The 114447-nt window shown below is 61.6% G+C and carries 104 protein-coding genes, 1 tRNA gene and 1 pseudogene (1 of these 106 only partly in view); 58 read left to right on the top strand and 48 right to left on the bottom strand.

The genetic code is table 11. From position 1 onward, the window contains the following. Window positions 1-120: 120 nt before the first annotated feature. The 5 genes from HNO86_RS07700 to HNO86_RS07720 form a co-directional block, all read right to left on the bottom strand. Window positions 121-582, bottom strand: coding sequence for an SRPBCC family protein (locus HNO86_RS07700; protein ID WP_175376405.1), 462 nt, complete (start codon window positions 580-582; stop codon window positions 121-123). 30 nt (window positions 583-612) lie between these two features. After that, complete coding sequence (locus tag HNO86_RS07705; protein WP_175376406.1) at window positions 613-4020, bottom strand: non-ribosomal peptide synthetase; 3408 nt, start codon at window positions 4018-4020, stop codon at window positions 613-615. Window positions 4021-4033: 13 nt separating this feature from the next. Then, the gene (locus HNO86_RS07710) at window positions 4034-4963 is read right to left on the bottom strand and encodes a diiron oxygenase (protein WP_175376407.1); all 930 of its coding nucleotides are present in this window, start codon (window positions 4961-4963) and stop codon (window positions 4034-4036) included. Continuing rightward, window positions 4960-5736: a DUF3050 domain-containing protein gene (locus tag HNO86_RS07715; protein ID WP_175376408.1), complete on the bottom strand. Its 777-nt coding sequence runs from the start codon at window positions 5734-5736 to the stop codon at window positions 4960-4962. Before HNO86_RS07715 ends, HNO86_RS07710 begins: the two co-directional genes overlap by 4 nt. Window positions 5737-6375: 639 nt before the next feature. Continuing rightward, window positions 6376-7086, bottom strand: coding sequence for an FCD domain-containing protein (locus HNO86_RS07720; RefSeq protein WP_175376409.1), 711 nt, complete (start codon window positions 7084-7086; stop codon window positions 6376-6378). A gap of 197 nt (window positions 7087-7283) precedes the next feature. On the opposite strand from HNO86_RS07720, the gene lapG reads away from it, so the two are divergent. Together lapG and lapD are read left to right on the top strand one after the other, a co-directional pair. Next, window positions 7284-7976 (top strand): cysteine protease LapG, encoded by a 693-nt coding sequence (gene lapG / locus HNO86_RS07725; protein ID WP_175376410.1) that lies wholly within the window; start codon window positions 7284-7286, stop codon window positions 7974-7976. Between the two features lie 13 nt (window positions 7977-7989). Beyond that, window positions 7990-9936, top strand: a complete 1947-nt coding sequence (lapD, locus tag HNO86_RS07730; protein WP_175376411.1) for a cyclic di-GMP receptor LapD — start codon at window positions 7990-7992, stop codon at window positions 9934-9936. Between the two features lie 86 nt (window positions 9937-10022). On the opposite strand, the gene HNO86_RS07735 is transcribed toward lapD, so the two are convergent. Beyond that, window positions 10023-10388, bottom strand: coding sequence for a tryptophan synthase subunit beta (locus HNO86_RS07735; RefSeq protein ID WP_175376412.1), 366 nt, complete (start codon window positions 10386-10388; stop codon window positions 10023-10025). Between the two features lie 230 nt (window positions 10389-10618). Here HNO86_RS07735 and HNO86_RS07740 point away from each other — a divergent pair, with 230 nt between their 5' ends. The 4 genes from HNO86_RS07740 to HNO86_RS07755 are packed head-to-tail and all read left to right on the top strand — an operon-like array spanning window position 10619 to window position 14305. Next, window positions 10619-11506: a TauD/TfdA family dioxygenase gene (locus tag HNO86_RS07740; protein ID WP_175376413.1), complete on the top strand. Its 888-nt coding sequence runs from the start codon at window positions 10619-10621 to the stop codon at window positions 11504-11506. 18 nt (window positions 11507-11524) lie between these two features. Continuing rightward, the gene (locus HNO86_RS07745; protein ID WP_175376414.1) at window positions 11525-12550 is read left to right on the top strand and encodes an ABC transporter substrate-binding protein; all 1026 of its coding nucleotides are present in this window, start codon (window positions 11525-11527) and stop codon (window positions 12548-12550) included. A 5-nt stretch (window positions 12551-12555) separates the two neighbouring features. Beyond that, window positions 12556-13416 (top strand): ABC transporter ATP-binding protein, encoded by an 861-nt coding sequence (locus HNO86_RS07750; protein ID WP_175376415.1) that lies wholly within the window; start codon window positions 12556-12558, stop codon window positions 13414-13416. A gap of 22 nt (window positions 13417-13438) precedes the next feature. Next, the gene (locus tag HNO86_RS07755; RefSeq protein ID WP_175376416.1) at window positions 13439-14305 is read left to right on the top strand and encodes an ABC transporter permease; all 867 of its coding nucleotides are present in this window, start codon (window positions 13439-13441) and stop codon (window positions 14303-14305) included. Window positions 14306-14338: 33 nt separating this feature from the next. Here the strand turns inward: HNO86_RS07755 and HNO86_RS07760 are convergent, their stop codons facing one another. Further along, window positions 14339-15049, bottom strand: a complete 711-nt coding sequence (locus tag HNO86_RS07760) for an RHS repeat-associated core domain-containing protein (RefSeq protein ID WP_256672572.1) — start codon at window positions 15047-15049, stop codon at window positions 14339-14341. A 287-nt stretch (window positions 15050-15336) separates the two neighbouring features. Between HNO86_RS07760 and HNO86_RS07765 the strand changes: the two genes are divergently transcribed. From HNO86_RS07765 to HNO86_RS07780, 4 genes are all read left to right on the top strand, one after another. After that, the gene (locus HNO86_RS07765) at window positions 15337-16257 is read left to right on the top strand and encodes a LysR family transcriptional regulator (protein WP_175376418.1); all 921 of its coding nucleotides are present in this window, start codon (window positions 15337-15339) and stop codon (window positions 16255-16257) included. A 237-nt stretch (window positions 16258-16494) separates the two neighbouring features. Then, window positions 16495-18027 carry an MFS transporter gene (locus HNO86_RS07770; protein WP_175376419.1) on the top strand — a complete coding sequence of 511 codons (1533 nt, stop codon included), beginning with the start codon at window positions 16495-16497 and terminating at the stop codon, window positions 18025-18027. Between the two features lie 25 nt (window positions 18028-18052). Further along, window positions 18053-19117 carry an HlyD family secretion protein gene (locus tag HNO86_RS07775; RefSeq protein ID WP_175376420.1) on the top strand — a complete coding sequence of 355 codons (1065 nt, stop codon included), beginning with the start codon at window positions 18053-18055 and terminating at the stop codon, window positions 19115-19117. Next, window positions 19114-20682: an efflux transporter outer membrane subunit gene (locus tag HNO86_RS07780; RefSeq protein ID WP_175376421.1), complete on the top strand. Its 1569-nt coding sequence runs from the start codon at window positions 19114-19116 to the stop codon at window positions 20680-20682. Before HNO86_RS07775 ends, HNO86_RS07780 begins: the two co-directional genes overlap by 4 nt. 11 nt (window positions 20683-20693) lie before the next feature. Here HNO86_RS07780 and HNO86_RS07785 read toward each other — a convergent pair whose 3' ends face one another. Both HNO86_RS07785 and HNO86_RS07790 read right to left on the bottom strand, forming a co-directional pair. After that, complete coding sequence (locus HNO86_RS07785; protein ID WP_175376422.1) at window positions 20694-21452, bottom strand: slipin family protein; 759 nt, start codon at window positions 21450-21452, stop codon at window positions 20694-20696. A gap of 2 nt (window positions 21453-21454) precedes the next feature. Further along, on the bottom strand, window positions 21455-21988 hold the full coding sequence (locus HNO86_RS07790) for an NfeD family protein (RefSeq protein WP_175376423.1): 534 nt from the start codon (window positions 21986-21988) through the stop codon (window positions 21455-21457). A gap of 196 nt (window positions 21989-22184) precedes the next feature. Between HNO86_RS07790 and HNO86_RS07795 the strand changes: the two genes are divergently transcribed. The 10 genes from HNO86_RS07795 to HNO86_RS07840 all read left to right on the top strand — a co-directional run bounded on the left by HNO86_RS07795 (window position 22185) and on the right by HNO86_RS07840 (window position 31390). Further along, complete coding sequence (locus HNO86_RS07795) at window positions 22185-22646, top strand: aminoacyl-tRNA deacylase (RefSeq protein ID WP_175376424.1); 462 nt, start codon at window positions 22185-22187, stop codon at window positions 22644-22646. A gap of 135 nt (window positions 22647-22781) precedes the next feature. Further along, window positions 22782-23027, top strand: coding sequence for a DUF2789 domain-containing protein (locus HNO86_RS07800; RefSeq protein ID WP_175376425.1), 246 nt, complete (start codon window positions 22782-22784; stop codon window positions 23025-23027). Between the two features lie 133 nt (window positions 23028-23160). Next, complete coding sequence (locus tag HNO86_RS07805; protein WP_175376426.1) at window positions 23161-23589, top strand: MarR family winged helix-turn-helix transcriptional regulator; 429 nt, start codon at window positions 23161-23163, stop codon at window positions 23587-23589. Continuing rightward, window positions 23586-25658 (top strand): FUSC family protein, encoded by a 2073-nt coding sequence (locus tag HNO86_RS07810; protein ID WP_175376427.1) that lies wholly within the window; start codon window positions 23586-23588, stop codon window positions 25656-25658. The genes HNO86_RS07805 and HNO86_RS07810 overlap by 4 nt, the downstream gene beginning before the upstream one ends. Then, window positions 25655-25864 carry a DUF1656 domain-containing protein gene (locus HNO86_RS07815; RefSeq protein ID WP_175376428.1) on the top strand — a complete coding sequence of 70 codons (210 nt, stop codon included), beginning with the start codon at window positions 25655-25657 and terminating at the stop codon, window positions 25862-25864. Before HNO86_RS07810 ends, HNO86_RS07815 begins: the two co-directional genes overlap by 4 nt. Further along, the gene (locus HNO86_RS07820; protein ID WP_175376429.1) at window positions 25861-26748 is read left to right on the top strand and encodes an HlyD family secretion protein; all 888 of its coding nucleotides are present in this window, start codon (window positions 25861-25863) and stop codon (window positions 26746-26748) included. The genes HNO86_RS07815 and HNO86_RS07820 overlap by 4 nt, the downstream gene beginning before the upstream one ends. Next, entirely contained in the window at window positions 26745-28193 is a 1449-nt protein-coding gene (locus HNO86_RS07825) for an efflux transporter outer membrane subunit (RefSeq protein ID WP_175376430.1), read from the top strand. Before HNO86_RS07820 ends, HNO86_RS07825 begins: the two co-directional genes overlap by 4 nt. Window positions 28194-28285: 92 nt before the next feature. After that, on the top strand, window positions 28286-28921 hold the full coding sequence (locus HNO86_RS07830) for an NADH:ubiquinone oxidoreductase subunit N (RefSeq protein WP_175376431.1): 636 nt from the start codon (window positions 28286-28288) through the stop codon (window positions 28919-28921). A gap of 160 nt (window positions 28922-29081) precedes the next feature. Beyond that, the gene (locus tag HNO86_RS07835) at window positions 29082-30587 is read left to right on the top strand and encodes a YdgA family protein (protein WP_175376432.1); all 1506 of its coding nucleotides are present in this window, start codon (window positions 29082-29084) and stop codon (window positions 30585-30587) included. A 533-nt stretch (window positions 30588-31120) separates the two neighbouring features. Further along, window positions 31121-31390: a hypothetical protein gene (locus HNO86_RS07840; RefSeq protein WP_175376433.1), complete on the top strand. Its 270-nt coding sequence runs from the start codon at window positions 31121-31123 to the stop codon at window positions 31388-31390. A gap of 117 nt (window positions 31391-31507) precedes the next feature. Here the strand turns inward: HNO86_RS07840 and HNO86_RS07845 are convergent, their stop codons facing one another. Then, window positions 31508-33031, bottom strand: coding sequence for an apoptosis inducing factor family protein (locus HNO86_RS07845; RefSeq protein ID WP_175376434.1), 1524 nt, complete (start codon window positions 33029-33031; stop codon window positions 31508-31510). Window positions 33032-33171: 140 nt separating this feature from the next. Between HNO86_RS07845 and HNO86_RS07850 the strand changes: the two genes are divergently transcribed. The 7 genes from HNO86_RS07850 (at window position 33172) to HNO86_RS07880 (ending at window position 38009) form a co-directional block, all read left to right on the top strand. Continuing rightward, window positions 33172-33735 (top strand): YbhB/YbcL family Raf kinase inhibitor-like protein, encoded by a 564-nt coding sequence (locus HNO86_RS07850; RefSeq protein WP_175376435.1) that lies wholly within the window; start codon window positions 33172-33174, stop codon window positions 33733-33735. Window positions 33736-33823: 88 nt separating this feature from the next. Next, window positions 33824-35539 carry a VWA domain-containing protein gene (locus HNO86_RS07855; RefSeq protein ID WP_175376436.1) on the top strand — a complete coding sequence of 572 codons (1716 nt, stop codon included), beginning with the start codon at window positions 33824-33826 and terminating at the stop codon, window positions 35537-35539. After that, on the top strand, window positions 35539-36150 hold the full coding sequence (locus HNO86_RS07860) for an RNA polymerase sigma factor (RefSeq protein ID WP_372242519.1): 612 nt from the start codon (window positions 35539-35541) through the stop codon (window positions 36148-36150). The genes HNO86_RS07855 and HNO86_RS07860 overlap by 1 nt, the downstream gene beginning before the upstream one ends. Then, complete coding sequence (locus HNO86_RS07865) at window positions 36147-36752, top strand: hypothetical protein (RefSeq protein ID WP_175376437.1); 606 nt, start codon at window positions 36147-36149, stop codon at window positions 36750-36752. Before HNO86_RS07860 ends, HNO86_RS07865 begins: the two co-directional genes overlap by 4 nt. Before the next feature lie 20 nt (window positions 36753-36772). Then, window positions 36773-37024 (top strand): hypothetical protein, encoded by a 252-nt coding sequence (locus HNO86_RS07870; protein ID WP_175376438.1) that lies wholly within the window; start codon window positions 36773-36775, stop codon window positions 37022-37024. A gap of 380 nt (window positions 37025-37404) precedes the next feature. Next, a complete protein-coding gene (locus HNO86_RS07875; RefSeq protein ID WP_175376439.1) occupies window positions 37405-37704 on the top strand; it encodes a type II toxin-antitoxin system Phd/YefM family antitoxin in 300 nt (99 codons plus the stop codon). Continuing rightward, window positions 37701-38009 carry a type II toxin-antitoxin system RelE/ParE family toxin gene (locus HNO86_RS07880; RefSeq protein ID WP_175376440.1) on the top strand — a complete coding sequence of 103 codons (309 nt, stop codon included), beginning with the start codon at window positions 37701-37703 and terminating at the stop codon, window positions 38007-38009. The genes HNO86_RS07875 and HNO86_RS07880 overlap by 4 nt, the downstream gene beginning before the upstream one ends. 70 nt (window positions 38010-38079) lie before the next feature. Here HNO86_RS07880 and HNO86_RS07885 read toward each other — a convergent pair. Continuing rightward, window positions 38080-38156 (bottom strand) — tRNA-Arg (locus tag HNO86_RS07885). Window positions 38157-38504: 348 nt separating this feature from the next. On the opposite strand from HNO86_RS07885, the gene gabD reads away from it, so the two are divergent. From gabD to HNO86_RS07900, 3 genes are all read left to right on the top strand, one after another. Further along, a complete protein-coding gene (gene gabD / locus HNO86_RS07890) occupies window positions 38505-39947 on the top strand; it encodes an NADP-dependent succinate-semialdehyde dehydrogenase (protein ID WP_175376441.1) in 1443 nt (480 codons plus the stop codon). A gap of 189 nt (window positions 39948-40136) precedes the next feature. Beyond that, entirely contained in the window at window positions 40137-41414 is a 1278-nt protein-coding gene (gabT, locus tag HNO86_RS07895) for a 4-aminobutyrate--2-oxoglutarate transaminase (protein WP_175376442.1), read from the top strand. A gap of 136 nt (window positions 41415-41550) precedes the next feature. Beyond that, window positions 41551-42762 (top strand): HDOD domain-containing protein, encoded by a 1212-nt coding sequence (locus HNO86_RS07900; protein ID WP_175376443.1) that lies wholly within the window; start codon window positions 41551-41553, stop codon window positions 42760-42762. Between the two features lie 117 nt (window positions 42763-42879). Here the strand turns inward: HNO86_RS07900 and HNO86_RS07905 are convergent, their stop codons facing one another. Continuing rightward, window positions 42880-43869, bottom strand: coding sequence for a sensor domain-containing diguanylate cyclase (locus tag HNO86_RS07905; RefSeq protein ID WP_175376444.1), 990 nt, complete (start codon window positions 43867-43869; stop codon window positions 42880-42882). Between the two features lie 270 nt (window positions 43870-44139). Then, window positions 44140-45321 (bottom strand): delta-9 fatty acid desaturase DesA, encoded by a 1182-nt coding sequence (gene desA, locus HNO86_RS07910; protein WP_175376445.1) that lies wholly within the window; start codon window positions 45319-45321, stop codon window positions 44140-44142. Window positions 45322-45460: 139 nt separating this feature from the next. On the opposite strand from desA, the gene dibA reads away from it, so the two are divergent. The 6 genes from dibA to HNO86_RS07940 all read left to right on the top strand — a co-directional run bounded on the left by dibA (window position 45461) and on the right by HNO86_RS07940 (window position 51842). After that, window positions 45461-47374 (top strand): phosphodiesterase DibA, encoded by a 1914-nt coding sequence (dibA, locus tag HNO86_RS07915; protein ID WP_175376446.1) that lies wholly within the window; start codon window positions 45461-45463, stop codon window positions 47372-47374. A gap of 358 nt (window positions 47375-47732) precedes the next feature. Continuing rightward, entirely contained in the window at window positions 47733-47915 is a 183-nt protein-coding gene (gene oscA, locus HNO86_RS07920) for a sulfur starvation response protein OscA (protein WP_007975618.1), read from the top strand. Window positions 47916-47995: 80 nt separating this feature from the next. Continuing rightward, entirely contained in the window at window positions 47996-49009 is a 1014-nt protein-coding gene (locus HNO86_RS07925; protein ID WP_175376447.1) for a sulfate ABC transporter substrate-binding protein, read from the top strand. 134 nt (window positions 49010-49143) lie between these two features. Beyond that, a complete protein-coding gene (gene cysT / locus HNO86_RS07930) occupies window positions 49144-49962 on the top strand; it encodes a sulfate ABC transporter permease subunit CysT (RefSeq protein ID WP_175376448.1) in 819 nt (272 codons plus the stop codon). Between the two features lie 13 nt (window positions 49963-49975). Continuing rightward, window positions 49976-50848 (top strand): sulfate ABC transporter permease subunit CysW, encoded by an 873-nt coding sequence (cysW, locus tag HNO86_RS07935; protein ID WP_175376449.1) that lies wholly within the window; start codon window positions 49976-49978, stop codon window positions 50846-50848. Between the two features lie 4 nt (window positions 50849-50852). Then, entirely contained in the window at window positions 50853-51842 is a 990-nt protein-coding gene (locus HNO86_RS07940) for a sulfate/molybdate ABC transporter ATP-binding protein (RefSeq protein ID WP_175376450.1), read from the top strand. 116 nt (window positions 51843-51958) lie between these two features. Here the strand turns inward: HNO86_RS07940 and HNO86_RS07945 are convergent, their stop codons facing one another. Further along, window positions 51959-52480, bottom strand: coding sequence for a DUF962 domain-containing protein (locus HNO86_RS07945; RefSeq protein ID WP_175376451.1), 522 nt, complete (start codon window positions 52478-52480; stop codon window positions 51959-51961). Between the two features lie 85 nt (window positions 52481-52565). On the opposite strand from HNO86_RS07945, the gene HNO86_RS07950 reads away from it, so the two are divergent. Beyond that, window positions 52566-53252 (top strand): Crp/Fnr family transcriptional regulator, encoded by a 687-nt coding sequence (locus tag HNO86_RS07950; protein WP_175376452.1) that lies wholly within the window; start codon window positions 52566-52568, stop codon window positions 53250-53252. A gap of 171 nt (window positions 53253-53423) precedes the next feature. On the opposite strand, the gene HNO86_RS07955 is transcribed toward HNO86_RS07950, so the two are convergent. Next, window positions 53424-54428: an AraC family transcriptional regulator gene (locus HNO86_RS07955; RefSeq protein ID WP_175376453.1), complete on the bottom strand. Its 1005-nt coding sequence runs from the start codon at window positions 54426-54428 to the stop codon at window positions 53424-53426. Window positions 54429-54529: 101 nt separating this feature from the next. On the opposite strand from HNO86_RS07955, the gene HNO86_RS07960 reads away from it, so the two are divergent. The 7 genes from HNO86_RS07960 (at window position 54530) to HNO86_RS07990 (ending at window position 64361) form a co-directional block, all read left to right on the top strand. Next, window positions 54530-55606: a fatty acid desaturase gene (locus tag HNO86_RS07960; protein WP_175376454.1), complete on the top strand. Its 1077-nt coding sequence runs from the start codon at window positions 54530-54532 to the stop codon at window positions 55604-55606. A 440-nt stretch (window positions 55607-56046) separates the two neighbouring features. Beyond that, window positions 56047-56628, top strand: a complete 582-nt coding sequence (locus HNO86_RS07965) for an alpha/beta hydrolase (protein WP_175376455.1) — start codon at window positions 56047-56049, stop codon at window positions 56626-56628. A gap of 47 nt (window positions 56629-56675) precedes the next feature. Beyond that, on the top strand, window positions 56676-57578 hold the full coding sequence (locus HNO86_RS07970; protein WP_175376456.1) for a sigma 54-interacting transcriptional regulator: 903 nt from the start codon (window positions 56676-56678) through the stop codon (window positions 57576-57578). A gap of 232 nt (window positions 57579-57810) precedes the next feature. Continuing rightward, window positions 57811-58593, top strand: a complete 783-nt coding sequence (locus tag HNO86_RS07975) for a MetQ/NlpA family ABC transporter substrate-binding protein (protein WP_175376457.1) — start codon at window positions 57811-57813, stop codon at window positions 58591-58593. A gap of 550 nt (window positions 58594-59143) precedes the next feature. Then, window positions 59144-60247, top strand: coding sequence for an efflux RND transporter periplasmic adaptor subunit (locus HNO86_RS07980; protein WP_175376458.1), 1104 nt, complete (start codon window positions 59144-59146; stop codon window positions 60245-60247). Then, window positions 60244-61311, top strand: a complete 1068-nt coding sequence (locus tag HNO86_RS07985) for an efflux RND transporter periplasmic adaptor subunit (RefSeq protein WP_175376459.1) — start codon at window positions 60244-60246, stop codon at window positions 61309-61311. Before HNO86_RS07980 ends, HNO86_RS07985 begins: the two co-directional genes overlap by 4 nt. Next, window positions 61308-64361: an efflux RND transporter permease subunit gene (locus tag HNO86_RS07990; RefSeq protein WP_175376460.1), complete on the top strand. Its 3054-nt coding sequence runs from the start codon at window positions 61308-61310 to the stop codon at window positions 64359-64361. Before HNO86_RS07985 ends, HNO86_RS07990 begins: the two co-directional genes overlap by 4 nt. A 141-nt stretch (window positions 64362-64502) precedes the next feature. Here the strand turns inward: HNO86_RS07990 and HNO86_RS07995 are convergent, their stop codons facing one another. The 12 genes from HNO86_RS07995 to HNO86_RS08050 all read right to left on the bottom strand — a co-directional run bounded on the left by HNO86_RS07995 (window position 64503) and on the right by HNO86_RS08050 (window position 76648). Then, entirely contained in the window at window positions 64503-65129 is a 627-nt protein-coding gene (locus tag HNO86_RS07995) for a bifunctional 2-polyprenyl-6-hydroxyphenol methylase/3-demethylubiquinol 3-O-methyltransferase UbiG (RefSeq protein ID WP_175376577.1), read from the bottom strand. Window positions 65130-65318: 189 nt separating this feature from the next. Next, window positions 65319-65963, bottom strand: coding sequence for a methionine ABC transporter permease (locus HNO86_RS08000; protein WP_175376461.1), 645 nt, complete (start codon window positions 65961-65963; stop codon window positions 65319-65321). Next, window positions 65953-67074, bottom strand: coding sequence for a methionine ABC transporter ATP-binding protein (locus tag HNO86_RS08005; protein ID WP_175376462.1), 1122 nt, complete (start codon window positions 67072-67074; stop codon window positions 65953-65955). Before HNO86_RS08005 ends, HNO86_RS08000 begins: the two co-directional genes overlap by 11 nt. A 2-nt stretch (window positions 67075-67076) precedes the next feature. Then, window positions 67077-67886 (bottom strand): MetQ/NlpA family ABC transporter substrate-binding protein, encoded by an 810-nt coding sequence (locus tag HNO86_RS08010; RefSeq protein WP_175376463.1) that lies wholly within the window; start codon window positions 67884-67886, stop codon window positions 67077-67079. 73 nt (window positions 67887-67959) lie between these two features. Next, a complete protein-coding gene (locus tag HNO86_RS08015) occupies window positions 67960-69318 on the bottom strand; it encodes an LLM class flavin-dependent oxidoreductase (protein WP_175376464.1) in 1359 nt (452 codons plus the stop codon). Next, a complete protein-coding gene (locus HNO86_RS08020) occupies window positions 69318-70511 on the bottom strand; it encodes an SfnB family sulfur acquisition oxidoreductase (protein WP_175376465.1) in 1194 nt (397 codons plus the stop codon). Before HNO86_RS08020 ends, HNO86_RS08015 begins: the two co-directional genes overlap by 1 nt. A gap of 22 nt (window positions 70512-70533) precedes the next feature. After that, entirely contained in the window at window positions 70534-71775 is a 1242-nt protein-coding gene (locus tag HNO86_RS08025) for an SfnB family sulfur acquisition oxidoreductase (protein ID WP_175376466.1), read from the bottom strand. A gap of 351 nt (window positions 71776-72126) precedes the next feature. After that, on the bottom strand, window positions 72127-72843 hold the full coding sequence (locus HNO86_RS08030; protein ID WP_175376467.1) for a hypothetical protein: 717 nt from the start codon (window positions 72841-72843) through the stop codon (window positions 72127-72129). 348 nt (window positions 72844-73191) lie between these two features. Continuing rightward, entirely contained in the window at window positions 73192-73947 is a 756-nt protein-coding gene (gene tcyN / locus HNO86_RS08035) for an L-cystine ABC transporter ATP-binding protein TcyN (protein WP_175376468.1), read from the bottom strand. Between the two features lie 4 nt (window positions 73948-73951). Beyond that, on the bottom strand, window positions 73952-74617 hold the full coding sequence (gene tcyL / locus HNO86_RS08040; protein ID WP_175376469.1) for a cystine ABC transporter permease: 666 nt from the start codon (window positions 74615-74617) through the stop codon (window positions 73952-73954). Next, the gene (tcyJ, locus tag HNO86_RS08045) at window positions 74617-75411 is read right to left on the bottom strand and encodes a cystine ABC transporter substrate-binding protein (protein WP_175376470.1); all 795 of its coding nucleotides are present in this window, start codon (window positions 75409-75411) and stop codon (window positions 74617-74619) included. The genes tcyL and tcyJ overlap by 1 nt, the downstream gene beginning before the upstream one ends. Before the next feature lie 244 nt (window positions 75412-75655). Continuing rightward, on the bottom strand, window positions 75656-76648 hold the full coding sequence (locus tag HNO86_RS08050) for a D-cysteine desulfhydrase (RefSeq protein WP_175376578.1): 993 nt from the start codon (window positions 76646-76648) through the stop codon (window positions 75656-75658). A gap of 206 nt (window positions 76649-76854) precedes the next feature. On the opposite strand from HNO86_RS08050, the gene epsC reads away from it, so the two are divergent. Both epsC and betT read left to right on the top strand, forming a co-directional pair. Next, entirely contained in the window at window positions 76855-77781 is a 927-nt protein-coding gene (epsC, locus tag HNO86_RS08055) for a serine O-acetyltransferase EpsC (protein ID WP_175376471.1), read from the top strand. Window positions 77782-78144: 363 nt separating this feature from the next. Then, a complete protein-coding gene (gene betT / locus HNO86_RS08060) occupies window positions 78145-80100 on the top strand; it encodes a choline transporter BetT (RefSeq protein WP_175376579.1) in 1956 nt (651 codons plus the stop codon). A gap of 3 nt (window positions 80101-80103) precedes the next feature. On the opposite strand, the gene HNO86_RS08065 is transcribed toward betT, so the two are convergent. Together HNO86_RS08065 and HNO86_RS08070 are read right to left on the bottom strand one after the other, a co-directional pair. Further along, complete coding sequence (locus HNO86_RS08065; RefSeq protein WP_175376472.1) at window positions 80104-80364, bottom strand: hypothetical protein; 261 nt, start codon at window positions 80362-80364, stop codon at window positions 80104-80106. Window positions 80365-80505: 141 nt separating this feature from the next. Then, entirely contained in the window at window positions 80506-81246 is a 741-nt protein-coding gene (locus HNO86_RS08070) for an SDR family oxidoreductase (RefSeq protein ID WP_175376473.1), read from the bottom strand. A gap of 133 nt (window positions 81247-81379) precedes the next feature. Here HNO86_RS08070 and HNO86_RS08075 point away from each other — a divergent pair, with 133 nt between their 5' ends. Both HNO86_RS08075 and mgrA read left to right on the top strand, forming a co-directional pair. After that, window positions 81380-82270 carry a LysR substrate-binding domain-containing protein gene (locus HNO86_RS08075; protein ID WP_175376474.1) on the top strand — a complete coding sequence of 297 codons (891 nt, stop codon included), beginning with the start codon at window positions 81380-81382 and terminating at the stop codon, window positions 82268-82270. 226 nt (window positions 82271-82496) lie between these two features. Then, window positions 82497-83534: an L-glyceraldehyde 3-phosphate reductase gene (gene mgrA / locus HNO86_RS08080; protein WP_175376475.1), complete on the top strand. Its 1038-nt coding sequence runs from the start codon at window positions 82497-82499 to the stop codon at window positions 83532-83534. A 111-nt stretch (window positions 83535-83645) separates the two neighbouring features. Here the strand turns inward: mgrA and tauD are convergent, their stop codons facing one another. The 7 genes from tauD to HNO86_RS08115 form a co-directional block, all read right to left on the bottom strand. Next, on the bottom strand, window positions 83646-84488 hold the full coding sequence (gene tauD / locus HNO86_RS08085) for a taurine dioxygenase (protein WP_175376476.1): 843 nt from the start codon (window positions 84486-84488) through the stop codon (window positions 83646-83648). A gap of 137 nt (window positions 84489-84625) precedes the next feature. Next, a complete protein-coding gene (gene tauC / locus HNO86_RS08090) occupies window positions 84626-85459 on the bottom strand; it encodes a taurine ABC transporter permease TauC (protein WP_175376477.1) in 834 nt (277 codons plus the stop codon). After that, window positions 85456-86250, bottom strand: coding sequence for a taurine ABC transporter ATP-binding subunit (gene tauB / locus HNO86_RS08095; protein ID WP_175376478.1), 795 nt, complete (start codon window positions 86248-86250; stop codon window positions 85456-85458). The genes tauC and tauB overlap by 4 nt, the downstream gene beginning before the upstream one ends. A 16-nt stretch (window positions 86251-86266) precedes the next feature. Next, complete coding sequence (gene tauA / locus HNO86_RS08100) at window positions 86267-87244, bottom strand: taurine ABC transporter substrate-binding protein (protein ID WP_175376479.1); 978 nt, start codon at window positions 87242-87244, stop codon at window positions 86267-86269. Window positions 87245-87449: 205 nt separating this feature from the next. After that, on the bottom strand, window positions 87450-89033 hold the full coding sequence (gene gshA / locus HNO86_RS08105) for a glutamate--cysteine ligase (protein WP_175376480.1): 1584 nt from the start codon (window positions 89031-89033) through the stop codon (window positions 87450-87452). A 262-nt stretch (window positions 89034-89295) separates the two neighbouring features. Next, complete coding sequence (locus HNO86_RS08110) at window positions 89296-89679, bottom strand: PaaI family thioesterase (protein WP_175376481.1); 384 nt, start codon at window positions 89677-89679, stop codon at window positions 89296-89298. Beyond that, window positions 89679-92003 (bottom strand): Tex family protein, encoded by a 2325-nt coding sequence (locus tag HNO86_RS08115; protein ID WP_175376482.1) that lies wholly within the window; start codon window positions 92001-92003, stop codon window positions 89679-89681. Before HNO86_RS08115 ends, HNO86_RS08110 begins: the two co-directional genes overlap by 1 nt. A 361-nt stretch (window positions 92004-92364) precedes the next feature. Here HNO86_RS08115 and ompR point away from each other — a divergent pair, with 361 nt between their 5' ends. Both ompR and HNO86_RS08125 read left to right on the top strand, forming a co-directional pair. Next, entirely contained in the window at window positions 92365-93105 is a 741-nt protein-coding gene (ompR, locus tag HNO86_RS08120) for a two-component system response regulator OmpR (protein ID WP_096513915.1), read from the top strand. Window positions 93106-93216: 111 nt separating this feature from the next. Further along, on the top strand, window positions 93217-94530 hold the full coding sequence (locus HNO86_RS08125; protein WP_175376483.1) for an ATP-binding protein: 1314 nt from the start codon (window positions 93217-93219) through the stop codon (window positions 94528-94530). An 87-nt stretch (window positions 94531-94617) separates the two neighbouring features. On the opposite strand, the gene rimK is transcribed toward HNO86_RS08125, so the two are convergent. Together rimK and HNO86_RS08135 are read right to left on the bottom strand one after the other, a co-directional pair. Further along, window positions 94618-95523: a 30S ribosomal protein S6--L-glutamate ligase gene (gene rimK / locus HNO86_RS08130; RefSeq protein ID WP_175376484.1), complete on the bottom strand. Its 906-nt coding sequence runs from the start codon at window positions 95521-95523 to the stop codon at window positions 94618-94620. Then, the gene (locus tag HNO86_RS08135; RefSeq protein WP_175376580.1) at window positions 95520-95981 is read right to left on the bottom strand and encodes an ATP-dependent zinc protease; all 462 of its coding nucleotides are present in this window, start codon (window positions 95979-95981) and stop codon (window positions 95520-95522) included. Before HNO86_RS08135 ends, rimK begins: the two co-directional genes overlap by 4 nt. Window positions 95982-96214: 233 nt before the next feature. On the opposite strand from HNO86_RS08135, the gene HNO86_RS08140 reads away from it, so the two are divergent. The 3 genes from HNO86_RS08140 (at window position 96215) to HNO86_RS08150 (ending at window position 99447) form a co-directional block, all read left to right on the top strand. Then, window positions 96215-96619 carry an RNA-binding S4 domain-containing protein gene (locus tag HNO86_RS08140; RefSeq protein WP_175376485.1) on the top strand — a complete coding sequence of 135 codons (405 nt, stop codon included), beginning with the start codon at window positions 96215-96217 and terminating at the stop codon, window positions 96617-96619. A 202-nt stretch (window positions 96620-96821) separates the two neighbouring features. Then, window positions 96822-97724, top strand: coding sequence for an Hsp33 family molecular chaperone HslO (hslO, locus tag HNO86_RS08145; protein WP_175376486.1), 903 nt, complete (start codon window positions 96822-96824; stop codon window positions 97722-97724). A 181-nt stretch (window positions 97725-97905) separates the two neighbouring features. Beyond that, the gene (locus tag HNO86_RS08150) at window positions 97906-99447 is read left to right on the top strand and encodes a phosphoenolpyruvate carboxykinase (RefSeq protein ID WP_175376487.1); all 1542 of its coding nucleotides are present in this window, start codon (window positions 97906-97908) and stop codon (window positions 99445-99447) included. Between the two features lie 67 nt (window positions 99448-99514). Here HNO86_RS08150 and HNO86_RS08155 read toward each other — a convergent pair. Both HNO86_RS08155 and HNO86_RS08160 read right to left on the bottom strand, forming a co-directional pair. Beyond that, a pseudogene (locus tag HNO86_RS08155) lies at window positions 99515-99856 on the bottom strand (DMT family transporter); the annotation flags it as partial. A gap of 106 nt (window positions 99857-99962) precedes the next feature. Then, on the bottom strand, window positions 99963-100253 hold the full coding sequence (locus HNO86_RS08160) for a hypothetical protein (protein WP_175376488.1): 291 nt from the start codon (window positions 100251-100253) through the stop codon (window positions 99963-99965). Window positions 100254-100655: 402 nt separating this feature from the next. Here HNO86_RS08160 and HNO86_RS08165 point away from each other — a divergent pair, with 402 nt between their 5' ends. After that, window positions 100656-102584 carry an ATP-dependent DNA helicase RecQ gene (locus HNO86_RS08165; protein ID WP_175376489.1) on the top strand — a complete coding sequence of 643 codons (1929 nt, stop codon included), beginning with the start codon at window positions 100656-100658 and terminating at the stop codon, window positions 102582-102584. 112 nt (window positions 102585-102696) lie between these two features. Beyond that, window positions 102697-103116, top strand: a complete 420-nt coding sequence (locus HNO86_RS08170; protein WP_175376490.1) for a thioesterase family protein — start codon at window positions 102697-102699, stop codon at window positions 103114-103116. A gap of 65 nt (window positions 103117-103181) precedes the next feature. Here HNO86_RS08170 and HNO86_RS08175 read toward each other — a convergent pair whose 3' ends face one another. From HNO86_RS08175 to HNO86_RS08190, 4 genes are all read right to left on the bottom strand, one after another. Continuing rightward, window positions 103182-103658: a glycine zipper domain-containing protein gene (locus HNO86_RS08175; protein ID WP_175376491.1), complete on the bottom strand. Its 477-nt coding sequence runs from the start codon at window positions 103656-103658 to the stop codon at window positions 103182-103184. A gap of 304 nt (window positions 103659-103962) precedes the next feature. Continuing rightward, complete coding sequence (locus HNO86_RS08180; protein ID WP_175376492.1) at window positions 103963-106311, bottom strand: FdhF/YdeP family oxidoreductase; 2349 nt, start codon at window positions 106309-106311, stop codon at window positions 103963-103965. Continuing rightward, complete coding sequence (gene fdhD / locus HNO86_RS08185; protein ID WP_175376493.1) at window positions 106308-107147, bottom strand: formate dehydrogenase accessory sulfurtransferase FdhD; 840 nt, start codon at window positions 107145-107147, stop codon at window positions 106308-106310. The genes HNO86_RS08180 and fdhD overlap by 4 nt, the downstream gene beginning before the upstream one ends. Before the next feature lie 93 nt (window positions 107148-107240). Further along, window positions 107241-108128 carry a LysR family transcriptional regulator gene (locus HNO86_RS08190; RefSeq protein WP_175376494.1) on the bottom strand — a complete coding sequence of 296 codons (888 nt, stop codon included), beginning with the start codon at window positions 108126-108128 and terminating at the stop codon, window positions 107241-107243. A gap of 139 nt (window positions 108129-108267) precedes the next feature. Here HNO86_RS08190 and lysM point away from each other — a divergent pair, with 139 nt between their 5' ends. After that, window positions 108268-108711 (top strand): peptidoglycan-binding protein LysM, encoded by a 444-nt coding sequence (lysM, locus tag HNO86_RS08195; protein ID WP_175376495.1) that lies wholly within the window; start codon window positions 108268-108270, stop codon window positions 108709-108711. A gap of 114 nt (window positions 108712-108825) precedes the next feature. Here the strand turns inward: lysM and yrfG are convergent, their stop codons facing one another. Beyond that, window positions 108826-109488, bottom strand: coding sequence for a GMP/IMP nucleotidase (yrfG, locus tag HNO86_RS08200; RefSeq protein WP_175376496.1), 663 nt, complete (start codon window positions 109486-109488; stop codon window positions 108826-108828). Between the two features lie 88 nt (window positions 109489-109576). On the opposite strand from yrfG, the gene nudE reads away from it, so the two are divergent. Both nudE and cysQ read left to right on the top strand, forming a co-directional pair. Beyond that, window positions 109577-110143 (top strand): ADP compounds hydrolase NudE, encoded by a 567-nt coding sequence (gene nudE, locus HNO86_RS08205; RefSeq protein ID WP_175376497.1) that lies wholly within the window; start codon window positions 109577-109579, stop codon window positions 110141-110143. Beyond that, window positions 110140-110967, top strand: a complete 828-nt coding sequence (gene cysQ / locus HNO86_RS08210) for a 3'(2'),5'-bisphosphate nucleotidase CysQ (protein ID WP_175376498.1) — start codon at window positions 110140-110142, stop codon at window positions 110965-110967. Before nudE ends, cysQ begins: the two co-directional genes overlap by 4 nt. A 68-nt stretch (window positions 110968-111035) precedes the next feature. On the opposite strand, the gene HNO86_RS08215 is transcribed toward cysQ, so the two are convergent. The 3 genes in view from HNO86_RS08215 to HNO86_RS08225 are tightly spaced (at most 38 nt apart) and all read right to left on the bottom strand, a layout consistent with a single transcriptional unit that may run on beyond the window. Further along, window positions 111036-111491, bottom strand: a complete 456-nt coding sequence (locus HNO86_RS08215; RefSeq protein ID WP_175376499.1) for a YiiD C-terminal domain-containing protein — start codon at window positions 111489-111491, stop codon at window positions 111036-111038. 38 nt (window positions 111492-111529) lie between these two features. Continuing rightward, a complete protein-coding gene (locus HNO86_RS08220; protein ID WP_175376500.1) occupies window positions 111530-112924 on the bottom strand; it encodes a sigma-54 dependent transcriptional regulator in 1395 nt (464 codons plus the stop codon). Beyond that, window positions 112921-114447 carry the 3' portion of an ATP-binding protein gene (locus HNO86_RS08225; RefSeq protein ID WP_175376501.1) on the bottom strand. It continues 282 nt past the right edge of the window, so 1527 of the gene's 1809 nt are visible here — the last part of the coding sequence; its start codon lies beyond the right edge, outside the window; its stop codon occupies window positions 112921-112923. The genes HNO86_RS08220 and HNO86_RS08225 overlap by 4 nt, the downstream gene beginning before the upstream one ends.

Raw genomic sequence — 114447 nt, forward strand, 5'->3', positions numbered from 1 at the left:
ATCGCCGATGGTAGTGTGGGGTTTCCCCATGTGAGAGTAGGTCATCGTCAAGATTGAATTCCAAAACCCCTGTCTGCTCACGCAGACAGGGGTTTTGTCTTTCCGGGCCAGCGAAATGCGTCAAGCGAACAGCTTCGACACATTCCCCATCGCATCATCCGCAAACGCCTGAACGAATGCCTTGAATCCACCTTCGGCATGGCCCTGCGCAGGCTCGGCAATGATGCTCCAGGTCGCGACAGAACGATCAGGGCCAGCAGCTTCAACCCGCATCGCTGCCCACAGATTGGCCACCCCCAGCGTGTTATAGATCGTGGTCCAGGTCATGTTCATTGCCCTGTCATCGCGAGAGTTGAGTTGCTCCACCACCAGATTGCCGTCCTTGAAGAACTTCTTGCGCAGGGAGTACACACCATCCCCCGTCATCTCGATATGCGACAACGCCGGGATGAATCGCTCGAAGCCGGCAAAATTGCCGACCACTGCCCACACCTGCGCAGCATCGGCCGCAACCTCTACCGAAGAAACCACATGGCAGCCTTGAGGGTTTTTGATCAGGGTATCGGGTTTCAGATTGATCATGGTTTTGCTCCATTTCCTGGTTGTGATGAATCAGATGAAATTGATTTCCTTGAGGTACTCGCAGCCACGGCGCAGCAGCGCCGCCGACTTCTCCGGATAACGCGCACCCATCTGCCGCACACCGGCCTGGGCGTTGTCGTGGCCAATCATCGAGATGTCGCCGATGTCTTCCTCGAAGCCGTTGAGGTAAAACCCCAGCACGCCGAACAACGCGTTATCGCTATCGACCCGACCCAATTGCTGCTGCCAGTCGGCGACGCTGACCAAAGAAAACTCCCTGCCGCTTTCACGAAAGGACGCCACATAGTTGTCCCAACTCAGCGGTTCGGGGTTGTGCAGGTTGAACACCGCTTTTTCCGGTTGATAGCGGCTGGCATGGAAGGCGATGAAGCGGGCGAGAAAATCCACCGGCATCAAGTCGAAATTGAGCGCGAACTCCGGCACCTGGCCGAGCTGAATCGAACCTTTGAGCATCAGCATCAAACGATTCTTGTGGGGCTGACACACGCCCGTGAGGCTGTTGAAGCTGATGTTGCCGGGGCGGTAGAGATTGACCCACACACCGCGCGCCCGAGCCCGCTCCAGGATCCGCTCCCCCACCCACTTGGACAGGTTGTAACCATTCTTGATGTAGATCGGCGGTGTCTGCGCGGCGGGCAACTCGAGCACCCGACCCTCGCTGGTAATCGTGCTGGACGCCGAGAGCGTCGAGACGAAGTTGAAGATCTTCTTGCTGCGCCCTTCACACAGTCGCAAGCATTCGAAAATCGGCTCGACGTTGTCCCGAGCCAGCGACTCGTAATCGAGCACGTGGTTGACGTTGGCAGCGTTGTGCACCAGCGCGCCAAACTCCCGATCCAGCCGTTCGTAAACCGCCTGTGAGAGCCCCAGGGACGGTTGCGTGATGTCTGCCGCGTAAACCCTCACCCGACGCAGATCCAGGTGCTCCAGGCGGTTCTCCCGCAGTGCCAGAGCGAAACGCTCTGCAGCCGACCGCCCACCACCGTCGCGGACCAGACAAGCCACTTCATTAGCCCCCCACGCCAACAGCGCTTCGACGATATGCACCCCGACAAAACTGTTGGCACCGGTCACGATCACCTTGTGCACATCGCCCATTTGACCCACAGGCAACGGCTGCACCGACAACTCACGGGAGGCGTCGGCCAGGGCCTGTTCGCTCAGCACCTCTTCGCTGCCAGAACCACGAACCAGCGTCGCGAGCTTCGCGATCGTAGGAAGCTCGATGAACCGGTTGATCGAAATGCTGCGCCCGAACTCCTCACGCAGACGCAGCAACATGCGCGACAGCAGGATCGAATGGCCACCCAAATTGAAAAAGCTTTCGTCGGTCGAAATATCGCGCGCCGGCAAGTCCAGCAAGTCGGCCCAGATCTCCAGCAAATGCGCTTCATCGGCGCTGGCCGGCAGACGTCGCGTGGCCAGCTCACTCACACTCACTGGCAGCTCCAGCAGTGCCTTGCGATCAACCTTGCCGTTGCTCGCATAGGGCATGCTCGTCAGCTCGGACCACGCAACGGGTCGCATGTAGTCCGGCAAACTATCCGCTGCATGTGCCTTCAGCGTTTCCAGAGCAACACCAGGTTGAGGCTGGGCGAGGAAGGCCAGAATCCGTCGCTGACTGTCGATCACCACCGCCACCTGACGATACAACCCGGCGTCCCTCAGGCAGCGCTCAATCTCCTCCGGCTCGACCCGAAACCCGCGAATCTTCACCTGATTGTCCCGCCGCCCACACAACTCGATCCCGCCAGCAGTCCACCTCGCCATATCCCCCGTGCGATAAACCCGAAGGCTTCGTCCATCCGGCAGATTCAGGTCCAGATAGCGCGAAGAGGTCTGCTGTGGATTGTTCAGATACCCCAGGCACACCCCCGGCCCGACGATGTACAACTCGCCGACCGCCTGCTCGATCACCGGCTGCATCTCCTCATCGAGAATCAGCATCTGACTGTTGGCGATTGGCCCACCCAAACACCGATTGTGATCGCCCGCCTGCAATCGACGCGCAGTGATCAGCACCGTGGCTTCAGTAGGCCCATAGAGGTTGTAGAGCTTGCCCTGGCGGCTCAGTTGCTCGATTACCCAGGGCTCGCAGACATCGCCCCCGGTCATCACATGCTCGAGTTCACGCAGCTGCTCCAGCGGCAGAATGCTCAGCAGCGCCGGCGGCAAAAATGCGTGGCTCAAACGGTGCTGACGAATCAGCTCCACCAGTTGCAGCGGGTCGCGGCGCTGATCGTCGTCGGGCACGATCAGCTCGGCGCCCTGCAGCAGGGTAGGGAAAATATCGATCAGCGATGAGTCGAAACTCAGCGAAGAAAACTGCAGCACCCGACTGTGCTCGTTCAGTTGCACATAGTCGGCGTACCACGCTGTGAAGTGCGCGAGGTTGGCCTGGCTGAGCAGCACGCCTTTGGGGTGGCCCGTGGTGCCCGAGGTGTAGAGCGCCATGCACGGCGCGTCGAGATCGGGGCGACGGCGCATCAGCGGGTGATCGAGACTCACCCCTTCGACGTCGATGGCGGTGATGTCCAGCCCCGGCATTTCAGTCGCCAGTAGATGCTGTCCGTCATGCAGCAGCAACACCGCCCCGGCGTTCGACAGGATGTACTGCTGACGTTGCAGCGGATGGCTCGGCTCCAGCGGCAGGTACACCGCGCCACACCCCAGCACCGCCAGGATCCCGGCATACAGCGCACTGCATTTCGGCAGACAGACGCCCACCACCGGCGGTCCTTCCAGAGAGTCAAGCAACGGCTGCAAGCGTTGCTGTATCGCACAACTCAATGCATGCAATTGGCGATAGTCCAACACGCTTCCCCCAACATTCAGCGCCGGTCGCCGGGCAGACTGAATGAAACGCTGCTCAAGCCGCTCGATCATCGGTATTTGAGCAATGGCCAGCAGCCGGGGATCAGCCGTCGCGTTGAGCCGATGGACAAAGGCCAGGCTGTCCAGAAACAGCAGATTCTCAATCGATTCGAAGTGAGGACAAACCGCAGATTCGGCGAGCCTGAAATACTCGGCGTCCCGTGAGTAGCGACTGACCAGCAAACTCACCTGATCCACCAGTTCCGCCAGAGCCCGCAAGCGTAGCGCCTGACCGTTGCCCGAAGGTTCATCGGCCATCGGCACTCGACTCACCCATCTGGAATTGACTGCGCATAACAGATCCAGCGAAGGCAGGCCTGACACACCATTCAGACCAACGCCCACTTGCAGCGTCAGGCGCGGCGCATCAATGGGCACCTGAAAATCGAAGCTCAAGTCTTCGATCAGCAGATCCACCTCACGCGACACAGGCCCATCGAGCGACGTCACCCGCTTCAGCGCATGTCCATGTTGTTCCAGTTCCAGCCCCAGGTCAGTCAAGGCCTGGCTTCGTCCAATGAGCAAAATGTCGAGACGTCTCATGGTGTACTCCTCGTCAATTCAGGTAGTCGCTCAAGGCGCTTTGCACGCACGGCGAATCGAGCAGTGAGCTGCTGCGCAGGAACCGCACGATGTTGGCCACCAGCGGGTGATGGCGGTTGATCGGGTAGGCCAGCCCCGACGCCTCGCTCCTTAAGGCCATGCGCGCGGCGTCGCTGATCGGCAAGGCCTCGATCAGGCGCAGGTCGAAGGACTTCTGGATGTCGTTGGTCAGGTAATGGCCGATGAACACCGGCAGGATCTGTGCGATGCACTGGCGGTCGGCTTCGCTCGCGGTGTGCCAGTAGATGCGCACCATCCGCGTCCAGAAACCGGAGTGCCGGCCTTCGTCGAGCAAGTGATCGGCCATCAGCCCCTTGATCGATTGCTTGACCGTGTCGTCCTTGGCGAACGCCGCGACGTCACCGGTCACGGTGTTCTCCGCGATGGCCACGCAGATCAGCTCCACCGCGCCGCGCAGGTGCATCGGCGCCAGAGCGATGGCTGCCGGGATCGCACGGCTGAGTTCGATTTCGTCCGGCAACTCGATGGGGGTGATGCCGGTCAGGGCGACCGTCTGCTGCATGAAATCCATGGCCACCAGCGCGTGGTAATCCTCGTCGATCACCACGGTCATGGCGTCGTAGCGGCAGGCGAACGGGAAGGCCAGGTCGAAGCGATTCTTGGCGATGCTGCGGGCGGTCTTGTCGACGATCTCGGTTTCGAAAATCACCACGTCGTTGATGAATTTGTACAGCGTCTGCACCAGCGCGAAATCCCGTTGCCCAGGGCACTCGCGCAGGAAGGTTTCGCTCAGCACCAGCGGCTGACGGCTCAAGGGGTAGATCAGCTTGTCGTCGTTCTCCAGCACACGGCGCGGGCGCGTGCGGATGGTCGCGCGGTTTTCCCAGGTGTCGGCGAACGACAGGTAGTCGGCGGCGTTCATGCGTTCACCTCCACCAGCGCTTCGCTCATGCTCAGGCGAAGGCCGTCCCATAGCGCAATGCGGCTTTCCACCGCAGCGAGTGCACTGGCGTACACCTCCTGTTCGCGTTGCGGGTCGCCATCGACCAGGCGTGCGAGAAGTTTTTCCGCGGCGGGGCCGTGGTCTTCGGAATCGACCTCGATGTGTCGCGCGAGGTAATAGCGAAAGGTCGGGGCCTGTTCGATGCCGATGCCCCACTCATCGAGAATGCGCTGGAACATGTGCGGGATCACGCTCTCGCGACCATGCAGGAACGTCGCCGCAACGCTGTGACCCGGCGCATGCAACGCGGTGTGCAGGGTGTGGCGCACGAAGCGCGCCGCGGCCGGATCGACCTCCACGCTCTGCAGCGCCACGTCATAGCTCACGCCTTCCTGTTGCAAGGCCACGAAGCGCTCCACGGCGGCAGTGCAGGCACCGACTTCGCGCATGGCATCCAGATACAGCTCGAAATGGCTGTAGTGCCCCTGGGCCGGACGGTCATCGGACTCTTCACCCAGTACGATTTCATTGATCAACCGCGCCGCCTGAGGATCGCGCGGTGGCAGCCAGGGCAGGCGGGTGCAGGTCAGCTCCTGCTGCAGGCGTTTGGTCAGCGACATGAAGTCCCAGACGGCGAAGACATGGCTTTCCATGAAGCGCTGCAATATCGACAGTGAATTGATTTCGCAGAAGATCGGGTGCGAACTTAGTTCGGCTTTCCTTTGTTCCAGAAGTTCTTTGGTGGCGTTCATGGATAATCCCTTCAATGATCGGAAGTTGTGTTCGGCTATTGGCAGTCCGTAGTTCAAAGTTTTCTACTGGCGAACAAATGCCGCGGCAGGACTAATGTCTGCAAGTTCTGGTCATGTGTTTACAAGCCGCAGCTACGGGCGGCGATAGAAAAGCTAGTACAGGAAAATAGTGTCGGGCAAGTTATTTTATTGATATTTGAAGTTTTGATTTTTTCAGGCGCGACAACTTCCAATAAGACTTTTGATTTAAGTTTTATTTGGGCGTAGTTGCTCCTTCCAACTTATATAAGTCGAAATTTTTATAAAGAGTGAATGCCTCACTCGAAGCAACTTTCCGATGAAGTTCATTGAGGTGATTTGAGGGATGAAAGTGAGCCGAAGCTGAGGTCGACGCTCTCCTGTCCCGGGGCAAGACTCCTTCCGTTGGTTCCTGTTGCGGGGGCTGCGTCACTACAGCAGGCGTTGCCCGTTCATGGCTCGTTGTCGACCCAGGAATCAGCGTAATTCAAGGCAGGGGCGATCACCGAGACATACGAGTCGGTGAAGGGAGGAGAGGGCGGGAAAATGTAAGCGGATGGTTCTGGCAGGAGCATGACTGCGATAGCGACACAAGATCGCTATCGCAGGATGGGGGATGCTTTATCTTTGAGCTTTCTTGCTCTGCGCCTCAGGACTTTCGAGGTAGCGGGTAATGACCTCGACGCCCCGATTGAGGTGATGTTCAAGCAATTCCACGGAAGTGGCGACGTCGCGATTTTCGGCGGCATGCAACAGCGCGCGGTGGTCTTCCTGGGACAGCTTGCCCAGGCCCATGGCTTCCAGGTTGAAACGCAGGAAGCGTTCCTCCTCGTTCAAGCCATCCTCGATCAGCCGTAAGAGGCGCTTGTTGGGCGCCTTGCAGTACAGCGACATGTGGAAAAGGCGGTTGAGCCGGCCGATTTCGGTGTAGTCGTGCTGGGTTTCCAGCTCGTCGATATAGCGCGCGGCCTGTTCCAGATCCGCAGTTTCCAGCAGCGGAATCGACAGGCGCAGTGCTTCGGACTCCAGCAGGATGCGCAGTGCGTAGGTTTCCACGGCGTCGCCCTGAACCAGAGGCGCGACCACCGCCCCTTTGTGGGCAACCACGTTGAGCAGCGCCTGGGCCTCGAGCTGGCGCAAGGCTTCGCGCACGGGCATGCGGCTGACCCCGAACAGATCGGCCAGATCCTGTTGGCGCAGGGCGATGCCGCAAGGCAGGCGACCATCCAGAATCGCCGCACGCAAGGTCTCTTCAATGATGGAACGAGCCAGGTGCGCCGGAATCGGCCCGTTGACCTTGATGCTGCTGAGAGGGTTGGGCTTTTGTGTCACTACAACGCACCCTGATTGGCTGATTTGATTTTGGATCCAATTGACACTAGTAACCGCCAGACGGCTTGTCAAACGCACGATATCGAGGCTTTTTCTAAGTCTAGTCCGCCTCGGTTGATCTCACCGTGCCATTGTTTTTTCAAGGGCTAACCTACACCATCAACCGACTTTCACCTGCCGCTCCAGAGTGCCTTGCATTGGCTTTACCTTTCCCCAGATCCCGGATATTGCGCGGGCTGTGCGGCGCCTTGCTGCTCGCTGGCATCATGCTGGGCGCTGTGCAGGCCGACTGGGATTTTTCCCTGATCAGCCGTCGGGCGCAGGCATTGTACGGACCTTTGGGTGAAGGTCAGAAGCGTATTGATGATTGGCAACAGTTGCTGGCCACGCAGAAGTCCATCGGCGAGCTGGAGCAGCTCAACCTGGTCAACCGTTTCTTCAACCAGCGCATGCGCTACGTGGAGGATATCGACCTCTGGCATCAGGTCGATTACTGGGAAACGCCGATAGAAGCCCTTTGGAAAGGCGCAGGTGATTGCGAAGACTACGCTATTGCCAAGTATTTCAGCCTGCGGCACCTCGGGGTGGACAGTGACAAGTTGCGCATCACCTACGTAAAGGCCTTGCGCCTGAATCGCGCGCACATGGTGCTGACCTATTACGCGCGTCCGGACGCCATGCCGCTGGTGCTCGACAGCCTGACCGACAGTATCCAGCCGGCCAGTGAGCGTACAGACCTGCTGCCGGTCTACTCTTTCAATGCGGAAGGTTTGTGGCTGCCCGGTGCCAAGGGTAACCAGAAGGTCGGTGACACCAAGCGCCTGTCCCGTTGGCAGGATCTGCTTAAGAAAATGCAGGCCGAAGGATTTCCGGTCGAGACCACTCACTAGGAGCTGCCCACAGATGTCCTTGTTCAAACAGCTATTGATCGCAATCTGTCTGTTCCTGGTCGTCGCCTTCACCGGCAGCTTCATGGTCAGCCTGGAAAGCTCACGCACCCAATACGTCAACCAGCTGCGCTCCCACGCTCAGGACGCCGCGACCGCGCTGGCGCTGTCGCTCACGCCAAACATCGACGACCCGGCGATGACCGAGTTGCTGGTCAGTTCGATCTTCGACAGCGGCTACTACGCGAGCATCCGCGTGGTGGATCTGTCCAACGGCAAGACTCTGGTCGAGCGCAGCGGCATCCCGGTCGATACCCGTGTGCCGCAGTGGTTCGTCAAGCTGATCGGCCTGGAGGCGGCCGGCGGTGATGCGATTGTCAGCCGCGGTTGGGAGCAGGCGGCGCGGGTCGAGGTGGTCAGCCACCCGATGTTCGCCCTGGCCAAGCTGTGGCAAAGCGCCTTGGGCAGCCTGGCGTGGTTGCTGCTCTGTGGCGTGGTCAGCGCGATATTGGGCGCGCTGCTGTTGCGTCGACAATTGAAGCCGCTCGACTACATGGTGCAGCAGTCCCACGCCATCGCCCGCCGCGAATTCCTCAGCCTGCCGCAGCTGCCACGCACGCCTGAATTGCGCCGCGTAGTGCAGGCCATGAACCAGATGGTCGAGAAGCTCAAGGCGCTGTTCCAGGAGCAGGCCGAGCGCAGTGAAAAACTGCGGAGCGAGTCCTATCAGGACAACCTGACCGGGTTGGCCAACCGGCGCTATTTCGAGATGCAATTGAACGCGCGGGTGAGCAACCCGGAACAGGCCAGTTCCGGTTATCTGTTGTTGCTGCGGGTGCAGGACCTGGCCGGCCTCAACCAGCGTTTGGGTGGTCAGCGCACGGACGAACTGCTGAAGGCGGTGGGCGAGCAGTTGTCCCGCGAATGCGCCCGCTATCCGGAGACGCAAAATCTCGTGACACGCATCCGCGGCGGCGAGTTCGCGGTGCTGGCGCCGGGGCTGATGCGCGAAGAAGCGCTGCAATTGGCGCAACACCTCGACATCGCCCTGGCCAGCCTGCACGCGACCGGCGCCACCGACGTGGCCTCGGTCGCCGCCATCGGCCTGGCGCCATTCGTTCACGGCGACACACCGCAAACGGTGCTCGGCTTGGCGGATCAGGCGCTGGCGCAGGCTGAAAGCCAGGGGGATTCGCGTTGGGTTTGCGTGGATCACAGCGCTGTGGTCGACGTCGGCGATGACCAGCATGCCTGGCACAGCTTGCTGGACCTGGCGCTGGAGCAGCGGCGCTTCCGCTTGTATTTCCAGCCGGTGGTGGCCAGTCAGGACACGCAACTGGTGCTGCATTACAAAGTGCTGTCACGGCTGATCGATGACCAGGGCCAGAGCGTGGCGGCCGGGCGTTTCCTGCCGTGGCTGCAACGCTTCGGCTGGACGGCGCGGCTCGATCGTCTGATGTTGGAGCTGGTGCTGGAGCAGATGGACGATCACGAAGAGTCGCTGGCGCTGAACCTGTCGTCAGCTTCCCTGGATGACCCGCAGGCGTTGAATGTGCTTCTCGATCTGCTGCGTTCGCACTCCAATCTGGGGCCGCGCCTGACCCTGGAAATCGGCGAAGAGCAATTGCCCGAACAAGCCATGCTCGAAGACCTCACGCGACGTCTGCGCAGCCTTGGGTTCTCCCTGAGCCTGCAACACTTCGGCGGGCGCTTCAGCATGATCGGCAACCTGGCGCGGCTCGGTCTTGCGTACCTGAAGATCGACGGCAGCTACATCCGCGCGATCGATCAGGAGAGCGACAAGCGCTTGTTCATTGAAGCGATCCAGCGCGCGGCCCACAGCATCGACCTGCCGCTGATTGCCGAGCAGGTCGAGACTGAGGGTGAGTTGACGGTGATTCGCGAGATGGGGGTGTATGGGGTTCAGGGGCGGTTGGTGGGTGAGCCCAAACCTTGGGAGTGAATTGAAAAGATCGCAGCCTTCGGCAGCTCCCACAGGAGTACGCATTCCATGTAGGCGCTGCCGAAGGCTACGATCTTTTGCTGAAATCAGATAACCCCATCCTCGTCATCATCCACCAGATGACTCAACCCCCCCAGCGCCTCCCGCGCCTGGCTGCGATCCATGAGCTTGGCCTGCGCCGGCGCCGGCAGATCGGTCACCAGAATCACGCCTTTGTTGATCAGCACTTCGATCAAGTCGTCGAGTACCCGGATCATTTCCAGGTCGCTCTGCTTGAGTTGCTTGAGCTGTTTAATCTGCTTGACCTGTTTGAGGCTGGTGGCCATGACTTCGTTGGCGAACCAGGCCTGCAGGTCGGGGTGGTCGGCCGGCAGCGTTTCCGTGGACTCGGCGTAGGCTTCGGCTTCGACGCGCATCAGTTGCCCTTCTGTATCGCGTTGCACGTAGAACATTGAGCATCCCTCAGAAGTGAACAGCGTCATGCTGTCAGCAGCATAGGTGAAATACGCCATATGGTTATTCGCTAACGGTATTTAAAATCGAGTTCTTATATCTATAAAGTCACACTCCTGCGTACCTGCCGACCAATCGGCGCGCCGCACGACACGAACCAACACGGGACCTCCGTGAGTTTCTGATCGACGCGCGCGCCCCTTGAGCGCGCCGTGCGTGGGAGTGATTTATGTCAGCTGTTTCAGCATCGCGAGTTGCCGCGCCACAACACTTTGAAATCCGCCCGTTCAGCGGTGCGGTAGGGGCCGAAATCGTCGGCCTGGATTTGTCCTGCCCGATCAACGATCAGGACTTCGCACGCATTCACCGCGCACACCTGGACCATCACGTAGTGGTGTTCCGCGACCAGCGCATCACCCCGCAGCAACAGATCGACTTCAGCCGCCGCTTTGGCGTGCTGCAGATCCACGTGCTCAAGCAGTTTTTGCTGGCGGGGCACCCGGAAATTCTCATCGTTTCCAACATCATCGAGAACGGCCAGAACATCGGCCTGGGCGACGCCGGCAAGTTCTGGCATTCGGATCTGTCCTACAAGGAACTGCCGAGCCTGGGCTCGATGCTCCACGCCCAGGAGCTGCCGTCCGAAGGTGGCGACACCCTGTTCGCCGACATGCACAAAGCCTGGGACAGCCTGCCCGACGCACTGCGCAAGGCGGTCGAAGGCCGATCCGCGGCGCACTCCTACACGGCGCGTTACAGCGAGACCAAATTCGAAGGCAACTGGCGCCCGACCCTGACCCCCGAGCAGCTCGCTCAGGTGGCGCAAGTGGTGCATCCAGTGGTGCGAACCCACCCGGAAAACGGTCGCAAGGCGCTGTTCGTCAGCGAGGGTTTCACCACCCGCATCGTTGGCCTGCCGGAAGACGAAAGCCGGCAGGTGCTGGCCGAGCTCTACGCCCACAGCGTTCTGCCGCAAAACATCTACCGCCATCAATGGCAGCCCCACGACCTGGTGTTCTGGGACAACCGTTCGCTGATTCACCTTGCCGCCGGCTGCCCGAGTCATCTGCGCCGCAAGCTGTATCGCACCACCATCCAGGGCGACGCGCCTTTCTGATTTGTCGGAGATCTGATCATGTCCAAACGTCTTCCATTCGCACCGCTGGCGGCAGCCATTGGCCTGGGCTTCAGCCTGATCGCCGGCAGCCTGGTGGCGCCGACCGTGGCCCATGCCGAAGGTGAAATCCGCATTGCCGAACAGTTCGGCATCGTCTATCTGTTGCTCAACGTGGTCCGCGATCAGAACCTGATCGAGAAATACGGCAAGCAGGAAGGCATCGACATCAAGGTCGACTGGACCCAGCTGTCCGGCGGCGCGGCGGTCAACGATGCGCTGCTTTCCGGATCCATCGACATCGCCGGTGCCGGCGTCGGGCCGCTGCTGACCATCTGGGACCGCACCCACGGCAAGCAGAACGTCAAGGCCGTGGCCTCCCTGGGTAACTTCCCGTACTACCTGGTGAGCAATAATCCCAAGGTGAAAACCATCGCCGACTTCACCGAGAAAGACCGCATCGCGGTGCCGGCGGTGGGCGTTTCCGTGCAGTCGCGTTTCCTGCAATACGCGGCCGCCAAGCAGTGGGGCGACAAGGAATTCAATCGCCTGGACAAGTACACCATCGCCGTTCCGCACCCCGATGCCACGGCCGCGCTGGTCGCTGGCGGCACCGAGCTGACCGGGCACTTCTCCAACCCGCCATTCCAGGATCAGGCCCTGGAAAACCCGAACGTGCACGTGGTGCTCAACTCCTATGACGTGCTCGGCCCGAACTCGCCGACCGTGCTGTTCGCCACCGAGAAATTCCGCGACGAGAACCCGAAAACCTACAAGGCTTTCGTCGACGCTCTCACGGAAGCGGCGCAATTCGCGCAGAACGATAAAGGCGCTGCGGCGGACACCTACATTCGCGTCACCAAGGCGAAAATCGACCGCGCGGCGTTGCTGAAAATCATCGACAACCCGCAGTTCGAATTCAGTGTCACGCCGAAAAACACCTACCCGCTGGCCGAATTCCTCTACCGCGTCGGCGCGATCAAAAACAAACCGGATTCGTGGAAGGATTACTTCTTCCAAGACACCAAGCCGCTGCAAGGGAGCTGACGCACATGAACGCCCCTTTGCAAGGCCACACGGTCAGCAAACCGGCCACGGCAGCCCAAGCGCTGCTGTCGGTCGATAACGTCAGCCTGGAATACCGCACCCCTCAGCGGGTAGTGCGGGCGACCCATCAAGTCAGTTTCGAGATCGATCCGGCGGACCGTTTTGTCCTGCTCGGGCCGTCCGGTTGCGGTAAGTCGACCCTGCTCAAGGCTGCCGCAGGATTCATCCAGCCCGTCGAGGGCGAGATCCGCCTGCAAGGCCAGCGCGTGAATGCGCCCGGGCCGGACCGGATCGTGGTGTTTCAGGAGTTCGATCAACTGCCGCCGTGGAAAACCGTCAAACAGAACGTGATGTTTGCGCTGCTGGCCTCGAAAACCCTCAAGCGCAAAGAGGCCGAAGAACGCGCGCTGCACTACCTGGAGAAGGTCGGGCTGGCGGCGTTTGCCGATGCCTATCCCCACACGCTGTCCGGCGGCATGAAGGCGCGGGTGGCGATCGCCCGGGCGCTGGCGATGCAGCCGAAAATCCTCCTGATGGACGAACCCTTCGCGGCCCTCGACGCCCTGACCCGACGCAAGATGCAGGAAGAATTGCTGCTGCTTTGGGAGGAGGTGCGTTTCACCTTGTTGTTCGTTACGCACTCCATCGAAGAGGCACTGGTGGTGGGCAATCGCATCCTCTTGCTGTCGCCGCATCCGGGGCGGGTGAGGGCCGAAGTGCACAGCCATCAATACGATCTGCACAGCCTGGGCGGCGTGGCGTTTCAGGAATCGGCGCGGCGCATTCATCGGTTGCTGTTCGATGAAGGCCAGTCGCCGGAAACCGAGCGCGAACTGGATTTCGCCGATATCCGCATCGCTTATTGAGCCAGTTTTCGAGGAGGGCCCGATGAGCCATTTATCATCCCCGCGTGAAGAATTCGAAACCGTACTGCAACCACTGACCAGCGTACCGCTGGAGCGTGAGTTGCCCATCGGCCAACGCCTGTGGCAACAGGGCTGGCTGCGCAAAAGCCTGATCCTGATTTTGCTCGCCGTGCTGTGGGAAGCCGTCGCCCGCTATCAGAACAACGACCTGCTGCTGCCGAGCTTCCTGCAAACCGCCCATGCACTGTACGACGGTCTGCTCAGCGGCGAGTTGCTGGGCAAGGTGTGGATTTCCCTGGTGGTGCTGCTAAAGGGCTACCTGATCGGCATCGTCCTGGCGTTCGGCCTGACCACCCTGGCGGTCTCGACCCAGTTCGGTCGCGACCTGCTCAGCACCCTGACCTCGATGTTCAACCCGCTGCCCGCCATCGCGTTGCTGCCGCTGGCGCTGCTGTGGTTCGGCCTGGGTCAGAACAGCCTGATTTTCGTGCTGGTGCACTCGGTGCTCTGGGCGCTGGCGCTGAACACCTACGCCGGCTTCCTCGGCGTGTCCGAAACCCTGCGCATGGCCGGGCGCAACTATGGCCTCAAGGGCATGCGCTTCGTGTTGTTCATCCTGATCCCGGCAGCGCTGCCGTCGATCCTGGCCGGCCTGAAAATCGGCTGGGCGTTTGCCTGGAGGACGTTGATTGCGGCGGAGCTGGTATTCGGTGCAACCAGCGGGAAGGGCGGGCTGGGCTGGTACATCTTTCAGAACCGCAATGAGCTGTACACCGACAAGGTCTTTGCCGGGTTGGCGGTGGTGATTCTGATTGGGTTGCTGGTGGAGAACCTGGTGTTTGATTCGCTGGAGCGGGTGACGGTGAAGCGGTGGGGGATGCAGCGGTGAGGGGGGGCTCACCGCGCTGTTTTGGAACGGTGGTCAATTTCCCCTTCGAAGTTCTGTGACACGCTTTGTTGCCCCCGTCGTGCCAGTAATTCGAGGACCATTTTCGGTTTTGGAGACAAACGGAGCCTGCTGAGCCCTGACTGAATTAGGTCCTGTACGTGGGTTTTGCCGGGTGATGACTCGATTCAATGGTGGTTGTTGTCTAAATTTGGGAGGTGGAGGGCCTAGTCTTTCCAGGACTTGAGGGTCAAACATAAAATTGTCCGTAAAGACCTTTTTCGCTCGCTGTGCCACCTCCAACGTACCACTGCTGATGGTTGTTGCGATCTTGTTGAGGGCAAGACTGGCAGACGTTGCTATTTCGTCCGTCAGTTGCATTACCAAACGCGAGAACGTCCATACCGAATGCCCCGACGGATCCGAATTCATCACCGGCTCCCCGCCGCAATACATATACGCATGTCTCCCGCCCTTATCGAACGGACTCAAACTGTCCGGACTTTGAAAGCGCATCAACTGAGGGTTGTAAGCACGGTAACCATTACCCAACAAATACCATTCGGGTTTCGCCTCGCGCAGTTCACCATTGAACCCGAGTCGCGTCATGACCACATGCTGTGCCGATTGCTGACCGTAGGGGGAATACGCAATTGGATTAGGGCCGCGCGCGTCCAGCTCGGCGAGTATCGAATTCTTGAGATCCGTTGCCAGCAGCACCGTGTGTTGCAGATTGGGTTGAGTCATGACGAAATCCTTTGCATGTCGGCGCAAGTAAAGGTCTGACCAAGTTTTACGCGACATGGTCAGAATTGAGAACTAGCAGAACTGATAGTGGCGGCGGTGACTCTGCGAACGCCTTCGCGGGCAAGCCCGCTCCCACAGGTTCATAGGCGTTCTCAGATTTTCTGTACGACACGGACACTGTGGGAGCGGGCTTGCCCGCGATGAGGCCGGGTCTGCCAACGCATCACTCGGAGGATGTTTGCTAGCATTGCGTCTGAATCAGCTCTGATCAAACAAGAGTGCCTGCCATGCAACTCCCCGACATGAACCTCCTCATCGCACTCGACGCCCTGCTCGATGAAGGCAGCGTCGTCGGCGCCGCGCGGCGGATGAACCTCAGCCCGGCGGCCATGAGCCGTACCCTGACGCGTATCCGCGAGGCCATCGGCGATCCGATTCTGGTACGCGCCGGGCGTGGCCTGGTGCCCACGCCCAAGGCGCTGGAGTTGCGCGGGCAGGTGCGGGATGTGGTGGAGCAGGCCGCTCAATTGTTTCATTCGGCCCGGCGCCTTGATCTGGGAAGTCTGCATCGACGTTTCAGCATCCGCGCCAACGATTTCTTCATCGGTATCTATGGCGGCAAGCTGTTCGACACCATGGAGCGGCAGGCACCGCACTGTGAGTTGCGCTTCGTTCCTGAAGGCGATGGCGATGACGAGGCCTTGCGTGAGGGGCGCATTGATCTGAGCGTCAGCAACAATCGCCCGTTGATGCCGGAAGTGAAGGTGCAGAACCTGTTTTCCACGCAGTTTGTCGGGCTGGTGCGCGAGGATCATCCGTTGCTCGATGAGGAGATCACCGCTGAACGATTCGCCGGCTTCTCCCATATCAGCATGTCCCGTCGCGGCATCGCTCGCGGGCCGATCGACACCGCACTCAACGCCCTGGGACTGGAACGGCGGGTGGCCGTGATCGCGCCGAGTTTCCATGCGGCGATGTTCGCCTTGCCGGATTCCGATCTGATATTGCCGGTGCCCAGGGAAACGCTGTTGAGTGTGCGTCGGCTCGGGCTGAAATTGCGTTCGTTCACGCTGCCGATACCCTTGCCGACCATCGTGCTGAGCCAGGCCTGGCACCCGCGCTTTGACAATGATCCGGCCCACCGCTGGTTGCGCGAAACGCTGAAACAGTGCTGTGACGAGACGTGGCTGGCGGCGCAAACGGGTTGAAGATCAAAAGATCGCATCCAGCGAAGGCCGTTCACTAACACCTATGGATGGTGGTTCCTCCCACGCGGCGATGTTAGTTTTTTGCCGTCTTTTCTTCGTTAGGCAACTGTCTGCTCTCGCGACTTTCAGTCGATCAATTGTTGCACACGACGCACTTATACATTGCCAATAAGTCAGTTTTCGTCAGCGATTCGCCTTCGTAGACTGCCCCCTCAATGATTTCGGAGTTGTGAACCGATGAGCTCTCTAACGGCCTCGGCGCCTTTGGCTGCGCCCACGCCGGCCGCTGCACCTTCGGTGTTTGGTCTGCGGATCATCATCGGCCTGGTGGGTGTGTTGCTGGCGGTGTTGGTGGCGGGCCTGAACGAAACGGTGACCAAAGTCGCCCTGGCCGACATTCGGGGCAACCTGGGTATTGGCTACGACGAGGGCACCTGGCTGGTGGCCAGTTATGCCGCAACCTCGGTAGCGGCCGCAGCGTTCGCGCCATGGTGTGCGGTGACGTTCTCGTTGCGCCGTTTCACCCTCTGCGCCATCAGTGCGTTCATTCTGTTGGGCGTGTTGTGCCCGCTGGCACCGAATTACGAAAGCCTGTTGGTATTGCGCACCTTGCAAGGCCTGGCCGGCGGCGCGCTGCCACCGATGCTGATGACCGTCGCCCTGCGTTTTCTGCCGCCCGGCGTGAAGCTGTATGGTCTGGCCGGTTATACCCTCACCGCCACTTTCGGCCCGGGGCTGGGCACGCCGTTGGCGGGGCTGTGGACTGAGTATGTCGGCTGGCAGTGGACCTTCTGGCAAATCGTCGTGCCGTGCCTGATCGCCATGCTCGCGGTGGGTTACGGCATCCCCCAGGACCCGCTGCGCCTGGAGCGTTTCAAGCAGTTCAACTGGCGCGGCCTGCTGCTGGGCTTTCCGGCGATCTGCATGCTGGTGATCGGCATTGTGCAAGGCAATCGGCTGGACTGGTTCGAGTCGAACCTGATCAGCGCCTTGTTGGTGGGCGGCTCGCTGTTGCTGGTGGCGTTTCTGATCAACGAGTGGTCGCAACCAATCCCGTTTTTCAAGATGCAGATGCTCGGTATCCGCAACTTGTCGTTCGCCCTGATCACCCTCGCCGGGGTGCTGATGGTGTTGTCGGCGGTGGTCATTATTCCGTCCAGCTACCTGGCGCAGGTTCAGGGTTATCGCCCGGTGCAGACTGCGCCGATCACCCTGATGGCCGCGCTGCCGCAGTTGATTGCGCTGCCATTGGTGGCGGCGTTGTGCAACCTGCGTTGGGTCGATTGTCGCTGGGTGCTGGGCATCGGCTTGAGCATGCTGATCTTGTCTTGCATCGGCGGGTCGCAGCTGACATCGCAGTGGATCCGCGATGATTTCTACGTGCTGCAACTGCTGCAGATCTTCGGTCAACCCATGGCAGTGCTACCGCTGCTGATGCTCTCGACCGGCAGCATCAACCCGATGGACGGGCCGTTTGCCTCTTCCTGGTTCAACACCGTGAAAGGCCTGGCGGCTGTCATCGCCACCGGCGTACTGGAAACCCTGACCACCGCCCGGCTGCATTTTCACTCGACGATGCTGGTCGACCGCCTCGGCAACTCACCCCTGGCCGAGGCCGACAGCGCCGGCCTTGCCCATCGACTACACGAACAGGCCGTGGTGCTGACCTCCGCCGATCTCTACCTGTGCATGGCCGGCGTCGCCGTCGCGCTGATCCTGCTGATTTTCTGGATGCCGACGCGGATCTATCCACCGCGCGCTCCGACTTGAATGCTCCACTGAAACCGAGGTTTTTATGACGACTCAATCCAAACAGAAAGTGGCCGTGGGTGTTGCCGTCGTGATCGCCGTGGGCGCGATGGTGTATCTGCTGGCGCCTGGCCTGTTCGGCCAGCGTACGCAACAGACCACCAACGACGCCTATGTCTCGGCGGACTACACGCTGGTGGTGCCACGCGTGGCCGGGTTCATCAAGCAAGTGCTGGTGGAGGACAACCAACAGGTCAAGGCCGGACAGTTGCTGGCGCTGATCGATGACCGCGACCTGCGTGCCGCTGCCGATGCGGCCGCCGCTGAAGCGCTGGTGGCCCAGGCGCAATTGCAGAATGCCAAGGCGACCCTCGAGCGCCAGGCGTCGGTGATCGCCCAGGCCCAGGCGACGGTGGTGTCCGCCAAAGCGGAAATGGCGTTCGCCGAGCATGAGCTCAATCGCTACAACCACCTCGCCGGCGTCGGTGCCGGCACCGTGCAGAACGCGCAGCAGGCTCGTACTCGCATCGACCAGGCGAGCGCCCGGTTGACCAACGTGACGGCGGTGCTGGCTGCCGAGCGCAAGCAGGTGGACATCCTGACTGCGCAGCGTGACGGCGCCGAAGGTGGTTTGAAACGGGCACAGGCGAAGCTGGAAATCGCCAGCTTCGATCTGTCCTACACCCGCATCGTCGCGCCGCAGGACGGCATGATCGGTGAGCGTGCCGTGCGGGTCGGCGCCTATGTCACGCCGGGCAGCAAGTTGCTGGCGGTGGTGCCTCTGGAGCAGGCCTATGTGGTGGCCAACTTCCAGGAAACCCAGTTGACCCATGTGCAGCCGGGGCAGGATGTGCAAGTGCGCGTCGACACTTTTGGCGGGGAGGCGCTGAACGGGCGCGTGGAGAGCATCGCACCCGCCACCGGCGTGACGTTTGCCTCGGTCAAGCCGGATAACGCCACGGGTAATTTCACCAAGGTCGTGCAGCGGATTCCGGTGAAGATTGCGCTGGAGCCAGGCCAGCCTTTGACGCAGCGGTTGCGGGTAGGGATGTCGGTGGAGGCGCGGATTGATACGGCCAGTGTGAAGGCGAATGAGGTTGTTCAGCGATGAAGATGTTTGGCGATTGGACTGACGCTTTCGCGAGCAAGCCCGCTCCCACAGGTGGTCGGTGTGACCACAAAACTTATGAACAACCGATAACCCTGTGGGAGCGGGCTTGCCCGCGAAGAGGCCATCAGCCTCGACTCCTGTTCAGCGCCTTGCTGGTAATGGGCCTTTCAGCCTGCACCGTCGGCCCGGACTTTCAGAAACCCGAAACGCAGCAAGTCACCGAATGGTCGAAGCCCTCAAAAGCCGCAGCCAGCCAGGCCACCACCGAGGCGATGAGCGAACGCTGGTGGGAAGTCTTCAACGATCCAAAACTCTCGGCGCTGAGCCAACGCGCCCTGACCGATAACCTCGACCTCAAACTCGCCAGCAGTCGCCTGGAGCAAAGCCGCGCCGTGCGTCAGGTGGTCACCGCCGACCGCTACCCGAGCACCGCCGCCACTGGCAGCTACAGCCGTAAACGCAACAGCGGCGAAGGCCTGATGGACCCCTCCGGAAACAACGGCAATTCCGCGTTCAATTTGTGGGATGCCGGTTTCTCTGCCTCCTGGGAACTGGATTTCTGGGGCCGGGTGCGCCGCGAAACCGAAGCCGCCGACGCAACGCTGGAAGTCGCGGAAAACGACCGCCGAGGCGTGTTGCTATCGGTGCTCGCCGAAACCGCCCAGAACTACATTCAACTGCGCGGCGTGCAAAGCACCCGGGCGGTTACCGAGCAAAACCTTGAAGTGGCTCGCCACAGCCTGAAGCTGTCGCAACTGCGCCTGGGCGATGGTGTGGCTACCGATCTGGACGTCGCCGAGGCCGCCGCCCAAGTCGCCGCTATCGAATCGCGCCTGCCAGCGCTGGAGCAGCGCCAGGCACAACTGATCAACGCCTTGAGCCTGTTGATGGGCGAGCCGCCTCAAGCGCTGGCGGCCGAGCTATCCAGCGATGCACCAGTGCCGCAGACCCCGCGGCAGGTCGCCATCGGCCTGCCGTCGCAACTGGCCGAGCGCCGCCCGGACATTCGCCAGGCCGAAGCCCGCCTGCATGCCGCCACCGCGAGCATCGGCGTGGCCAAGGGCGATTTCTATCCGCGCATTACTCTGTCGGGCAATGTCGGTTCGCAAGCCATGCAGTTGAGCGATTTCGGTTCCTGGGGCTCGCGCACGTTCGGCATCGGTCCGCAGTTCAGCCTGCCGCTGTTCGACGGCGGCCGCCTGCGCGGCGTGCTGAATCTGCGCGAAGCCCAGCAACAGGAAGCGGCCATTGCCTACCAGCAAACCGTGCTGCGGGCCTGGCATGAAATCGACGACCAACTGAGCGCCTACAACGCCAGCCAATTGCGTCGCGACAGCCTGGCCGAAGCGGTGCGGCAGAACCAGATCGCCCTGCAAACCGCGCAAAGGCAGTACACCGAAGGCGTGGTGGATTTCGTCAACGTGCTCACCGTACAGGGAGCGCTGCTGGCGACTCAGGAGCAATGGGTCGAGAGCTCGACCGGCGTCTCGCTGGCCGCCGTCGGCTTGTACAAGGCGCTGGGTGGCGCATGGCAGTCGGTTTATCCGTTGGCGGTGCGGCGTTGAGGTCATAACACTCAAGACTTCGACGACAGATCCGCCATCCCCTTGAGCAGCTCGATTGGCAATGGAAAAACGATGGTCGAGCTTTTGTCGCCGGCAATCGAACTGAGCGTTTGCATGTAGCGCAGCTGCATGGCGCCGGGTTGGCGGCCGAGCATTTCGGCGGCCTGCATGAGTTTTTCCGAGGCCTGTAATTCACCTTCGGCGTGGATCACTTTGGCCCGGCGTTCGCGCTCGGCTTCGGCCTGGCGGGCGATGGCGCGGATCATCGATTCGTTGAGGTCGACGTGCTTGATCTCGACGTTGGCCACCTTGATGCCCCAGGCGTCGGTCTGGGCGTCGAGCACTTGCTGGATGTCGATGTTCATTCGCTCGCGTTCGGCCAGCAGCTCGTCAAGTTCGTGCTTGCCGAGCACTGCGCGCAAGGTGGTTTGTGCCAGTTGGCTGGTGGCCATGAGGAAGTCTTCGACCTGGATGATGGCCTTCTGCGGGTCGAGGACCCGGAAGTACAGCACGGCGTTGACCTTGACCGACACGTTGTCGCGGGTGATGACGTCTTGCGCCGGCACGTCCAGCACCACGGTGCGCAGGTCGACGCGGACCATTTGCTGGATCACCGGAATCAGCAGGATCAGGCCCGGGCCCTTGACCTGCCAGAAGCGGCCGAGTTGGAACACCACGCCACGCTCGTACTCGCGCAGGATGCGAAAGGTCGCGCTGGCCAGTGCGATCAGCAACAGCAGGAGTGCGGCAAAACCCAGTTGCAAGCCCATGTTCATTCTCCCTTCGATACCGCGTCAGTCGCGGACACTTCCAGCATCAATCCCTTGCGAGCCACCACCCGCACCCGTTGCCCGATCTGCAGCGGGTTGGCGCAGGTCACCTGCCAGCGTTCACCCTGCAAGTGCACCCAGCCCTGGCAGGCATCGCCGGCCTGCAACGACAACACCGGCGCCACGCTGCCCAGCAATCCGGCATCGCCACTGACGTTGTGGCGTGGTCGGGTTTTCAGGGCGCGGATCAGCAGGAAGATCAGCAGCAGGCCGCTGATCAGTCCCAGGCCGATCATTAGGGGGACGGGCAGTTCGGCGTTCGTCAGGATCACCGCGCCGATCACGAACATCACGATCCCGCCCAGGCCGATCACGCCGTAGTTGGGCAGGGCGGCTTCGGCGATCAGAAAGGCGATGCCGAAGGTGATCAGCCACATGCCGATGGGGTCGGGGGCGGGCATGCCGGCGGTGTCCGCAGCGAGGGCGGAACCGCTCAACACCAACAGCCAGGCAATGGCACAACAACGCGTGTTCACGTGACCCTCCGGGAGAGTCGTGGGTGGTTCTGTATACAGTTTAGTTGACGCGCCAGCTGTATGAATTTTGCTCAGTTGTTGACCTGTCCGGTGGGCGGATTTCCCGCCGGATCGCCCCTGCGGGCCTAGACTTTGAGTACGAAGAAAAGCGTCAACCATCGTCCGCCCAGCGGCATGGCGGACTCGGAGGTGCATCATGCGAATGGCAAAAACCGTGCAGAGAAGCCTCGACAGGGCTCAATGCCAATACGACATCGTCACCCATCCTCACTCGGCCAGCAGCCTGGAAACGGCGCGGGTCGCCAACATTCCGGCGGAGCGGATGGCCAAGTCGGTCATTCTCGACGACCACCATGGTCGCTACCTGATGGCCGTGCTGCCCGCCAGTCGTCACCTGGACCTGAGCAAAGTCCGCAGCAGCGGCGAATGGCAGGTCTCGCGCGAAAGCAACCTGGCGCATCTGTTTCAGGACTGCGAACGCGGCGCCGTGCCTGCCCTGGGCGAAGCCTACGGGCTGGACGTGGTCATCGACCCGTTGCTGACCCGGCAAAAAGACATCTACCTGGAGGCCGGCAACCACATCAACCTGCTGCACATGAACATGCCCGAGTTCCTGAAAATGGTGCCTCATGCGCAGGTGCGGGAGTTGAGCAGTTAGTTAGATGTGTGGTGTTTTTGCTGCCGTCTTCGCGGGCAAGCCTCGCTCCTACAGGTCAACATCCGTCCGTAGGAGCGAGGCTTGCCCGCGAACGACCGCACAGCGGTCCTTCCTCGATACACACAGGAGCCCAACATGGAAAACCCAACCCACAGCCTCCCATCCCTTTTCAAACAACTCGGCCTGCCGGACGACGCCGAAAACATCGACAAATTCATCGCCACCCACTCACCCCTCAAACCGGAACTGCACCTGGCCGACGCCTTTTTCTGGAGCCCCAGCCAGGCGGATCTGCTGCGCAATGAAATTCTTGATGATGCCGATTGGGCGGAGGTGGTGGATCAGTTGGATGTGTTGTTGCGCAAGGGACGGGGTGGCTAAAACGCCAGCATTCACGCTGGAAGAAGAATTTGTTTCAAAACTTGACGCAAAATCCCCTTCAATGCCATATTGATAGTTAGCAAACTAACAGTGTGTGTATTCCCCCGTGCCGAACGACCTCGACGCTCTCCAGATGAACATCAGCAGCTCCATGGTGGTGGCCGCGCGGCATTGGCGCAAGATCTGCCAGACGACGCTGGTCAACTATGGGATTTCCGAAGCCTGTGCCGTGCCGTTGTTGATGATCGGGCGCCTGGGTGATGGGGTGCGACAGGTCGCAGTGGCGCAGGCGTCGGGGATGGAGAGCCCGTCGCTGGTACGGTTGCTCGATCAGCTGTGTCATGCCGGTCACGTCTGCCGCACCGGCGATGCCCAGGACCGTCGCGCCAAATGCCTGAGCCTGACCGACACCGGCAGGGCGCTGGTGCAGAAGGTCGAGGTCGAGCTGGTGCGTCTGCGCAATGAAACCCTCGAAGGCATCGATCGGCGCGATCTGGAAGCGGCGCTGCGTGTGCTGCGCGCCTTCGAGTCCGCCAGTCAGACACCGGTGATCAACTCTTGAGCGGTTTCTTCAGCGGCATGCCGCCAGCGCGTGACTGGTTCTACGGCGCGCGAACGTTCGCCGCTTCCATGATCGCCTTGTACATCGCGCTGCTCATGCAGATGCCGCGTCCATATTGGGCGATGGCCACGGTGTACATCGTCTCCAACCCGTTCCTCGGCCCGACCACCTCCAAGGCGCTGTATCGCGCCATCGGCACCTTCCTGGGTGCTGCGGCGGCGGTGCTGTTCGTGCCGATGTTCGTCCAGAGCCCTTACGTGCTGGTGTTGGTCATCGCCCTGTGGACCGGCACGCTGCTGTTCCTGTCCCTGCACCTGCGCACGGCTAACAACTACGCCCTGATGCTCGCCGGCTACACCTTGCCGCTGATCGCGCTGCCGGTGGTGGATAACCCGCTGGCGGTGTGGGACGTGGCCGAAGCGCGTACCGAAGAAATCTTCCTCGGCATCGCCGTCGCGGCGGTGGTCGGTGCGATGTTCTGGCCCCGTCGGTTGGCGCCGGTGTTCAACGATTCGGTGGGTAAATGGTTTGCCGATGCCTCCACCTACAGCCAGCGTTTTCTCAGCCGCAACGTGCAACCCGAAGAAGTCAGCGCGCTGCGTTCGTCCATGGTGGCGACCTTCAACAGCCTGGAGCTGATGATCGGCCAGTTGCCCCACGAAGGCTCGCGACCACAGACCGTGCGCAACACCAAGGAACTGCGCGGGCGCATGATTCACTTGCTGCCGGTAATCGACGCCCTCGACGACGCGCTCTATGCCCTCGAACGGCGTACGCCGGAACTGGTGGACAAGTTCGCACCCTTGCTCGCCGCCGCCAGCGAATGGCTGCAACACAAAGACGCCGATATCGCGCGCTGGCAGGCCTTGAAAGACCAACTCGACGCCCTGCAACCCAGTGCCCAGGCGCTGGAGGATCGCAAGCAACTGCTGTTTTCCAATGCGCTGTATCGCCTCGGCGAATGGATCGATCTATGGCAGGACTGCCGCAGCCTGCAAATCGCCATCGAGTGCGAAAACCAGGACAGCTGGCGCGCCGTGTACCGCCACTGGCGCCTGGGCCGGCTGACGCCCTTCCTGGACCGTGGCCTGATGCTGTATTCGGCGGCCTCCACCGTCTGTGCGATCATCGTCGCTTGTGTATTGTGGATTCTGCTCGGCTGGACCGACGGCGGCGCGGCCGTGATTCTCGCGGCGGTGGCCTGCAGCTTCTTTGCCTCGATGGACGACCCGGCGCCGCAGATCTACCGGTTCTTTTTCTGGACGGCGATGTCGGTGCTGTTCGCCAGCCTTTATCTGTTTCTGGTGCTGCCGAACCTGCACGATTTCCCGATGCTGGTGCTGGCGTTTTCCGTGCCGTTCATCGTGGTTGGCACCCTCACGGTCAAGCCGCAGTTCTACCTCGGCATGCTGCTGACGCTGGTCAACACCTCGTCCTTCATCAGCATCCAGGGCGCCTACGACGCGGACTTCCTGAGCTTCGTGAACTCGAACCTGGCCGGCCCCATGGGCCTGTTGTTCGCCTTCATCTGGACCCTGGTCGCCCGGCCGTTCGGCGCTGAGCTGGCGGCCAAGCGCCTGACCCGTTTCAGCTGGCGCGACATCGTCAGCCTGACGGAACCGGCGACCCTGGCCGAACACCGCCAACTGGGCGTGCAAGTGCTCGACCGCCTGATGCAGCACCTGCCACGCCTGGCCATGACCGGCCAGGACACCGGCATCGCCCTGCGCGAAGTGCGCGTGGCGTTGAACATGCTCGACCTGCTGGCCTACACGCCACGGATTCACGGCGCGGCCCAGGATTTGTTGCGTCAGGTGGTGGCCGAAGTCGGCGAATACTTCAAGACGTGTCTGAAGGCTGGCGAACGCTTGCCGGCGCCGAGCCCGTTGCTGATGACCATGGATCGCACCCGTCGCGCGCTCGCTGGCGCTGGCGATGAGCAAACTCGTCTACACCTGTTGCACGCCCTGAGCGGCCTGCGCCTGGCGCTGTTGCCCGGTGTTGAATTCGTCGGTACCGCCGAGCCCGAAGAACCGCTTCCTTATGGCATTGATGGAGCGCCCCTATGATCGGAGATCTGGATATCAGCGGCGTGTTCCTGCCCACGCTACTGGTGCTGATGGGCATTACCTACCTGGTTTACCTGCTGGTGCACGGGTTGCTCACACGTCTGCACTTTTACCGCCTGGTCTGGCACCGGGCCTTGTTTAACGTGGCTCTCTACGCCTTGCTGCTTGGCGCCGTGGACTCACTCAGTCGATACCTGATGACATGAAAAAACCGTTTTTAACCCTCGGCCGCGTGATTGTGACCCTGTTGATCGTGACCTTCGCCGTGGTCGTGGTCTGGCGCATGGTGATGTACTACATGTTCGCCCCCTGGACCCGTGACGGTCACATCCGTGCCGACATCGTGCAGATCGCCCCGGACGTGTCCGGCCTGATCCAGCAGGTGGACGTGCGTGACAACCAGCCGGTCAAGCGTGGCCAGGTGCTGTTCACCATCGACCAGGACCGCTTCAAGCTGGCGCTGCGCCAGGCCAAGGCCGCCGTGGCCGATAGAGAAGAAACCCTGGCGCAGGCCCAGCGTGAAGCCAAACGCAACAAGGGCCTGGGCAATCTGGTGCCGGCCGAGCAGCTGGAAGAAAGCCAGTCCCGCGTGGCCCGTGCGCAAGTAGCACTGTCGGAAGCCCAGGTGGCGGTGGACAGCGCGCAACTGAACCTCGACCGCTCGGTGATCCGCAGCCCCGTGGACGGTTACGTCAACGACCGCGCGCCGCGTACCCAGGAATTCGTCAGCGCCGGGCGGCCGGTGTTGTCGGTGGTCGACAGCAACTCCTTCCACATCGACGGTTATTTCGAAGAAACCAAGCTGGGTGGCATTCATGTCGGCCAGAGCGTCGACATCCGCGTGATCGGCGACAACGCGCGCTTGCGCGGGCATGTGGAAAGCATCGTCGCCGGCATCGAAGACCGCGACCGCACCAGCGGCAACAACCTGCTGCCCAACGTCAACCCGGCGTTCAGCTGGGTGCGCCTGGCCCAGCGGATCCCCGTGCGCATTGCCTTCGACGACGTGCCGGCAGATTTCCGCATGATCGCCGGGCGCACCGCCACCGTGTCGATCATCGACGACAAAGAACGGGAGCCTGCGCAATGAACAAAGCCTCGGGTTTGGCGGTGGCCGGTTTAGGTCTGCTGCTGTCGGCGTGTTCGATGGTCGGGCCGGATTATCACCTGCCGCCAGAGGCCGCCGTGCAGCGCGCGGATTTGCAGGGCGAGCTGGACGTGAACGGCAAGCCGGTGGTGTCGGCGCCGGTGCCTGAAAATTGGTGGCGTCTGTATCGCGACCCGCGGCTGGATCAATTGGTCCAGCAGGCGCTGGCGTCCAACACCGACCTGCGGGTGGCAGCCGCCAGCCTGCTGAGGGCCCGTGCCCAGGTGGATGAAGCCGAGGCTGCGGGCGGCTGGAGCGGTGGCGTGAAGATGGGCGCCCAGCGTTTGCAGGAATCCGGCGAAGCCTTCCTGCTGCCGGAGAAAGTGCCGGTGGCCAACATCGGCGATATTGGCATCAGCGCGTCCTACCAGTTCGACCTGTGGGGCACGCTCAAGCGCGGCATCGAAGCGGCCAAGGCCAATGCCGATGCGACCCAGGCCGCCGCCGACACCGCACGCATCACCCTGGTGGCCGATGTGGTGCGGGCCTACACCCAGGTGTGCGCGGCCAACGAAGAGCGGGAAATTGCCCAGCATTCCCTCGACCTGCAATCGCAAAGCACCTCGCTGATCCAGCGCCTGCGCGATGCCGGTCGCGGTGACGAAACCCAGGTCACCCGTTCGCAAACCCAATTCAAATCCTTGCGCGCCGACATGCCGCGTTATGAGGCTGCGCGTCAGGCCGGGCTGTTCCGCCTGTCGATGCTGCTGGCCAAGCCGGTCGATCAACTGCCGGCCGGCACCGCCGCTTGTGCGGAACTGCCGAAAATCGCGCAACGGGTGCCGGTGGGCGATGGCGCCTCGCTGCTCAAGCGTCGTCCCGACATCCGCCAGGCCGAGCGTCGCCTGGCTGCCGCGACCGCCAACATTGGTGTGGCCACCGGCGAGCTGTACCCGGACGTTCGCTTCGGCGCGACCATCGGCACCGTCGGTATTCTGGAAAACCTGGGCGAGCCCTCCACCAATCGCTGGGGCTTCGGCCCGTCGCTGACCTGGAACGTGCCGACCAACGGCGCCCGGGCGCGCATCCGCGAAGCCGAAGCCGTGACCCAGGCGACCCTGGCGCACTTCGATGGCGTGGTGCTCAATGCCATTCGCGAAACCCAGACCAGCCTGGCCCAGTACTCGGCCTTGCTGCAGCGCCGCGATGCCCTGGCGGACGCCGAGCAGTCGGCGAAACTGGCCGCCGATCAGACGCACCGCTTCTTCCAGGCCGGCCGCGAGTCGTTCCTGGCCGACCTGCAAGCCACCCGCACCTACACCGATGTCACGGCGCAGCTGGCCGCCGCCAACACCCAAGTGGCGTTGAGCCAGATCGATTTGTTCCTGGCCCTGGGCGGCGGTTGGGAAAGCGGACGAACGCAAGCGTCGAACGCCAGCAAACCCTGAGGCCGTTGCTATGCTTTGAAATGTTGCAGGGCGTTGCAGCAATAGCGCTCCTGCAATACACAAAGCTTGCGCAGGTCAGGGGGAAACCAATAATGAAAAACCCTTTTGCTCTCGGCTTCTGGTGTGCCGTCGTGGCCCTCGTGCTGCTCACGGGGACCTATTTCTACGGTGTCATGCTGGCCTATCAGATCGACAAGGCGCTGATGTTTCTCGACAGTGCCGTGGCGTTGATCGCCGCAGTGGCTGTCTCGGTGGTGGCCTGGGCGTCCGTCCAGACCAAACGCATCAAGAAAAAACAACTCGAACAAGGCAAGACTTTGGTGCTGATCTGGGACACCAAGGTGGCGCTGCGCCGTGTTGAAACGGTGTTCGACCGCTATTTCTGGGGCAGTTACTGGCAACCGGGGCGCACCTTCCAGGAAGTCATGGGCGAGCTGACCGGCACGCCGCTGGAAAAAAGCCTGGAAACCCTGAAGAAGCAATGCCTGGAGCTGGACAAGCAAGTGGCGGACGACGGCCGGCACTGGCTCAACAACGCCCGCGAACTGGCGGACGTCGCCACGGCCATGGCCCGCGAGCGCTATCAACTGGATTTCTGCGACCCCCGTGGCGAAGTGACGGGCGGAGCGGTGATCAACCGGGATTTCGAAGTGCTGGTTTACACCTGGAGCGCAAGGCTCAAGACCTTTGATCATCAGTTGGATGAGATTGAGGTTCAGTATTCCTGACCCTGTTTTGCAATAAGTAAAGCCCAACACATACCTGTGGCGAGGGGGCAAGCCCCCTCGCCACAATGTCCCCGCCTGATGCTAATCTGCACCCCACTTGTCGACCTCGGGTTCAGGGAAGACGACCACTTTTCAGTAACGGACATTGATCGGGTCATTCATGAATAAATCAGCAGGCGTGCTTCTGGGAATCGTTGTGGCCATCGGTGCAGTCAGCGCCGGCGGCGCGTGGTACACCGGCACCAAAATCGAAAGCGTGATCAACACCTCCCTGGCCGACGCCAACCAGCAATTGCAGGCGGCAATGGTCGGCCATAAAGGCACCGCCAAAGTGGAACTGGTGTCGCTCGAGCGCCACGTTTTCAGCAGCACCGCGCACTACCGCCTGAAGGCCGAGGGTGAAATGTTCGGCGAGGCGCCGGTCGAATTGCTGTTCGTCGACAAACTCGAACACGGCCCGCTGCCGTTCTCTCGTCTGATGACGCTCAAGCTGCTGCCAGTCATGGCCACCAGTCACTACGAGCTGGAAAAAACGCCGCTGACCGAAAAGTGGTTCGCCGCCACCAAGGACGCCTCGCCGCTCAAGGGCGTGGTCAACATCGGCTACGACAACTCCACCAACGGTTCGCTTGAGCTGCTGCCGGTGGAAACCGCGCTGGATGACAAGTCCAGCGTGAAATTCTCCGGTCTCAAAGTCGACGTTTCCGCCAGCGCCGAAGCGAAGAAGGTCAAGGCTGATGGCTACATGGACAGCCTGAAACTGGTCACCGTCGCGGAAGATCAGGCGCCGGTGCTGGTCGAGTTGAGCGGCCTGACCCTGGCCAGCAACCTGAACAAAAGCACCTACGGCTACTACACCGGCGAAAACACCCTCACCCTGACCAACAGCAAGACCACTTTCAGCCCGAAACAGACGGTGCTGGGCTTCAAGAATTTTGAAATGAAGAACCAGACCCAGGAATCGGGCACCAGCGCGTCGGGGCGTGCCGATTACAAGGTCGACGAAGTGACGCTCAACGACAAAAAGGTCGGTTCGGTACAGATGGCCCTGAGCCTGAAGAACCTCGACATCCCGTCGACCCTGGCGTTGATGGAGATCTACCAGACCAAACTGCAGCCATATGAACAGGCCGTTGCCGAAGCCACCGAAGCCGGTCAGCCGGCACCGGAGCTGAACCTGACCGAAGCCGAAGAAGCACTGCTCAAAACCAATCTGGAAAAGCTGCTGGCCGCCGGCCCGCAGGTCGCGCTGGAAAACCTGTCGCTCAAAACCGCCAACGGCGAAAGCCGCGCTAACCTGGTGCTGGACCTGACCAAGCCGCCGTCGGTTGAAGTGCCGGCCGACCAACTGGTTCGCCAGTTGATCGCGCTGCTGGATCTCAACCTGCAAGTGTCCAAGCCGATGATCGTCGACATCCTCACCCTGCAATCGCAGCTGGATGGGCAGACTGATGCCAAGTTGATCGCCGATCAGGCCACCGCTTCGGCCGACATGTTCAGCAGCATGGCCGTGGGTTCGCAGCTGGCGAAGCTCGACGGCAACAACGTCGTGAGCAAGCTGCATTACGCCAACAATGAGGTGGATTTCAACGGGCAGAAAATGACCGTTGAACAGTTTGTCGGGTTCTTGATGAGCAAGTTTGGTGGGACTGTGCAGGTCCAGTAACACCCGCGCATTGGTCCATGGTGGCGGTGCGTGGGACATCTTCGGATGTGCCGGGATCATCTGACCGGTCGGCTAACCCCGCACCGCCGCCACCCCCTGTAGGAGCTGCCGAAGGCTGCGATCTTTTGATGTTGCTTTTAAAAACAAAATCAAAAGATCGCAGCCTTCGGCAGCTCCTGCAGGGGTCTGTTTAATACCCCGCATTCAATTTCGTCACCCGGATCCGAGACTTTTGTAGGACGGTTCCGAAGCGTGCAAACCCCGTTGTATTGCCTTTGGGCGCTCGCCTATCGTTCGTTCGTCGCCGACAAAATGGTGACAGACCTTAGCCGGTCGTACCCGATGACGTACAAGCGCCCGTATAATCGCGGCGCTTTTTGCTGCCTGGCATCTGTCTATGGTGGCTGTACGTGGGACACCTTCGGGTGTGCCGGAATCATCTGGCCGGTCGGCTAACCCGCGTACAGCTACCACCTCATTCGAATAGCCGCGGATAGGGTGGGACTTTTACCCCACTAGATGAGATTGAAACCATGTCCAAATACCGCCCACTCGAAAGCAACTTCAGCGTCGGCCCAACCCTCTACATCGACACCGAAGCTCGCGCGTCCGACCTCCTCGAAACCGCCACCCACCGCATCAAAGCCGCGCGCAATCTGCTCAACAGCATCACGTGCCTCTGCATCAAAGACGCCCAAGGCCACGACCTCGAACACTTCGCCAACGCCGCCCACATCCTCATCCAGGACGGCTGCGAAGCCCTGAACGCCCTGGGCTGGAAGCTCGAAATAAAAGCCGGATAACCATCCCCCTTTAGGAGCTGCCGAAGGCTGCGAACTTTTGATCTTAAAAAATCAAGATCAAAAGATCGCAGCCTTCGGCAGCTCCTACACGGGTAGCGTGAGGCGCAAGGTCGGGTGTCAGCCTCGGATCAATTTCCAACCCGCATCCACCGTCAACGGCTGCTTCATCCGCTCCGCCAACATCGCCATCGTCTGCTCTTGCTCACACGCCACCGCCGCCACCACCACACCGTTCTTGCCAAACAACCCAATGAACGGCGGCTCGAACGGATCGCCCTTGAACTCCACCTCGTCCCACGTTTCGGCATGCCCGAGGTAGTCGTAGTTATTGCCGAAGTGCCAGGTCCAAAAGTACGGCACGTCGAGGTAATGCTCATCACCGCCCAGCATGTTCGCCGCCGCAATCCGCGCCTGTTGCTGCGCCAGGCGCCAGTGCTCGATACGCATCGGCTGGCCATTGAGCGGGAAGGTCGCGATATCGCCCGCCGCCCACAGATCATCCGCCACGCGCATGCCACCATCGACCCGCAGCGACTGATCCTTTTCCTTTGCAAGGTCTGCAAAAGGTTGGGTCGCCGGGATCACACCAATCCCCACCAGCACCAGATCCGCCGGCAGGCGCTCACCATTGCTCAGGCGCACCGCTTCAACCTTGCCGGTGCCTTCGATCAGCGCAGCTTCGCCGTCGCATCGATACACCACGCCGTGGGCTTGATGCAGCGCCAGGATCGCCTTGCCCACCGTCTCACCAAATGGCTTGGCGAAAGGCACGGGTTTGCGCGCCAGCACCGTGACCTCGAGCCCGTATTCACGCAGGGCCGCCGCCGATTCCATGGCTATAAAACTGTCGCCGATGATCACCACTCGCTGACCGGGTTTGGCGCTCTGCAGAATCTGCTGCGCATGAGATTTCGACCGCAATACAAACACCTGAGGCAGGTCAGCGCCGGGCAACTCAAGGGCTTTCGGCGTGCCGCCCGTGGCCAGCAGAGCCGCGTCATAGGCCACGGATTGGCCATCCACCAGATGCAGGGTCTTGCCCTCGGAGTCCAGGCTCGCCACCTCGGCATTCATACGCTCGATGCGTTGCTCGCGGTAAAACGCCTCATCGCGCAACGGCGGAACCTCTTCGGGCGGCGTCTGCCCGGCAATCACGAATTTGCTCAACACCGTGCGGTCGTAACCGGCCTCGGCTTCGCGGTCGATCAACAGCACCCGTCCGCCAAAACCTCGCTCGCGCAACGCCGCCGCAGCCGCCGTGCCCGCCGCGCCAGCCCCCACAATCACAAAGGTTCGTGGGTCATCAGCCGGCGGCGTGTGCGCATCCTCCAGCGGCTGATCATCCACCCAGATGTCCTCCTCCCGGATCTCCAGCGGATAACGCTTGAGGCTGTCGAGGGCCGGGGGCTCACACAGGCCACCGTCCTCGATACGAAACTGCGCCTTGTGCCACGGGCAGGTCAGGCGGCCATTGCACAGCGCGCCCTCTACCAACGGCGCGCCGGCATGGGGGCATTCGCCCTGATAGGCGCGCCATTGATCGGCGACTTTGAGCAAAAGAATTTTCGTGTCCCCGATCTGCACTTCAAGGCCGCGGTTTTCGGGGACGTCTTTGACATGGGCGACGCGATGCAAGGTCATGATCGCTCTCCAGACAGATGTTTCATTTAAGAGTCTGGGCCTAATCTCGGGGTTCAGCCAAATCCCAGTGCCAAGGTGCGAAAGGTCCGGCTATAGTTTGCACGCCGACCACGGCCCCACCCCGCACAAGGTGCTCCGGAATGACCCGATTGACCTCATTGAAACCTTGGCTCGCGGCTTTGGCAGTCGCCTTTTGTGTGCAGATGCCGGCGCAGGCCGCCAAAGAGGCCTTCACCCTGAACATCCCGGGCGTGTCCGATGACCGCCTGTTCACCTCGGCCGCCGCCAGCGATGCTCAGGGCTGCGGCGGGCATAACGTGTCCCCGGCTCTGGCCTGGAACGCCGGCCCCGCGGGCACCCAGAGCTACGCCGTCGTCATGCACGACCCGGACGGCCAGAAAGGACAGGGCTCCGATCACTGGTTGCATTATGGCATCAAGGCCAGCACCCACCAGATCCCGGCCGGAGTCGGCGCCAAGTCCGCGTTCGAAGGCATGGGCGGCACCAACAGCAAAGGCACCACCGGCTACGTCGGCCCGTGCCCGCCAGTGGGCGACAGCGCGCATCACTACATCATCCAGCTCTACGCCCTGGACCTGGCGCCGGATGCCTTGCCGGCGGGCCTGACCCGTGCGCAGTTCCTGGAAAAAATCAAAGGCCACGTGTTGCGCAACAGCAGCGTGGTGCGGCGTTATCACCGCTGAAAAATTTTTCACAGCGGCTTAACCCGAATCCAAAGGGCTGCCCGTCTCACAGGATGAATGGATCAATTTCATCCTGAGGTCAGCCCCCATGTCCCTTCCCCTGCATTTCCTCCGCCCGGCCGCCCAGGGTTTCGCCGCCGGGTTGCTGCTGGCCGTTGCCGGTTGCGGCGTTTCATCCAAACCCGAATCCGTGGCGGTGCCTTCCGAGTCAAAAACCGAAGCCGTGGTGCAACCGCAAGCGCCGATGGCCGACGCCGCCGTGGTCGGTGGTGCGCTTGCCAAACGCAGTGTGCGCGTGGCGTCGATGGCGAATGTTGCGCCGATGCCGGCCGCTGAAGCTTATCCACAGGGCTATCGCGATGAACAGCGGGAGAAATATCAAACGCTTGTGGATAACCCTATCCACAGCGTCGCCGAAGCACCGGTCTCGACCTTCAGCGCCGACGTCGATACCGGCGCCTACGCCAACGTCCGCCGTCTGCTCAACCAGGGGCGCCTGCCGCCGGAAGGGGCGGTGCGGCTGGAGGAAATGGTCAATTACTTCCCCTACGACTACGCCCTGCCTACTGATGGCTCGCCCTTCGGCGTGACCACCGAGCTGGCAGGCTCGCCGTGGAACCCGCACACCCGCCTGCTGCGCATCGGCATCAAGGCGACCGATCGCGCGGTGGCGGAGCTGGCGCCGGCGAACCTGGTGTTTCTGGTGGACGTGTCCGGCTCGATGGATCGCCGCGAGGGTTTGCCACTGGTCAAAAGCACGCTGAAGTTGCTGGTCGATCAGTTGCGTAAACAGGATCGCGTGTCGCTGGTGGTCTACGCCGGAGAATCCCGCGTGGTGCTGGAGCCCACTTCCGGACGGGAGAAAGCGAAAATTCGTACAGCCATCGATCAATTGACCGCAGGCGGCTCAACCGCCGGCGCTTCGGGCATTGAACTGGCTTATCAACAGGCGCAAAAAGCTTTTATCCCCAAGGGCATCAACCGCGTGTTGCTGGCCACCGACGGTGACTTCAACGTAGGCATCAGCGACTTCGACAGTCTCAAGCAAATGGCTGTGGATAAACGCAAAACTGGCGTTTCCCTGACCACCCTGGGTTTCGGTGTGGATAACTACAATGAACAGCTGATGGAACAACTGGCCGATGCCGGCGATGGCAACTATGCCTACATCGACAACCTGCGCGAGGCTCGCAAGGTGCTGGTGGATCAACTCGGCTCGACCCTCGCCACGGTGGCGAAAAACGTCAAATTGCAGGTGGAGTTCAACCCGGCGCAGGTCAGCGAATACCGGCTGCTGGGTTATGAAAACCGCGCGCTCAAGCGTGAGGATTTCAGCAACGACAAGGTCGATGCCGGCGAAATCGGTGCAGGACATACGGTGACGGCGTTGTACGAAATTGTCCCAGCGGGAGAGAAGGGCTGGCTGGAGCCGCTGCGCTACGGTAAGACGGGCGCCACGGTTGTCGACAAAAATGGAGAAATGGCGATGCTGCGTGTGCGTTATCAGCTGCCGCAAGGTGGGAAAAGTCGCCTGATCGAGCGTCCGATTGTGAACGCGCCAGTGGGTAAAACCAGCGATGACTTGCGCTTTGCCGCGGCGGTGGCGGCGTTTTCCCAGCAGCTCAAGGATGGCCGTTACACCGGCGACTTCAGCCTCAAGGACACCGAAAGCCTGGCCCGTGGCGCACGGGGCGACGACCGCTTCGGCCTGCGCGGCGAGTTCGTGCAACTGGTGGAGCTGGCGCAGAGCCTGCGCACCACCACCGCGTCGAATTCAACCGCCACAGAACAACGGATCGAATAGTGAGCCGACTCAAGGGCTTCATCAGCCAGCTGTTCGCCTCCAGCAACAGCACCGAGGCCAGCAGCGACGAATCGCTGCTGGCCCGTTATCGCGAGGGTGACGGCGCGGCGTTCGAGATTCTGTACGCCCGCCATCGCCAGGGATTGTTTCGCTTTCTGCTGGGCCTCAGCGGCAGCGCGGAGCGGGCCGAGGAGGTCTATCAGGAAACCTGGCTGAGCCTGATCCGCAGCGCCAGTCAGCCACAGGGCAGGGCGACTTTTCGTACATGGCTGTACCAGATTGCCCGCAACCGCCTGATCGATCACTGGCGCAAGCACGGCATCCATCAGCCGCTGCACGACAGCTACGACGAACACACCCACGCCCAGGCCGACGACGCAACCGACCCTGCGCAACTGCTGAGCCTGAGCCGCGACAGCCAGCGCCTCGACGCCGCCCTGCAAGCCTTGCCGGCCGATCAGCGCGAAGTGTTCCTGCTGCGCGCCTACAGCGATCTCGACCTGCCGCAAATCGCCACCCTCACCGAAACACCGCTGGAAACGGTCAAGAGCCGCCTGCGTTACGCCCAGCAAAAACTGCGTCGGCTGCTGGCCGAGGAGGTACTGACATGACTGACGCCAAGCGAGATCAGGTGCTCGAGCACTACCGCGAACAGGCCACCGGCGAACCCCCGGTCCACCTCGACGCCCTCATCCTGGCCGCCGCGCGCAAGCAAACACCCGCGCCCAAACTCGGCCTGTGGCAACGCTGGGTCCGCGCCTGCCAGCAACCGCGTTGGCAAGTGGCATTCGCCAGCCTCGTCGGCGTCGCGCTGATGCTGGCGCTGGTGCAACGCACGCCCGAATCCGTACCCGGCTATGACTTCGCCCCGGCCCCCAAAGCCGCCGCGCCAATGGCCAAAAAAGAAGCCGAACCCGCCACCGCCCGCGCACTCAGCGCCCCGGCCGGCGCCATGCCCGCACCCGCAGCGCCAATGGCCGAATCCGCCGTCCCGGCACAAGTCGAATCCTTCAGCGCCGACATGGCCGACGAAGCCAAAGCCAGCAAACGCAAGGCCGCTCCCGTGAAATCCCTGGACGAACAACTGCGCGAAGTCATCCACTTGCAAAAAACCGGACAAACCCAGGCCGCCGACAAACTGCTCGCCGACCTGCAAAAACGCTTCCCCAAGGAAAACCTCGACGCCCGACTCCAGCAATTGCAGAAAAACTGATCGGCAAACCACACGACCAATTGGCATCAAGGCCCGAAAGCGCGCACTATCGGGCCATAGCCGATGCGTTGGAGCATGCCGTGACAAAGAAAATCGACCGCATCGCCCAAATGCTCAACTGCCCGGAAAAGGGCGAAGAACTCAGGCGCGCGATTACCGAAAGTCGTAAGGATTTTCTGATGAATCAGCCGGAGGCGGCTGAGGAGGAAGAGCTTGAGGAGGAGTTCTTCGAGGGGGATGAGGATGACGAGTTTGAGTGGTGGACGGATTGAAAAAACCGCTTAGGCGGTTTTTTTGTACCCCAACACCACGACCTGTAGCAGCCGGACGCAGGCTTCGCCAGCTGCTACAAGGAGCGTTCAGCGTGATCGGTATGAGGACTGAAACATTCTGACGACTTTGGGAGCAAGCAGTCAGTTGCCCAGGAGTTCTCAGTCCTTCTCAGTCCTTGTAATCGCCTCCAACACGGCCCCTGTCGGTTGATGCGCTTAGCGCTGAGACTGCTTAGGGGTTTTTTATTGGCTGAAACTATCCCCGTACGCCGTACCCAAAAAATAACGCCCAAGAAACAGCAGTGGTCGGAGACTCGTTGACCCTCAACCAACATACGGAGCACTATTAGGTACTGTTTTAAGTACCTTTTGGAGCCAACATGGAGCAGCTACTCGCAAGCCGTTCGGTCAGCATCACCGAACTCAAGCGCAGCCCGAGCACCGTAATCGAACAAGCGGGTTCCGAGCCTGTGGCCGTGCTCAACCACAATCGTCCCGCCGCCTATCTTTTGCCGCACGCGACTTATCAACAATTGCTGGATCGGCTACAGGCCGCCGAACTTCGAGAAGCCATCGCGGCTAGCCGCAACGACCCGCGTCCGGCCATCGCTGCCGAAACTGTGTTTTCCGATCTTGATGCGCTGATCGATCAGGTAGCTGCCGAGCAACACCGTCCGTGAGGCAATTGTTATTCGCTGCGTTGGCACGGGACGATCTACTGCAAATCGCTCGATTTATCGCCCGAGACAATCCTGAACGAGCCCGTACGTTTGTGGGCGAGCTGCGCATGCAGTGCTCGCGACTGAGCGATCAACCGAGTTTGGGGGTTTCAAGAGAAGATTGCGCCAAGGGGCTGCGAATGCTTGCCCATGGTCGCTATCTGATTTTCTACTGTCTGATAGACGACGGAATCAAGGTTGAGCGCGTGCTGCATAGTGCGAGAGATATCAGCCGGCTGTTTGATAAAAACAGCATTGATCATTAACTGCCAGCTTTCCAGCAACCACAAAAAAGCCCCAGACCCATCGGACCTGAGGCTTTTTTACATCGATTCATGGCGCACCAGGCGGGATTCGAACCCACGACCCCTGCCTTCGGAGGGCAGTACTCTATCCAGCTGAGCTACTGGTGCAGCGGGCGCCATGATACTCATATGCATGGCGGGCGTCCATGCTGCTGAATCGCCTGTGTTTTTTTAAGGCTGTAACGCGCGTTTGCTACGTTGATCAGAAAAACGCAGCAATAAAGGCAAAATCGTTCTTTTTTTCGAACGCCCTATTGTCCTTTACCCCCTTTGATCCTAGGATTCGTTTGAGATTTCAAACGCTCTTGTCTGGGTGCTGAACCGCACGAATCCAATACGTGCGCTATTTATGTGCTTCAGCCCGGTGAATGATTTCCCTGACGGCAGCCTACCCAGGCGCCTTTCTACAATCATAATTTGCTCCGCGCGTGCGCGGTGCTGTTAAGGAAAGCCGACATGCAGCTTAAAGACACCCAGTTGTTCCGCCAGCAAGCCTTCGTCAATGGCGCTTGGGTCGATGCGGACAGTGGTTCGACCATCAAGGTCAACAACCCGGCAACGGGCGAAATTCTGGGCTCCGTGCCGAAAATGGGCGCTGCCGAAACCCGCCGTGCGATCGAAGCTGCTGACAAGGCGCTGCCGGCCTGGCGTGCACTGACCGCCAAAGAGCGTGCGGGCAAACTGCGTCGCTGGTTCGAACTGATGATCGAGAACCAGGAAGACCTGGCTCGTCTGATGACCCTCGAGCAGGGCAAGCCACTGGCCGAAGCCAAGGGCGAAATCGTTTACGCCGCTTCGTTCATCGAGTGGTTCGCCGAAGAAGCCAAACGTATCTACGGTGACGTGATTCCGGGCCACCAGCCAGACAAGCGCCTGATCGTGATCAAGCAGCCGATCGGCGTGACCGCTGCCATCACCCCGTGGAACTTCCCTGCCGCAATGATCACCCGTAAAGCCGGCCCGGCCTTGGCCGCCGGTTGCACCATGGTGCTCAAGCCTGCTTCGCAAACTCCTTTCTCCGCCCTGGCCCTGGCCGAACTGGCCCAGCGCGCCGGCATCCCTGCTGGTGTGTTCAGCGTTGTGACCGGCAGCGCCGGCGACATCGGCAGCGAGCTGACCAGCAACCCGATCGTGCGCAAGCTGTCGTTCACCGGCTCGACCGAAATCGGTCGTCAGTTGATGTCCGAATGCGCCAAGGACATCAAGAAAGTGTCCCTGGAACTGGGCGGCAACGCACCGTTCATCGTGTTCGACGACGCGGATCTGGATAAGGCCGTCGAAGGCGCGATCATTTCCAAGTACCGCAACAACGGCCAGACCTGCGTCTGCGCCAACCGCCTGTACATCCAGGACGGCGTTTACGACGCGTTCGCCGAGAAGCTCAAGGCCGCTGTGGCCAAGCTGAAGATCGGTAACGGTCTGGAAGAAGGCACCACCACTGGCCCGCTGATCGACGAGAAGGCTGTGGCCAAGGTGCAAGAGCACATCGCCGACGCCCTGAGCAAAGGCGCGACCGTGCTGGCCGGTGGCAAGCCGATGGAAGGCAACTTCTTCGAGCCGACCATCCTGACCAACGTGCCGACCAACGCTGCCGTCGCCAAGGAAGAAACCTTCGGCCCACTGGCGCCGCTGTTCCGCTTCAAAGACGAAGCCGACGTGATCGCGATGTCCAACGACACCGAGTTCGGTCTGGCCTCGTACTTCTACGCTCGCGACCTGGGTCGTGTGTTCCGTGTGGCTGAAGCTCTGGAATACGGCATGGTGGGCGTCAACACCGGTCTGATCTCCAACGAAGTCGCGCCGTTCGGCGGCATCAAGGCTTCGGGCCTGGGCCGTGAAGGCTCCAAGTACGGCATCGAAGATTACCTGGAAATCAAATACCTCTGCCTGGGCATCTAAGCTCGAAGGCAAGGCATTGCTTCAAGCGCAAAGGGCACGAGAGCGCTGTCCCTTTGCGCCGCTTCAAACGGGAATTTTCTTTGTGGCCGGGAACGCCGTGGCAGTCGATCATCGCATGCTGCCACCGTTGAATCCCCGCCGCGTAATCCTTGAACCACGCCGCCCGATGAGCGGCGAATGAGGAATGTAATGAGCAAGACTAACGCTGATTTGATGGCCCGCCGTGTAGCCGCTGTTCCACGTGGTGTTGGCCAGATCCACCCGATCTTCGCCGAGTCCGCGAAGAACGCTACCGTGACCGACGTTGAAGGTCGTGAGTTCATCGACTTCGCCGGCGGTATCGCTGTACTGAACACCGGTCACGTGCACCCGAAAATCATCGCCGCGGTGACCGAGCAGCTGAACAAGCTGACCCACACCTGCTTCCAGGTGCTGGCCTACGAGCCGTACGTGGAACTGTGCGAAAAAATCAACGCCCGCGTACCAGGTGATTTCGCCAAGAAAACTCTGCTGGTCACCACCGGTTCCGAAGCCGTTGAGAACGCCATCAAGATCGCCCGTGCCGCCACTGGCCGTGCCGGCGTGATCGCGTTCACCGGCGCTTACCACGGCCGTACCATGATGACCCTGGGCCTGACCGGTAAAGTCGTGCCTTACTCGGCCGGCATGGGCCTGATGCCAGGCGGCATCTTCCGTGCGCTGTACCCGAACGAACTGCACGGCGTGAGCATCGACGACTCGATCGCTTCCATCGAGCGCATCTTCAAGAACGACGCCGAAGCGCGTGACATCGCTGCCATCATCCTGGAACCGGTTCAGGGCGAAGGTGGTTTCTACGTCGCTCCGAAAGAGTTCATGAAGCGTCTGCGCGCTCTGTGCGACCAGCACGGCATCCTGCTGATCGCTGACGAAGTACAGACTGGCGCTGGCCGTACCGGCACCTTCTTCGCCATGGAACAGATGGGCGTTGCCGCCGACCTGACCACCTTCGCCAAATCCATCGCTGGCGGCTTCCCGCTGGCCGGTGTGTGCGGCAAGGCTGAATACATGGACGCCATCGCTCCAGGCGGCCTGGGCGGCACCTACGCCGGTAGCCCGATCGCTTGCGCCGCGGCCCTGGCCGTGATGGAAGTGTTCGAAGAAGAAAACCTGCTGGACCGCTGCAAGGCAGTCGGCGAGCGTCTGGTCACTGGCCTCAAAGCCATCCAGGCCAAGCACCCGGTAATTGGCGAAGTCCGTGCCTTGGGCGCGATGATCGCGGTCGAGCTGTTCGAAAACGGCGACAGCCACAAGCCGAACGCTGCAGCCGTGGCTTCCGTTGTGGCCAAGGCTCGCGAGAAAGGTCTGATCCTGCTGTCCTGCGGCACCTACGGCAACGTTCTGCGCGTCCTGGTACCGCTGACCTCGCCGGACGAGCAACTGGACAAAGGTCTGGCGATCATCGAAGAGTGCTTCGCTGAGCTCTGATCACCCAGTGTGACCTGCTTCACAAAAAACCCGCTTCGGCGGGTTTTTTCATGCCTGCTCAAATGTCTCTGGCACTTTTCCACTGTATCGAATGGCCAGCATTGGCTAAGGTTTCTGCATTGCCAGGGAGAGCTGTATGACAGTTGTCATTTTACCCGCCGTTCCACGAGTGCTGATCGCCGAGGCCGACCCCTGGTCCCGGGATCTGCTCAAGGAAGTGTTGTTGAACGTACGCTGCGACGCGCGACTGGATCTGTGCGCCGACGGCCAACAGGCGCTGGATCTGCTGGCGGCCCATCCTTATGACCTGGTGATTGCCGACTGGGAGTTGCCCGGGGTCGATGGCCTGAATGTGTTGCGTAGCGTTCGCCAGCGCAAACGCAATCCGCCATTGCCGTTCATTCTGATGAGCAGCCGCAACGACAGCGCCAGCGTTCGCGAGGCCTTGCCGCTGGCGCCTGCCGCGTACCTGACCAAGCCGCTGAACATGGAAGGCCTGACCCATCGCCTGCAGGACCTGCTGGTCAATGCCGGGGAACAGGTGTCCTGCGAGGTACCGTCGCTGGCGCCGGGCATGACCTTGTCGGTGTACCTGGAGCGGCGTCGCGAGCTGGCCGAAGGCGCGCCGTTGATGACCGACGTGCAGCTGGCGGTCAGTCGCAGCCTCAACCCCAACGGGCTGGATCTGTCGAAGCTGGAACACGAGATCCGCACCGATCCGCAGGTCACCGCGGTGCTGATCGCCGCAGCCAACAGCGCCGCGCACCACAATGGCGGTACGGTGCAGACCCTGTCCCAGGCGCTGCACAAGCTGGGGACCGGGCAGAGCATGAACCTGATTCTGGGGCTGGTGCTCAAGCGCAGCGCCAGGCTCAGCGATCCGAACCTGGCGGACTACGCCGAGCGCAATTGGGGCCTGTCGCTGCACACCGCCGAATACGCCCGCACCCTGGCGCGCCTGCTCGATCTGGATCAGGCGCGCTGCTATTGCGCCGGCGTCCTGCATCGCCTCGGGGATCTGGCGCTGTTGCGCTGCCTGCAGGAGTGGAAACAGGCTGGTGGCGAACTGGACGATCAGGAAGAGGTGGGCGATGTGCTCGCCGAATTCGGCGCGGCCTATGGCTCGGCACTGCGCACGCGTTGGCGCTTGCCGCTGGAGTTGCGACAGCTGATCGCGGCCTGTTATCAGCTCGGTGGCGGGGTTTATTCCCGTGAAGCGCTGGTGATGAACATGGCCGCGCAACTGGCGCGGCTGACCGAGCATGAAGGGGTCGAGGAACTGGCGCAGAGCCGGACGGCGCGCTTGCTCAAGATCGGCTTGCCGGAGTTGATGCGGATGCGCAAATAGCCGCACCGCTGATCCCCTGTAGGAGCTGCCGCAGGCTGCGATCTTTTGATTTTGCCTTTGAAGATCAAAAGATCGCAGCCTCGTTGCACTCGGCAGCTCCTACAGAGGGGAGGGGTGTCAGCCAGTCACGATCCGGTTCTTGCCATCGCGCTTGGCCTGATACATCGCCGCATCCGCCCGGGCGAACAGGCTGTCCAGGCTTTCATCCGCATCGTTCAGGCTGGTCAGGCCCTGGCTGACGGTGATCCCGAACGTTTGCCCGTCATGCTCGAAGCTCAGGCGCTGGATCTCACGCTGCAAGCGCTCCGCCACCTGCAACGCCATTTCCGGCGTGCAGCCGGGAAACACCGCGGCGAATTCCTCGCCGCCAATACGCCCGAACAGGTCACCACGACGCAATGCGGCGCGCCCGCTGTCGGCAATGCGTTGCAGCACGTTGTCGCCTTCCTGGTGGCCGTAGGTGTCGTTGATCACTTTGAAGTCATCGATGTCCAGCATCAGGAACGACAGCGGCGTGCCGTGTTGCCGCGCCAGTTCAAATTCCTCGTGGGCGCCTTCGAAGAAGTGGCGGCGGTTGCTGCTGCGGGTCAGGGCATCGGTGGTGGCCAGACGCTGCAGCTCGGTTTCCAAGCGCTTCTTGTCGGTGATGTCTTCGGCAATGCCGACGATGATCACCGGCTGCCCCGGCTCGGCCTGGCGATTGATGAAGCACTTGTCGCTGATCCAGCGCAGATGGCCGTCGGCGTCGATGATCCGGTACTCGCGATCTTCCACCTCGCCCTTGACCAGCACTTCGGCGAGGCTGCGTTCGGCGTATTCCAGATCGTCGGGGTAGATGCTGTCGCGCCACTGGTTGTAGTCGGCCAGCAGCAAGTCGGCGCTGTGGCCGAAAATCCGTTCATAGGCGGGGCTGACATACAGCACCTGCCGGGTTTCCCAGTTGAAGGCCCAGAGCACCGCGTTGACGCTCACCAGCAAGGTGTTGAGCAGTTGCTCGCGCTCGCTCAGGCGCGCCACCTCGCCCTGGGCGTGCATCAGCGCCAGCAGGGTCTGCGCGGTCTCTGGCCACTGCGGTGAGGTGTGATCTTTCGGGTTTCCATTGATCATCGGCACAACTCTCAAAGGGCGTGCGCCGCTTGAGGTTCGAACGCGGCCGCAACGAAGCCCGCCTGAATGGCGAAGTGTCTTTGAGATAGGGGATACGGGATGAAGTTCCCGATGAGAGCGGCAAGGGAGAGGCCTCCCGCCGGGCGGTCGCGTGCTGCACAGGCGCTGTGTAGGAGCTGTCGAGTGAAACGAGGCTGCGATCTTTTGATCTTAAAAAACAAGATCAAAAGATCGCAGCCTTCGGCAGCTCCTGCACAAAAGCCTCGGCGATCAGGCTGCCGGACGCAGAGAGTAGGTCTTCAACTGATCGGCAAAATCACGCAGCGACTGAATCCCGCTGGCCTCGGCCTCGTGCACCCAATCCTTGATGGCGGCGAGCATGTCGTGGCCGTTGGAGCTGGTCTTGACCCAGATCTGCTGCAGGGCCAGGCGTTTTTCGTAGATCACTTTCAGCGCCTGACTGTGCTCAAGCATGTTCTGGATGCGCACATGGTGCCGATCGTCCAGCAGGCTGGTCTCCCGGGAGAGCAGGCGCTTGGCGCGGCGGAACTGGTGGCGGACCGAATGATCGACCTTGGCCAGCTCCTGCTTGACCAGCGGGCCGATCACCAACTTGCGGTACTGGGCCATGATCTGGAAGCGGTTGTTGAGGATCGCCATGGCGGTGTCCATGTCCAGGCTGCCCTTGCCTTCGACGCGGTGGGCAATCGGCGCCACGCGCTGCACCTTGGCCAGGCGCAGGAAGCTGAACACTTGAATCCAGGCCCAGCCCAGGTCGAACTCCCACTTCTTTACCGACAGCTTGGCCGAGTTCGGGTAGGTGTGATGGTTGTTGTGCAGCTCTTCGCCGCCGATCAGGATGCCCCATGGCACCAGATTGGTCGCCGCATCGCGGCATTCGAAGTTGCGGTAGCCAATCGCGTGGCCCAGACCGTTGACCACACCGGCGGCCCACACCGGAATCCACATCATCTGGATTGCCCAGATGGTGATGCCGATGGTGCCGAACAGCAGCAGGTCGATGACCGCCATGATCATCACGCCCAGTTTCGGGTAGCGGCTGTAGAGGTTGCGCTCGATCCAGTCTTCCGGGCAGTTTTTGCCGTAAATGCGCAGGGTCTCGGCGTTTTCCGCCTCGGCGCGGTACAGCTCGGCGCCTTTGCGCAGAACGGTCGAAAGGCCCTTGATCACCGGGCTGTGCGGGTCATCGACGGTTTCGCACTTGGCGTGGTGCTTGCGGTGGATCGCCGTCCACTCGCGGGTGTTCTGCGCCGTGGTCAGCCACAGCCAGAAGCGGAAGAAATGTTTCAGGCCGGCATTGAGCTCAAGGGAGCGATGGGCTGAATAGCGGTGCAGATAGACCGTGACGGAGACGATTGTCACGTGAGTCATCAGCAGGGTGACTGCGACCAATGACCAGGCCGACAAGCCGAGAAAACCTTCGTACCACATAGGCTATAGGGCCCTCGATAAAGAAAAAAACAGCCGTTGCATTATCCCCATGCCCAACGAGAAAACCAGTCGCGCTTTCAGATAAGAGTGGCCCTTTGCTTTATAATCCCGGCATTTTTGTAGGGACATGGACAGTCTTATGTCTGCCAGCTATCGCGCTGCCACACGTGCAGCGTTGTTTTACTTGGTGTTTTGCGTGGTCTGGCTGCAGCTCAGCGGCTATTTATTGAACAGTTTCTTCGATGATTCCGTCGAGGCATCGCGATGGCAACTGATCAACGGTTATGCCTGGCTGCTGTTCAGTGCAGGCTTTGTCTTTTTCGCCCGCGCGCGGCTGATGCGTTGTTTGGGAGTCGCTGCCAAACAACGCGTAAATCCGCAAGATCGTGAACGTTTGCGCCAGGCAGCGGCCGTTTTCGATTGTACCCGCGAGGGCGTGCTGGTCACCGATCGTGAGGGCCTGATCGTTCACGTCAATCCGGCCTTCATGCACATCACCGGTTACCAGCGCGAAGAGGTGCTGGGCAAGCGGCCGAACCTGTTCAAGTCCGGCCGTCATTCGGCGGACTTCTACCAGGCGATGTTTGCGACCCTGGAGAGCGAAAGCGAGTGGAGCGGCGAAATCTGGAACCGTCGCAAAAGCGGCGAAATCTACCCGCAGTGGCAAACCATCCGCGTCATTCACGACGACCTGGGGCAGCGCAGCCACTATGTCGCAGTGTTCTCCGACATCAGCGCGATCAAGCATTCCGAACAGGAGCGCATGCACCTGGCGCATTACGATCCGCTGACCGACCTGCCCAATCGCCTGCTGTTCACCGATCGCGCGAAACAGGCCCTGACGTCGGCGCAGTTGCACAAACGCGGTTGCGCACTGCTGCTGATCGATCTGGATCATTTCAAGATGATCAACGACAGCCTCGGCCACACCATCGGCGACCAGTTGCTCAAGGCGGTCGCCGAACGCCTGAAGGCCATGTTCGAGCCCGGCATCACCCTGGCGCGGCTGGGCGGCGACGAGTTCGCGGTGCTGGCCGAGAACTGTCCACAGGTGGAGCAGGCGGCGGCGCTGGCCCGGCGCATCATCGACGGGCTCAAACAAGCGTTCCCCATCGATGGGCATCAGTTGTTCATCAACACCAGCATCGGCATCAGCCTGTTCCCCGCCGATGCCTTGAGCGCCGAGCAATTGTTGCGCAATGCCGATTCCGCGCTGTTCAAGGCCAAGAGCGCCGGCCGCAACGACTATGCGCTCTACACCGAGGAACTGACCGCCCATGCCCAGCAGCGGGTCGAGACCTCGTTCGAATTGCGTCATGCGCTGGACCAGGAGCAACTGCGGGTTTACTACCAGCCGGTGCACGACTTGCGAACCAGTCGCCTGATCGGCCTCGAGGCGCTGGTGCGCTGGGAGCATCCGCAGCGGGGCCTGGTGTCGCCAGCGGAGTTCATTCCGATTGCCGAGCGCACGGGGCTGATTGCCGAAATCGATGCCTGGGTAATGCAGCAGGCGTGTCGGCAGATGTGCCAGTGGCAGAAGGCGGGCAGGGGGCTGGCGTTTGTCGCGGTGAATATCTCGTCCCGCCTGTTCGCCCGTCGTGAGCTGTATGAGCAAGTGGCCAGGGTGCTGCACGAAACCGGGCTGGATCCAGCCTGTCTGGAGCTGGAAGTCACCGAAAGCGCGGTGATGGAAGACCCCGAGGTGGCGCTGGAGCAGATGTATCGCCTGCGTGAGCTGGGCGTGCAGCTGGCCATCGACGATTTCGGCACCGGCTATTCATCGCTGCTGCGACTCAAGCGCTTGCCGGTGCAGAAGCTCAAGATCGATCAGGGTTTCGTCGCCGGGTTGCCCTGGGACGAGGATGATGCGGCCATCGTCCGGGTGATCATCGCCCTGGCGCAGAGCATGGGCATGCAGGTGCACGCCGAGGGTATCGAGCAGGCCGAACAGGCGGCGTTTTTGCTCGAACATGGCAGCCAGTTGGGGCAGGGCTACTGGTTCGGCCGGCCGGTGCCGGCTGAGCAATTAGTCTGGGCACCGCAGCACCTGTAGCAGCTGGCGAAGCCTGCGTTCGGCTGCGAAGCAGTCGCAAACCCTGCCTGCGCGATCCGCCTGATCCACCGCGTGCTCTGATTTCACGACTGCTGCGCAGCCGAACGCAGGCTTCGCCAGCTGCTACAAAGATCGCAGCCTTCGGCAGCTCCTGCATTTGGAATGCATTTCCCTGTAGGAGCTGCCGAAGGCTGCGATCTTTTGATCTTCAAACCCAGTCCCGCCAAATATTTGTTTCTGGTTATATAAACATTCTTAAATAGTATTTTTAAGAATATCAGCGCCTCTCTACTATTGATTCCACGCCGCAAGCAGTGCCGCCACTGCCAGGCAATCCCATAGTCGAAGGAGCAGCACCATGAGCGCATCCCTACGTAGCGTTGACGGTCAGGACGAAGCAACCATCCTGCGTGAAATCCAGAGCGCCCTGCGCGATCTGCGTTTCGGCGCCGTGGAGATCACCGTGCACAACGCCCAGGTGGTCCAGATCGAACGCAAGGAAAAATTCCGCTTGCAGCAGCCGGGCAACAAGCCGGGCTGAGGCGAACGTAGAACCGACACCGCGATTCCAGAAATCCATAACAACTCGCCAACATAATTAGAATTCCAGGAGCTTTCACCATGTCGTCGATTCGCCACTTCGCTTTGGCCGCCCTGGCCAGCGCCCTGTTTGCCGGTTCCGCGGTTGCCAAGGACTACGAACTGCTCAACGTGTCCTACGACCCGACTCGCGAGTTGTATCAGGATTACAACGCCGAATTCGTCAACTTCTGGAAAAAGAGCAACCCTGGCGACAACGTGAAAATCCAGCAGTCCCACGGTGGTTCGGGCAAGCAGGGCCGGGCGGTGATCGATGGCCTGCGTGCCGACGTGGTGACCCTGGCGCTTGCCGGTGACATCGACGAAATCGCCAAGCTGGGCAAGACCCTGCCGGCCGACTGGCAGAAGCGTCTGCCGGAAGCGAGCACGCCTTACACCTCGACCATCGTGTTCCTGGTGCGCAAGGGCAACCCCAAGGGCATCAAGGACTGGGGCGACCTGGTCAAGAACGACGTCTCGGTGATCACGCCTAACCCGAAAACCTCCGGCGGCGCGCGCTGGAACTTCCTCGCGGCCTGGGCCTATGGCCTCAAAGCCAACGGCGGTGACGAAGCCAAGGCCAAGGAATACGTACAGACCCTGTTCAAGCACGTGCCCGTGCTGGACACCGGTGCCCGCGGCTCGACCATTACCTTCGTGAACAACGGTCAGGGCGACGTGCTGCTGGCCTGGGAAAACGAAGCCTTCCTGGCGCTGAAGGAAGACGGCGGCGCCGACAAGTTCGACATCGTCGTGCCTTCGCTGTCGATCCTCGCCGAGCCTCCGGTGGCCGTGGTCGACAAGAACGCCGAGAAGAAGGGCAACGAGCAGATCGCCGAAGCCTACCTCAAGCACCTGTACAGCCCGGCTGGCCAGGAAATCGCGGCGAAAAACTTCTATCGTCCTCGTGACAAGGATGTCGCGGCCAAATACGTCAACCAGTTCCCGAAACTGGAACTGGTGACCATCGACAAGGACTTCGGCGGGTGGAAAACCGCACAGCCGAAATTCTTCAATGATGGTGGCGTGTTCGACCAGATCTATCAGGCGCAGTAATCTTAAATAGCCACCAATGCGCCTCCGTGAGGCGCATTGCAAATGTGGGACAGAACACTGTGGCGAGGGGGCTTAACTGCCTGGTTTAACTGCAAGCCTGCTCCCAGTGATTGCTTCATCAACCAAGGACTTTTATGTCGCGTCGTATCTCCCCCGTCATACCCGGCTTCGGGCTGACGCTGGGCTACACCTTGGTGTACCTCAGCCTGATTGTGCTCATACCCCTGGCAGCGATGTTCGTGCATGCCGCTCAACTCACCTGGGATCAGTTCTGGGCAATCGTTTCGGCGCCACGGGTGCTGGCGGCGTTGAAGCTGAGCTTCGGCACCGCGCTCTATGCCGCAATCATCAACGGCATCATCGGCACGCTGCTGGCCTGGGTGCTGGTGCGCTACACCTTCCCCGGTCGCAAAATCATCGACGCGATGATCGACCTGCCCTTCGCATTGCCCACCGCCGTAGCCGGTATCGCGCTGACCGCGCTCTATGCCCCCACCGGTCTGGTCGGTCAGTTCGCGACGGATCTGGGTTTCAAGATCGCCTACACCCCTCTGGGCATCACTCTTGCCCTGACTTTTGTGACCCTTCCATTCGTGGTACGTACCGTACAGCCGGTATTGGCCGATATCCCCAAAGAAGTGGAAGAAGCGGCCGCGTGCCTGGGCGCTAAACCGCTGCAGGTGTTCCGCCACATCCTGATTCCGGCCCTGCTGCCGGCCTGGTTGACCGGTTTCGCCCTGGCCTTTGCCCGTGGGGTCGGCGAGTACGGTTCGGTGATCTTCATCGCCGGCAACATGCCGATGAAAACCGAGATTCTGCCGCTGCTGATCATGGTCAAGCTCGACCAGTACGATTACACCGGCGCGACCTCCATTGGCGTACTGATGCTGGTGGTTTCCTTCATTCTGCTGCTGCTGATCAACCTGCTGCAGCGCCGCATCGAAACCCCATAAGGAGGCGCAGAACATGTCCCAATCGTCTATTGCTGCCGCTTCCTCGGCCAACGCCGCTCGCCGTGGCAGCCCGGTGGCGCGGCGCGTCCTGATCGGCCTCGGCTGGCTGATCTTCGCTCTGTTCCTGTTGTTGCCACTGTTCATCGTGGTGTCCCAGGGCTTGAAGAACGGCATCGGTGCGTTCTTCGTCGCGATCTTTGAACCCGACGCCCTGTCGGCGCTGAAACTCACGGTGATCGCCGTGCTGATTTCGGTGCCGCTGAACCTGGTGTTCGGCGTCAGTGCCGCCTGGTGCGTGAGCAAGTACTCGTTTCGCGGCAAGAGCATGCTGGTGACTCTGATCGACCTGCCGTTTTCGGTGTCGCCGGTGATCGCAGGTCTGGTCTACGTGCTGATGTTCGGTGCCCAGGGCCTGTTCGGGCCGTGGCTGTCGGATCACGACATCCAGATCGTGTTCGCCTTGCCGGGCATCGTGCTGGCGACGATTTTCGTCACCGTGCCGTTCGTGGCGCGGGAGCTGATTCCGCTGATGCAGGAGCAGGGCACGCAGGAAGAGGAAGCCGCCCGCCTGTTGGGGGCCAATGGCTGGCAGATGTTCTGGCACGTCACGGTGCCCAACATCAAATGGGGCCTGATCTACGGCGTGGTGCTGTGCACCGCGCGGGCCATGGGTGAGTTCGGTGCGGTGTCGGTGGTGTCCGGGCACATTCGCGGGGTGACCAACACCCTGCCGCTGCACGTCGAGATCCTCTACAACGAATACAACCACGTGGCCGCGTTCGCCGTGGCGAGCCTGTTGCTGATCCTGGCGCTCTTCATCCTGCTGCTCAAGCAGTGGAGCGAAAACCGTATTAACCGCCTGCGCGCCAGCGCCGCGGAGGAATGATTCCATGTCAATCGAAGTGCGTAACGTCAGCAAGAATTTCAATGCGTTCAAAGCGCTGAACGACATCAGCCTGGACATCCGCAGCGGTGAGCTGGTGGCGTTGCTCGGCCCGTCAGGCTGCGGCAAGACCACCTTGCTGCGGATCATCGCGGGCCTTGAAACCCCGGATCAGGGCAACATCGTGTTCCACGGCGAAGACGTTTCCGGCCACGACGTGCGCGATCGCAACGTCGGTTTCGTGTTCCAGCACTACGCCTTGTTCCGCCACATGACGGTGTTCGACAACGTCGCGTTCGGCCTGCGCATGAAGCCGAAAAAACAGCGCCCGAGCGAAAGCCAGATCGCCACCAAGGTTCACGAACTGCTGAACATGGTGCAGCTCGATTGGCTGGCTGATCGCTATCCTGAACAACTCTCCGGCGGCCAGCGCCAGCGTATCGCCCTGGCCCGTGCGCTGGCGGTGGAACCCAAGGTACTGCTGCTCGACGAGCCTTTCGGGGCGCTGGACGCCAAGGTGCGCAAGGAACTGCGCCGCTGGCTGGCGCGGCTGCACGAAGACATCAACCTCACCTCGGTTTTCGTGACCCACGACCAGGAAGAGGCCATGGAAGTCGCCGACCGTATCGTGGTGATGAACAAGGGCGTGATCGAGCAGATCGGCTCACCGGGCGACGTCTACGAAAACCCGGCCAGCGATTTCGTCTATCACTTCCTCGGCGATTCGAACCGTCTGCATCTGGGTGAAGACAACCACGTGCTGTTCCGTCCGCACGAAGTGTCGTTGTCCAGGCATGAACTGGAAGATCACCACGCGGCAGAAGTGCGGGACATCCGCCCGCTGGGCGCGACGACCCGGGTGACGCTGAAGGTGGAAGGGCAGAGCGATCTGATCGAGGCCGAAGTGGTGAAGGATCACGACAGCCTGATCGGGTTGGCCAAGGGTGAAACGCTGTTCTTCAAGCCCAAGGTCTGGCAGAAAGTCGCCAACCTTTAAAAGCAAAAGATCGCAGCCTTCGGCAGCTCCTACAGTGATTTCGGTTTGGTTGCACTTTTTGTGACCGACCCAAAACCCTGTAGGGGCTGCCGCAGGCTGCGATCTTTTAAAGCGGCCTAGGCCGCCGCGCGATTCGGATTCAACCGCACCCCACCCACACGCGCCTCGATCTGCTCTTTGAGCCCCCGCCGCAACCCCAGCATGAACGCCACCTCGGCCACCACAAACAACGGCCCGACAATCAACCCGGTCACGTCATCGACAAACGCTGGCTTGCGCCCTTCGTAGTGATGCCCGACAAACTGAATCGCCCAACCCACCACAAACATCCCGACGCCGCTGCTCAGCCACACCAGCGTGCTCTGCTGGGCCAGCACATTCCCGGCCCACACGCACAGCCCCAGCAGCACCGTCATCAGCACGCCGAGGCGCCGTTCCAGGCGCAGGTAGAACCAGGCCGAGGCCAGTGACACCAGCACCGCCGGCGACAGCCAGCCACCGCCCCATTGCGGACGCGACAGCAGCACAGCCACCGCTACCACGATCAGCGGAATGCCGATGAAGTGGGTGGCAATGTTGCGTGGATCGCGGTGGTAGGCGGCGTATTGAGCGAGATGGTCAACGAGGCTTTTTTTCATTGTTATTCCTCCTGTAGGGTGACTGATCTTGCCTCGGGGGCCGTTTCCCGCTCTGTCGGCCAGGCGACAATCTCTAGGAGTTTTCATGGATAAGCAGGTGTGGCGTACGCGCCTGATGCGCGGTCAGTGGTTCAGCCATCTGCCTGTGTCCCTTCAGGATAGCCTGCTGAAGGCGGCACGCTTGCGACAGCTGACCGCGGGCCAGCGGTTGTTCCAGCGCGGCGATTCACCCTGCGGACTGTACGCGGTGCTCGAAGGCGCGGTGCGCGTCGGCTCGGTCAACGAGCAGGGCAAGGAAGCGCTGCTGAGCCTGGTGGAAGCGCCGCACTGGTTCGGCGAGATCTGCCTGTTCGACGGGCAGCTGCGTACCCACGATGCGTTTGCCGCGGGCCCGTGCACGCTGCTGCACATCCCGCAATCGGTATTGCTGGCATTACTCGAGGAACAGCCGGCGCACTGGCGGCAACTGGCGCTGCTGATGAGCCAGAAACTGCGCATGACCTTCATCAATCTCGAACAGCTGAGCCTGATGCCTGCCCCGACACGGCTGGCGCATCGCTTGCTGCTGATCGCCGAAGGCTACGGCCAGCTCGACGAGCCGCGCCGCGTCCTGCAACTGCCGCAGGAACAACTGGCTGCAATGTTGTCGCTGTCGCGCCAGACCACTAACCAGATCCTCAAGGAACTGCAGGGGCAGGGGATCATCGGGCTGAGTTACGGCGAAATCGAAATCCTCGATGCCAAGCGATTGCGGGCGTTGGCGACGATCTGAGGATTGAGGGGGTGTCAGCAGGCATTGGTGCTGACTGACATGGCCCCTTCGCGGGCAAGCCCGCTCCCACAGTGATCTGTGTGAGTCACAGTTTTGTGATCAACCCAAAACCCTGTGGGAGCGGGCTTGCCCGCGAAGAGGCCAGACCAGGCAACCCACCTTCTGGGTCCGTCAGCGCAACCCATCCCGAAACTGCCCCGGCGTCATCCCGGTCCAGCGCTTGAACGCCCGGCTGAAGCTGCTGGTATCGGCGAAGCCGAGCAAATAGCTGATCTCACTCAACGAACATTGCGGATCGCGCAGGTGCAGTAGCGCCAGGTTTTCGCGGCTTTCGTTGAGCAGGGTATCGAACCGGCAGCCCTCATCCGCCAGATGCCGTTGCAGGCTGCGCAGGCTCAGGTGCAGTGCCTTGGCGATGTGCTCGGCGCTCGGTTCGCCTTCGGGCAGTTGTTCCTCGATGGCATCGCGCACCTTGCGTTCCCAGGTCAGCGGCTTGAGTTGCGCCAGGGTGCGCTTGAGCACGGTTTCGTTGTGTTCGGCCAGCTCCGGGTTGGCGTCGTCCAGGTGGCTGTCGAAGTCGATCAGGGCAAATTCCAGGCGGTCCTCGCTGGCGCCAAAGTGCACCGGCGAGCGCAATACCTTGTGCCACTGGTGCGAATCCGCTGGTTCCGGGCGGCGCAGGTACACCGCCAGCGGTGCGTAGTCGCGACCCAGGCGATTGCGGCAAGTGCGCACGTAAATGGCGGTGAAGGCGTCGATGGCTTCGAAGGCCGGGGCGAGATTGCCCGGGGGGATTTTCAGGCGGAACAGGTAGCGGTCTTCGGCGCGGGTCAGCTCCAGTTCCAGGGCATCGCTGACCACCTGGTGATAACGCACGATGCGCTCGAACACCTCGCGCAAACTGCCGCTGGCCACCAGCGCATAACCGAGTGCGTGGAAGGTGGTGGGGCTGACGAAACGCGAGACGCGCAAGCCGATCGCCGGATCGCCGCTCGCCTGCACCGCCAGCTCCCACAGCCGCGTGGTGCCGGACAACGGATAGCGGGCGTTGGGGTCGTCCATAAGCTGCGGGTCGAGCCCGGCCTGTCGGCACAGTGCGTTGCTGTCCAGGCCCAGGGCATCGAGTTGCTTGCGCAGGGCGCGGGTCCAGCTGGCGAGGGAGGTCGGTTCAGTCATGCTGATTGGCGCTTCCGGTCAACAGGTTGGCGTTCACGGCTACCGCTGCACGAAGGCGCAGCGATCAAGATGCGAACCATCAATAACCAGAGGATGGAAGCATGGACCGTACTTCTGCAAGTCCCCAGCGACTGAATGCTGCACAGCGATCGGCGCATATTCGTGAAGTGGTGCTGGCCAAGGGCGTCGAACTGCGCGAGCGCTACCCGATTCTCAAGCATCAGGACGCCCTCGGCGCCGGCATTCTGACCTTCGCCCTGGCGGGGATGATCGGGTCGGCGGCGCTCTACATCAATGGGTATCTGGCGTGGTGGGCGTGCCTCTTGTTCAACGCTTTCTTCGCCTCGCTGACCCACGAGCTGGAACACGACCTGATCCACAGCATGTACTTTCGCAAGCAGCGGGTGCCGCACAACCTGATGATGGGCCTGGTCTGGCTGGCGCGGCCGAGCACCATCAACCCGTGGATTCGCCGGCACCTGCATCTGAACCACCACAAGGTGTCCGGCACCGAAACCGACATGGAAGAGCGGGCGATCACCAATGGCGAGCCCTGGGGTTTTGCGCGGCTGCTGATGGTCGGCGACAACATGATGTCGGCGTTCATCCGCATGCTGCGGGCGAAAACCTGGGCGCATAAATTCAGCATCATCAAGCGCGTGCTGAAGGTCTACGCGCCGCTGGCGCTGCTGCATTGGGGCGCGTGGTATGTGTTTCTCGGCTTCCATGCGGTCAATGGCATCGCGCATCTGATGGGGGCGCCAATCGAATGGTCGGCGATCACGCTGTCGGTGATGAACGTGATCGACATCGCCGCCGTGGTGATTATCGGTCCCAACGTGCTGCGCACCTTCTGCCTGCACTTCATCAGCTCGAACATGCACTACTACGGCGATGTGGAACTGGGCAACGTGATCCAGCAAACCCAGGTGCTCAACGCTTGGTGGCTGTGGCCGCTGCAGGCGTTCTGCTTCAACTTCGGCAGCACCCATGGCATCCATCACTTCGTGGTGAAAGAGCCGTTCTACATCCGCCAGATGACGGCGCCGGTGGCGCATGAAGTGATGCGCGAGATGGGGGTGCGTTTCAACGATATCGGCACGTTCGCCCGGGCCAACCGGTTTACCCGTAAGGAGGTCCCGGAGTCTCGGCAAATGCAGGCAACAACGATCAATTAAGCCAAAACACGATCCCTGTAGCAGCCGGACGCAGGCTTCGCCAGCGGCTACAGGTGTTGTGTGCCCGGAAACTCAAACGGAAAAATGACAGTCATCAAGTTGACCCAAAGAGTCGGTAGGGTTGATGCATGTGGGCCGGGGAGGGTTTAAGGAGATATGCGATTTGGGCCTAATAAAGTAATTAAATATTCCTTTATTAGATAACCAATATCGCCAATCATCGGACCACAGTTGTTGCAACACAGCTGGCAGTTTTGAGTTTCCGGGGCCGTCTCCTTGGCAGGGTGCGGTCCCTTTTTTTTACCTGAAGGAAATACCGCTCCCACATTTGATTGTTGTGTTATTCCTTATTTGTCTTAATAAATAGCTTCTTATTCCTTAACGAATATAACTCTCCTCCCTATACTCGTCCGGGAACAGACACGCAGGAGAGCTCCCCCATGCGCAACGAATCAATTCGCTACCTGATTGTGCCGGGCTGGCAAGGATCGCCAGAAGATCATTGGCAAAGCCACTGGCACCACAGCCTGCCGAACAGCGCGCGGGTGGAACAGGCCGACTGGCTGACGCCCCGTCGTGAAGACTGGGTCGCGGCGTTGGCCGAGGCGATTGCCGCCGACAGCACGCCGGTGATTCTGATTGCCCACAGCCTGGGCTGCATCACCGTCGCCCATTGGGCCGCCACCGCGCCGCTGCCGATGCTGCGCCAGGTGCACGGGGCGCTGCTGGTCGCACCGGCCGACGTCGAGCGCCCTGCCTGCGCGCCGGCCTTGCGCAACTTCGCGCCGATTCCCACCGACCTGCTGCCGTTCCCGAGCCAGGTGGTCAGCTCCGACAACGACAGCGCCATCAGCGCGCCCAGGGCTCTGGAGCTGGCGCGTCATTGGGGCGCCGAAGCGGGGATTCTCGCCGGTGCCGGGCACATCAACGTGAAGTCCGGGCATCGGCGCTGGGAGCAGGGCTTCGCCTATCTCTATCGCCTGCAGAACCGCATGGAACATCACGCCCTGCGCCGCGCCTAAACCTTTCAACGCCCCCGTCTCCCGGCGGTTTTGGGCGGGAGACTGCCATGAGTTTTGAAATCTTCGGTCAGCCGCTGCTGACCTTCCCCGACGCCGAAAAAAGTCCCCTGAGCATCCGCGCCAAGGCGCTGGTGTTCGTCGATCCACGCTCGCGGCAATTGCGCCAGGAGCTGGAGCAACTGGCGCCGCGTTCGATTTCAGTGCTGATCCGTGGTGAAACCGGTACCGGCAAGGAGTTGCTGGCGCGGCATATTCATCGCGCCAGCGATCGCGGCGGATTGTTCGTCTCGGTCAATTGCGGGGCGATCAGCCCGACCTACGCCGACGCCGAATTGTTCGGCTATGCCGCCGGCAGCTACAGCGGCTCGGCCAGCAGTCGCGCCGGCTGGTTCGGCTCGGCCAATGGCGGCACGCTTTATTTGGATGAGATCGGCGACCTGCCGCTGCCGATCCAGATCAAGCTGCTCGCGGCGCTGGAAAATCATGAAGTCACCCGGGTCGGTGCGCACCAGCCGAGCCCGGTGGATGTGCGCCTGGTCGCCGCCACCAGCATCGACCTGGCCCAGGCGGTGGCGGCCGGCAAATTCCATGAACGGCTTTATCACTACCTCAGCGAAGGGCAGCTAGAATTGCCGGCCTTGCGCGAACGGGTGGGGGACATTCTGTCGTTGGCCGAATACTTCCTCGGTATCTACAGCCAGCGCCTGGACCTGCCGGTGCCGCTGATCAGCGAAGCCGCGCAGCAGGTGCTGGAGCAGCACAGCTGGCCGGGCAATACCCGGGAGCTGGAGAACGTCATTCACTTCGCGCTGCTGGTCAGTACCGGTGACGAGATCTTGCCGGAGCATCTGAACCTGCCCGAGCTGCACACGCCGCTGGAACAAAAGCTCCTGCACCTGCTGCGCAATGGCACGCCCGCCGAAAAAGCAGCGCTGCAACAATTCCTGTAGGAGCGAGCTCGCCCCCACAGGTTAAAGCCACAGGTTGAGGGTGGGGCAGGTGTACGTGGAACACGCGTGCCAGAGCTGTATGAACAAAATGGAATATGAACGTGAATAAAAGATATTGTTCGGGAATAAAAAATCCCGGTATCTTCCGCGTCACGCCAGCGATAGCACATCACTGGCACACGTACTGTTAGCCGTCGCCACGAGCGACCGTGATTTTCGATAAGGACACTGCATGAAAAAGGTTCTGTTGTTCACCGCACTGGCGGCGGCCCTGACCGCGGGCCTGGCCCAGGCTGGCGAGAAACTGGTGGTAGCGGCGACCCCGATTCCACACGCCGAGATTCTGGAACTGATCAAGCCAACCCTCGCCAAAGAAGGCGTGGACCTGGAAATCAAAGTCTTCACCGACTACGTCCAGCCAAACGTGCAGGTCGACCAGAAGCGTCTGGACGCCAACTACTTCCAGACCCTGCCGTACCTCAAGAGCTTCAACGAAGGCAAAGGCACTCACCTGGAAACCGTGATCGGTGTTCACGTTGAACCGTTCGGTGGCTACTCGAAGAAAGTCAAAACCCTGGCCGAGCTCAAAGACGGCGCGACCATCGCTATCCCGAACGAAGGCAGCAACAGCGGCCGTGCGCTGATCCTGCTGCAGAAGGCTGGCCTGATCGAGTTGAAAGACCCGAAAAACGCCCTGGCCACGCCAAAAGACATCGCCAAGAACCCGCACAACTTCAAGTTCAAGGAACTTGAGTCCGCCATGCTGCCGCGCGTTCTGGACCAGGTCGACCTGGACATGATCAACACCAACTACGCGCTGGAAGCCGGCTTGAACCCTGCCAAAGACGCGCTGGTGATCGAAGGTTCCGACTCGCCGTACGTGAACTTCCTGGTGGCCCGTCCTGACAACAAGGACAGCGACGCTATCCAGAAACTGGCCAAAGCCCTGACCAGCCCGGAAGTCAAAGCCTTTATCGAGAAGAAGTACAACGGCGCGGTACTGCCAGCGTTCTGATTCGCCCGGTAAACCTTTTTGCAGTTTCCAACGCCGACGGCTGATATAGCGTCGGCGTTTTTTATTGTGTTGAGGGGATGCTGTGGTGAAGAGGATTTCTGTGGTGAGTGCTCTGCGCAGGTTAATCATTCACAAAAAGCCTCAAGAAGCCTTCGCCTTCAACGCCCTGCGTAACGCCACGAGCAACTTGAGAAAGTCCTGCTTGCTCATCGGTTGCGGCTCTTTCACGTCTGCCATTTTTCTCTTCCTTGTGATGGTTCGGCCGGAGTCTGGCCAATAGCGGTGCGTCCTTGGAGGGGTAATTCGAAAAAAAGATCCGTCCTACATGGGCTGGCGAAATAGCCGTCTTCCTTTACCTCGGCAAATGCCCAGGCCGCCCTCGCGAGCCAACGCATTGACCACGCCGGCCTGGGCGGTTTCCGCCAGCAGGCTTCGCCAGCTGCTACAGGGTATGCGTACGGCCACTTTATTTGGTTCAACACGATGCGGGCGCAGAACCCTGTTCTAAGCTGACAGACATGTTGCGCCCGTTAAACGCAAAGGAGTCTGCATGGCTGGTCCCGGATTGAAATTTGCCCTTGGCCTGTGCCTGTTGGCCATGCTGGGGGCGTGTGGTGAGAAGAAGATGGCCGAGAAGGATCGTCCTCGGGTGTTCGTGCAGGTCGTCAAACAGGGCGAGTACGGGGCCAACGTCACGTTGACCGGCGATGTCCAGGCGCGGGTGCAGACCGAGCTTTCTTTTCGGGTGGGCGGCAAGATCATCGAGCGTAAGGTCGATGTCGGCGATCGGGTGACGGCCAAGCAGGTGCTCGCACGGCTCGATCCCAAAGACCTGCAGACCAACGTCGATTCGGCCCAGGCGCAGGTCGTCGCCGAGCAGGCGAAGCTCAAGCAGAACGCCGCGTCGTTCGAGCGTCAGCAAAAATTGTTGCCCAAGGGCTATACCAGCCAGAGCGAGTTCGATTCGGCCCAGGCCGCGTTGCGCAGCAGCCAGAGCTCACTCGCGGCGGCCCAGGCGCAACTGGCCAATGCCCGCGAACAACTGAGCTATACCGCGTTGATTGCCGAGGCGCCGGGTGTGATCACCGCGCGTCAGGCCGAAGTCGGCCAGGTGGTGCAAGCCACGGTGCCGATCTACAGCCTGGCCCAGGACGGTGATCGCGATGCCGTGTTCAATGTGTACGAGTCGCTGTTGGCCGAGCCGCCACCGGACAAGAAACTGGTAGTCAGCCTGCTCGACAATCCGCAGATCAAGACCACCGGTACCGTTCGCGAGGTGACCCCGGCGGTCTCCGAGCAGAGTGGCACGGTGCAGGTCAAAGTCACTCTCGACGCGCTGCCGCCGGGCATGCAGTTGGGCTCCGTGGTGAGCGCCACGGGCTCCACCCGTGGCAAGGCCGCTGTGCAGTTGCCGTGGTCGGCGCTGACCAAGGACGTCAGCAAACCCGCCGTGTGGCTGGTGGACGGCGAGGGCAAGGCGCAATTGCACCCGGTCACCGTCGGCCGCTACCTGACTGGCAGAGTCATCATCAGTGGCGGCCTGGAGGACGGGCAAAAGGTCGTCATCGCCGGCGGCCAGTTGCTGCACCCTGGCGTCGCCGTGGAGATCGCCGAAAACACCTACAAGGAACTGGCCACGGAGGGGCAGCAATGAAACGTCTGTCAGTGGTAGTGGCCGGTTTGCTGCTGGCGGCCTGTTCGAAACAGGAACCGCCGCCGGAGCCGATCCGCCCCGTACTGTCGATCAAGGTCGAGGCGCTGGGCGAGCAGAATCTTGGGCGCTTTGCCGGCAACATCCAGGCCCGTTATGAAAGCAATGTGGGCTTCCGGATTCCCGGGCGCATCGCCAGCCGCGCCGTCGACGTCGGCGCCGAAGTCGAGCAGGGCGACTTGCTCGCCTCCCTCGACCCCACAGACCAGCAGAACCAGTTGCGCACCGCAGAAGGCAACCTGTCGAGCATCCAGGCGCAACTGATCAACGCCCAGGCCACGGCGCGCCGCCAGCAGAGCCTGTTCGATCAGGGCGTGGGTTCCCAGGCGCAACTGGACAATGCCCAGACCGACCTGAAAACCACCCAGGCTTCCCTCGATCAGGCCCAGGCCGCGCTGAATCAGGCCAAGGACCAGCTCAATTACGTGGAACTGCGCGCCGACCACAAATCGGTAGTCACCGCGTGGAACGCCGAAGCCGGCCAGGTCGTCACCGCCGGTCAGCAGGTGGTGACTCTGGCGCAGCCGGACATCAAGGAAGCGGTGATCGACCTGCCGGACACTCTGGTCGACCAGCTGCCTTCGGACGTGGTGTTTCAGGTGGCCTCGCAGCTCAACCCCGAAATCAACACCACCGCCATCGTGCGCGAGATCGAGCCCCAGGCCGAAAGCACCACGCGCACCCGCCGCGCGCGCTTGACCCTCACCCAAACCCCGACTGCTTTCCGCCTGGGCACGGCGATCAGCGTGACCCTGAGCTCGGCGATCACGCCGCAGATCGAACTGCCGCTGACCGCCTTGCAGGAGGTCGATGGCAAGCCGCGCATCTGGGTCGTCGATACGCAAAGCAAAACCGTGTCGCCGCGCAACGTCAGCATCATCAGCCGCACCGACAGCAGCGTGCTGGTGGCCAGTGGCGTGAAGTCCGGCGAGCGGATCGTCAGTGCCGGTGTGAACAGCCTCAAACCGGGGCAAAAAGTGAAAGTCGATGAGGACAGCCCACAATGAAAGGGAGTTTCAACTTATCCGAATGGGCGCTCAAACATCAGTCGTTCGTCTGGTACCTGATGTTCGTCGCCCTGCTGATGGGCGTGTTCTCGTACATGAACCTGGGCCGCGAGGAAGACCCATCGTTCACCATCAAGACCATGGTGATCCAGAGCCGCTGGCCCGGCGCGACCCAAGAGGAAACGCTCAAGCAGATCACCGACCGCATCGAGAAAAAGCTCGAAGAACTCGACTCCCTCGACTACGTGAAAAGCTATACGCGCCCCGGTGAATCGACAGTGTTCGTGAACCTGCGCGACACCACCAAGGCCGGTGACATTCCGGAAATCTGGTACCAGGTGCGCAAGAAAATCGGCGACATCCGCGGGCAGTTTCCCCAGGGCATCCAGGGCCCGTCGTTCAACGACGAGTTCGGTGATGTGTTCGGTTCGATCTATGCCTTCACCGCCGATGGTTTGACGATGCGCCAGTTGCGCGATTACGTCGAACAGGCCCGGGCCGAGATTCACAACGTGCCGGGGCTGGGCAAGATCGAAATGGTCGGCCAGCAGGACGAAGTGATTTACCTGAACTTCTCCACCCGCAAACTGGCGGCGCTGGGCATCGATGAAGCCCAGGTCATTCAAAGCCTGCAAAAGGAAAACGCCGTGACCCCGGCGGGGGTGATCGAAGCCGGGCCTGAGCGGATTTCGGTGCGCACCTCCGGGCAGTTCGTGTCCGAGAAAGATCTGGCCAACGTCAACCTGCGGCTCAATGACCGCTTCTATCGACTGGCCGACGTCGCCGAGATTCGGCGCGGCTACGTCGACCCGATGAACCCGGAGTTTCGTTACAACGGCCAGCAAGCCATCGGCCTGGCCATCGCCATGCAGAAGGGCGGCAACATTCAGGTGTTCGGCAAGGCCCTGCACGAACGCATCACGGAGCTGACCGCCGACCTGCCGGTGGGTGTGGGCGTGTACAACGTCTCCGATCAGGCGCAGGTGGTGGAGGAGGCGGTAGGCGGCTTCACCAGCGCATTGTTCGAAGCGGTGGTGATCGTGCTGGTGGTGAGCTTCATCAGCCTTGGCGTGCGCGCCGGTCTGGTGGTGGCGTGCTCGATTCCGCTGGTGCTGGCCATGGTGTTCGTGTTCATGGAATACAGCGGTATCACCATGCAGCGGATTTCCCTCGGCGCGCTGATCATCGCCCTGGGCCTGCTGGTGGACGACGCGATGATCACCGTGGAGATGATGGTCGCGCGCCTTGAACTGGGCGACACCAAGGAGCAGGCGGCGACCTTCGCCTACACCTCGACGGCCTTCCCGATGCTCACCGGCACCCTGGTGACGGTCGCCGGTTTCGTGCCCATTGGCCTGAACGCCAGTTCGGCGGGCGAGTACACCTTCACCCTGTTCGCGGTGATCGCCGTGGCGATGATCGTCTCGTGGATCGTCGCGGTGCTGTTCGCGCCGGTGATCGGCGTGCACATTCTCAGCACCCAGGTGAAGCCGCACTCGGCGGAGCCGGGGCGCTTGGGGCGGGCGTTCAACAGCGGCCTGCTGTGGGGCATGCGCAATCGCTGGTGGGCCATCGGCATCACCGTGCTGCTGTTCGCGCTGTCGGTGTTCTGCATGCGTTTTGTGCAGAACCAGTTCTTCCCGTCTTCGGATCGCCCGGAAATCCTGGTGGACCTGAACCTGCCGCAGAACGCCTCGATCAACGAAACCCGCAAGGCCGTGGACAAGCTCGAAGCGACGCTCAAGGGCGACCCGGACATCGTGCGCTGGAGCACCTATATCGGCCAGGGCGCAATCCGTTTCTACCTGCCCCTCGACCAGCAATTGCAGAACCCGTACTACGCGCAGCTGGTGATCGTCAGCAAGGACTTCGAAGCGCGCAAGGCGCTCAGTGATCGTCTGCGCGAACGCCTGCGCAAGGATTTCGTCGGCATCGGCAGCTACGTGCAGGCCCTGGAAATGGGCCCGCCGGTGGGGCGGCCGATTCAGTATCGGGTCAGCGGCAACAACATCGATCAGGTGCGCAAACACGCCATCGACCTGGCCAGCGAACTGGACAAGAACCCTTACATCGGCGAGATCATTTTCGACTGGAACGAGCCGGGCAAGGTCCTGCGCGTCGACATCGCCCAGGACAAGGCGCGGCAGCTGGGGCTGTCCTCCGAAGATGTGGCCAACCTGATGAACAGCATCGTCAGCGGCTCGACGGTGACCCAAGTCGACGACGACATCTACCTGATCAACGTGGTCGGCCGCGCCGTGGACGCCGAGCGCGGCACGCCCGATACCCTGCAGAACCTGCAGATCGTCACGCCCAGCGGCACCTCGATTCCGCTGCTGGCGTTCGCCACCGTGCGCTATGAGCTGGAGCAGCCGCTGGTGTGGCGTCGCGATCGCAAGCCGACGGTGACCATCAAGGCCGCCACATTGGGCGAGATTCAACCGACGGACCTGGTGACGGTGCTCAAGCCGGACATGGACAAGTTCGCCGCCGGCTTGCCGGTGGGCTACACGGTCGCCACCGGCGGTACGGTGGAGGAAAGCGCCAAGGCCCAGGGGCCGATTGCCAAGGTCGTGCCGCTGATGCTGTTTCTGATGGCGACCTTCCTGATGATCCAGCTGCACAGCGTGCAGAAGATGTTCCTGGTGGCCAGCGTCGCGCCCCTCGGCCTGATCGGCGTGGTGCTCGCGCTGGTGCCGACCGGCACGCCCATGGGCTTTGTGGCGATACTGGGGATCCTGGCGCTGATCGGCATCATCATCCGCAACTCGGTGATTCTGGTGACGCAGATCGATGCGTTCGTCAGCGAAGGGTATTCACAGTGGGATGCGGTGCTGCAGGCCACCGACCATCGTCGGCGGCCGATTCTGTTGACCGCGGCGGCGGCGAGCATGGGGATGATCCCGATCGCCCGGGAAGTGTTCTGGGGGCCGATGGCTTACGCGATGATTGGCGGGATTATCATTGCGACCTTGCTGACATTGCTGTTTTTGCCGGCGCTTTATGTGGCCTGGTACAAGATTCGCGAGCCGCAGAAAGAGGTGAAATAGAATCGAGCGCTTCGCGCTCATCGCGGGCAAGCCCGCTCCCACAGTGATTGGCGCAGTACACAGATTTAGTGTTCACCTCGAAACCTGTGGGAGCGGGCTTGCCCGCGATGGCGTCAGTCCTGACACCGCAAATCCAAAGCCTTACACCTTGCGCCAGACACTGGCCAACCAAGGCTGCTGCTCCCTAGGCAACCCCGCCGGCCGGTAGTAATGCTCCAACTCCACAAACCCCGCCTCGGTCATCAGCCGCTGCCAGGCCGCCAGATCGTGATACGACCCATAGCGCGGCCCGTTCCAGCCCTCCTCATTCTCGCCACGAGGATTGGAGCTGAACAACACCCCCCCAGGCTTCAACGCAGCACGCAATTGCTTCAGCACCCGAGGCAGCTCCTGAAGCGGAACGTGAAACAACACCGCATTGGCAAAGATTCCGTCGAAACGCTCGGCCGGCAGGTCGAGTTTCAGGAAGTCCTGATGCCAGACCTCGCACCCACTGTCAGCCCGCGCCATCTGCGCGAATTTTTCCGCGCCGTCCAGGCCGACGGCCTTGTGGCCCATGCGCGTGAACGTCTGCAAATCGCGACCGGGGCCACAGCCGAAATCAAGAATGTCGAACGGCGCCTCGCCCTGGATGTGTCGCAACAGCGCATCGATGTTCTGGCTCACATCGTGATCGCGCGTGCCTTCACGAAACCCTTCGGCCACCGAGTTGTAATGGCCCAGGGTGGTGTCAGTAATTTTTTTGAGGTCGTCGGGGGTTTGTTTCATGGTGGGCTGCGCAGGCAATTGGGGATTTGCCGAATATACCCTGTGGCGAGGGGGGCTTGTTGAAACGTCGCACCGCCCCGTTGGGCTGCGAAGCGGCCCCAAAAAGATGGGACTGCTTTTCCATGCCATCAACACCTCCCCCTGTAGCAGCTGCCGAAGGCTGCTACAGGGTGTGTGTCGTGGCGGGTATTAGCGTTTGTTGAGCGCACGCGCCAGCCGATCGCCGCTCAGCTGAATCACCGCTACCAACGCCACCAGCAACACGATCACGGTCAACATGATCTGGCTGTCGAACCGCTGATACCCATACCGATACGCAATGTCGCCCAACCCGCCAGCCCCGATCGCCCCGGCCATGGCCGAGGAATTGATCATGGTCACCAGGGTGATGGTGAATCCGCCGACAATCCCGGGCAGCGCCTCGGGCAACAGCACATGCCAGACAATGTGCTGGCGCCGGCAACCCATGGCCTGGGCCGCTTCGATCAAGCCGTTGTCCACTTCGCGCAAACTCACTTCGGCGATCCGCGCAAAGAACGGCGTGGCGGCGATGGTCAGCGGGACGACGGCCGCCCACACACCGTAGGTGGTGCCGACGATCAGCCGGGTGAACGGAATCAGCGCCACCATCAGGATAAGAAACGGCACCGAGCGAAACAGGTTCACAAACGCCCCCAGCGCACGGTTCACCGCCGGCGCTTCGTAGATGCCGCCCTTGGAACTGGTGACCAGAATCACCGCCAGCGGAATGCCCGCCAGCAGGGCGATCAGCGACGACACGCCGACCATCAGAAAGGTATCGATGAAGCCTTGCAGCAAGCGATCAAACCACATAACCCAACACCTCCACCTGCTGCGCCCATTGCCCGGCGCGTTGACGCAATTGCTCGGCGTTCAAGGTCGAGCCGGTCACCGAAAGCAGCAATTGCCCCAGCGCATGGCCCTGAATCCGCTCCACGCCACCTTGCAGCAGACGCACGCGGCCACCGAGGGCGCTGAACAGGGCGGCGATGTCCGGTTCGTCCTGTGCCGTGCCGGTGAATTGCAGACGCAGGACGACAGCGTCTTGCGAGGTCTGCGGTTGCGCTTGCAGACGGCTTTGCAGCTCCACCGGCAGCGCATGCTGCAACGGCGCGAGCAAGGTCTTGCTGACCTCATGCTGCGGGTTGCCGAAGACTTCCCACACCGGTCCCTGTTCCACCACGCGGCCGCGTTCCAGCACCACGACGCGATCGCAGATTTCGCGGATCACTGCCATTTCGTGCGTGATCAAAATGATGGTCAAACCCAGCCGCTGATTGATCTCGCGCAGCAGGCCGAGGATCGATTGGGTGGTCTCCGGGTCCAGCGCCGAAGTCGCCTCGTCGCACAACAGAATCGCCGGGTCGTGAACCAGCGCGCGGGCGATGCCGACACGCTGTTTCTGCCCGCCGGACAGCTGCGACGGATAGGCCTTGTGCTTGGCTTCCAGGCCCACCAGCTCCAGCAGTTCACGCACCTTCTGCTCGCGTTTTTCCTTGGGCACACCGGCGACCTTGAGCGGCAATTCGACGTTCTGCCAGACCGTCTTGACCGACATCAGGTTGAAGTGCTGGAAGATCATGCCGATGCGCCGACGCAGCGCCACCAGACGGTCTTCATCGAACTCGCCGATGTCCACCTGATCGATCAGCACCCGGCCGCTGCTCGGTTGTTCGAGGCGGTTGATGGTGCGGATCAGCGACGATTTGCCGGCGCCGCTGCGGCCGATGATGCCGAACACTTCGCCGCGCTGAATCGCCAGGTCGATGCCGTGCAGGGCGGCCACCGGTCCTTGCTGGCCGTCATAGGTTTTGCCCAGGTTGATGAAGCGCACGTGGGCGCGGTTGAGCTCTGGGTGCAGCTCGGTCTGCTGCGCGTCATGGGGCGCTGGAATTTCAAGTCGCAATTGGGTGGCGGCGGTCATGCTCAGCTCTCCCAGCCGGCTTGGTACAGCTTGCCGTGGGCTTTATCCAGTGCGGCGCGTACGGCGGGCGAATGCTGGTAGATGTCGACGAACTTGATCAGGCGCGGGTCGGTTTTGCTCTTGGGCTGGATCACGAACTGAATCACGTATTCCTTGTGGTCCAGGCCGTCGAACAGCAGGGCGGAACCTGCGTCGAAGGTCCTCGCCAGGCGGATGTAGGCGGGGTAGCCCTGGACCAGGTCGGCGTCGTCGTAGGCGCGCACCAGTTGCACGGCTTCGACTTGCAGGATCTTGATCTTCTTCGGGTTGGCGACGATGTCGTCCTCGGTGGCCTTGTAGCCCACGCCGGGCTTGAGGGTGATCAGCCCTGCCTTGGCCAGCAGCTGCAAGCCACGACCGCTGTTGATCGGGTCGTTGGCGATGGCGACGCTGGCGCCCTCGGGCAGCTCGTCGAAGCTTTTGTATTTTTTCGAGTAGAGGCCGACGTTGTTGATGATTCCCGGTGCAAACGGCACCAGGTCAAAACCGGACGCGGCCTTGGCGTTTTCCAGGAACGGGATGTGCTGGAAGTAGTTCACGTCGATGTCGCCGGCGGCGAGGCTGACGTTGGGCGCGATCCAGTCGCTGAACTCCACCAGGTCGACTTTCAGGCCTTGTTTGCCGGCCTCGGCGACGGCGGCTTCGAGCGGGATGGCGAAGGCGGCGGTGGTGCCGATTTTCAGCGGGGGGTCGGCGGCGAAGGTCAGGGAGCTGAAGAGGCCTAGGGCCAGGGCCAGTGCTTTGACTGGGTGGGAGAGGTTGGTTTTTTTCATGTTGGTTGTTCCAGTCAATTAATGAGTGATGCGTACACTTTGTGGCGAGGGCGCAAGCCCCCTCGCCACAGGGTTAGCGTCTGTAGGCCGAGCCCGTGTGTTGCTGAGGCAAAAGCGCCCCCTCGCGAAACAGCTTTTCCCGCAAGCTGCCCCCCTCATAAGCGGTCTTGTACGACCCCCGCCGCTGCAACTCGGGAATCACCAGCTCAATGAAATCCACATAGCTTTCCGGCGTGACAACCCGCGTCAGGTTGAAGCCATCCAGCCCCGTTTCGGCGATCCAGGATTCCAGCTCGTCCGCCACTTGCTCCGGCGAACCCACCACTGTGATGTAGCGCCCACCCAGGGCGTGCTGATCGAGCAATTTGCGCCGGGTCCAGTCGTTGTTCTGCAGGTGCCTGGTGGCGGACTGGATGGCGTTGCTCTTCACGTACTGGATCGGTTCGTCGATCTCGTACTCGGAAAAATCGATCCCGGTGGAGGCCGAGAAATGCGCCACGCCGGCCTCGGCGCTGGCGTAGCTGCGGTACTCGGCGTGCTTGGCCCAGGCCTGTTCCTCGGTGGCGCCGACAATCACGTTCAGGCCCATGAACACCTTGATGTCCTCGGGGTTGCGCCCGGCCTCGACGGCGCTGGCGCGGACCTTGTCCACCTGGGACTTGGTCGACGGTTTGTTCTGGCCGCTGATGAACACGCACTCGGCGTGGCGTCCGGCGAACAGCAGGCCACGGTCGGAGGCGCCCGCCTGGAACAGCACCGGCGTGCGCTGCGGCGAGGGTTCGCACAGGTGATAACCGTCGACCTGATAGAACTCGCCCTTGTGCTCGACCTTGTGCACCTTGCTCGGCTGGGCATACACCCGCTGCTGCGGATCGTTGAGCACCGCGTCGTTTTCCCAGCTGCCCTCCCAGAGTTTATAGAGCACCTCCAGGTACTCGTCGGCCTGGTCATAGCGACGGTCGTGCTCGACCTGTTCGCTCAGGCCCATGGCCTTGGCGGCGCTGTCGAGGTAGCCGGTGACGATGTTCCAGCCCACGCGCCCACGGCTCAGGTGATCGAGGGTCGACAGGCGGCGGGCGAACAGATACGGCGGTTCGTAGGTGAGGTTGGCGGTCAGGCCGAAACCGAGGTTTTTCGTCACCGCCGCCATGGCCGACACCAGCAGCAGCGGGTCGTTGACCGGCAGCTGGATCGACTCCTTCAACGGCACGTCCACCGAGTTCTGGTACACGTCGTAGACACCGACGATGTCGGCGATGAACAGGCCGTCGAACAGTCCGCGCTCGAGCAATTGCGCCAGCTCGGTCCAGTACTCGATGGTCTTGTACTGGGTCGAGGTGTCCCGTGGGTGAGTCCACAGGCCATGGTTGATGTGGCCGACGCAGTTCATGTTGAACGCGTTGAGCAGGATCTTCTTTTTCGCCTCGCTCATCAGATGGTCCCCCGCAGTGGCGGGTTTGCATCGTTGAGGTAGTAATTGCCCACCGCGTGATACTTCCAGCGCACCGGGTCGTGCAGGGTGTGCACCCGGGCGTTGCGCCAGTGCCGGTCCAGGCCGTGCTCGCGCAGGGTCGCCTGGCTGCCGGCCAGTTCGAACAGGGTGGTGCCGGCGGCGAGGGAGATTTCGGTGCTGATGGCTCGTGCTTCGGCGACGGCAATCGAGGCGGCGGCGACGGTGTCTGTGTTGGTTTCGGCCTGGGCCTTGTCGAGGTACTCACCGGCGCGTTCCAGCAGGGCTTCGGCGGCGTGCAGGCGAATGCTCAAGTGGCCGAAGCTCTTGAGGGTCAGCGGGTCTTCGCTGGCGCTGTCGTGGGTGGCGTCGATCCATGGCCGGGTTTTGGTGCGCACGAAATGCAGGGCGTCTTCGTAGGCGGCGCGGGCGATGCCGGTGTCGATGGCAGCGTGAAGAATCTGGGCCAGCGGGCCGACCGGGGTCGGGCGCTCGAAGGCGCTTTGAAAGGGGATCACGTCTTGGGCGGCGACGAACACATCCTCGAACACCACCGAGCCGCTGCCGGTGGTGCGCTGGCCGAAGCCGCTCCAGTCGTCGATCACCGTCAGGCCCTGGCTGTCGCGGGGGACGAAGGCCAGTTGCTGCACGCCGTTTTCGTCGATCACCGAGGTGGGAATGCGCTGGGCGTAGATCGCTCCGGTGGCGTAGAACTTGCGGCCGTTGATCCGATAGCCGTCGGCATCGCGCGTCAGTCGCGTGGTGCGGTCGTGGGCGGTCTTGGTGCCCAGTTCCGCCAGGGCATTGCCGAAACGCTGGCCGGCCAGGACTTCGGCGTAGAGGCGTTGTTTCTGTTCTTCGCTGCCGTTTACCCGCAGCACTTCCAGGGCATAGAAATGGTTCTGCGGAATCTGTCCCAGCGAGCCGTCGGCCTGGGCAATCAAGGCGATGACCTTGGCCAGGGTGACGTTGGAAACGCCGGCGCCGCCGTATTCCTTCGGCACGCTGATACCCCACAGGCCGGAGCGGGAGAACACTTCCAGCTCCGGGTGTGGCAGACGGCGTTCGCGATCACGCAGGGCGCTGTCGCGTTTGAAATCTTCGGCCAGGTCGCTGGCGACGATCAGGGCTTGCTCATCGCTGGTGATGACCGCGACGCGTTGAGAAAGGGTCATGTGCTTCTCCAGATGTCTGGTTTCAGATCCAGGAATGGCGAGCCGGCAAAGTGCCGTTCAGGTGATAGGCGCCGACCGCGTGATACTTCCAGCGCACGGGGTCGTGCAGGGTGTGCACGCGGGCGTTGCGCCAGTGGCGGTCGAGGTTGAATTCGGCGAGGGTGGCGCGGCTGCCGGCCAGCTCGAACAGTTTTTCGCTGGCCTGCAACGCGATCTCGGTGGTCAGCACTTTGGCTTCGGCCACGGCAATCGAGGCGCGGGCGGCGGACTCGGCAGTGAGCGGCGCGGCGCTGACCTGATCGAGCACTTGCCCGGCCTTGCGCAACAGGGCTTCGGCGGCGTGCAGTTCGATCTTCAGCTTGCCGATATCGGCGATCACGTAGAGGTCATCGCTGGCGCGCTCCACGTTGGCATCGACCCATGGCCGCGCGCGGGTTTTAACGAATTCGATGGCGTCATCGATGGCGCCCCGGGCGATGCCGGCGTCGATGGCGGCCTGGATCAGTTGGGAGATCGAGCCCTGAGTATTGGGCTTTTCGTTGATCTTCCAGTTGTCGATCACCAGATCGGCGTCGACCTGCACGTTGTTCAGCACAATGGTGCCGCTGGCGGTGGTGCGCTGACCGAAGCCGGACCAGTCATCGACGATGCGCAGCCCCGGTGTGCCACGCCGCACGAAAGCCAGCACTTGCTTGCCGTCGTCGTTGAGCGCCTTGACCGCGACCCAGTGGGCAAACAGCGCGCCGGTGGAATAGAACTTCTGCCCGTTGAGGACGAAACCCTCGTCTCTGGCGGTGATGCGCGCCTTGAGTTCAAGGGTGTTTTTGGTGCCGCGTTCCGGGCCTGCGTTGCCGATGCGCCAGCCTTCGAGCACGGTTTTGAACAGGTGCTTTTTCTGCGCTTGGGTGGCGCTGCCGAGCACCAGATTGATGATGCCGAACTGGTTCTGCGGGATCTGCCCGAGCGCCGGGTCGGCCGCGGAAATGATCGCGAAGACTTCGGCGACGGTGACGAACGAAACCTGCGGCCCACCGTACTCACGCGGGATGGCAATGCTGCCCAGGCCGCTGCGGGTGAACTGTTCGATTTCCGACCACGGCAGCTTGCGCTGCTGATCACGCTTGGCCGCCTGCAGGCGCGCGACTTGCGCCAGCTCTTGGGCGGCCTTGATGGCTTGTGCGTCGCTGCGCAGCACTTGCGCGGGCAACAACAGCGGGGCGATGTCCAGATCACTCTGGACGACTGCGTCTGCCAGACTGGACATCACTGCCACTCCTTGGCGACACGCAATGCCCTGGCGATCTGCACTGGGGTGATTGTGTTCCGGACCATACCTACCTCACATCTCATGGAAACGCCGCTTCGCGGCGAACGAAAACAAGAATGTCCGGTGGTCCGGTGTATATACCCTAAGCGTTTATAAAAAAGTTATGAACTAACTTTTAGGAATATACATAGAAGAGGCAAAACCGATCCCTGTAGCAGCTGGCGAAGCCTGCGTCCGGCTGCGCAGCAGTCGCAAAATCAGCCGGCGCGGTGTTTCAGGTAAACCTCGCACTCAGGATTTACGACTGCTGCGCAGCCGGACGCAGGCTTCGCCAGCTGCTACAGGGGTTCAGCGTTTGGAGGAGGATGATTGGGTGCAGCCGATTTTCAGGGTGCGGGCAGGGGCCCAGCGGGAGTTGTTGCCGACGCGGTCGAGGATGCAGTAGGTGACTTCCAGGCGCAGGTCTTCGCCGGCTTCGAGGATGATGGTGGGCGGCACCCAGAGCTGGATGGGCAGGCCTACATCGCAGACTTTCAGCGCAGGCAAGTCCATGCGCGCATCGCCCCAGCGCAGGGTGATTTCGTCGCCCTCGGCCATGTTCAGGTAAGGCTCGATGGTCAGCGGTACGCCGCGCCGGATCTGCCGTGCATTGAGCCCCCGGCGGCGGATGGTGGCGGGCAGATCCACCGGCGCCAGGAACTGATTTTCCTCATCGCCCAGAGAACCACCGGGGCAGTCGAGTTTGATCTGCACCCGCGTCGCCACCGACAGCGCGGGGCTTGTGCCGACCTGCATCACCCGGTAATGCACCCAGGTGGCGCCGCTGGCGATGAAGCTTTCCGGTACCCGCAGGCTGACCCTGTGGCCAACGTCCTGCGCCGTCACCACGCGGGAGGCGACGAAGAGGCCGTCCCAGAACAGTTCGATCAGATCGCCCTTGTCCATGTCGGCGTACGGCCTTACCTCGACCCGCAGGTGGTTCGCCGCGAGGCAATTGATACCTTCCTTGCTGATTTGCGGCAGGGTCGGTGGTGCCAGGGACGGTATGCGTGAGATGCAATTCATGGGGTATCTCTCCTTGAAGTCGTTCAGCGAAATCCATTTCTGAAACTGGGAAGGAAGTTTGACTTTGCTTTGAAATAGCCGGTGGGGTCGTTAGATAAAAGTTGTGCTGAATGGGAGTCAATAGCGCAACTTGCATATAGGCAGGATCAGCCGTTATTCAGAAGATTCCTACGCCTGGAAGTCAATAAACGAGGGCGTCAGTCGAAAAAGACCATGAATATCGGGATGCAGGAAAAACAAACGAAGAATCGCGCGACACATAACTATGTAGCGCACCTATTCGAATAAGTTGTTTTCGGGGGGAGGTAACTTCCATCCATGGAAGTTGGGGTTTCTACGATGGAAACATCATGCGTGCGAGTTGTTCAGAAACTTGCTCAAAAACTGTTTCGTCCGCTCTTCTTTCGGGTTGGCAAACAGCGCCTTCGCTTCGCCTTGCTCGACGATCACGCCCTTGTCGAAGAACACCACACGGTTGGCCACATCGCGAGCGAAGGCCATTTCGTGGGTGACGATGACCATGGTGCGATTCTCCTGGGCCAGGCCCCGGATCGTCGCCAGCACTTCGCCCACAAGCTCAGGGTCCAGTGCCGAGGTCGGTTCGTCGAACAGGATCACTTCCGGTTCCATCGCCAGTGCGCGGGCAATCGCCACCCGTTGTTGCTGACCGCCGGAGAGGCGGCGTGGGTAAGCGTCTTCCTTGCCTGCCAGGCCAACCTTGGCCAACAGCTTTTTCGCCAGGGCCACGGCATCGTTACGCGGGACCTTCTTTACGATGATCGGGCCTTCGATGACGTTTTCCAGAGCGGTGCGATGGGGAAACAGGTTGAAGTTCTGGAACACGAAGCCCACGTGCTGGCGCAGGGTGCGCACCAGGCCTTGCTGCTGGACCAACGGGCGGCTGCTATCGATCTCGATATCGCCGACCTTGATCCGGCCGCTGGTGGGTTCTTCCAGGAAGTTCAGGCAGCGCAGGAACGTGGTCTTGCCCGAGCCGCTGGGCCCGATGATCGCCACGACCTCACCTTCCTTCACTTGCAGATCGATGCCGTTGAGCACGACGTGACCCTTGAACTGCTTTGTCAGTTTTTCCACGGCAATCATGGGGTCAGGACTCCTGGTCGTGCCGATTGACCCGGGCTTCCAGCTGGTTCTGCAGGTGCGACAGCACCGAGGCCAGAACCCAGTAGATCAGCGCGGCGGCAAGATACATGGTGAACACTTCGAAGGTACGGGCGGTGATCAGTTGCGCCTGACGGAACAGCTCCGGCACCTGAATGGTGGCTGCCAGAGCGGTGTCCTTGACCAGGGAAATGAAGCTGTTGCCCAGTGGCGGCAACGCGGTGCGCATCGCCTGCGGAATGATCGCCCGGCGCAGGGTCTGCGCGCGGGTCATGCCGATACTGGCCGCCGCTTCCCATTGGCCGCGCTCGATGGAGCTGATCGCGGCACGCAGGATTTCACAGGCGTAGGCGGCCATGTTCAGTGAGAAGCCGATCAGGGCCGCGGGCAGCGGATCGAGTTCCAGACCCATTTGCGGCAGGCCGTAATAGATCACGAACAGTTGCACCAGCAACGGCGTGCCGCGAAAGAACGACACGTAGATGCGGGCGATCCAGCTGACCAGTTTCAGGCGCGACAAACGCATCAGCGCCAGGCCGAAGCCCATCACCAGGCCGAAGAACATCCCGCCCAGGCTCAGGATCACTGTGTAGTACGCGCCCTTGAGCAGAAAGGGCGCGGAGTCCAGTGCGAGTTGGAAAGCTTCTCCCATTATTTGGTGACGTCAGCTTGGAAGTACTTCTGCGAGAGCTTGGCCAGGGTGCCGTCGGCGCGCAGCTTCTCGATTGCCTTGTTCAGCGCGTCCAGCAGTTCAGGCTCGCCTTTGCGCAGGGCGATGCCGGCTTCCTGACGGGAGAACGCAGCGCCTGCGGCGGTGGTGTCCTTGGCTTTCTGGGCGTATTCCAGCGCGGCCAGACGGTCGATCAGAATGGCGTCGATGCGGCCGTTGCGCAGGTCCTGGAACTTGGTCGGATCATCGTCGTAGGTCTTGATGATGGCTTTGGGCTGATTGTCCTTGAGCCACTGCTCGTAGTTGGTGCCCAGGCCCACACCGACTTTCTTGCCGGCCAGGTCATCGGCGGACTTGATCGAACCCGCGTTCTTGGTCAGCACCAGGGCCTGAATACCGGAAACGGTGTACGGCTCGGAGAAGTCATACTTTTTCTTGCGCTCTTCGGAGATGGTCACCTGGTTGACCACAGCGTCCAGACGCTTGGATTCCAGCGCCGCGAGGATGCCGTCCCACTTGGTCGGTTGCAGCTTGGCCTTCACGCCCAGCTCCTTGGCCAGGGCTTCGGACAGCTCGACTTCGAAACCGGACAGCTTGCCGTCGGCATCGACGAAGCTGAACGGTGGGTAGGTGCCTTCAAGGCCGATGTTGATTACACCTTTTTCCTTGATTTGTTGCAGCTGCTCACCGGCAACGGCGTTGCCGATCAGGCCGGCGCTCAGTGCCAGGCCCAGCGAACCCACCAGCAGATTTCGACGTAGTGCGGAAAAATTCATGACTAGCCCCTGTGTTTTCTTATGGAAGTTGCGTTTGGAAAGGTTGGCGAAAACGGGAATTGGACGACAGCGCTATCCTGCCTTAAAGCAGCGTATGCGTCTCTCGGGAAATTCGCCTATAGGATGACTATATGATGGCGTTATTAGATTAGAAAATAATAAATTTTCTAATCGTTATCTCTTTTATGAATATAAACATCACCCTGTAGGAGCGAGCATGCTCGCTCCTACAGGGACAGCGTTGTTACAGAAAGTCCTTATAGGCAAACAACGCCGGCGCCCCGCCGGTGTGCAGGAAGATGATCGGGCCATCGTCGAAGCGCTGACGCCCGATGCCATCCAGCAATCCCGCCATGGCCTTGCCGGTGTACACCGGATCCAGCAGCAGGCCTTCCTGACCTGCCACCAGCTTCACCGCCGCCAGCGTCCCGGCATTCGGCTCGCCGTAGCGCGGTGCGAAGTATTCGTCCCACAACTCGACCTTGAAGCTGTCCGGCAGGCTCACACCCAAAAGTTCGGCGGTGCGTTCGGCCAGGCCCTGAACCTTCGGCAACTGATCTTCTTCGCTACGGGAAACCGTGACGCCGATCACCGGCAGATCCGGCAGGGCTTCGTTCAATGCCAGCGCCAGACCGCTGTGGGTGCCGGCGCTGCCCGAGGCCAGAACCACCGCGGCGAAATTCAGGCCGGTGTCCTTGATCTGCTCGGCCAGTTCCAGGCCGGCACGCACATAACCCAGGGCGCCCAGGGCGTTGGAGCCACCAATCGGCACCAGATACGGCTTCTTGCCGTTGCTGCGCAGACGGGCCGCCAGGGCGTGCAATTGCTCGTCGGCGTTGTCGAGGTTTTCCACCAGTTCGACCTTGGCATCGAACAGATCGAGCAACAGGCGATTGCCGTTGCCGACGTAGTTGGGGTCTTCGGTACTGAGCGGGTTTTCCAGCAGGGCGACGCAGCCCAGGCCCAGTTTGGCGGCAATGGCGGCGGTCTGGCGCACGTGGTTGGATTGCAGGGCGCCGGCGGTGATCAGGGTGTCGGCACCCTGGGCCAGGGCATCGGCGCACAGGTATTCGAGTTTGCGCAGCTTGTTGCCGCCCATCGCCAGAGGTGTCAGGTCATCGCGTTTGACGTACACGTCGCGCCCGAGCCAGGTCGACAGGCGTTCGAGTTTTTCCAGGGCGGTGGGCTGACCGAGCAGGTCGAGACGATTAAAACGGGCAAGCTGTTGTTTGATCAGCTGTTGATTGATCATGGTTCCGTTACTGGCGGGGAATGATCACTGGACTATAGGCACGGCCAAAAGCCGGGGCAACCGCCAATCGCTTATAGCCAAACGTGCTTGATCCAGCACTATTGGTTCTTAATTTGCCGCACGCGCCTTGCCGTAGAGTAATCGCCGTCAGTGCGGCCAGACAGTCCGGTCGCCCGTGAGGAGTTTTTACCGTGAGTGAGCGTTCCAGCCATTGGCAATTGCAGACCATCGTCACCCAACTGCGCGGCGCACGTGACCAGTGGCGTGCACAGAACGGCCGCGCCAGCACCGAGCAGGGCGGTCGCGAGTTGCCGTCCCGGGCGGCCATGGCGGAGATTCTCGAGGCGCTGTGCGGGGCGCTGTTTCCGATGCGCCTGGGGCCGGTTGATCTGCGCGAGGAGAGCGAGGACTTCTACGTCGGCCACACTCTGGATAGGGCGTTGAACGCCTTGCTGGCGCAGGCACGATTGGAACTGCGTTATGCCGCGCGCCATGGCGCCCAGGCCGAGGCTGAGGTCGAGGCCAGGACGATCCAGATCATTCAGGATTTCGCCCTCGCGTTGCCGGGGCTGCGCAGCCTGCTGGATACCGATGTGCTGGCCGCTTATCACGGTGACCCGGCGGCGCGCAGCGTCGATGAAGTGCTGCTGTGCTACCCGGGAATCCTGGCGGTGATTCACCATCGCCTGGCCCACCATCTGTATCGCGCAGGCTTGCCGTTGCTGGCGCGGATCAGCGCGGAAATCGCCCACTCGGCCACCGGTATCGACATTCACCCGGGCGCGCAGATCGGCCGCAGTTTCTTCATCGACCACGGCACCGGCGTGGTGATCGGCGAGACGGCGATCATTGGCGAGCGGGTGCGGATTTATCAGGCGGTGACCCTGGGCGCCAAGCGCTTCCCGGCGGACGAGGACGGTCAGTTGCAGAAGGGCCAGCCACGCCATCCGATTGTCGAGGACGACGTGGTGATCTACGCCGGCGCGACGATTTTGGGACGAATCACCATCGGCAAGGGCACCACCATCGGCGGCAACGTCTGGCTGACCCGCAGCGTGCCACCGGGAAGCAACCTGACGCAGGCGAGTTTGCAGGTTGATGACGGTACGCAGAAGTAACAGACAAGCCCCCTCGCCACAAATAGCCGCCGGCAGCCCCATCTGTAGGAGCTGTCGAGTGAAACGAGGCTGCGATCTTTTCAAGGTCCCACAAGATCAAAATCAAAAGATCGCAGCCTTCGGCAGCTCCTGCAGGCGCTCCAACTCCCACCTCCCGCAACCGACCGCTCAGCCCTGCGATTGGTCCTTAGCCTGCTATTCATGTTTAAATTGAACGTTCATTCAAGTTAAACCGGTGGTTCGCCGCCCGCTCACAACAGGAGGCTTGCCTTTGCTGAGTCCGATTTCCACAGCCGCGTTTTACCGCTTCGAGGTGCACCGTTCATGAGTGCATCGTCCCTTCCTGCCAGCGGCCTGGTCCGCATGAACCCTCCGGTTTTCTGGTTCTCCGCGAGTTTCATCCTGCTGTTCGGCGTCGTCGTCATGGCCATGCCTGAACAGGCCGGCGCCTGGCTTCTGGCGGCGCAGAATTGGGCGGCCAACACGGTTGGCTGGTATTACCTGCTGGCGATGACCCTGTATCTGGTCTTCGTGGTGGTCACCGCGTTATCGGGCTACGGCAAGATAAAACTCGGTGCCGACCACGACGAGCCCGAATTCAGTTACCTGTCCTGGGCCGGCATGCTGTTCGCCGCCGGGATCAGCATCACCCTGTTTTTCTTCTGCGTGTCCGAACCCCTGACCCACATGCTCCAGCCGCCCCAAGGTGAGGCGGGCACGCCGGCCGCCGCGCGTCAGGCCATGCAGATCCTGTTTCTTCACTGGGGTCTGCACGGCTGGGGCGTGTTCGCCTTCGTCGGCATGGCGCTGGCCTACTGCGCCTACCGGCACAACCTGCCGCTGGCCCTGCGCTCGGCGCTGTACCCGCTGATCGGCAAGCGCATCAATGGCCCCATCGGTTACGCCGTGGACGGCTTCGGCATCATCGCCACGGTGTTCGGCCTGGGCGCCGACATGGGCTTTGGCGTGCTGCACCTCAACTCGGGTCTGGACTACCTGTTCGGCATCGCCCACACCCAGTGGATTCAGGTCGGCCTGATCACGCTGATGATGGGCGCGGCGATCATCGTCGCCGTGTCCGGGGTCGACAAGGGCGTGCGGGTGATGTCCGACATCAACATGCTGCTGGCCTGCGCGCTGCTGCTGTTCGTGCTGTTCGCCGGCCCCACGCAGCATCTGCTCAACACCCTGATCCAGAACCTGGGCGATTATCTTGGCGCCTTGCCGATGAAGAGTTTCGACCTCTACGCCTACGACAAACCCAGCGACTGGCTGGGCGGCTGGACCGTGTTTTACTGGGCCTGGTGGATCGCTTGGTCGCCGTTCGTGGGCCTGTTCATCGCGCGGATTTCCCGAGGCCGGACCATCCGCGAATTCGTCTTCGGCGTGCTGCTGATTCCGCTGGGTTTCACCCTGGCGTGGATGTCGATCTTCGGTGACAGCGCCATCGATCAGGTGCTCAATCACGGCATGTCGGCGCTGGGCATGTCGGCCATCGACAACCCGTCGATGACCCTCTACCTGCTGCTGGAAACCTACCCCTGGAGCAAGACCGTGATCGCAGTCACGGTGTTCATCAGCTTCGTGTTTTTCGTCACCTCCGCCGACTCCGGCACCGTGGTCTTGTCGACGCTCTCGGCCAAGGGTGGCAACCCCGATGAAGACGGCCCGAAATGGTTGCGGGTGTTCTGGGGCGCGATGACGGCGCTGGTCACCAGTGCGCTGCTGTTCTCCGGCAGCATCGATGCGCTGAAGTCGGCGGTGGTGCTGACCTCGCTGCCGTTCTCGCTGATTTTGCTGTCGATGATGTGGGGCCTGCACAAGGCGTTTTACCTGGAGTCGCAAAAGCAGATCGCGCAGCTGCATTCGCTGGCGCCGGTGTCCGGCGCGCGACGCGGTGGCTGGCGTCAGCGCTTGAGTCAGGCGGTGCATTTCCCTTCGCGGGACGAGGTGTACCGCTTCATGGAAAGCACCGTGCGTCCGGCGATCGATGAAGTCTCTGCGGTGTTTGTCGAAAAGGGCTTGAGCGTGGTCACGGTGCCGGATCCGGCCCATGACAGCGTCAGCCTGGAGATTGGCCATGGTGACCAGCATCCGTTCATCTATCAGGTGCAGATGCGCGGCTATTTCACCCCTTCGTTCGCCCGTGGCGGCATGGGCTCCAAGCAGCTCAACAACCGCCGTTACTACCGGGCCGAGGTGCATTTGAGCGAGGGCAGTCAGGATTACGATCTGGTGGGGTACAGCAAGGAGCAGGTGATCAACGACATCCTCGATCAATACGAGCGGCACATGCAGTTTCTGCATCTGGTGCGTTGATCGCTATGTGTCGGTGGTCAGCACCATGAACAGCACCAGCGCCGCCACCGGCACGCCGAACACCGCGCTGCCGACCGCCAGCTCCGTGCCCAGGGGCTGGCCGGCATGCACCATGCCCACCGCGCCATTGATCAGGGTCAGCGCCAGCCACAGCACGATGAAGCAGTAGGCCAGGGTCTGGCGGGTGAAGCCGATCTTCTCGCCGATGTAGAGCATCAGCGCCAGGAGGATGAGGCCGAAGGTGATGATGATGGTGGTGTGCATGGTGGGTGTTGTCCTGCAGTTTTGTAGTGCATGTCAGACCGCCTTCGCGGGCAAGCCTCGCTCCTGCGCAATGCACCATCTGTAGGAGCGAGGCTTGCCCGCGAAAGCGGTTTCACTGATTCACCGCTATCCAAAGCTTAGTTAAACCAACCCACCATTGACCCGCAAAATCTGCCCATTGACCCACCCCGACTCCGGCCCCGCCAGAAAGGACACCACCCGGGCGATATCCTCAGGCTGCCCGAGACGCTCCAGCGGAGGCATTTTGGCGAGGGTCTGGATCTGTTCCTCGCTCTTGCCATGCAGGAACAGCTCGGTCGCCACCGGCCCCGGCGCCACCGCGTTGACCGTGATATCGCGCCCGCGCATTTCCTTGGCGAACACCTGGGTCAGCGATTCCACCGCCGCCTTGCTGGCGATGTACACCGCATAACCGGGCAGGTTCATGCCCACGGTACTGCTGGAAAAATTGATGATCCGCCCGCCGTTGTTCAAACGCGTTGCCGCCTCGCGCAAGGTGTTGAACGTACCTCGCGCATGGATGTTGAAAGTCTGTTCGAACAGCTCGTCGGTGTGCTGCGCCAGCGGCATGACTTTGAGGATGCCGGCGTTGTTCACCAGCACATCGATCTTGCCCAGCTGCGTTTCCGTCTCCTCGAACAGGCGCCGCACGTCCTCGGCATTGGCCACGTCGGCCTTGATCGCTATGGCCCGATGGCCAGCCTGACGCAACTCCACCACCAATTTCGAAGCTTCGCTGGCGCTGTTGGCGTAGTTGATGGCAACGGCGAAACCTTCGCTGGCCAGCTGTTTGGCGATGACCGCACCAATGCCACGGGAGGCGCCGGTTACGAGGGCAACCTTGGAGTCTTGAGTCGTCATGTCTTGAGTTCCTGATGTGGCTTCTTGAAGGGGTGAGCGAAGCCAATTTCACATGTTTACTCCGGCCGATAAATGCACGAGAGTTGCCTTGACTGTTCAATAATCGCCAACAATCGAGCGTCGGGAGATCAGCGTGGATCAGGTCAAAGCGATGAAGGTCTTCGTGCGCATCTACGAGCGCAGCAGTTTCACCCTGGCGGCGCTGGACCTGGACCTGCCGCGCGCAACCCTGACCCACACCCTGAACCAGTTCGAGGCCTGGCTCGGCACGCGCCTGCTGGAACGCAGCACGCGCAAGGTGCGCCCGACACTCGATGGCGAGGCCTATTACCAGCGCTGCGTGCAGTTGCTCGCCGAACTGGAAGAAGCCGAACTGGCCTTTCGCAGCGTCGCGCCCAAAGGCCGCCTGCGGGTTGACCTGCACGGCACCCTGGCCCGGCATTTCGTCATTCCCGCGCTGCCGCAATTCATGGCGCGCTACCCCGACATCGAACTGTCCATCAGCGAAGCCGATCGCCTGGTCGACCTGATCGCCGAAGGCGTCGACTGCGTGCTGCGCGCCGGTACCCTGAGCGACTCGGCGCTGATCGGCAAACGCGTCGCCAGCCTGCGCCAGATCACCTGCGCCAGCCCTGCCTATCTGCGCAAACACGGCGAACCGAAAACCCTCGACGACCTGAAAAACCACCGCGCCGTGAACTACGTGTCCCGCACCGACGGCAAGGTGTTCCCCTTCGAATTCATAGTCGACAGCGAACTCAAGCAAGTGCCCATCGACAGCGCCATGTCGGTATTCGGCGCCGAAATCTACGCCGCCTCCGCCATCGCCGGCCTGGGCCTCATCCAATGCCCCCACTACCGAATGGAATCCCAGATCGCCCAGGGCCTGATCAAGGAAATCCTCCCCAACACCCCACCCCCACCCATGCCGGTCTCGGTGCTGTACCCCCACAACCGACACATGTCGCCACGGGTTCGGGTGTTCGTGGATTGGTTGGGGGAGGTGTTTGCGCAGGCGCGATAAAGATCAAAAGATCGCAGCCTTCGGCAGCTCCTACAGGAGAACGCGGACACCTGTAGGAGCTGCCGAAGGCTGCGATCTTTTGCTTTTGCTCCCACGTGAAAGATGAAATATGTGAAACGTTTCAGCAATTAGTCGAGTCAGAGGTTTTTTGGTGTTTGTCCGGGCGTATGCTGGGCGACTGGCGAAGCAGTCGAGACCAGGTTCAAGACAGACAAGAGAGGATTCGATGACTTACACCGCTGCCGAAAATCGCTACGACTCCATTCCCTACCGCCGCGTCGGTCGCAGCGGTCTGGTGCTGCCGGCGCTGTCCCTGGGCCTGTGGCACAACTTCGGCGACAGCACGCCGATCGCCACCCAGCGGGCGCTGTTGCGCACGGCGTTCGATCTGGGGATCAACCATTTCGACCTGGCCAACAACTACGGGCCGCCCTACGGCAGCGCCGAGATCAATTTCGGCCGTTTGCTGCGCGAGGATTTCAAGCAGTACCGCGATGAGCTGATCATCTCCAGCAAGGCCGGTTGGGACATGTGGCCCGGGCCTTACGGGCAGGGCGGCGGGTCGCGCAAATATGTGCTGGCCAGCCTCGACCAGAGCCTGCAGCGCCTGGGCCTGGACTATGTGGACATTTTCTACTCGCACCGTTTCGACCCGGACACCCCGCTGGAAGAAACCGCCAGCGCCCTGGCCACGGCGGTGCAGCAGGGCAAGGCGCTGTACATCGGCATCTCGTCGTACTCCGGGGTCAAAACCCGCGAGATAGCCGCGCTGTTGAAGGAGTGGAAAGTGCCGCTGCTGATCCATCAGCCGGCCTACAACCTGCTCAATCGCTGGGTGGAAAAGGACCTGCTGGATGTCACTGATGAACTCGGCACCGGGGTGATTGCCTTCACGCCGCTGGCGCAGGGGTTGCTGACGGACAAATACCTGAACGGCGTACCGGCGGATGCGCGGGTCAATCGTCCGGGCGGTGGTTCATTGCAGGCCTCGCACCTGTCCGAAGCCAACATTGCTCACGTTCGAGCCTTGAACGAAATCGCCAAGCGTCGCGGCCAGAGCCTGGCGCAACTGGCACTGGCCTGGACCCTGCGTGACCCGCGAGTGACCTCGGCACTGATCGGCGCGAGCCGGCCGGAGCAGATTGTCGAGAACGTCGGGGCGTTGAAGAACTTGAGCTTCAGCGTTGAGGAGCTGGCAGAGATTGACCGGTTTGCCCGGGAGGGTGGGATCAATCTTTGGGAGAAGCCTTCGATGGCGGAGTGAGTTCGTCTGGCGACAAAGACAAATCAGGCCCCTTCACGTCGTGAAGGGGCCTGAATTTTTATATGGCTGTGTTTTTGTACAGGTCGCCAGGCGGGCGGTGTGAGCCTGGAATTATCGAAAAAACGGCACATCCCCCAACACCGTAGCCCGCTGCATCACCCGCCGCGCCGGGCGGTAGTCGTCCACGGCGTAATGCTGGGTCACGCGGTTGTCCCAGAAGGCGATGTCGTCTTGCTGCCAGCGCCAGCGGATCGTGAATTCCGGGCGGGTGGTGTGGGCGAACAGGTATTTCAGAATCGCGTCGCTCTCGGTTTCCGACAGTTCGTTGATCTTCGACGTGAAGCCCTCATTGACGAACAGCGAGCGGCGTCCGCTCACCGGATGTGTGCGGATGACCGGGTGCGACAGCGGCGGATTCTTGCGCCGTGCCTCTTCCCATTGCGCAAGCGCCTCGGGGGAGTTGCCGTAGCGCTCCAGCGGGAAGGAGCGGGTGAAGTCGTGGGTGGCGGTCAGGCCTTCGAGCAGGGTTTTCATCGGGGCGGACAAGGCTTCGTACGCGGCGATGCCACTGGCCCAAAGGGTGTCGCCGCCATACTCCGGCAGGAGCTTGGCGCTGAGCACCGCGCCCAGGGCCGGGGTCGGCAGGAAGGTCACGTCGGTGTGCCAGATCGCGTTGTCGCGCACGTCGGTGACGGCGGTATCGAGGATCAGGATTTGCGGCTGCTCCGGCACGTTCGGGTAGATCGGGTGAATGTGCAGATCACCGAAGTTGGCGGCGAAACGCGCCTGCTGTTGCGGGGTGATCGGCTGGTTGCGCAAGAACAGCACCTGATGCTTGAGCAGCGCCTGCTCGATGGCATCGCGCTGTTCCAGATTCAGTGGCTGGCTGATGTCGACGCCGCTGATCTGCGCGCCGAGGGCGGGGCTCAAGGGGGTGATGCTGAGAGTGCTCATGGACGTTCTCTTCAATTTCATTCTGTAGGAGCCGAGCTTGCTCGCGATGGCGGTGGTCCAGTCACAGGAGTGTGGTCTGACAGTCTGCTATCGCGAGCAAGCTCGGCTCCTACAGTGGGGAGTTCAGTGATCGATGATTAATGCGCTTGGCCATGCCACGGCACCAGTTTTCGCTGCAGGGCGCGCAGGCCCATTTCCATGGCGAAGGCGATCAGGGCGATGACCAGGATGCCCAGCACCACCACATCGGTGACCAGGAACTGCGCGGCCGACTGCACCATGAAACCCAAGCCGCTGGTGGCGGCGATCAGTTCGGCGGCGACCAGGGTCGACCAGCCCACCCCCAGGCCAATGCGCACGCCGGTCAAAATGTCCGGCAGGGCGCTTGGCAGAATCACATGGCGAATCAACTGCGCGCGGGTCGCTCCCAGGGACTGCGCGGCGCGCAATTTCGCCGGGTCGACGGTGCGCACGCCGGTGGCAGTGGCGATGGCAATCGGGGCGAAAATCGCGAGGTAAATCAGCAGGACTTTCGACAGCTCGCCGATGCCGCACCAGATCACGATCAGCGGCAGATAGGCCAGCGGCGGAATAGGGCGGTAGAACTCGATCAGCGGATCGAGCACGCCCCGTGCAATGCGGTTGGCGCCGATGGCGATACCCACCGGTATCGCCGTCAGCACTGCAAAACCCAGACCAAGGCCGATGCGACTGAGGCTCGCGCCCAGGTGCTGCCACAGGGTCGAGTCCATGTAGCCGGTGGTCGCCAGCAGCCAGCCTTTTTGCACCACGGCGGACGGCGGCGGCAGGAACAGTGGCTCGATCAGGCCGCTGGCCGTCACGGCCCACCAGGCGATAACCAGCGCGACCAGCGTCAGCAGGCTGATCCAGCGAATGCTCAGAGGACGGCGTGACGCCGTCGCGGGAAGGCCGGGCTTTACCGCGGCGACGGGAATTTCATAGCTGCTCATGCGCGCTCCTGCCGCTGGGCGGCGCTGCGTTGGGAGAACACTCGGGCGAGCACGTGTTCACGGGTTTCGATAAAGCGCGGGTCGGACTTGATCGAGCGCGCCGACTCGCCGGCGGCGTAGCGCTGGCCGAAATCCAGTTGCAGGCGTTCGACGATTTGCCCGGGGTTCGGCGCCAGCAGGATCAGGTCGGTGGCGAGGAACACCGCTTCTTCAATGTCGTGGGTGATCAGGAACACCGGCTTGGCGGTGCGCCGCCAGACTTGCAGCAGCAGTTGCTGCATCTGTTCGCGGGTAAAGGCATCGAGGGCGCCGAAGGGTTCGTCCATCAGCAACACCCGTGGGTCGGCGGCGAGGGCGCGGGCCAGGCCGACGCGCTGTTTCTGCCCGCCGGACAGCTGCCAGATACGACGCTGTTCGAACCCGGACAGGTCGACCAGCGAAAGCATTTCGCGGGCGCGCAGCTCGCGTTTTTCCCGCGCAACGCCTGCCAGCTCAAGGCCGAAACCGACGTTGGCCAGCACGTCCTGCCAGGGCAGCAGGGCGTCGTCCTGGAACACCACGCCACGTTCGGCGCTCGGTCCTTTGACCGGCACGCCGTCGAGGGTAATGCGCCCGGCGCTGGGTTCGACGAAGCCGGCAATCAGGTTCAACAGCGAGGTCTTGCCACTGCCGGACGGGCCGAGGGCAACCAGCAATTGCTGGGGGCCCAGGGTCAGGGAAATGTCCGCCAGCACAGGTGTAGGGCTGCCGGGGTACTGTGCGCTGATACGCTCCAGCTGTAGCAAGGCCATCGCAGTCAGCTCCCGATCAGTTGGTGATGAACTTGGCGCTGACGTACGGCGCGTAGTCCGGCAGCACCGCCTCGACCTTGCCTTGCTCCTTGAGGAACACGGCGGTGTCGGTGATGGCCTTGGTGGTGGGGGCGCCGAGGCTGATCACCTGATCGGCCGCCAGCGGGTAAACGTTGCCTTGCAGCAGCAACGGAATGTCGCTGGCCTTGGCGCCGGAGAGTTTCACCAGCTTGTCGACGTTGGCTTGGTTGGCGATCCAGGCTTGCGGGTCCTTGCGGTATTCGGCGTAGGCATCCAGCGTGACCTTGGCGAAGGCCGAGACGATTTCCGGGTGCTTCTCGGCGAAATCCTTGCGCACGATCCAGGCATCGAAGGTCGGCGCGCCGAACTTGGCCAGCTCGCCGGAGGTGATCAGCACTTTGCCGGTTTCCTTGGCGACACCGAGTGCCGGATCCCAGACATAGGTGGCGTCGATGTCACCGCGTTTCCAGGCGGCGATGATCGCTGGTGGCGCGAGGTTGAGCACGGTGACTTTCGACGGGTCGATGTTCCAGTGCTTCAGCGCGGCCAGCAGGCTGTAGTGTCCGGTGGACACAAAGGGCACGGCGATCTTCTTGCCGACCAGATCCTGTGGGCCCTTGATCCCGGAACCGTCGCGCGCCACCAGGGCTTCGGCGGCACCGATCTGGGTGGCGATGAGGAAGGTTTCCACCGGCACCTTGCGGGTGATGGCGGCGGTCAGCGGGCTGGAACCGAGGTAACCGATCTGCACGTCACCGGAGGCGATGGCGGCGATGATGTCGGCACCGTTATCGAATTTGCGCCAGCTGATGTCGGCCTTGGTGGCCTTTTCGTAGGCACCATCGGCCTGGGCGACTTTCGCCGGATCGACGGTGGTCTGGTAGGCGACGGTGACGTCAGCCGCCTGGGCAAGGAAACTCGCCGCAGCCAGGGAAGCGGCCGCCAGCAAGCGAAGGGGGAAGTGCAGTTTCATGGGGGGAGCTCCTGTCAGGCGACCGAGAGTCGGCGTGAAAGGAGACTAAATGATCTAAGAATTCGAAAATAAATAACTTTTTCGAATGAGCTTATGATCTGAGTAATTTATAGGGCAAAAAGACCGCAGCCTTCGGCAGCTCCTGCATTGGAATACGTTCCCCTGTAGGAGCTGCCGAAGGCTGCGATCTTTTAACCGGCGTGAATTAGTTGCTGATAGCCAGAATGCTCGCCTGGTAAGCCCCGACAAACACGTCGAAATCACCCACCTCGTTCTGTTCCAGCGCAACCTGCTCCGCCAGCGAAGAACGCGCACGCTCTTCGAACGCTGCCTGAACGTCTGCCGGCAATGGCTCGCTGCGGAAAAACTCCGCATGGGCCTGGCTCTGGCGCAGGGAGAACTGGGCGAAGCTTTCCTTGTGCTCGGCCATCGCCGCCAGGACCTGGGCCGATGGTGTCAGGGACGGATCCTTGACCTTGGCCATCTGCGCATCCAATGCCTTGCTGTGGGCGTCGCCGCCGTGGCTTTGGTCCAGCAGCGCAGCCAATGGCGCGATGCTTTCCAGCAACTGGCCTGCCCACTCTTTCAAGTCGACTGGCTGACCGTCGCGCTGCAGTTGCAGACCCGGACGACGACCTTCCTTGACCACGCTGAGGAAGTTCGAAGTGGCGTTGCCGCAGCTGGTGTTGGTCAGCAGCGGGCTGTCGTTCAGGGCGCAATACAGCAGGAAGGCATCGAGGAAACGCGATTCGGTGATGTCGATGCCCATCGGCAGGAACGGGTTGATGTCCAGGCAGCGTACTTCGACGTACTGGATGCCACGGGCCATCAGGGCCTGGATCGGACGTTCGCCGGAATAGGTCACGCGTTTGGGGCGAATGTTGGAGTAGTACTCGTTTTCGATCTGCAGGATGTTGGTGTTGAGCTGAACCCACTCACCGTCCTTGTGCGTGCCGACTTCGACATACGGCGCGTAGGGCGTGGCCACCGCTTTGCGCAGGCTGTCGGTGTAGCTGACCAGATCGTTGTAGCAAGGCGTCAGGCCGGCCTGGGCGTTGGATTGATAACCCAGGTCGCTCATGCGCAGGCTGGTGGCATAGGGCAGATACAGGGTGTCCGGGTCCAGTTGCTCCAGCTGATGCGCACGACCACGCAGGAAGCCGGCGTCCAGGGCAGGCGATGCACCGAACAGGTACATCAGCAGCCAGCTGTAACGGCGGAAGTTGCGGATCAGGGCGATGTAGGACGACGACTGGAAGTCGCGGTCGGTGCCGACAAAACCTTCGGCCGACTTGAGCAGCGGCCAGAGTTTTTCCGGCAGGGAGAAGTTGTAGTGAATCCCGGCGATGCACTGCATGGTCTTGCCGTAACGCAGGGCCAGGCCCTTGCGGTACACGTACTTGAGCTGCCCGATGTTGGAGGTGCCGTAGTAGGCGATCGGGATATCTTCCTCGGCCGGCAACGGGCACGGCATCGATGGACTCCACAGGTACTCGTTGCCGAGCTTGCTGTAGGCAAAGCGATGAATGCTGTCCAGGCTCGCCAGCGTATCGGCCGGATCGGTCAGGGCAGGGGTGATGAACTCCAGCAGCGACTCGGAGTAGTCGGTGGTGATCTGTTCATTGGTCAGCGCGGAACCCAGTTCTTCCGGGTGCGGCGTTTGCGCCAGGCGACCTTCGCCGGTCACGCGCAGGCATTCACGTTCGATGCCGTGAAGGCACTGTTCGAGCAGAGAGAGGTTAGCGCGCTCGCCGAGCAGGGCCAGGCGGCGGTTGAGAAGTTCGCTCAAGTTGGATTCCTTCACGCGTCAGTCGCCCCAATATGGGGGTGGGCAAGACGGTCTACAAGGGTGAAGTTGAAACTGGCGTTTTCGCCTGGTTTTTGTCGCTATTGTTCAAATTTTGCACAGTTCCCTTGCAGGAGCCGAGCTTGCTCGCGATGCGGTGTGTCAGCCAACACAATTGTCGTCTGATAATCCGCTATCGCGAGCAAGCTCGGCTCCTGCAGGGAAAGGCACTGCGCCGAAATTAACTCAAATCGATGACGACTAGCTACAGGACAGCGAACGTGCCTTGTGCTTTTGCGACCAGTTTGTCGCCTTGCACGACGTCGGCCTCGACCACCAGGGTGCGGCGGCCCGGGTGGATCACCCGCGCCGTGCACATCACCTCGCCGTCGGCGACGGCGCGGATGTAGTTGATCTTGCACTCGATGGTTGCGCTCTGCTGGTCAAAGCCATGGCTGCTGGAGCAGGCCAGTCCCATGGCGATGTCCACCAGACTGAACAAGGCACCGCCGTGCAGCTTGCCGGCGCGATTGCGCAGCTCGGGTTCGAGCACCAGGGCCACTTGCGCCACCCCGGTTTCCAGGCTGTGCAAGCGGCAGCCCAGCAGCTTGAAAAACGCGCTTTCGGTGTACCCGGCAGGGATATCCATCAGCGCTTCTTCAACTGCTTGGCGTTGGCGAACAGCGAGGCCATGGCGTTGTTGGCCGGAGCCGCCGCCGTGGTTTCCTTGCGCGGTGCGTTGTTCTGCGACTGACGCGGCGCCGAGCCAGGACGCGCGCCACGGGCGCCATCGATTTTCTCGCCCGGGGTGTCGCTCATGCGCATCGACAGGCCCACGCGTTTGCGCGGAATGTCGACTTCCATGACCTTCACTTTCACCACGTCACCGGCCTTCACCGCTTCACGGGGATCCTTGATGAACTTCTCCGAAAGTGCAGAGATGTGCACCAAACCGTCCTGATGCACGCCGATGTCGACGAATGCACCGAAGGCAGTCACGTTGGTCACCACGCCTTCGAGGATCATGCCCGGTTGCAGGTCCTTAAGGTCTTCGACGCCTTCCATGAACTCGGCGGTCTTGAACTCCGGACGCGGGTCGCGGCCCGGTTTTTCCAGTTCCTGAAGAATGTCGGTGACGGTCGGCAGGCCGAAGGTTTCGTCGGTGAATTTCTTCGGATCCAGGCGCTTGAGGAACGACGCGTCGCCAATCAGCGAGCGAATGTCGCGGTCGGTCTCGGCGGCGATACGTTGCACCAGCGGATAGGCTTCCGGGTGAACCGCGGAGGAGTCCAGCGGGTTCTCGCCGTTCATCACCCGCAGGAAGCCGGCGGCCTGTTCGAAAGTCTTCTCACCCAGACGCGCGACTTTCTTCAGGGCAGCACGGGTTTTGAAAGCGCCGTGTTCGTCGCGGTGGCTGACGATGTTCTGCGCCAGGGTCGCGTTGAGGCCGGAAATACGAGCCAGCAGTGCCACGGACGCGGTGTTCACGTCCACGCCCACGGCGTTCACGCAGTCTTCGACCACCGCGTCCAGGCCACGGGCCAGTTTCAGCTGCGACACGTCGTGCTGGTACTGGCCGACACCGATGGATTTCGGATCGATCTTCACCAGTTCCGCCAGCGGATCCTGCAGGCGGCGGGCAATCGACACCGCGCCACGGATCGACACGTCCAGGTCCGGGAATTCCTTGGCCGCCAGTTCCGACGCCGAGTACACCGATGCACCCGCCTCGGACACCATGACCTTGGTCATCTTCATGGCTGGATATTTTTTGATCAGTTCGATGGCCAGCTTGTCGGTTTCGCGGCTGGCGGTGCCGTTGCCGATGGCGATCAGGTCCACCGAATGCTTGGCGCACAGGGCGGCCAGGATCGCGATGGTCTGGTCCCATTTGTTGTGCGGCACGTGCGGGTAAACGGTGGCGTGATCCAGCAGCTTGCCGGTGGCGTCGACCACTGCCACCTTGCAGCCGGTGCGCAGGCCAGGGTCCAGGCCCAGGGTGGCGCGCGGGCCGGCCGGAGCGGACAGCAGCAGGTCGTGCAGGTTGTGGGCGAAAACGTTGATCGCCTCGGTTTCCGCGCCGTCACGCAGCTCGCCCAGCAGGTCGGTTTCCAGGTGGGTGTAGAGCTTGACCTTCCAGGTCCAGCGCACCACTTCGCCCAGCCACTTGTCGGCCGGACGGTTCTGATTCTGGATGCCCACGTGCTGGCCGATCATGCCTTCGCACGGGTGCATGGTGCCCGGCAGTTCATCGCCGACTTTCAGCGCAGAGCTGAGAATGCCTTCGTTGCGGCCACGGAAAATCGCCAGGGCGCGGTGCGACGGCATGGTTTTCAACGGTTCGTCGTGTTCGAAGTAGTCGCGGAACTTGGCGCCTTCCTCTTCCTTGCCGGCAATCACGCGGGCACTGAGGGTGGCTTCCTGCTTGAGGAAGTTGCGCAGCTTGTCCAAGAGGCTTGCGTCTTCGGCGAAGCGCTCCATCAGGATGTACTTGGAGCCTTCGAGGGCGGCCTTCACGTCAGCGACGCCTTTGTCGGCGTTGACGAAGCGCGCGGCTTCGGTTTCCGGGGAAAGATTCGGGTCGTTGAACAGGCCGTCGGCCAACTCGCCAAGGCCGGCTTCCAGGGCGATCTGGCCCTTGGTGCGGCGTTTTTGCTTGTACGGCAGGTACAGGTCTTCGAGGCGGGTCTTGGTGTCGGCGAGCTTGATGTCGCGTTCCAGCTGCGGGGTCAGCTTGCCTTGCTCTTCGATGCTGGCCAGGATGCTGATGCGCCGTTCGTCGAGTTCTCGCAGGTAGCGCAGACGCTCTTCCAGATGACGCAGCTGGGTGTCATCGAGGCTGCCGGTGACTTCTTTCCGGTAACGGGCGATGAAGGGAACGGTAGAGCCTTCATCGAGTAGCGCGACGGCCGCTTCGACCTGTTGCGGGCGTACGCCGAGTTCTTCGGCGATGCGGCTGTTGATGCTGTCCATAAAACCACCTGACAAATTGTGAAAGCAGGCTCGCAGGCGCGACATAGGGCCTTGGCGAGTCTGGTTGAGCGGCCTGGCCTGCGCCGCTGCCTGGATCAAAAGGTATCCCGTTGACCCGTGAAATCGAACAATTACTGCCGGTGCCATGAAAAATAAAAAGCGGCCACCGGGGGTAACGATCAGACGTTGCCTGACACAAAAGGCCGCGCATTATAACCAGCGTTGCGGCCTTCGGGGGGCTCGCAGAGCCCGGGCGGTATGCCCGGATTCCTGGCGGTGAAGGAAAAATCTGCTAACAATGCACACGGTGCGTATAACGGCAGCTACGCCATAATGCGCGCCGAGCTAAAAGGAGCATCCAATGAGCAGCACTGCAAACATTGCTGAAGGCGAAAAAATTCTTATTGTTGACGACGATCCGGGCCTCAGCAGCCTGCTGGAGCGTTTTTTCGTCAGCAAGGGCTACCGCGCCCGTGCCGTACCGAACACTGAACAAATGGATCGCCTGCTGGCGCGTGAAGTGTTCAACCTGGTCGTCCTCGACCTGATGCTGCCCGGCGAAGACGGCCTGACCGCATGCCGCCGCCTGCGCAGCGCGAACAACCAGATTCCGATCATCATGCTGACCGCCAAGGGCGACGAGCTGAGCCGTATCAAGGGCCTGGAACTGGGCGCCGACGATTACCTGGCCAAGCCGTTCAACCCCGACGAGCTGATGGCCCGTGTCAAAGCCGTCCTGCGTCGTCAGTCGGCACCGGTGCCGGGCGCGCCGGGCAGCGAAGACGAAAGCGTGACCTTCGGTGACTACGAACTGTCCCTGGCTACCCGCGAGCTCAAGCGCGGCGAAGAAGTGCATATGCTCACCACCGGTGAGTTCGCGGTCCTCAAGGCGCTGGTCATGAACGCCCGCCAGCCGCTGACCCGCGACAAGCTGATGAACCTGGCCCGTGGCCGCGAATGGGATGCCCTGGAGCGTTCCATCGACGTGCAGATTTCCCGTCTGCGCCGGATGATCGAACCCGATCCATCCAAACCGCGTTACATCCAGACCGTCTGGGGCGTGGGTTATGTGTTCGTTCCGGATGGCACCGCCACCAAGTGATCGACCCATTGCAGGAGCGGGTCGGCGGACAGGTCTGATGACCTTGGCCGCAGACTCGCGACCCGCAATATGCGAGCATCGCTCGTTCCTGCAAGTGTGTAGCGCCTACCCATGAAAACCCCGGTTTGGTTCCCCCAGAGTTTCTTCTCCCGCACCCTTTGGCTGGTGCTCATCGTCGTTCTGTTCTCCAAGGCACTGACCCTGGTTTATCTGCTGATGAACGAGGACGTGCTGGTGGACCGCCAATACAGCCACGGCGTCGCCCTGACGCTGCGCGCCTATTGGGCAGCCGACGAAAACAACCGCGACAAGATTGCCGAAGCCGCGACCCTGATCCGGGTGGTGGGCGCCGGCGTGCCGGAGGGTGAGCAACACTGGCCGTACAGCGAGATCTACCAGCGGCAGATGCAGGCCGAACTGGGTGCCGACACCGAGGTGCGATTGCGCATGCACACGCCACCGGCCTTGTGGGTACGGGCGCCGAGCCTGGGTGACGGGTGGATGAAGGTGCCGCTGTACCCGCATCCGCTGCGGGGTCAGAAAATCTGGAACGTGCTGGGCTGGTTCCTGGCGATCGGGCTGCTGTCCACGGCGTCGGCGTGGATCTTTGTCAGCCAGCTCAACCAACCGTTGAAGCGCCTGGTCTATGCAGCGCGGCAACTCGGCCAGGGCCGCAGTGTGCGACTGCCGATCAGCGATACGCCCAGCGAAATGACCGAGGTGTATCGCGCCTTCAACCAGATGGCCGAAGACGTCGAACAGGCCGGGCGCGAGCGTGAGCTGATGCTGGCGGGGGTGTCTCATGACCTGCGAACGCCGCTGACCCGCTTGCGTCTGTCACTGGAGCTGATGGGCGATCGCACCGACCTGACCGACGACATGGTCCGCGACATTGAAGACATGGACGCGATCCTCGACCAGTTCCTGGCCTTCATCCGCGACGGTCGCGATGAGTCGGTGGAGGAGGTGGACCTGAGCGATCTGGTCCGGGAAGTGGCTGCGCCGTTCAACCAGAACGAAGAGAAAGTGCACTTGCGCCTGGAGCCGATCCAGCCGTTTCCATTGCGTCGGGTGTCGATGAAGCGGTTGCTGAACAACCTGATCGGCAACGCACTTCATCACGCGGGCAGCGGCGTGGAAGTGGCGGCCTATGTTTCCGGCGACACCGCCGCTCCCTATGTGGTGCTGAGCGTCATGGACCGTGGCGCCGGGATCGATCCGGCGGAGCTGGAGGCGATCTTCAACCCCTTCACCCGCGGCGACCGGGCACGAGGCGGCAAAGGCACCGGACTGGGGCTGGCGATCGTCAAGCGGATCGCCTCGATGCATGGCGGGAATGTCGAGCTGCGCAACCGCTCCGGTGGCGGGCTGGAAGCGCGGGTGAGGTTGCCACTGGGATTGATGTTGCCGCGCGATGCGGTTTAACCGCTAAAAGATCGCAGCCTTCGACAGCTCCTACAGGGAGACGCGGATCCCCATGTAGGAGCTGCCGCAGGCTGCGATCTTTTGCTTTTATCCTTTGCCTTTGGTCCGGGTCATATTCGGCCCGCCATTCTTCTCCAAATGCTCAATGATGATCCCCGCCACGTTCTTGCCGGTGGTGGTCTCGATCCCCTCCAGACCCGGCGACGAATTCACTTCCATCACCAGCGGCCCATGATTGGAGCGCAGGATATCCACGCCCGCCACCGTCAGCCCCATGACCTTCGCCGCGCGCAAGGCGGTCATGCGTTCTTCCGGGGTGATCTTGATCAGGCTGGCGCTGCCGCCGCGATGCAGGTTGGAACGAAACTCGCCCGGCTTGGCCTGGCGCTTCATCGCGGCAATCACCTTGTCGCCCACCACGAAGCAGCGAATGTCGGCGCCGCCGGCTTCCTTGATGTACTCCTGCACCATGATGTTCTGCTTGAGGCCCATGAACGCCTCGATCACCGATTCCGCCGCGGTGGCGGTTTCGCACAGCACCACGCCAATGCCCTGAGTGCCTTCCAGCACCTTGATCACCAGCGGCGCGCCGTTGACCATCGCGATCAGGTCGGGAATGTCGTCGGGGGAGTGGGCGAAACCGGTGACCGGCAGGCCGATGCCGCGCCGTGACAGCAGTTGCAGCGAACGCAGCTTGTCCCGCGAGCGAGCGATGGCCACCGATTCATTGAGCGGGAACACGCCCATCATTTCGAACTGGCGCAACACCGCGCAGCCATAAAAGGTCACGGACGCACCGATCCGTGGAATCACCGCGTCGAAGCCTTCCAGCGGTTTGCCGCGATAGTGGATCTGCGGCTTGTGGCTGGCGATGTTCATGTAGGCACGAAGGGTATCGACCACCACCATTTCATGGCCGCGTTCGGTACCGGCTTCGACCAGGCGGCGGGTGGAATACAGACGCGGGTTACGCGACAGCACAGCGATCTTCATGCAACACCTGTGGAAGAGGTAGATACCGGGAACACCGGCTTGTCTTGAATGTATTTAATGCCTGGATTGACCACCAGCTGGCCGTCGATCAAGGCTTTGGAACCCAGTAGCAGGCGATAACGCATGGACTTGCGGCAGGCGAGGGTGAACTCGACCCGCCAGACCCGATCACCGAGGGCGAGCGTGGTGCTGATCACGTATCGCACCTGCGCATGACCGTTGGAGCTTTTAATGGTTTTTTTCGTCACCAGCGGCGCTTCGCAGCGGCGGTGACGCAGTTGCACCACCGTGCCCAGGTGCGCGGTGAAGCGCACCCACTGCTCGCCATCGCGCTCGAACACCTCGATGTCGGTGGCATGCAGGCTGGAAGTGCTGGCGCCGGTGTCGATTTTTGCGCGAAGGCCCGCGACTCCCAGATCCGGGAGCGCCACCCACTCGCGCAGACCGACAACGGTCAAATGATCAAATGTCTTCAAAATTGTTCAACCGGTAGAAACCGCGGTGGCCACAGGCGGCCGATTTCGCGGTATTCACGCAGAATAATGGTTAAAAGGCGACAGATATCTACGGCCCCGATTTCCAGTATTCCAAGGAGGTTAGGAAATGTCGGCATTCTAATCCGGGGGCACTTAATTCTTGGTACGACAGAACGGTAGTACAGTTCACCAATATTTCAGAACGAGGAAATCCCATGGCACAAAAAAGCGAAGAGGACGACAAAGTCCGCCTCGATAAATGGTTATGGGCGGCGCGCTTCTACAAGACCCGTGCCCTGGCCAAGGCGGCGATCGAAAGCGGCAAGGTGCATCACCGTGGCGAGCGCTGCAAGCCGGGCAAGGAGCCGCGCATCGGCGATGAGTTCGAGATCCGCACCGGTTTCGATGAGCGCACGGTAGTCGTCCAGGCGCTGTCGATCGTGCGTCGGGGCGCGCCGGAAGCACAGACGCTGTACGCCGAGACCGAAGCCAGCATCGCCAAACGCGAGGCCGCAGCCGCCCAGCGCAAGGCCGGCGCCCTGGGTGTAAGCACCGATGGCAAGCCGAGCAAGAAGCAGCGGCGCGACCTGTTCAAGTTTCGCGGCAGCAGCAACGAGTAGTGACAATTAGGGCACTTCGTCCGGGGCCGACTTGCAATTGCCCGGGCGAGTAACCATATCGGGGGATTCCCCGACGTCACAGCGAGCCTGTTAAATAGCCGCTCGTCGAAAATCGCTACAGCATCCGACCCCATGGGCCATAAAGAGGGCCTACGGCGTCAGAGGCGTTGAACCCTTTTTTACCATTCAGATACCCAGACTTATGACCGACCTACCGGATACCGACTTCACTCAACGCTTCATCTTCGATGACAGCGACACCCGTGGCGAAATGGTTTCGCTGGAACTCAGCTACGCCGAAGTCCTGGCCAAACACGCCTATCCGGAGCCGGTCGCGCAATTGCTGGGCGAACTGATGGCGGCCGCGGCGCTGCTGGTCGGCACCCTGAAGTTCGATGGCTTGCTGATTCTCCAGGCCCGTTCCGAAGGCCCGATTCCGCTGCTGATGATCGAGTGCTCCAGCGAGCGCGACATCCGTGGCCTGGCCCGTTACGAAGCGGACCGTATCGCGCCTGACGCGACCCTGTCCGACCTGATGCCCGATGGCTCGCTGACTCTGACCATCGACCCGCGCCAGGGCCAGCGCTACCAGGGCGTCGTTGATCTGGACGGCGACAACCTGTCCGAGTGCTTCACCAACTACTTCGTCATGTCCCAGCAGATCGGCACGCGCATCACGCTGTGCGCCGACGGCCGTCGTGCCCGCGGCATTTTGCTGCAGCAACTGCCCGCCGACCGCATCAAGGACGAAGAAGAACGCGCTGCCAACTGGCAGCACCTCAGCGCCCTGACCGGGACGCTGACCGTCGATGAACTGCTGGGCCTGGACAACGAAACCGTGCTCCACCGCCTCTACCACGAAGAGCAGGTACGTCTGTTCGACGTGCAGAAACTGCGCTTCCGCTGCAGCTGCTCCCGTGAACGTTCGGCCAATGCGCTGGTCAGTCTGGGTCAGGAAGATGCGCAGAACCTGGTGGTCGAACACGGTGGCCACATCGAGATCGATTGTCAGTTCTGCAACCAGCAATACCTGTTCGATGCCGCCGATGTCGCTCAATTGTTCGCCGGTGCGGGCGTCGACACGCCGTCAGATACCCGTCACTAAAACGGTTCAGCGCAGGTAAATTCACTGGTTCGTGCCGGAATAACGCCGTTACGACGGGAGGGCCCTACTCTTTTTGGGCATTTCTGGCATAATCCGGCCCACTTTTTTCGCGGTAGTAGTGCACGACTTTCTACTACAAAACGTTTGGAGCACACTCGGCCACTGGCCGACGGGGAAACTCATGACGCAAGCCAATAACGCCGTGTACACCGATCTGAGTGTTGATGATCTGGTTAAAGAAGCCCTGAATCGCGGTGAGGGCGAGCTTGCCGATACCGGCGCACTGGTTGTTCGTACCGGTCACCGTACCGGCCGTTCGCCAGTCGATCGCTTCATTGTTGAAGAGCCGACCACTCAGGATTCCATCGCCTGGGGTCCTATCAACCGCAAGTTCCCGGCCGACAAGTTCGATGCCCTGTGGGCTCGCGTCGAAGCGTTCAACAACGCGCAAGAGCACTTCGTTTCCCACGTTCACGTAGGTGCTGCTCACGAGCACTACCTGGCTGTGAAGATGACCACCCAGACCGCCTGGCAGAACCTGTTCGGCCGTTGCCTGTTCATCAATCCAGAGCAGTACAACCCGGCTGGCCGTGAAGAGTGGCAGATCCTCAACGTTGCCAACTTCGAGTGCGTGCCTGAGCGTGACGGCACCAACTCCGATGGCTGCGTGATCCTCAACTTCGCACAGAAGAAAGTGCTGATCGCCGGCATGCGTTACGCCGGTGAAATGAAGAAAGCCATGTTCTCCGTGCAGAACTTCCTGCTGCCAGCGGCCGACGTGCTGCCAATGCACTGCGCCGCCAACATCGGCGAAGCAGGCGACGTGACCCTGTTCTTCGGTCTGTCCGGCACCGGCAAGACCACCCTGTCGGCCGACGAAAGCCGTTACCTGATCGGTGACGACGAGCACGGCTGGGGCGAAGGCGTTGTCTTCAACATGGAAGGTGGCTGCTACGCCAAGTGCATCGACCTGTCCGAGAAGAACGAGCCGGTCATCTGGAAAGCCATCAAGCACGGCGCGGTGCTGGAAAACGTCGTGATCGACGACGCCAAACACGCCGACTACGCTGATGTCAGCCTGACCCAGAACAGCCGCGCGGCCTACCCGCTGGAGCACGTTGCCAAGCGTTCGGAAGCGAACCTGGGCGGCGAGCCGAACGCTGTGATCTTCCTGACTTGCGACCTGACCGGCGTACTGCCACCAGTGTCGATCCTGAACAACGAGCAGGCGGCCTACCACTTCCTGTCCGGCTACACCGCGCTGGTCGGTTCCACCGAAATGGGCTCGGGCGGCGGCATCAAGTCGACCTTCTCCACCTGCTTCGGCGCACCGTTCTTCCCGCGTCCGGCTGGCGAATACGCTGAGCTGCTGATCAAGCGCATCAACGGCTTCGGCTCCAAGGTTTACCTGGTCAACACCGGCTGGACCGGCGGTGGCTACGGCGTCGGCAAGCGTTTCAACATCCCGACCACCCGTGGCGTGATCGCAGCGATCCAGAGCGGCGCTCTGATCGGTGCCGAGACCGAGCACCTGGACACCATCAACCTCGACGTGCCAAAAGCCGTTCCGGGTGTTGAGACTGGCCTGCTGAACCCACGCAACACCTGGGCTGACAAAGCCGCCTACGACGAAGCCGCCAGAGCACTGGCCGGCCTGTTCATCGAGAACTTCAAGAAGTTCGACGTGAGCGACGCGATCAAGGCAGCCGGTCCAAAGCTGTAAGCGTTGGTTTGAAACCATGAAAAAGCCGCCCTTCGGGGCGGCTTTTTTGTGCGCGGCGTTTAAGGTTTCAGGCTTTGAGGTGCAAAACGAACGCCCCGAGCAAAACCAGCACGAGGCCCGTCACCTGCACTCTTTCCAGTCGCTCCTTGAAAAACAAAAAGCCCAGGATCGCCGCGATCCCGCCCGACAGGGTGCTGATCACCGTGACCACCGAAACGGAGCCGGCCACCGCGCCCCAGGCAAATGCCGAAAAACCGCCGAGGTTCATCAGGCTGGCGCCGGTCAGCGTCAGGCAGTTTTTCAGCGGCGGGATTTTCAGGCCGTCATCCATTTTGAGAACGATCGCCACCAGCACGATCAGGCCGATGAAGTAGGCGAGCCAGAGCATTGTCACAGGTCCAAGGGCGGGCGATGCCTACAGGCTTTTCTGCTCTTTGGTGAGGTATCTGATATCGCGCTATCGTTCATCGCGAGCAGGCTCGCTCCCACAACGGCGGGTGCAACCAAGCGTGTGGTTAGCCGGGGGTTTTGGGCAGGCGCCGGCGGGCGGTGTCGAGCAGGTCGTTGCCGTCCTGGGTGAGCAGGTAGAGGGCATTGACGATGTTGGGGATGTCGCGGGTGTCGGCTTTTTTGAAGCACAGGCAGTACAGGGTTTCGAGCAGGTCACTGGCGGCGCGGATGCGTTGGCGGGCGGCGTCGAGGATTTCGGTGGGGTCGGCCTCGGTGTCGATGACCAGCACGGGCGTTTCGCTGTAGCGGCTGGAAAGGGGGCGATAGCGGGTGGTGAGCGGGTCGGGCATGTTCATCGAGTCAGTCCTTTGGAAGGTCGGGCAGTCTTGCCGGCAGGCCGATGCACTGTCAGCCGCGAGCAAAACTATGCAGGGGCCGATTCACAGCGGCAATACAGGCGCAATCGACAGGATTTGTAGGGACTTTTTCCGGTTTTGCGGAATGGCCCTACAAGCGAGCCCGGTTTTCCACAGGGGAAGCTCGATGGCTGAAAATTCCCGCGGGATTGTCAGGCGTGTCGCTGAAATCGTCTGAAGGGACGCGTCATGTCATGTAGGAGATTTCGAATACGCCTTGCGACGTGGCCTCGGTGAGGATGCCGTATCATCCCGTATCGTTTTTTGCCCCGACCTTTTTTCGACTCGCTGCCATCGCCGACTAGGCTTTGGGCTCCCCAGCGGTCAACGGAGTGACAGCTTATGCACGACACCCTGGAACAGGTTTTCGGTTATCCACAGTTTCGACCCGGCCAGGAAGCGGCCATCGGCGCGGTCTTGGCCGGGCGCTCGGCGGCGGCGATTTTCCCCACCGGTTCCGGCAAATCCCTGTGCTACCAGTTACCGGCGGTGATGCTGCCGCACCTGACGCTGGTGGTTTCGCCGCTGCTGGCGCTGATGCAGGACCAGCTGGCGTTCCTGCAACGCCACGGCATATCGGCCGGCAGCATCGATTCTGCCCAGAGTCGCGAGGACGCCAGCGATGTCATGGCGCGCGCCAAATCCGGCGAATTGAAGATCCTGATGATTTCCGTGGAGCGCCTGAAGAACGAGCGCTTCCGCAACTTTCTGCAGCAGGTGCCGATCTCGTTGCTGGTGGTGGACGAGGCGCATTGCATCTCCGAATGGGGCCACAACTTCCGGCCCGATTACCTCAAGCTCCCCGACTACCAACGCCAGTTCAATATCCCGCAGGTGTTGCTGCTGACCGCCACCGCAACGCCCCAGGTGATCGCCGACATGCAGGCGAAATTCGCCATCGCGGCCCAGGACGTGGTGACCACCGGCTTTTATCGGCCGAACCTCAATCTGTGGGTGGAACCGGTGCGCGGCCAGGACAAGCGCCGGCGCCTCGTCGAGTGGATGACTCAGCGTGCGGGCCAGCCGAGCATCGTCTACGTCACCCTGCAAAAGACCGCTGAACTCATTGCCGAACACCTGCAGCGCAATAACATTGCGGCCGAGGCCTATCATGCGGGTCTGCCCCACGAACAACGGGAAGCGTTGCAGAAGCGCTTCATGGACGGACAGTGCAATTGCATCGTCGCCACCATCGCTTTCGGCATGGGCATCGACAAGAGCGACATCCGCAACGTGGTGCATTTCGACCTGCCAAAATCCACCGAAAACTACAGTCAGGAAATCGGTCGCGCCGGGCGTGACGGTCAGCCGTCCGACTGCCTGGTGCTGGCCAACCGCGACAGCCTCAATGTGCTGGAAAATTTCGTCTACGGCGACACGCCGGAACTGGACGGCATCCGTCATGTGCTCGACGAGTTGCAGTCCAACGCGCCGGAGGGGCAGTGGGAGTTTTTGCTGGGGCCCTTGACGGACGACAGCAACATTCGCCAGCTGCCGCTCAAGACCTTGCTGGTGCAACTGGAACTGCGCGAAATCATCGCGCCGCGTTACGCCTATTACGCCGAGTACCGATTCAAATACCTTGAAGAGCCCGAGGTGCTGCTGGCCCGTTTCGAAGGCGAACGCAGGGATTTTGTCGAGGCGATCATCCAGACCTCCAAGCGTGCACGTACTTGGGCCACGGTGAATTTCGAAGCGCTGTTCGAGCAGTATCAGGCCGAGCGTGATCGGGTGGTCAGGGCGCTGGATTATTTTCAGGAGAAGGGCTGGGTCGAGCTTGAAAGCAAGCTGATGACCGAGGTCTACAGCCTGCTCAATAGTGGTTTCGACAGCGCGGCGTTGAGCGAGGAACTGCACGGGTATTTCACCCGGCATGAACAGACCGAAGTCGCGCGGATTCACGCCATGCTCGATCTGTTCGCCACCGAGCGTTGCCTGGGTTATCGCCTGGCCGAGTATTTCGGCGACTTTGATGCGCCGCAGCAATGCGGGCATTGTTCGGTGTGCCATGGGCAGGTGGCCCGGCTGCCTGAGCCACCGGCGTTGCCGGCGCTTGTGGATAAAAACTTCGAGGCATTGTGCGGGGATTTTATCCACAGGCATGAACAGCACACCGGGCTGCCACCGTCGGCGGAGCGGCTGACGCGATTTTTGTGCGGGATCAGCGTGCCGCTGTTCACCAGGCTCAAGGCGCGGACGGTTACGGGGTACGCGGTGCTGGAAGATTACCCCTATGGCGAAGTAAGGTCGTGGGTTCAGGCGCACCTCTAACCAATGTAGGAGCTGCCGAAGGCTGCGATCTTTTCAAGAGCAAGATCAAAAGATCGCAGCCTTCGGCAGCTCCTACATGGGGATTTGTGAAATGACACAGGAATTTATACCGATGCCCCAACGCTCCGAATACCTGCACTTGCAGCCCATCACTACCCGCTGGCACGACAACGATGCCTACGGGCACGTGAACAACGTCACCTACTACAGCTTCTTCGACACGGCCGTGAACACCTACCTGATCGAGGTCGGTGGCCTGGATATTCACGATGGCGAAGTGGTGGGGTTCGTGGTGAGTTCAGCCTGTGACTACTTTGCTTCCATCGCTTTCCCGGACCGGATCGAGATCGGCCTGCGGGTCGGCAAGCTGGGCAACAGTTCGGTGCAGTACGAGTTGGCGGTGTTCAAGCAAGGTGAAGACGAGGCCTGCGCGGCGGGGCGCTTCGTCCATGTGTTCGTCGATCGTGCGTCGAATCAGCCGGTGTCGATCCCCGGCGGCTTGCGTGGGGCGCTGGAGCGTCTGGTGGTTTGACCAAGGCAAAAAAAATCGCAGCCCGAGGGCTGCGATTTTTTTAACTGTCGGCCAAGCCTGCGAGGTTAGTCGCGGTGGCGCCAGTGTTTGTGCTTGCGGTGGCCATAGTGGTGGCCACGGTCGTGACGATGGTCGTCACGGTAGTAGCGGCGACCGCGACGATCATCATCGTCGTCTTCATCGGCCTTGTTGCCCATGTAGTTACCGAGCGCGCCACCGGCGCCGCCGCCGGCCGCGGAGCCGATCAGGCTTCCGGTGGTGCCGCCCATGCTGCGGCCGACCACGTTACCGCCTGCCGCGCCCAGCGCACCACCGATGGCGGCTTCGCCACGGCTGCGTTTGTCTGCGCCGACGGCGCTACCACCCGCGCCGCCCAGGGCCGCGCCAATGGTGGAACCTGTACTGCCGCCCAACGACTGGCCGACAACCGAACCTAGAACCCCGCCCAATGCGCCGCCCACACCTGCTTCGGTGGTGCCGCCGGCAGAGGCTACGCCGCTGACCAGGCCAAGGGACAACAAGAGAATCGAGGAGAACTTCATGGAGGAACCTCAAGGGGATGACGGCGCGATCCTGAGGCTCTGGAATGGGCGTGACAATCGAAATCCGACGAGTAACACGACTTGAGCACATTTCCATAAGTTACTGTTTTTTGGGCGGAACTTAATGATTTTTCGCCGGTCTTTTACTACTTCGGATTGGCCGTTTTTGTGAAAAAACGGCCTTTTTTGTGGGCGTCTGGAAAGGTGTTGTGTCCGGCATGATGCCAAAAGATCGCAGCCTTTGGCAGCTCCTGCATGGATCCGTGCAGGAGCTGCCGAAGGCTGCGATCTTTTGATTTTTGCGTCAGGCCGACTGCGCCAGAATCAACCCCGTCTCACTCGCCGCTTCCAACCGGATCGCCACGAACTTCGACGTCGGCGTATGGCTGCCATCCCCGACGCTCTCCAACGGCACCAGCGGATTCACCTCAGGGTAATACGCCGCCGCCTGCCCGGCCGGGATGTCGAACGCCAGCAGCGTGAAACCCTTCACCCGACGTTCCACGCCATCGTCCCACAGCGACACGATGTCGGCCTTCTGCCCCGGCTTGAAGCCCAGGCGCATGATGTCGGCTTCGTTGACGAACAACACTTCGCGCTGACCCTTGACCCCACGATAACGGTCGTTGAGGCCGTAAATCGTGGTGTTGTACTGATCGTGGGAACGCATCGATTGCATGATCAGGTCCGGCTGCTTGCCGGTGGCGCGGGTGCGCTCGTGGAGCAAATCCTTGGGCAGCGCATTCGGACGGAAATTGGCCCGGCCCGACGCGGTGTTCCACTTGCGTGCACCGGCGGTGTTGCCCAGGTAGAAACCACCCTTGTTCTTGATCTTCTCGTTGAAGTCCTTGAAGTTGGGAATGGTGTCGGCGATCAGGTCGCGGATGCGACGGTAGTCCGCCACCAGCCAGTTCCAGTCCACCGGATGGTTGCCCAGGGTCGCGGCGGCGATGCCGGCCAGAATCGCCGGCTCCGAGCGCATCTGGTTCGACAGCGGCTGCAACTGGCCGTTGGAGGCGTGGACCATGCTGAACGAGTCTTCAACGGTCACCGCCTGCGGGCCTTCGGTCTGGATGTCGATGTCGGTACGACCCAGGCACGGCAGGATCAGCGCGTCCTTGCCGTGGGCCAGGTGGCTGCGGTTGAGCTTGGTGCTGATCTGTACGGTCAGGTCGCAGTTGCTCAGGGCCTGGAAGGTGCGTGGGCTGTCCGGGGTGGCCTGGGCGAAGTTGCCGCCCAGAGCGATGAACACTTTCGAACGGCCTTCGGCCATGGCATGGATCGCCTCGACCACGTTGTGGCCGTTTTCACGGGGCACCTTGAACTGGAAGCGACGCTCGATTGCATCGAGGAACGCCACCGGCGGACGCTCGTTGATGCCCATGGTGCGGTCGCCCTGCACGTTACTGTGACCGCGCACCGGGCACAGGCCCGCGCCCGGCTTGCCGATGTTGCCGCGCAGCAGCATCAGGTTGGCGATTTCCTGGATGGTCGCCACCGAATGGCGATGCTGAGTGATGCCCATCGCCCAGCACATGATGACGTTCTTGCCCTTGAGGTACATGCGCGCCGCCTGCTCGATCTCCACCAGAGGCAGGCCCGACTGCTCGACGATCTGCTCCCACGGGGTGTCGTCGATGACCGCCAGGTAGTCCAGCACATTGACGCTGTGCTCGTTGAGGAACACGTGATCGAACACGGCCGGCTCGCCCGCCTTTTGCGCGTCACGCTCCCATTGCAGCAGGAACTTGGCCATGCCGCGCATGATCGCCATGTCGCCGCCCAATGCCGGGCGGAAGTACGCGGTGTTGGTCGGCTTGTCGCCGTTGGTGAGCATTTCGATCGGGTGCTGCGGATGCTGGAAACGTTCCAGGCCGCGCTCCTTGAGCGGGTTGATGCACACCACCTGCGCGCCGCGTTTCACCGCTTCACGCAGTGGCTCGAGCATCCGCGGGTGGTTGGTGCCCGGGTTCTGGCCCCAGACGAAAATCGCATCGGCGTGTTCGAAGTCATCGAAAGTCACGGTGCCTTTGCCGACGCCCACGCTTTGCGACAGCGCAACACCGCTGGCCTCGTGGCACATGTTCGAGCAGTCGGGGAAGTTGTTGGTGCCGTAGGCGCGCACGAACAGCTGATAGAGAAACGCCGCTTCGTTGCTGGCGCGTCCCGAGGTGTAGAACTCGGCCTGATCGGGGCTTGGCAGAGCGCGCAGATGCTTGGCGATCAGGGCGAAGGCGTCGTCCCAGCTGATCGGCTGATAGCGATCGGTTTCGGCGTTGTAGACCAACGGCTCGGTCAGGCGGCCCTGGTATTCGAGCCAGTAATCGCTCTGCTCCAGCAACGAGGTGACGCTGTGTTTGGCGAAGAACTTGCCATCGACACGGCGTTTGGTCGCTTCCCAGTTCACTGCCTTGGCGCCGTTCTCGCAGAACGCCACCATGCCGCCTTCCAGCGAATCGCCCCAGGCGCAACCCGGGCAGTCGAAACCGCCGTTCTTGTTGGTCTTGAGCATCATGCGCAGGTTTTTCAGCGCGTTGTCGCTGGTCAACCAGGCCTGGGCCACGCTGATCAGCGCGCCCCAGCCGCCGGCCGGACCCTTGTATGGCTTGTAACGGGGAACGGGTGTCTGGTCGGCTTGACGGTGTTGACTCACGCTTGGCTCTCCCGCGCAGGGCTGTAGACCCGCGGCGCGTTTTTCTGGGGAAGATGGATAAGGTTGAGGTTGTGGCGACGGGCCCATTGCACGGCAAGGCCCGTGGGCGACGACAGGCTGACCAGGGTCTGGATGCCGGCGCGCAAGACTTTCTGGATCAGTTCGAGGCTGCAACGGCTGGTGACGATCGCCAGGCCGCCGGTGATCGGGATGTTGCGGCGGATCAGCCCGCCGATCAGCTTGTCGAGGGCATTATGGCGGCCGATGTCTTCACGGCCGAGCAGCAACTCGCCCTGGTCGTTCATGAACACCGCCGCATGCACCGCGCCGCTGTATTGGCCCAGCGGCTGGAAGGCGCTGATGCGCTGGCGCAGGCCGTCGAGCCATTGCGCCGGCGGCAGTGGTGCGCCGGGCAGCACTTTGAGGTCCGGCAATGCCTGCTCCACCGCTTCCACGCCGCACAACCCGCAGCCGCTGGTGCCGGCCATTTGCCGACGCTGCAGCTTGAGGTTCCAGAACGCGCGGTTGGCGATGGTCACCTGCGCATATTGCGCGGAACCCGCGGCGGTCAGTTGCAGGTCATAAATGTCATTGGCGTCTTCGATGATGCCGCTGCCCAGGCTGAAGCCGACGATGAAGTCTTCGAGATCGGTCGGCGTCACCAGCATCACCGCCTGGTTGATGCCGTTGTAGGCAATCGACAACGCCACTTCCTCGGCCAGCGCGGTGCTGGTCGACTCGGTGTTTTCGAGATCGCTGTAGCTGTAGGTCTGGCTGGCAGCAGGCGCGGGCGTTTGCAGGGCGGGCGCCGGGCAGGAAGGGCGCTGGGTGTCCATGGCATCACCAAGGGTTTTGATCAGGTTTAAGACTAGGCGCGACAACATGTCACGTCTAATCGCTATTACTGATCTACCGATAGATGCTGTCGATCAAGCGCCCGCCAGCGATTGTTGATAGATCGCGAAACAGGCCTCCGCCAGCGCTGAACGTGGTGCGCTGCGGCGCATGATCAGCCCCAATCGGCCGAGGGTCTGGGCGTTGTCGATCGGTTGCAGGCGCAGGTCGTCGGTCAGGCTTTCCAGGCCGCTGTCCAGCGGCATGATCGCGCAGCACAACCCACCGTGCACCGCCTGGAGCAACTGATGTACGGCATCGGTCTGCAGCAAGGGGCGGGGCGTGAGGCCGCGGCTGTGGAAATTGTGGTCGATGGACTGACGAAAGTGCATGCCGCTGGTGAGCATGCCCAGCGGCAGTTCGATCAGCGATTCCCAGCTCAGCGGCGCCTCGCCGAAGTTGAAGAAGCGGTGATCGTAGAGCAGGCCCATGCGTGCTTCGCTGAAGGTCAGCGACTCGAAGTGCTCGGCATCCAGGCGCTCCAGGTACGACACGCCGAGGTCCAGACGGTTGTTGGCCAATTGCTCGAGGATCTGCTCGGAGCTGAGCGACGACAGCTCGAAATGCAGGTTCGGGTGTTCGGCGTGCAGGCGTTGCAACAGTGGCAACGGATCGAAGCTCGACAGCGGCACCACGCCCAGGCGCAGGGTGCCGACCAGATTGCCACGACAGGCGGCCGCTTCGGCGTACAGGCCGTCATAGGCCGCCAGCACCGTGCGCGCCCAGGCCAGTACCCGCTCGCCGGGGGCGGTGAAACCTTCGAAGCGCTGGCCGCGATTGACCAGCGGCAGGTCGAGTTCTTCTTCAAGGCTGCGCAGGCGCATCGACAGCGTCGGCTGGGTGATGTGGCAGCGTGCGGCGGCCTGGCCGAAGTGCCGGGTTTCATCCAGAGCGATGAGGAATTTGAGCTGCTTGATGTCCATCTTCGGTCCAGGGGGCGGGAAAGCTGCGGATTCTATCGTCTGCGGCGTTGCGGCGTCATTGGTCGGGTTGGATCCGGGTTCGGCGAGGGTGGTCTAGGCTTTTGCGTCTGGACAACTAACTTTCCAGGGAGAGCAAACGATGAGTCTTTTGAGCTTTGTGAAAGAGGCAGGCGAAAAACTGCTGGATTTGTTGACGCCCGGTAACGCCAATGCCAGTGAGCAGTTGAAAGATCACATCAGTAAGGTTGGCCTGGGTAATCCGAATGTACAGGCGACGGTGGATGGCGACAAAGTCACTGTGACCGGCGAGGTAGCCAGTCAGGAGGAGAAGGAAAAGATTCTGCTGGCGGTGGGCAATATCGCCGGGGTCGGCAGTGTGGACGATCAGATCACCGTGACCGGGCCTGTCGTAACGGCCGCCGTGTTTGTCACTGTTGTGAAGGGCGACACCCTGAGCGCGATTTCCAAGCGCGTGTATGGCGATGCCAATCTGTACAACAAGATCTTTGAAGCCAACAAACCGATGTTGTCGCATCCGGACAAGATCTATCCGGGGCAGTCGTTGCGGATTCCGCCGAAGTAAGGCTTCAGACTGTGTGATGGCCTTCGCGGGCAAGCCTCGCTCCTACAGGTTTTGTGTCGATCACAAATTTGACCTGTAGGCGCGAGGCTTGCCCGCGAACCAGACGCCGCGGTCTCAAAGGCCTGCAATCAAATCCCGATAATCCCCCACCGCCGCAAACTCCGCCGTGTCCTTGGGCCCCTTGCGGCTGTCCGGCTCTTTGACGGCCAGCAGGTGCGCCACGCCGAAATCCCGTGCACTGCGCAGAATCGGCAAGGTGTCATCGATGAACAGGCTGCGCGCCGGGTCGAAATCGATGTCCGCCTGCAACGCGTCCCAGAACTGCGGGTTTTCCTTGGGAAAACCGTAATCGTGCGAGCTGATCAAACGCTCGAAGTACGGCGCCAGTTCGATCCTTTCAAGCTTGAGCGACAGTGAATCGCGGTGCGCGTTGGTGATCAGCACCACGCGCTTGCCGGCCTTTTTGATCGCCGCGAGAAAGGTGTCCGCATCCGGACGCAGGGCGATCAGGTGGGCGGTTTCCAGTTTCAGTTCGCGCACCGGAAGCTTGAGTTCCGCGCTCCAGAAATCCAGGCAGTACCACTGCAACTGGCCGGCGTTGCGTTCGAACAGCGGCTGCAACTCAAGCTCGGCCATGGCCCGGCTGACCCCGTGCAATTCGGCGTAGCGCCGGGGCAGGTGCTCCAGCCAGAAATGGTTGTCGAAGTGCAGGTCCAACAGCGTGCCGTCCATGTCCAGCAGGACGGTGTCGATGTCAGGCCACGGTAATAAAGGCATGGCAGTGTCTCGGGCGGTAGAAAGATATCTGGCGTAAACAATCGGGAAAGCCGCGTTATAGTAGCGCGTTCACGCCAAGGAGCTTTGCATGCGCCAGAAACCCACCGTCCTCGCCCGCGAAATCGTCGCCACCAGTCGTTTGTTCTGCGTCGAAGAGCTCAAGCTGCGCTTTTCCAATGGCGTGGAACGCACCTATGAGCGTCTGGTCGGCAAAGGCGCCGGTTATGGCGCGGTAATGGTGGTGGCGATGCTCGACGCCGACCATGCGGTGCTGGTCGAGGAGTATTGCGGCGGTACGGACGAGTACGAACTGTCGTTGCCCAAGGGCCTGATCGAACCGGGTGAAGACGTGCTGGCGGCGGCGGAACGCGAGCTCAAGGAAGAAGCCGGTTTTGGCGCACGGCAGCTGGAGCATCTGACCGAGTTGTCGTTGTCCCCCGGTTACATGAGCCAGAAGATCCAGGTGGTGCTGGCCACCGATCTGTACGAAGAGCGCCTGCCAGGTGACGAGCCGGAGCCCATGGGGCTAAGCAAGGTCAATTTGCGGGAGCTGTCGGCGCTGGCGCAAAATCCGCAATTCACTGAAGGCCGCGCCTTGGCGGCGTTGTACCTGGCCCGAGATCTGTTGACCCAGCGCGGAGTGTTCCTGCCATGAATTTCCCTCATCCATTGATGGCGCCGGTGATTGAACTGGCGTTGAAGGCGGGCGATGCGATCCTGCCGTTCTGGCGCATCAATACCGAGGTGACGGCCAAGGCCGATGATTCGCCGGTGACGGCTGCGGATCTGGCTGCGCATCACCTGATCGTGGCCGGGCTGACGGCGCTGGACCCGAGCATTCCCGTGTTGTCCGAAGAGGACGCCAATATTGCGCAAAACGTGCGCGCCGGCTGGCAGCGCTGGTGGCTGGTGGACCCGCTGGACGGCACCAAGGAATTCATATCGGGTAGCGAAGAGTTCACCGTCAACATTGCGCTGATCGAGCAGGGGCGTGTGGTGTTTGGCGTGGTGTCGATGCCGACCAGCGGCCGGTTTTATGTAGGTGGCGCGCAATTGGGTGCATGGCGTGGCGACAAGGGTGCCGAGCCGCAGCCGATTCAGGTGCGTGAAGTGCCGCCGGCGGGGACAGCCTTTACCGTGGTCGCCAGCCGTCGGCATTCCAGCCCGGAGCAGGAGCGTTTGCTGGCGGGCTTGAGCAACGGTTTGGGTGAATTGGAACTGGCGAACATCGGCAGTTCGCTGAAGTTTTGTCTGCTGGCTGAAGGGGCGGCGGATTGCTATCCGCGCTTGGCGCCGACGTCCCAGTGGGACACGGCGGCAGCGCAGGGCGTGCTGGAAGGTGCGGGTGGCGAGGTGCTGGATTTGAGTGGTGAGCCGTTCAGTTATCCACCGCGCGAATCGTTGTTGAACGGGTTTTTCCTGGCGTTGCCGGCGAAGGCGGCTTGGCGGGATACGTTGCTGGAGCTGGCCCGTTCCTGATTTCACATTGTCCATGTAGCAGCCGGACGCAGGCTTCGCCAGCTGCTACAGGGCTGCGATCTTTTGCTTTACCGGTGCAAAACATACTGCCCGACAAACCTCACCGCATCCTCATCGCTCCCCGCATTCACCACTCGCGTATTGAGGGTCAAGCGCGCCCGGCCATAACGCTGATACATCGCCAGAAACTTCTTCCACACCTGCGCGCTCGGCGCCGGGCAGATGGCGTGGGCATCGCCGGTGACCGGCAGCGGGTAGTTGATCTGGCCTTCCTGAATCACGATGTGCCCGTCGGTGATGCCTTCTTCTTTCAGGCGCAGATGCATCCAGCCCCAACCGGCCAGCACCGCGCCGCAATACAGACTGCCGCCGAACATGGTGCTCTTGTGGTTGACGTTGGCTTCCAGCGGCAAGTACAGGCGCAGTTGCTGATCGTGCCAGTCGAGCACTTTGAGGCCCATGTCCCGGGTGAGGGGAATGTCGTGGTGCAGGATCGATTCCAGTTGACGACTGTCGCGGCTCATTCAGCGGCCTCTTGCGTAAGGGATGATGGGGCGTTGGCTCACTCGAGTTCATCGCTGTGGTTGGCGGCACCACTGTCGGCGAAGCTCAGGCCGTGTTTGCGCAGCTTGTCGTGCAAGGTCTTGCGCGGAATGCCCAGGGCTTCGGCGACGCTGCGCAAGGAGCTGTGCGAGCGCGCCAGCTCGGCGGCGATCAGGGTTTTCTCGAAGTTTTCCACTTGCTCGCTCAAGCCGCCGCTGACCACCTCTACCGGGGTCCCGGCGGCGCCATGGGCTTCGTTGTTGTCCAGCGCCAGTTCAAGGCCCAGGGCAAAGCGTTCGGCGGCGTTCTGCAGTTCGCGCACGTTGCCGGGCCAGGTGTGGCGCAACAGCAGGGCACGCTGGCCCGGTTGCAGTTCATGGGGCGGCAGGCCGTGGCGGGCGCTGGCTTCGTCGGCAAAGTGCTGGAACAGCACCAGCGCATCTTCACCACGCTCGCGCAGCGGCGGAATGCGCAGCGGCGCGACGTTCAGGCGGTAATACAGGTCGGCGCGGAAACGGCCCTGATCGGCGGATTGGCGCAGGTCTTCCTTTGTGGCGGCGATGATGCGGATGTCCAGCGCAATCAGCTGATTGCCGCCCAGGCGTTCGACCACCCGCTCTTGCAGCAAACGCAGCAATTTCACCTGCACGTCCAGGCTCATGCTCTCGATCTCATCGAGGAACAGCGTGCCGCCATTGGCGAATTCGAACTTGCCGATGCGCCGCTTCTGCGCCCCGGTGAAAGCGCCGGGCTCGTGGCCGAACAGCTCGCTCTCGACCACCGACTCGGCCAAGGCTCCGGCGTTGATCGCCACGAACGGGCCGTTGCGGCGGCTCGACAGATCGTGCAGCGCGCGGGCCACCACTTCCTTGCCAGCGCCGGTTTCGCCGAGGATCAGCACGTCGGCCTTGGTCGCCGCCAGCGCGCCGATCTGCTCGCGCAGGCGGGACATAGAAGGCGATTGCCCGACCAGCCGCGTACTCAGTTCATTGCGATCGCTCAGGGCCAGCCGCAGGCTGCGGTTATCCAGCACCAGCCGGCGCAGGGCCAGGGCGCGGCGCACGCTGTCGAGCAGGGCATCGCTGGCGAAGGGTTTTTCCAGGAAGTCGTAAGCCCCGGCGCGCATGGCTTGCACCGCCAGCGGCACGTCGCCGTGGCCGGTGATCAGCAGCACCGGCAGCTCCGGGTCCTGGGCATGCAGTTCGTTGAGCAACTCGATGCCGTCCATGCCGGGCATGCGAATGTCGCTGACCACCACCCCCGGCCAGTCGCGTTCGATTTGCGCGGCCAGGCCGCGGGCTTCGCCCAGCGACACCACCTTCAGGCCGGCCAGATCGAGGGTCTGGCTCAGGGCCTGGCGCAAGTGGGGATCGTCGTCGATCAACACGACCTGAATGCGATTGTCGATGGTCATGCACTTCGGTCCTCGGACGGTTGCAGGCTCACGCCCGGTGCGCCTGCGCGCAGTTTCAAAGTAATCAGCGCGCCGCCTTCCTTGTGGTTGGCGAACGACAGTTCACCGCCGAAGGCGCGCATCAGGGTCTCGCAGATCGCCAGGCCCAGACCCAGCCCCTGGGTGCGGGTCTTGGTGGTGTAGAAGGGCTCGCTGGCGCGGCCAAGGGCTTCCATGCAGAAACCGGGGCCGTTGTCGCGAATGTACAGGTTGACGCCATCGGCGGTGGATTGGGCACTCAACCAGAGTTTGCGCGGCGGGCCTTTTTCGGTGAGGGCGTCCAGGGCGTTGGCCAGCAGGTTGCCGAGCACCTGACGCAGGCGGGTTTCCCCGGCTTCGACCCACAGCGTCGCGGCGGGCAGGTCGCGGATCAGTTCCACGTCCATGCTGCGTCGGCGCTTGGCCAACAGCGCCAGGGCGTCGTCCAGCGCCGGTTGCAGGGCCACGCTTTCCGGGGCGTGGCGGTCGCGGCGGGCAAAGGCGCGCAGGTGGGCGATGATCGAGGCCATTCGCCCGGTCAGTTCGCTGATCAGCTTGAGATTGCCGCGGGCGTCGTCGGTGCGCTGGTGGTCGAGCAGCACTTCGGCGTTCTCCGCGTAACTGCGGATGGCGGCGATGGGTTGGTTGAGTTCGTGGCTGATGCTTGCCGACATGGTCCCCAGGGCCGAAAGCTTGCCGGCCTGCACCAGATCATCCTGAGCGCGCACCAGCTCCTGCTGGGCCTGCTCGCGTTCCAGCACTTCCTGTTTGAGGCGCCGGTTGAGGCCTTCCAGATCGCTGGTGCGCTCGGCGACGCGGCCTTCCAGTTCACGCCGGGCCTTGGCCTCGAAGTCGATGCGCTCCAGGTAATGGCGACGGCGTTGCATCATCAGGCCAAGCAACAGCATCACCACCAGCAACGTCGCACCGCCGATCGCGACCACGGTGCGCACCGGGCGGTCGATCAGCGTGCGTGGCGCGAGGATGCTGACGTTCCAGCCGGTCTCGGCCATGGTCTGGGTCTGGGTCAGCCAGGCGTTGGGGTTGAGTTTGAGCGGCTTCGGCTCGCGGGTCGGATAGGGCTGGATCGCGCTGATGGCCAGGCGCTCGTCTTCGCTGAGCGGGCGGGTTGCGCGGAAACGCCATTCCGGCCGCGAGGTGAGGATGACCACGCCGTTGTGATCGGTCAGCAGCAGTTGTTCCGGGGTTTTGCCCCACAGGCTTTCGGTGTGGTCCAGGTCGACCTTGATCACCAGCACGCCGGTGATTTTTTCGCCGTTGCGCACGGCGGCGGCGAAGAAATAACCGCGCTTGGCGGACGTGGTGCCCAGCCCGAAAAAGCGCCCGAGGCGCCCGGCCATGGCTTCGCTGAAGTATGGCCTGAAGGAAAAATTGCGCCCGACGAAACTGTCGTGTTTGTCCCAGTTGGAGGCCGCCAGGGTCTTGCCCGTGGTGTCCATCAGGTACATGACTTCGGCACCGGTCTGGGTGCTGATGTTTTTTAA

The sequence above is a fragment of the Pseudomonas sp. C1C7 genome, from assembly GCF_013359595.1.
In the GTDB taxonomy this organism is placed as follows: Bacteria; Pseudomonadota; Gammaproteobacteria; order Pseudomonadales; family Pseudomonadaceae; genus Aquipseudomonas.

Excerpts from the sequence above, each read along its gene's own strand:
- HNO86_RS07700 (WP_175376405.1), bottom strand. The coding sequence starts at position 582 with ATGATCAATCTGAAACCCGATACCCTGATCAAAAACCCTCAAGGCTGC.
- HNO86_RS07705 (WP_175376406.1), bottom strand. The coding sequence starts at position 4,020 with ATGAGACGTCTCGACATTTTGCTCATTGGACGAAGCCAGGCCTTGACT.
- HNO86_RS07710 (WP_175376407.1), bottom strand. The coding sequence starts at position 4,963 with ATGAACGCCGCCGACTACCTGTCGTTCGCCGACACCTGGGAAAACCGC.
- HNO86_RS07715 (WP_175376408.1), bottom strand. The coding sequence starts at position 5,736 with ATGAACGCCACCAAAGAACTTCTGGAACAAAGGAAAGCCGAACTAAGT.
- lapD (WP_175376411.1), top strand. The coding sequence starts at position 7,990 with ATGTCCTTGTTCAAACAGCTATTGATCGCAATCTGTCTGTTCCTGGTC.
- HNO86_RS07735 (WP_175376412.1), bottom strand. The coding sequence starts at position 10,388 with ATGTTCTACGTGCAACGCGATACAGAAGGGCAACTGATGCGCGTCGAA.
- HNO86_RS07740 (WP_175376413.1), top strand. The coding sequence starts at position 10,619 with ATGTCAGCTGTTTCAGCATCGCGAGTTGCCGCGCCACAACACTTTGAA.
- HNO86_RS07745 (WP_175376414.1), top strand. The coding sequence starts at position 11,525 with ATGTCCAAACGTCTTCCATTCGCACCGCTGGCGGCAGCCATTGGCCTG.
- HNO86_RS07750 (WP_175376415.1), top strand. The coding sequence starts at position 12,556 with ATGAACGCCCCTTTGCAAGGCCACACGGTCAGCAAACCGGCCACGGCA.
- HNO86_RS07755 (WP_175376416.1), top strand. The coding sequence starts at position 13,439 with ATGAGCCATTTATCATCCCCGCGTGAAGAATTCGAAACCGTACTGCAA.
- HNO86_RS07760 (WP_256672572.1), bottom strand. The coding sequence starts at position 15,049 with ATGACTCAACCCAATCTGCAACACACGGTGCTGCTGGCAACGGATCTC.
- HNO86_RS07765 (WP_175376418.1), top strand. The coding sequence starts at position 15,337 with ATGCAACTCCCCGACATGAACCTCCTCATCGCACTCGACGCCCTGCTC.
- HNO86_RS07770 (WP_175376419.1), top strand. The coding sequence starts at position 16,495 with ATGAGCTCTCTAACGGCCTCGGCGCCTTTGGCTGCGCCCACGCCGGCC.
- HNO86_RS07775 (WP_175376420.1), top strand. The coding sequence starts at position 18,053 with ATGACGACTCAATCCAAACAGAAAGTGGCCGTGGGTGTTGCCGTCGTG.
- HNO86_RS07780 (WP_175376421.1), top strand. The coding sequence starts at position 19,114 with ATGAAGATGTTTGGCGATTGGACTGACGCTTTCGCGAGCAAGCCCGCT.
- HNO86_RS07785 (WP_175376422.1), bottom strand. The coding sequence starts at position 21,452 with ATGGGCTTGCAACTGGGTTTTGCCGCACTCCTGCTGTTGCTGATCGCA.
- HNO86_RS07795 (WP_175376424.1), top strand. The coding sequence starts at position 22,185 with ATGCGAATGGCAAAAACCGTGCAGAGAAGCCTCGACAGGGCTCAATGC.
- HNO86_RS07800 (WP_175376425.1), top strand. The coding sequence starts at position 22,782 with ATGGAAAACCCAACCCACAGCCTCCCATCCCTTTTCAAACAACTCGGC.
- HNO86_RS07805 (WP_175376426.1), top strand. The coding sequence starts at position 23,161 with ATGAACATCAGCAGCTCCATGGTGGTGGCCGCGCGGCATTGGCGCAAG.
- HNO86_RS07815 (WP_175376428.1), top strand. The coding sequence starts at position 25,655 with ATGATCGGAGATCTGGATATCAGCGGCGTGTTCCTGCCCACGCTACTG.
- HNO86_RS07820 (WP_175376429.1), top strand. The coding sequence starts at position 25,861 with ATGAAAAAACCGTTTTTAACCCTCGGCCGCGTGATTGTGACCCTGTTG.
- HNO86_RS07825 (WP_175376430.1), top strand. The coding sequence starts at position 26,745 with ATGAACAAAGCCTCGGGTTTGGCGGTGGCCGGTTTAGGTCTGCTGCTG.
- HNO86_RS07830 (WP_175376431.1), top strand. The coding sequence starts at position 28,286 with ATGAAAAACCCTTTTGCTCTCGGCTTCTGGTGTGCCGTCGTGGCCCTC.
- HNO86_RS07835 (WP_175376432.1), top strand. The coding sequence starts at position 29,082 with ATGAATAAATCAGCAGGCGTGCTTCTGGGAATCGTTGTGGCCATCGGT.
- HNO86_RS07840 (WP_175376433.1), top strand. The coding sequence starts at position 31,121 with ATGTCCAAATACCGCCCACTCGAAAGCAACTTCAGCGTCGGCCCAACC.
- HNO86_RS07845 (WP_175376434.1), bottom strand. The coding sequence starts at position 33,031 with ATGACCTTGCATCGCGTCGCCCATGTCAAAGACGTCCCCGAAAACCGC.
- HNO86_RS07850 (WP_175376435.1), top strand. The coding sequence starts at position 33,172 with ATGACCCGATTGACCTCATTGAAACCTTGGCTCGCGGCTTTGGCAGTC.
- HNO86_RS07855 (WP_175376436.1), top strand. The coding sequence starts at position 33,824 with ATGTCCCTTCCCCTGCATTTCCTCCGCCCGGCCGCCCAGGGTTTCGCC.
- HNO86_RS07865 (WP_175376437.1), top strand. The coding sequence starts at position 36,147 with ATGACTGACGCCAAGCGAGATCAGGTGCTCGAGCACTACCGCGAACAG.
- HNO86_RS07875 (WP_175376439.1), top strand. The coding sequence starts at position 37,405 with ATGGAGCAGCTACTCGCAAGCCGTTCGGTCAGCATCACCGAACTCAAG.
- gabD (WP_175376441.1), top strand. The coding sequence starts at position 38,505 with ATGCAGCTTAAAGACACCCAGTTGTTCCGCCAGCAAGCCTTCGTCAAT.
- gabT (WP_175376442.1), top strand. The coding sequence starts at position 40,137 with ATGAGCAAGACTAACGCTGATTTGATGGCCCGCCGTGTAGCCGCTGTT.
- HNO86_RS07900 (WP_175376443.1), top strand. The coding sequence starts at position 41,551 with ATGACAGTTGTCATTTTACCCGCCGTTCCACGAGTGCTGATCGCCGAG.
- HNO86_RS07905 (WP_175376444.1), bottom strand. The coding sequence starts at position 43,869 with ATGATCAATGGAAACCCGAAAGATCACACCTCACCGCAGTGGCCAGAG.
- desA (WP_175376445.1), bottom strand. The coding sequence starts at position 45,321 with ATGTGGTACGAAGGTTTTCTCGGCTTGTCGGCCTGGTCATTGGTCGCA.
- dibA (WP_175376446.1), top strand. The coding sequence starts at position 45,461 with ATGTCTGCCAGCTATCGCGCTGCCACACGTGCAGCGTTGTTTTACTTG.
- oscA (WP_007975618.1), top strand. The coding sequence starts at position 47,733 with ATGAGCGCATCCCTACGTAGCGTTGACGGTCAGGACGAAGCAACCATC.
- HNO86_RS07925 (WP_175376447.1), top strand. The coding sequence starts at position 47,996 with ATGTCGTCGATTCGCCACTTCGCTTTGGCCGCCCTGGCCAGCGCCCTG.
- cysT (WP_175376448.1), top strand. The coding sequence starts at position 49,144 with ATGTCGCGTCGTATCTCCCCCGTCATACCCGGCTTCGGGCTGACGCTG.
- cysW (WP_175376449.1), top strand. The coding sequence starts at position 49,976 with ATGTCCCAATCGTCTATTGCTGCCGCTTCCTCGGCCAACGCCGCTCGC.
- HNO86_RS07940 (WP_175376450.1), top strand. The coding sequence starts at position 50,853 with ATGTCAATCGAAGTGCGTAACGTCAGCAAGAATTTCAATGCGTTCAAA.
- HNO86_RS07945 (WP_175376451.1), bottom strand. The coding sequence starts at position 52,480 with ATGAAAAAAAGCCTCGTTGACCATCTCGCTCAATACGCCGCCTACCAC.
- HNO86_RS07950 (WP_175376452.1), top strand. The coding sequence starts at position 52,566 with ATGGATAAGCAGGTGTGGCGTACGCGCCTGATGCGCGGTCAGTGGTTC.
- HNO86_RS07955 (WP_175376453.1), bottom strand. The coding sequence starts at position 54,428 with ATGACTGAACCGACCTCCCTCGCCAGCTGGACCCGCGCCCTGCGCAAG.
- HNO86_RS07960 (WP_175376454.1), top strand. The coding sequence starts at position 54,530 with ATGGACCGTACTTCTGCAAGTCCCCAGCGACTGAATGCTGCACAGCGA.
- HNO86_RS07965 (WP_175376455.1), top strand. The coding sequence starts at position 56,047 with ATGCGCAACGAATCAATTCGCTACCTGATTGTGCCGGGCTGGCAAGGA.
- HNO86_RS07970 (WP_175376456.1), top strand. The coding sequence starts at position 56,676 with ATGAGTTTTGAAATCTTCGGTCAGCCGCTGCTGACCTTCCCCGACGCC.
- HNO86_RS07975 (WP_175376457.1), top strand. The coding sequence starts at position 57,811 with ATGAAAAAGGTTCTGTTGTTCACCGCACTGGCGGCGGCCCTGACCGCG.
- HNO86_RS07980 (WP_175376458.1), top strand. The coding sequence starts at position 59,144 with ATGGCTGGTCCCGGATTGAAATTTGCCCTTGGCCTGTGCCTGTTGGCC.
- HNO86_RS07985 (WP_175376459.1), top strand. The coding sequence starts at position 60,244 with ATGAAACGTCTGTCAGTGGTAGTGGCCGGTTTGCTGCTGGCGGCCTGT.
- HNO86_RS07990 (WP_175376460.1), top strand. The coding sequence starts at position 61,308 with ATGAAAGGGAGTTTCAACTTATCCGAATGGGCGCTCAAACATCAGTCG.
- HNO86_RS07995 (WP_175376577.1), bottom strand. The coding sequence starts at position 65,129 with ATGAAACAAACCCCCGACGACCTCAAAAAAATTACTGACACCACCCTG.
- HNO86_RS08000 (WP_175376461.1), bottom strand. The coding sequence starts at position 65,963 with ATGTGGTTTGATCGCTTGCTGCAAGGCTTCATCGATACCTTTCTGATG.
- HNO86_RS08005 (WP_175376462.1), bottom strand. The coding sequence starts at position 67,074 with ATGACCGCCGCCACCCAATTGCGACTTGAAATTCCAGCGCCCCATGAC.
- HNO86_RS08010 (WP_175376463.1), bottom strand. The coding sequence starts at position 67,886 with ATGAAAAAAACCAACCTCTCCCACCCAGTCAAAGCACTGGCCCTGGCC.
- HNO86_RS08015 (WP_175376464.1), bottom strand. The coding sequence starts at position 69,318 with ATGAGCGAGGCGAAAAAGAAGATCCTGCTCAACGCGTTCAACATGAAC.
- HNO86_RS08020 (WP_175376465.1), bottom strand. The coding sequence starts at position 70,511 with ATGACCCTTTCTCAACGCGTCGCGGTCATCACCAGCGATGAGCAAGCC.
- HNO86_RS08025 (WP_175376466.1), bottom strand. The coding sequence starts at position 71,775 with ATGTCCAGTCTGGCAGACGCAGTCGTCCAGAGTGATCTGGACATCGCC.
- HNO86_RS08030 (WP_175376467.1), bottom strand. The coding sequence starts at position 72,843 with ATGAATTGCATCTCACGCATACCGTCCCTGGCACCACCGACCCTGCCG.
- tcyN (WP_175376468.1), bottom strand. The coding sequence starts at position 73,947 with ATGATTGCCGTGGAAAAACTGACAAAGCAGTTCAAGGGTCACGTCGTG.
- tcyL (WP_175376469.1), bottom strand. The coding sequence starts at position 74,617 with ATGGGAGAAGCTTTCCAACTCGCACTGGACTCCGCGCCCTTTCTGCTC.
- tcyJ (WP_175376470.1), bottom strand. The coding sequence starts at position 75,411 with ATGAATTTTTCCGCACTACGTCGAAATCTGCTGGTGGGTTCGCTGGGC.
- betT (WP_175376579.1), top strand. The coding sequence starts at position 78,145 with ATGAACCCTCCGGTTTTCTGGTTCTCCGCGAGTTTCATCCTGCTGTTC.
- HNO86_RS08065 (WP_175376472.1), bottom strand. The coding sequence starts at position 80,364 with ATGCACACCACCATCATCATCACCTTCGGCCTCATCCTCCTGGCGCTG.
- HNO86_RS08070 (WP_175376473.1), bottom strand. The coding sequence starts at position 81,246 with ATGACGACTCAAGACTCCAAGGTTGCCCTCGTAACCGGCGCCTCCCGT.
- mgrA (WP_175376475.1), top strand. The coding sequence starts at position 82,497 with ATGACTTACACCGCTGCCGAAAATCGCTACGACTCCATTCCCTACCGC.
- tauD (WP_175376476.1), bottom strand. The coding sequence starts at position 84,488 with ATGAGCACTCTCAGCATCACCCCCTTGAGCCCCGCCCTCGGCGCGCAG.
- tauC (WP_175376477.1), bottom strand. The coding sequence starts at position 85,459 with ATGAGCAGCTATGAAATTCCCGTCGCCGCGGTAAAGCCCGGCCTTCCC.
- tauB (WP_175376478.1), bottom strand. The coding sequence starts at position 86,250 with ATGGCCTTGCTACAGCTGGAGCGTATCAGCGCACAGTACCCCGGCAGC.
- tauA (WP_175376479.1), bottom strand. The coding sequence starts at position 87,244 with ATGAAACTGCACTTCCCCCTTCGCTTGCTGGCGGCCGCTTCCCTGGCT.
- HNO86_RS08110 (WP_175376481.1), bottom strand. The coding sequence starts at position 89,679 with ATGGATATCCCTGCCGGGTACACCGAAAGCGCGTTTTTCAAGCTGCTG.
- HNO86_RS08115 (WP_175376482.1), bottom strand. The coding sequence starts at position 92,003 with ATGGACAGCATCAACAGCCGCATCGCCGAAGAACTCGGCGTACGCCCG.
- ompR (WP_096513915.1), top strand. The coding sequence starts at position 92,365 with ATGAGCAGCACTGCAAACATTGCTGAAGGCGAAAAAATTCTTATTGTT.
- HNO86_RS08125 (WP_175376483.1), top strand. The coding sequence starts at position 93,217 with ATGAAAACCCCGGTTTGGTTCCCCCAGAGTTTCTTCTCCCGCACCCTT.
- rimK (WP_175376484.1), bottom strand. The coding sequence starts at position 95,523 with ATGAAGATCGCTGTGCTGTCGCGTAACCCGCGTCTGTATTCCACCCGC.
- HNO86_RS08140 (WP_175376485.1), top strand. The coding sequence starts at position 96,215 with ATGGCACAAAAAAGCGAAGAGGACGACAAAGTCCGCCTCGATAAATGG.
- hslO (WP_175376486.1), top strand. The coding sequence starts at position 96,822 with ATGACCGACCTACCGGATACCGACTTCACTCAACGCTTCATCTTCGAT.
- HNO86_RS08150 (WP_175376487.1), top strand. The coding sequence starts at position 97,906 with ATGACGCAAGCCAATAACGCCGTGTACACCGATCTGAGTGTTGATGAT.
- HNO86_RS08160 (WP_175376488.1), bottom strand. The coding sequence starts at position 100,253 with ATGAACATGCCCGACCCGCTCACCACCCGCTATCGCCCCCTTTCCAGC.
- HNO86_RS08165 (WP_175376489.1), top strand. The coding sequence starts at position 100,656 with ATGCACGACACCCTGGAACAGGTTTTCGGTTATCCACAGTTTCGACCC.
- HNO86_RS08170 (WP_175376490.1), top strand. The coding sequence starts at position 102,697 with ATGCCCCAACGCTCCGAATACCTGCACTTGCAGCCCATCACTACCCGC.
- HNO86_RS08175 (WP_175376491.1), bottom strand. The coding sequence starts at position 103,658 with ATGAAGTTCTCCTCGATTCTCTTGTTGTCCCTTGGCCTGGTCAGCGGC.
- fdhD (WP_175376493.1), bottom strand. The coding sequence starts at position 107,147 with ATGGACACCCAGCGCCCTTCCTGCCCGGCGCCCGCCCTGCAAACGCCC.
- HNO86_RS08190 (WP_175376494.1), bottom strand. The coding sequence starts at position 108,128 with ATGGACATCAAGCAGCTCAAATTCCTCATCGCTCTGGATGAAACCCGG.
- lysM (WP_175376495.1), top strand. The coding sequence starts at position 108,268 with ATGAGTCTTTTGAGCTTTGTGAAAGAGGCAGGCGAAAAACTGCTGGAT.
- yrfG (WP_175376496.1), bottom strand. The coding sequence starts at position 109,488 with ATGCCTTTATTACCGTGGCCTGACATCGACACCGTCCTGCTGGACATG.
- nudE (WP_175376497.1), top strand. The coding sequence starts at position 109,577 with ATGCGCCAGAAACCCACCGTCCTCGCCCGCGAAATCGTCGCCACCAGT.
- cysQ (WP_175376498.1), top strand. The coding sequence starts at position 110,140 with ATGAATTTCCCTCATCCATTGATGGCGCCGGTGATTGAACTGGCGTTG.
- HNO86_RS08215 (WP_175376499.1), bottom strand. The coding sequence starts at position 111,491 with ATGAGCCGCGACAGTCGTCAACTGGAATCGATCCTGCACCACGACATT.
- HNO86_RS08220 (WP_175376500.1), bottom strand. The coding sequence starts at position 112,924 with ATGACCATCGACAATCGCATTCAGGTCGTGTTGATCGACGACGATCCC.